Genomic DNA, 112,342 nt, shown 5'->3' on the forward strand with positions numbered 1-112,342 from the left:
CCTCGGACAGCTCGAAAATCCGCCCGGCAATGCCGTACTCCCCCAGCGCAGACGAATTCGCCCCGAACGTGTTCGTCTCGACACAGTCCACCCCCGCCGCGAAATACTCCTCGTGCACCGACCGCACAATGTCCGGCCGCGTCACGTTCAGCACCTCGTTACAGCCCTCGAGGTCCTGGAAATCCTCCAGCGTCGGATCCTGCGCCTGCAACATGGTGCCCATCGCACCATCCGCCACCACCACCCGGGTGGCAAGCGCCTCACGCAACGCTCCGGCTCGGATCCTGCTGTCGGCGGAAGGGGTCGGCAACGAGGCCATGGATGTACTCCCTGGGATGCGACGGCTGTCGGCTTTGCGGCTTCGGTGGAAGGCGCACCAGGCCAGCCTAGCCCGGTGACGGCCGGGGTCGTCACTCCGTCCCACGGAGCGGACGGCATGCTGTGCGGGGCGATGCCCGGATCGGAGTGGCGCCGCGGTTTTCCTCCGCGATCGAGCATGGGTCGGCATCGACCGATAGTGTTCAGCATTGTCGAACCGAGGTGGAGGAGTACGGCGCGATGGCCAAGAACATCCAGTCGCTGGAGCGGGCGGCGGCGATGCTGCGCCTGCTGGCAGGCGGCGAGCGTCGGCTGGGACTGTCCGACATCGCCTCTTCGCTGGGCCTGGCCAAGGGCACCGCGCACGGCATCCTGCGCACGCTCCAGCACGAGGGCTTCGTCGAGCAGGACGCCGCGTCCGGCCGCTACCAGCTGGGGGCGGAGCTGCTGCGGCTGGGCAACAGCTATCTGGACGTCCACGAGCTGCGGGCCCGCGCGCTCGTCTGGACGGACGACCTGGCCCGCTCCAGCGGCGAGAGCGCCCATCTGGGCGTGCTGCACCAGCAGGGCGTCCTCATCGTCCACCACGTCTTCCGTCCCGACGACAGCCGGCAGGTCCTGGAGGTCGGGGCCATGCAGCCGCTGCACTCCACGGCCCTGGGCAAGGTGCTCTCGGCGTACGACCCGGTGGCGCACACCGAGGCACTGGAGGCCGAGCGCAAGTCCTTCACCCCCCACACCGTCACCGACGCGGAGGAGTTCGAGGCGATGCTCGACCTGATCCGGGCCCGGGGCTGGGCGGCCGACGTGGAGGAGACCTGGGAGGGGGTGGCCGCGGTGGCCGCCCCGATCCACGACCGGCGGCGGATGCCGGTCGGCGCGGTGGCCGTGACCGGCGCGGTGGAGCGGGTCTGCGCGAACGGGGAGCTGCGCCCCGAGCTGATCGCCGCGGTGCGCGACTGCGCCCGCGCGGTCTCCAGGGACCTGGGCGCCGGCCGGTTCTGAGCCCGGCCGCGGCACCTCACCCGGTAACGATCGAGTTATAGGACACACAGCTCTTGACGCCCGATTCACCTGGGGGAAGCATTGCCGTTCACCGGTCGGCATTGTCGAACAGCTAACGGAAATAAGCGTTATGGTGTGACAGTGCCAAGGGCCGGAAAACGCCCTCCCACGAGGGCGCGGACCACCGGAGGGACCCGGGGTTCGGCTTCCCTGGACGAAGGACAAAGGAGTCGCGGGTGTCCAGCTCCGACATCTTCATCGGCGAGACCATAGGTACCGCCGTACTCATCCTGCTCGGCGGCGGTGTCTGTGCCGCCGTCACTCTCAAGCACTCCAAGGCCCGGAACGCCGGCTGGCTGGCCATCACCTTCGGGTGGGGTTTCGCGGTCCTGACCGGCGCTTACCTGGCCGGCGGCGTTTCCGGCGCGCACCTCAACCCGGCGGTCACCCTCGGGCTCGCGATCAAGGGCGGCACCGAGTGGGGCGACGTACCGCTGTACCTCGCCTCCCAGCTGCTCGGCGCGATGATCGGCGCGGTGCTGGTCTGGGCGACGTACTACGGGCAGTTCCGGGCGCACCTCACGGATCCGGAGATCGTGGGCGCCCGTACGGGTGAGGACGGCATGGTCGACAAGGCCGCCGCCCCGGCCGCGGGCCCGGTTCTGGGCATCTTCTCCACCGGTCCCGAGATCCGGAACGCCGCGCAGAACCTGGTCACCGAGATCATCGCCACCGTCGTGCTGGTCCTGGCGATCCTCACCCAGGGCCTCAACAATGACGGCGACGGCCTCGGCACGCTCGGCGCCCTGATCACCTCGTTGCTCGTGGTGGGCATCGGCCTCTCGCTCGGCGGCCCGACGGGGTACGCGATCAACCCGGTCCGCGACCTCGGTCCGCGTATCGTGCACGCGCTGCTGCCGCTGCCGAACAAGGGCGGTTCCGACTGGGGCTATGCCTGGGTGCCGATCGCCGGACCGCTGATCGGCGGCGCGATCGCGGGCGGGCTCTACAACGTCGCCTTCGCCTGAGCCGCGGCGCCCAGAGCCGTCGCCCCAAGACCACACAGACTTCCGGGAGCACATCGTGACCGACGCACACACCACCGGCCCGTTCATCGCGGCCATCGACCAGGGCACCACCTCCAGCCGCTGCATCGTCTTCGACAAGGACGGCCGGATCGTCTCCGTCGACCAGAAGGAGCACGAACAGATCTTCCCGAAGCCGGGCTGGGTCGAGCACGACGCGACCGAGATCTGGGAGAACGTCCAGGAGGTCGTGGCCGGCGCCATCGTCAAGGCGGGCATCACGGCCGCCGACGTGAAGGCGATCGGCATCACCAACCAGCGCGAGACCACGCTGCTCTGGGACAAGAACACCGGTGAGCCGGTCCACAACGCCCTCGTCTGGCAGGACACCCGGACCGACTCCCTCTGCAAGGAGCTCGGCCGCAACGTCGGCCAGGACCGGTTCCGCCGCGAGACCGGTCTGCCGCTCGCCTCGTACTTCGCCGGCCCGAAGGTCCGCTGGCTGCTCGACAACGTCGAGGGGCTGCGCGAGCGCGCCGAGCGCGGCGAGATCCTCTTCGGCACCATGGACTCCTGGGTCATCTGGAACCTGACCGGCGGCACCGAGGGCGGCGTCCACGTCACCGACGTCACCAACGCCTCGCGCACGCTCCTGATGAACCTGCACGAGATGAAGTGGGACGAGCGGATCCTCCACTCGATGGACATCCCGGCCGCGGTGCTCCCCGAGATCCGTTCCTCCTCCGAGGTGTACGGGAACGCCAAGGGCGGCGTGCTCGACGGGGTGCCCGTGGCGTCCGCGCTCGGCGACCAGCAGGCGGCCCTCTTCGGCCAGACCTGCTTCTCCGAGGGCGAGGCCAAGTCCACGTACGGCACCGGCACCTTCATGCTGATGAACACCGGTGAGACGCCCGTCAACTCGTACAACGGGCTGCTGACGACCGTCGGGTACCGGATCGGCGACCAGAAGCCGGTCTACGCCCTGGAGGGCTCCATCGCCGTCACCGGTTCGCTGGTGCAGTGGATGCGCGACCAGATGGGGCTGATCAAGTCCGCGGCCGAGATCGAGACCCTGGCCTCCTCGGTCGAGGACAACGGCGGCGCGTACTTCGTGCCCGCCTTCTCCGGTCTGTTCGCCCCGTACTGGCGCTCCGACGCCCGCGGTGTCATCGCCGGTCTGACCAGGTACGTCACCAAGGCGCACATCGCCCGGGCCGTCCTGGAGGCCACCGCCTGGCAGACCCGCGAGATCACCGACGCCATGACCAAGGACTCCGGCGTCGAGCTGGCCGCCCTGAAGGTCGACGGCGGCATGACCTCCAACAACTTGCTGATGCAGACGCTCGCCGACTTCCTGGACGCGCCCGTGGTGCGGCCCATGGTCGCCGAGACGACCTGCCTCGGCGCCGCCTATGCCGCCGGTCTCGCCGTCGGCTTCTGGCCGGACACCGACGCGCTGCGCGCCAACTGGCGCCGGGCCGCCGAGTGGACACCCCGCATGGACGCGGACACCCGCGACCGCGAGTACAAGAGCTGGCTCAAGGCCGTCGAGCGGACCATGGGCTGGCTCGAAGACGAGGAGTAATCGACATGACCACCCTGCAGAGCGTCCCGTCCCTCGGGACACACCCGGCCTCCGGCTCCCTCCCGAGCCGCGCCGAGACCCGGGAGCAGCTGTCCAGGGCTGCGTACGACCTCCTGGTGATCGGTGGCGGCATCCTGGGCATCTCCACCGCCTGGCACGCCGCGCAGTCCGGGCTGCGGGTGGCTCTGGTGGACGCCGGCGACTTCGCCGGCGCCACCTCCTCCGCCTCCTCCAAGCTGCTCCACGGCGGTCTGCGCTACCTGCAGACCGGAGCCGTGAAGCTGGTGGCGGAGAACCACTTCGAGCGCCGTGCGGTGTCCCGTCAGGTGGCCCCGCACCTGGCCAATCCGCTCACCTTCTACCTGCCGGTGTACAAGGGCGGCCCGCACGGCGCGGCCAAGCTCGGCGCGGGTGTGTTCGCCTACTCGGCGCTCTCCGCGTTCGGCGACGGGGTCGGCCACGTGATCAGCCCGGCGCGGGCCCGGCGCGACGTGCCGGAGCTGCGCACGGACAATCTGAAGGCCGTCGCGGTCTACGGCGACGACCAGATGAACGACGCCCGGATGGCGCTGATGACGGTGCGCGCGGCCGTCGACGCGGGCGCGGTCGTCCTCAACCACGCGGCGGTGACCGGGCTGCGGTTCACCAGGGGGCGGGTGACCGGCGCCGACCTGGAGGACCGTCTGGACGGCACGGAGTTCGGCGTCGACGCCCGTCTCGTGCTGAACGCCACCGGGCCGTGGGTCGACCACCTGCGGAAGATGGAGGACCCGGCCGCGGCGCCCTCCATCCGGCTGTCCAAGGGCGCGCACCTCGTGCTGAAGCGCACCCGCCCCTGGAAGGCGGCGCTCGCCACCCCGATCGACAAGTACCGCATCACGTTCGCCCTGCCGTGGGAGGACATGCTGCTGCTCGGTACGACGGACGAGGTGTACGAGGGCGACCCGGCGGACCTCGCGGTCACCGAGAAGGACACCGCGCAGATCCTGGACGAGGCGGCGTTCTCCATCCGGGACCAGCAGCTGTCGCGCGACCTGATCACGTACTCCTTCGCCGGTCTGCGGGTGCTGCCCGGCGGTCCCGGCGACACGTCCAAGGCCAAGCGCGAGACGGTCGTGACGGAGGGCCGCGGCGGGATGCTGTCGGTCGCGGGCGGCAAGTGGACGACGTTCCGCCACATCGGCCGTACGGTGATGAACAAGCTGGCCGCGCTCCCCGGGCGCCCGCTCGCGGAGGACATGGAGCCGATCGCGCACCTGCCGAAGAAGCTCCCGCTGCCGGGCATCGCCAACCCGAACGCGGTGGCGCACCGGCTGCTGGTCGACGGCGGTACACCGGGTCCGCGGATGGCGGCCGACACCGCGCGGCACCTGGCCACGCACTACGGCTCGCTCTCCTTCGACATCGCCCGGCTGGCCAACGAGAACCCGGCGCTGGCCGAGCGCGTCCACCCGGACGCGCCGGAGATCTGGGCGCAGGTCGCCTACGCCCGCGACCACGAGTGGGCCGAGACGGCGGACGACGTGCTGCGCCGCCGGACGACGCTGACGATCCGGGGCCTGGCGACGGATGAGATCCGGGCCGGTGTCGAGACCATGCTCGGCGACCGGAGCTGACGGAACGACACGGCACGGCACAGCACGGCGTACGAAGCGGACGGGGCGGCTCCCATGACGGGGGCCGCCCCGTCCATGTGCCCGGCCGGGCCCGGCGCCGGGCAGAACGGCCGCCCGTGCGCGGACGGCACCGATGGTCCCGGTTCCTTCGCCCCTCCCGGCCCCCATAATGAAGAGATACATCGGATGTCTGATTCCCGTCCGGATCTCAGGAGGACCGTCATGGCTGTCACCGACGAGGCGATCGAGAAGATCAAGGGAATGATCGTCTCGGGTGCGCTGCGGCCCGGCGACCGGCTCCCCAAGGAGAGCGAGCTCGCGGCCGATCTCGGGCTCTCCCGCAACTCGCTCCGCGAGGCCGTGCGCGCGCTGTCGCTGATCCGCATCCTCGATGTGCGACAGGGTGACGGCACCTATGTGACCAGCCTCGATCCGCAGTTGCTGCTGGAGGCGCTGAGCTTCGTCGTGGACTTCCACCGCGACGACACGGTGCTCGAATTCCTCGCCGTCCGCAGGATCCTGGAGCCGGCCGCGACGGCGATGGCGGCCACCCGGATCGACGATGCCCGGCTGGACGCGCTCGGCGCGCAGCTGGACGCGCTCGGCCCGCAGCCCTCGGTGGAGGAACTGGTCGCCGCCGACCTCGACTTCCATCGCGGCATCGTGAAGGCGTCCGGGAACTCGGTGCTCTGCTCGCTGCTCGACGGGCTGTCCGGGCCGACGACCCGGGCGCGGGTGTGGCGCGGTCTGACCCAGGAGGACGCGGTCAGCCGCACGCTGCACGAGCACCGGGCGATCCTGTCGGCCCTGCGGGACCGGGACGCGGAGGCCGCGCGGGCCTGGGCGACGGTGCACGTGGCGAGCGTGGAGCAGTGGCTGCGGTCGACGCTGTGACGCGGCGGAGGAGGGGCGCCCGGGCCGGGCGCCCCTCCTCCGCGAGAGGTCCGGTCAGCTTCCGGCCGGGCGCAGCCGCAGTCCCTGCATGCCGCCGTCGACGGCGAGCGCCGTGCCGGTGACCGAGGCGGCGGCGGGGCTCGCGAGGTACACGATCGCGGCGGCCACCTCGTCGGCGGAGACCAGTCGTCCCATCGGCTGACGGGCGTCGAGCGCGGCCCGTTCGGCGGCCGGGTCCTCCGCCTGTCCGAGCAGCCGGCCGATCCACGGGGTGTCCGCGGTGCCCGGGTTGACGCAGTTGACCCGGATGCCCTCGCGGACGTGGTCTGCGGCCATCGCCAGGGTCAGCGAGAGGACGGCGCCCTTGCTCGCGCTGTACAGGGCGCGCTGCGGCAGCCCGGCGGTCGCCGCGATGGAGCAGGTCTGGGTGATCGACACGGCGCCGGGCCGGTCGGCCGCCGCGCGCCGCAGATGGGGCAGGGCGTGCCGGGCGGTGCGGACCATGCCGAGGACGTTGATGTCCAGGACCCGGCCCCACTCCTCGTCGTCGTTGTCCTCGACCGTGCCGATGGAGCCGATGCCCGCGTTGGACACGACGGTGTGCAGCACGCCCAGTTCGGCCGCGGCCCGGTCGACCGCCGCGCGCACGGCGGCGTCGTCGGTGACGTCCGCCTCGACGGCCAGGGCCCCCGCGGGGGCGCCCGCGGTCTCCCGGTCGAGCACGGCCACCCGTGCGCCGCGTTCCAGCAGCATGGCCGTGACGGCGGCCCCGATGCCGGAGGCGCCGCCCGTCACCAGTGCGCCCATTCCCTCGAAGTCACGTGTGCCGGTCATCGGTTGGCCTCCTCGGCGGTGCGGCGGGCCTGCCACACGGGGCCCTCCGGGTAGCGGTGTGCGGCGATCGACCCGGGGAGCATCCGGGCGGAGAAGCCCGGGGCGTCCGGGGCGACGTAGCGGCCGTTCTCGATCACGGTGGGATCGGCGAAGTGCTCGTGGAGGTGGTCGACGTACTCGATCACCCGGTCGTCCCAGCTGCCGGACACCGCGACGTAGTCGAACATCGACAGGTGCTGCACCAGCTCGCAGAGTCCGACGCCGCCCGCGTGCGGGCAGACCGGGACGCCGTACTTGGCGGCGAGCAGCAGGATCGCCAGGTTCTCGTTGACGCCCGCGACCCGGGCCGCGTCGATCTGGACGAAGTCGACGGCCCCGGCCTGGAGAAGCTGCTTGAACACGACCCGGTTGGCGACGTGTTCACCGGTGGCGACCTTGACCGGCTGCCCGGCCCGCACGGCGGCGTGGCCGAGGACGTCGTCGGGGCTGGTCGGCTCCTCGATCCAGTGCGGGTCGTACGGTGCGAGCGCGGTCATCCACTCGACCGCGTCGGAGACGTCCCAGCGCTGGTTGGCGTCGACGGCGATCCGGATGTCGGGGCCGACCGCCTCGCGGGCGAGGGCGAGTCTGCGGACGTCGTCGGGGAGGCTGCCGCCGACCTTCAGCTTGATCTGGGTGAAGCCTTCGGCGACGGCCTCCTTGGCCAGGCCGACCAGCTTGTCGTCGGTGTAGCCCAGCCAGCCGGGCGAGGTGGTGTACGCCGGGTACCCCTCGGCGCGCAGCCGTTCGGCGCGCTCGGCCCGGCCCGGTTCGGCGGCCCGCAGGATCTCCAGGGCCTCCTCGGGGGTGAGGGCGTCGGTGAGGTAGCGGAAGTCCACGAGGGAGACGAGCTCCTCGGGCGTCATCCCGGCGAGGAACCGCCACACCGGCTGCCCCGCCAGCTTCGCCGCCAGGTCCCAGGCGGCGTTGACGACCGCGCCGGCCGCCATGTGCATCACGCCCTTCTCCGGTCCCAGCCACCGCAGTTGGGAGTCGTGCGTGAGTTCCCGGTGCAGTGCGGCGAGGTCGGCCGCGGTACGGGGGGCCGGACGCCCCACCACGTAGGGGCGCAGCGTCTCGATGGCGGCGGCCATCACCTCGTTGCCGCGCCCGATGGTGAAGCAGAAGCCATGTCCCTCGGCGCCGGCGCCGCCGTCGTCGCCCGGGCCGTCCGCACCGGCGGGGCCATCGGTGCGCAGCACGAGGTAGGCGGCCGAGTAGTCGGGATCCGGGTTCATGGCGTCCGAACCGTCCAGTTGTTCCGAGGTCGGAAAACGGATGTCGTGGACCACGAGATCCGTGACGGTCTGACTCATGTGCGCCCCCAGGGGAATAACATCGGACCTCTGTTCTGGTCATCCGATGTATAGCGTCAAGAAGCCTCCAACGTCCAGGCTTGACGGCAAATTCACTGGACACAGCTCGGATGTATTCGCAGGATGAAGCCGTGATCGGATCGGTGATCCATCGTCGGTGGGCCCGGGAGGTCCGGGTGTGCGCGGGGACTGCGGCGGGAGGGGCCAGAAGCCGTAAGGTTGATGAGTACACAAGGGAACTTCGGAAGGAGGCCTGGGTGATCGAGCTCGAGGGGGTTCCCGAGCTGATCGACCCGGTCATGGTGGCCGCGTTCGAGGGATGGAACGACGCGGGTGACGCCGCCTCCACGGCGGTCGCGCACCTGGAACGGGAGTGGAAGGGCGAGGTGTTCGCGGCGCTCGACGCCGAGGACTACTACGACTTCCAGGTCAACCGGCCGACGGTCTGGCTGGACGGCGGGGTGCGCAAGATCACCTGGCCGACCACCCGGCTGTCCGTGGTCCGCGTCGGCGGGGAGAAACCCCGCGACCTCGTCCTCGTCCGCGGCATCGAACCATCCATGCGCTGGCGCTCGTTCTGCAATGAGATCCTCGGCTTCGCCCATGAACTGGGGGTGGAGATGGTTGTGGTCCTGGGCGCGCTGCTCGGGGACACCCCGCACACCCGCCCGGTGCCGGTCAGCGGGGTCACCTCCGACCCGGACCTGGCGCGGACCATGGACCTGGAGGAGACCAGGTACGAGGGTCCGACCGGCATCGTCGGCATCCTCCAGGAGGCGTGCACCCACGCGGGCGTGCCCGCGGTGAGCCTGTGGGCGGCGGTGCCGCACTACGTGTCGCAGCCGCCCAACCCCAAGGCCACGCTCGCGCTGCTGAACCGCCTGGAGGACCTGCTCGGCCTGCGCATCCCGCTGGGCGAACTGCCCGAGGACGCGCGCGCCTGGCAGCTGGGCGTCGACCAACTGGCCGCCGAGGACAGCGAGGTCGCCGAGTACGTGCAGACGCTGGAGGAGGCCCGGGACACCGCGGAGCTGCCCGAGGCGAGCGGCGAGGCCATCGCCCGGGAGTTCGAACGCTATCTGCGCCGCAGGGACACCGGGCCCGGCGGGCACGCGACGGAGAGCGGGGACGCCTCGTACCTGCGCGATCCGGCCGGCGGCCGTACCCGTCCGCCGAAGCCGGTGCGCCCCGAGACGGGCGACGAGACCGGTCCCCGTCCCCGGCCGGCGGCCGGGGAGGGGAACGGCGACGCGAACGACGACGCCGAGGGCCCGCGGGATTCCGCGGAGGACACCCCGGAGCCCCCGGACGCCTCCGGCTCCCCGGACTCCCCCGAGTCCCCGGACGCCTGACGCCGGGTCACCGACGGGACCGGTGGGGCGCCGGACGGGACATGATCCCGTCCGGCGCCCCTTCGTCGTCCGGCCCGGTCCGGAAACCGTCCGGCCCGGTCAGGAACAGGTGAACCGCGCCGCGGCCCAGTCCCCGTGGTCACCGGTCTTGGAACCGTTGGTGTCCGTGACCTTCAGGCGCACATGGCGCGCCCCGTCGAGCCCCACGTCCACCGGTACGGTCGCCGAGGCCCCGGTCAGCTTCGGCGAGGTCCACAGCACCTTGCCGTCCGCCTCGACCGAGAACGCCACCTCGCCGTAGCCGTTGATCTCGTCGTCGATGCCCACGTCCGCGGTGAAGGCGGTGCAGCGCCCGCCGAGGTAGACCTCGATCTCGGAGTCGGCGTGGGTACCGATCCCCTTCTCGTAGGTCTTGCCCGCGAGGGTCAGCGTCCTCCCGTCGGCCGCGCCCGACTCGCCGTTGCTGCGGTCCCGTTCGGCCGGTCCGTAGCCGTTGGTGGACTTCAGCCACACCAGATCGCTCGCCCACGCCCCGCCGGTGGGCGGCGGCGGCATCACCGCGGCCGCGAACCGCTGCACGGCGGTGCGGGACTCACCGGCCGACCGGTAGCGGGCGACCGCGGTGATCCGCGCCTCCCCCGCCCCGGCGTCCTTCGCCGGGGTGACCGAGAGCTCGACCCGTCGGGTGGTGCCCGCCGGGACGCGGTCCACGGTCGCGGGCCGGGCGACCCGCCAGCCCTCGGGGACGTCCAGGGTCACCTCGGCGTCCGTCACGTCCGCCGTGCCCGCGGTGACGTCCACGGCGACGGTGGACTCGGCTCCGGCCCCGACCTCCTGTCCGGCCGGTGCGGCGAGCGCGGCCGTCGCGGCGGCGTCCCGGCCGCCGACCGCGCTGGTGTCCTTCAGTTTCACGGCGAACTTCTTGCCGGTGGACAGCTTTCCGGTCTTGATCTTCACGACGCCGCCGCGGTCGTCCCGGTCGTACCACCAGCCCCGCTCGGCCGCCCGGTACGCGGCCCCGGAGTCCAGCCGGGGCAGCTTCCCGCGGAGCTGGACCGCGCCCGGCTCCGAGCCGGTGTGCACGCTGAACTCGTAGGGGCGGGCGGTCTGCTTGCCGTTGAACTCCCCCTCGCTCGCGCCGATCCGCACGGTGACGTCGCCCGCGCCCCGGACCGGCGCGTCGACCTCGGCGGTCTGGGTGGCGTACTTGCCGGCCCGGTGCTGCCGGGTGACGCCGTCGTCCTCGTACAGCGTGAAGGAGGACTTCCCCCGCGGGTAGACGTCCCAGGCGAGCGGGGAGTCCGCGGTGCGGTCCCGGTACGAGCGGATGCCCGGCCACATCGGTACGGCGGCGCCGCCCCTGACGAACAGCGGCAGGGTGTCCAGCGGCGCGGCGTAGTCGTCCACGGTGGTCGGCCCCTCGTACGTGCGGCCGCTCCAGTAGTCGGTCCAGGTGCCCTTCGGCAGGTAGATCCCGTCGCGTTCGGTGGTGTCCCGGTAGACCGGTGCGACGAGGAAGTCCTCGCCGGACATGAACTCGTACTTCGCCGCGTCCGAGGCCGCCCCCGGGTCGTCGGGGAACTCCAGGACGAGCGGACGGACCATGCCGACGCCGGTCTTCGTCGCCTCGTGCGCGTAGGAGTACTGGTAGGGCAGCAGCGACTCCTTGAGCTTGAGGTAGTCGCGGTTGATGGAGGTGTACGGCTCCCCGTACCGGAAGGGCTGCTTGTCGCTGGCCGCCCAGCCGTCCATCGTCATCGTGGTCCCCAGGAACATCTTCCACTGGAGGTCACGGGTGTAGGTCTTGGCGCTGCCGCCGAAGATGCCGTCCACGTCGCCGGTGGTGTAGGCGAGACCGGACATGGTGGCGCCCGCGTAGGTCGGGATCTGCCAGCGGATGTAGTCCCAGGTGCCGTACTGGTCCCCGGACCACTGGACGCCGCAGCGCTGCGCACCCGACCAGCTCTCGGGGGCGTAGGTGAAGCCGCGGGCGTCGCTGTTGTCCTCGATGCCCTTGTACGCGTCCTTGCAGCCGTCCAGGGCGAACTTGTAGCCCTCGCCGACCCAGGCGACGTCCAGCTTGGCGACCCGCTGGCCCGCCCCGACCTGGTCGGCGATCTTGTCGATGCCGTCCTCGGTCCACAGGCCGAGCTGCATGCCGCGGTCCTGGAGGCCCTTCGCGGTCTCGCCGAGGTCCTCGTAGCCGCAGCCGTAGCCGTCGTTGACGAGCATCCAGCCGTTGGGCATGTCGTGCTCGACGTAGCCGTCGGCGACCTTCAGCGCGTCCAGGGTGCGGCGCTCGCCGCGGTTGGCGTTGTGCAGGTAGCAGTCGGCGTCGCCGATCTCCAGCCCGTACACGGGCGGCAGGAACGGTTTGCCGGTGAGCTTCGTGTACTGGCCGATGACGTCCTTGGCGTCGTCGCCCGCGAAGTAGTACGCGTCGAAGCGCTTCTCCTGCGCGCTGGTGGTCACCGGGTCGCTGAAGGCATAGGTGTTCGGCGCGTAGGTGTTGCGGAAGACGCCGTAGCCGGCCGAGGAGAGGTAGAACGGCACCGAGTTGGGGTGGCCGCCATCGTTCCAGTTGTAGTCGACGCCGACCTCGACGGTCTTGCCGCGGTGCGAGGTGTTGCCCCGGCCGTTCTGCATGCCGGCGCCGTAGAACTGCTCGTCCGCGCCCCGGTCGAGGGTCTGGACGGTCCGCTCGCCGTTCCAGCTCAGTCCCTTGGACTCGGACCACAGGCGGGTGCCGTCGGCGCGGTACAGCGCGAAGCGCAGGGGCGACTTGTAGGCGCGCAGGGTGACGTCGTCGGTGGAGAGCTCGTAGTGGTCGGCGCGCTCCTTCCAGCGGGTGCGGGGCGGGGCGCCCTGCGGCAGGACGATGTCGTCGCCGGTCGGGTCCGAGAAGGCCCCGTCCGGGGCGAGTTCGATGCGGAAGGTCTCGGCGGAGACGAAGCTGACGCGGGCCTCGGCGTCCCCGGCCTCCAGCCGGTAGACGGCTCCGTCGGCGGAGAACCCGGTCAGGTCGCCGACCGTGGTGTCCGGTTCGGCGGCTCCCGCCTCCGGGGCACCGGGGCCCGTGAAGACGGCCACCAATCCCAGCAAGGCTGCAACTGCCGCCACTCTGATGCGCATTGATGATTGCATAGAGCGCTTTTAGCGCAGTAACGAGCACTTGACCATGGACAAAACGGAACCGGCCCCGAACTTCGTCGAGAAGTCCGGGGCCGGTTCGGCCGAATCGTCCGGCGGGAAGCGGCGCGGCGGCGCCGCGCGGGGGTGTTACAGGGCGACGCCCAGCAGCGCGTCGACGGCCCGCGAGACGACGCCGGGGGCGCCCTCGTCGCTGCCGCCCTCCGCGGCCTGCCGCGCGGCCCAGCGGTCCACGGCGGCCAGGGCGGCCGGCGCGTCCAGGTCGTCGGCGAGGGCCTCGCGGATCTCCTCGACCAGGGCATCGGCGGACGGTCCGTCGGGCCGGGAGACCGCGGAGCGCCACCGCGCGAGCCGCTCGACCGCGTCGGCGAGCACCTGGTCGGTCCACTCCCAGTCGGACCGGTAGTGGTGCGCGAGCAGCGCCAGGCGGATCGCCGCCGGGTCCACGCCGTCGCGACGCAGCTTCGAGACGAAGACCAGGTTGCCCCGGGACTTGGACATCTTCTCGCCGTCCAGGGCGACCATGCCGGCGTGCACGTACGCCCGCGCGAAGGGGTGCTCGCCGGTCAGCACCTGGGCGTGCGAGGCACCCATCTCGTGGTGCGGGAAGACGAGGTCGGACCCGCCGCCCTGGACGTCGAAGCCCATGCCGAGGTGGTCCAGCGCGATGGCGACGCACTCGATGTGCCAGCCGGGCCGCCCGGGGCCGAGCGAGGCGCCGTCCCAGCTCGGCTCGCCCTCGCGGGCGGCCATCCAGAGCATCGGGTCGAGCGGGTTCTTCTTGCCGGGGCGCTCCGGGTCGCCGCCGCGCTCCGCGGACAGCAGCCGCATCGCCTCGGCGTCGAGGTTGGAGACCTCGCCGAAGCGCGGGTCGGCCTCGACGGAGAAGTACACGTCGCCGTCGAGCTCGTAGGCGGCCCCCGCGTCTCGGAGCCGTTCGACGAGCGGAACGATGCCGGGTATCGCCTCGACGGCGCCGATGTAGTGCTTCGGCGGGAGCATGCGCAGTGCGGTCATGTCCTCGCGGAACAGCGCCGTCTCGCGCTCCGCGAGCTCGGTCCAGTCCTGACCGTCGCGCACGGCCCGTTCCAGGAGCGGGTCGTCCACGTCCGTCACGTTCTGGACGTAGTGAACCTGCCGCTTGGTGTCGAGCCACACGCGCTGGACGAGGTCGAACGCGTTGTAGGTCGCCGCGTGACCCATGTGGGTCGCGTCGTACGGCGTGATGCCGCAGACGTAGATACGGGCGACGGGACCGGGGTCGAGGGTGATCCGTCCGCCGGTCGCGGTGTCGTGGATCCGAAGGTCGCGGCCCTTGCCGGGCAGGGCGGGGACCTCAGAAGCGGGCCAGGCATGCATGGCACGAGCGTAACCGGATGCATGTTCCGGATACGAACCGGATACCGGATCCTGACCGAAGAGGCACTCTTGCGCGGTGCGGCCCGGTCTGCTGCGGCGTACCGGCCGGGCTTCCTTCCCGGCCCCCTCGCCGCCCCTCCGGCCGGTTTTCTCACACCGGCGGCCAGGGGATCGACGGCCACTCACCGCTCGGCTCCGGGTGCCGCCCCGACGTCCGCAGCCCCGCGACCCGTCCCCGCAGCGCCTCGATCTCGGCCGCGGTGATCAGCTCGGCCAGCCGGGTGACGAGCGGGGTTCCCGGCGCGAGCTCCGTCCCCAGCCGGTCGAGGACCTCGACGGCCTCGGCCGTCAGCGGCTCCCCCGCCCAGCCCCAGAGCAGGGTGCGCAGCTTGTCGTCGGCGTTGAAGGTCACCCCGTGGTCGATGCCGTAGAGCCGGCCGTCGGGCGCGGGCAGCAGGTGGCCGCCCTTGCGGTCCCCGTTGTTGATGACGGCGTCGAGCACGGCCAGCCTCCGCAGCCGCGGGTCGTCCGCGTGGACCAGCAGGGCCGTCCTGCCCCCGCCGACCTCGGCGCGGACGACGGCCTTCCAGCCCTCGCCGGGCTCCTCGTCCTCGACGAGCGCGAGCAGCGGGGGTTCGGCCGCCTCCCCGTCCTCGTCGCCCTGCGGCACGGCGTCGATCCACAGCTGGCACATGCCCTCGCCGTACGGCCCGTCCCGCAGCACGGTGGGCGGTACGAGGCCCCAGCCGGTCGCCTCGGAGAGTTCGTACGCGGCCACCTCGCGCCGGGCCAGCGTGCCGTCCGGGAAGTCCCACAGGGGCTGTTCACCGGCCACCGGCTTGTAGACGCAGGTCGCCTCCTCGCCGTCGCGCGCGACCGTGCAGTACAGCACCGCGTTGGATGCGCCGCGGACCTGCCCGAGGACGGTGAGCCCGCCCTCGGCGAGCAGGGCGAGCCGGTCGGCGTCGGTACCGGCGCGGGTGCCGGTACCGGTGTCGACGCCGGTCAGGCTCCGCGACGGTATCCGTTCTGGCGCGGGCATACGTGTCCTTCCGGATCGAGCGGCAGGCTGCACAGCGGGCACGGCGGGCGCCCGGCGTTCACGACGTCCAGGGCGCGCTTGGCGAAGGCCCGGGCCTGTGCGCCGCTGAGGCGGACCCGGAGCATCGGCGGGCCGTTCTCCTCGTCCTGCAGCAGCCGTTCCTCGGCCTCCGCGAGGTCCTCGTCGGAGTCCACGTCCAGCTCGACCAGCGCCTGGGCCTCGACGATCATGCGCTGTTCCTCGCCGTCCCAGGCGAGGGCCATCGTGCCGACCCTGAACTCCTCCTCGACGGGAACGTCCAGGGGGGCCGTGTCGGTGACGTCCATGGGGGCCACGGCGGGCACCGGGGAGTTGCCGCCGGTCCGCCGCACCACCTCGTCGAGCAGCTCGTCGATCCGCTCGGCCAGCGCGGCGACCTGGGTCTTCTCCAGAGCCACGCTGGTGACACGTCCGCCTGAGGATGCCTGCAGGAAGAACGTACGGCGTCCAGGCAACCCGACCGTGCCGGCCACGAAACGGTCCGGGGGGTCGTAGAGGAACACCTGACGGGACACGTCCTGTCTCCCTTGAAGATCGACGGTGGTTGGGGCGGCCGGGGCCGGCCGGGGAGACTCCCGGGAAACGGCGCCCACGGCGCGTCCACCCTACTGCGCGGAGCGATCACGGCGCCCCAGCGCCGCCCCCGACCGCCGCGTCCGCGTCCGGGCGCCGGTCCGGGTCCGTCGCGTCGCCGCGCTCGCGCGGTGCCAGCGGGGCGAGGTCGCCGGTGTCGCCGAGCCGCAGCAGGAAGGGGCGCAGCCCGGTGTAGCGGATCGCGGTGACCGAGCAGGGGTCGGCGTGGATGCGCTGGAAGAGGTCGAGGTGCAGACCGAGCGCGTCGGCGACGATCGCCTTGATGATGTCGCCGTGCGAGCACATCACGTAGGCGGCGTCCTCGCCGTGCCCGGCCGTGATCCGGGCGTTCCAGTCCCGGACGGCGTCGACCGCGCGCGCCTGCATGGCGCGCATGGACTCGCCGCCGGGGAAGGCCGCGGCGGAGGGGTGCTGCTGCACGACGTTCATCAGCGGTTCGTCGGCGAGCTCGGCGAGCTTGCGCCCCGACCAGTCGCCGTAGTCGCACTCGTTGATCCGCTCCTCCGTGTGCGGCTCCAGCTCGGGGCGGGCGTCGAGCAGCGGCCGCAGGGTCTCCCGGCACCGTTGCAGGGGGCTGCTGACGGCGGCGGCCAGGGGCAGCGCGGCCAGCCGTCCGGGCAGTGCCGCGGCCTGCGCGGCCCCGCGCTCGTCGAGCCCGACACCGGGGGTGCGGCCCGCGAGCACCCCGGCCGTGTTGGCGGTGGAACGTCCGTGGCGTACGAGGATCAGGGTGGGCATACGGGCCAGCGTAGGCCGCCATCGCCCACGGGGTGCGCCGGGGAGCCGGGCAGGGAAGAATGCCCGCCGTGATCGTGGACTGTGCCATCTACCGGGACGGGCGCCGTACGGACGGCCCCGCCGACCTCTCCGACGCCCTCGCCCAGGCGCGGGCCGACGGGGACGCGTTCCTCTGGATCGGGCTGCACGAACCCACGGAGAAGGAGTTCGACCTCGTCAGCAGCGAGTTCGGGTTGCACCCGCTGGCGGTGGAGGACGCCCTGAGCGCGCACCAGCGTCCCAAGCTGGAGGTGTACGACGACTCGCTCTTCGCGGTCATCAAACCGGTGGTGTACGACCATCGGGAGGACACGGTCACCACCGGCGAGCTGATGGCCTTCATAGGCGACTCGTTCGTCGTGACGGTCCGGCACGGGGAGGGCTCGCCGCTCGCCGCGGTACGGCGTCGGCTGGAGGCCGAGCCGGAGGTGCTCAAGCACGGGCCGACCGCGGTGCTGTACGCGGTCAGCGACGCGGTCGTCGACCACTACATCGAGGTGGCGGGCGAGCTCCAGGTGGACCTGGAGGAGCTGGAGACGAAGGTGTTCGCCCCGGCCGGCGGGGGCGGCGACAAGAACACCGCGTCGCGCATCTACACCTTCAAGCGGCAGATCCTGGAGTTCCGCCGGGCCGCCGGGCCGCTCGGCGCCCCCATGGCCCGGCTGGCGAGCGCGGAGGTGCCGTTCGTCCACGAGCACTCGCAGCCGTTCTTCCGGGACGTGAACGACCACCTGACGCGCGCGAACGAGTACGTGGAGGGGCTGGACCGGCTGCTCTCCGACATCCTCTCGGCCCATCTGGCCCAGGTGGGGGTGCGGCAGAACGACGACATGCGCAAGATCTCGGCCTGGGCGGCGATGGCCGCCGTGCCGACCATGGTGGCGGGGATCTACGGCATGAACTTCGAGCACATGCCGGAACTCCGCCAGGTGTGGGCGTATCCGGCGGTGATCGTGCTGATGGTCTCCGCGGTCCTCGCCCTGTACCGGCTGTTCAAGCGGCGCGGCTGGCTCTGACGGCCGGAAGCGGTCCGGCGGCCGGGAGCCCGGTGCCCCGACCGGGTCAGGCGAACTCCGGCATCTGCGTGGCGGGGCCGCCCAGGGCGTCGCGCCGTTCGGGCTGTTCCAGGCTCACCATGCGCCGCCAGCCCACGAGCCGTTCGTACGCGTGGACGCCGTGGATGCCCGCGGCCAGCACCGCCGCCCTGGCCCGGGACCAGCCCAGGATGCGGCCCATGTGCGCCATCACGGCGAGGCTGACGTCGCGGTACACCCGGATCTCGGCGAGCGCGCACTCGCGCAGGGTGCGCTGGATCGTGCGGCCGTGCCCGGCGCGGGCGAGGCGGAGCAGTTCCTCGTGGCAGTACGCGAGGTGGTCGTCCTCGTCGTTGGAGATCATCTTCACCGCGCGGCCGAGGTCGGGGTGGTCCGCGAAGTGCTTGCGCAGCAGCCGCATCTGTTCGGAGGCGCGCTGCTCGGTGACCCGGCTGTGGGCGAGGTAGGTGATGATGTCGCCCTCCAGGAGCGGTTCGTCCAGCCGCAGCCGCTCGTGGCCGAGGCCGATGCCCTGCCGCTCCAGCAGCATCGTGTAGTCGGTCTCGCGCGGCACCTCCACCGGCCGCAGACCGCGCTTCCTCAGCAGCGCGCCGAAGATCCTGCCGTGCTTGTCCTCGTCGGCGCCGTGCCGGGCGATCTTGGGGGCCAGGGCCCGCTGGCTCTCGGGCACCAGGACCGCGATGCGGCCGTTCTCCCAGCCACCCTGGGACTCCCCGCCGGCCGCGATGGAACAGAACAGCCGGAATGCCTCGTCGTCGTCGAGGATCTCCTGGAACAGGCTCTTCGCCGAGAGCATCACTGCCACCTCCGTACCGGCATCCACCGAGCGACAGTCAAATGCGGCACGCCCGCCCGGGCAACAGGAGGCGGGTCCCGGCTACGCCGGACGGGGCGGCGGCCCGGCGGTCGCCCGGCGCGCGGCGGCGGCGCGCACGCCGTACCGCGTAACCGTCCGCCCCCTGGCGCGTTGATACGCACGACGGCCGTGGCGGGGAGGCCCCGAGCCCCCGCCACGGCCTGCCCCCGAAGGGGGCGGTGTGTCACGCGAGTCCGGCGCGCTCCAGCGCGTCCGTGCCGGCCCGCAGGGCCGTGATCCGCTCGTCGAGCGTGAAGCCGGCCGGAGCCAGGGTCAGGGTCGTGACGCCCGCCTCCGCGTACGCCTGCATCCGCTCGGCGATCCGCTCGATCGGGCCGAGCAGCGCGGTCTGGTCGATCAGCTGGTGCGGCACGGCGGCCGCGGCGCCGTTCTTGTCGCCGGACAGGTACTTGTCCTGGATCTCGGCGGCTTCCTTCTCGTAGCCCATGCGCTGCGCGAGCTGGTTGTAGAAGTTCTGCTTGCGGCTTCCCATGCCGCCCACGTACAGGGCCGTGTACGGGCGGAACATGTCGGCGAGGCCGTTGACGTCGTCGCCGACGGCGAGCGGCAGGGTGGGGCACACGTCGAAGCCGTCCATGGTCAGACCGGCCTTCTCGCGGCCCGCGCGCAGGTACTTCAGGGCGGTGTCCTCCAGGTGTTCCGCTGAGGGGAAGATCAGCAGCGCGCCGTCGGCGATCTCACCGGTCTGCTCCAGGTTCTTCGGGCCGATCGCCGCGATGTAGAGCGGGATGTGCTCGCGCTGCGGGTGGACGGTCAGCTTGATGGGCTTGCCCGGGCCGTCCGGCAGCGGCAGCGTCCAGTGCTGCCCCTGGTACGAGAGCCGCTCGCGGGACATCGCCCTGCGGACGATCTCGACGTACTCGCGGGTGCGGGCCAGCGGCTTGTCGAACTTGACGCCGTACCAGCCCTCGGAGACCTGCGGCCCCGACACGCCGAGGCCGAGCCGGAACCGGCCGCCGGAGAGCGAGTCGAGGGTGGCGGCGGTCATCGCCGTCATGGCGGGCTGACGGGCCGGGATCTGCATGATCGCGGAGCCGACGTCGATGGACTCGGTCCGGGCCGCGACCCAGGAGAGCACGGTCGGGGCGTCGGAGCCGTACGCCTCGGCCGCCCAGCAGACGTCGTACCCGAGCCGGTCGGCCTCCTGGGCGACGGCCAGATTGTCGCCGTCCATTCCCGCGCCCCAGTAACCGAGATTGATGCCGAGCCGCATAACCGCTCCCTTACCGATCAGTAACGTCCCTGGACCCCGGACTCTAGCGCGCGGTTCCGGGTTCCGTCAGGGGCGGCTTCGGGGCACGGCCGTCCACAGGCTTCCACCGAGTGGGGCTCTGGCCAGTAATCTCAGCGCCCATGGAGCAGAGGCATCTCGGCCGGACCGGCCTTCGAGTGTCCCGGATCGGGCTCGGCACCCTCACCTGGGGCCGGGACACCGACGAGCACGACGCCGCCGAACAGCTCAAGGCCTTCTGGGAAGTGGGCGGCACGCTGGTCGACACGGCCGATGTCTACGGCGGCGGGGAGGCCGAGTACCTGCTCGGGCGGCTCGTCGTGGGCCTGGTGCCGCGGGAGGACCTGGTCATCGCGACGAAGGCGGGCAGCGTGGCCGACCCGGACCGCAGGTTCGACGGGTCGCGCGGGCATCTGCTGGCCGCGCTGGACGCCTCCCTGGAACGGCTGGGCACCGATCACGTGGATCTCTGGCAGCTGCACGCCTTCGACCCGGGGACCCCGCTGGAGGAGACCCTCCAGGCGGTGGACCTGGCGGTCTCCACGGGGCGCGCCCGGTACGCGGGGGTGTCGAACTTCTGCGGCTGGCAGCTGGCGAAGGCGGCCACCTGGCAGCTCGCCGCGCCCGGGGCGCGCACCCGGCTGGCAAGCACACAGATGGAGTACTCGCTGCTGCAACGGGGCGTGGAGCGCGAGGTGCTGCCCGCCGCCCTCGATCTCGGCATCGGGCTGCTGCCGTCCTCGCCGCTGGGCCGCGGGGTGCTGACCGGGAAGTACCGGACGGGCACCCCGTCGGACTCCCGCGGCGCCTCGGAGCTGCTGGCCCCGTTCGTCGAGCCGTATCTGGACACGGCGGCGAGCCACATCGTGGACGCGGTGACCACGGCCGCGGACGGTCTGGCCACGACGCCGCTCCAGGTGGCGCTCGCCTGGGTGCGCGACCGGCCCGGCGTGGTGGCCCCGGTCGTCGGCGCGCGCAACGCGCAGCAGCTCAGGGAGGCGTTGTCAGTGGAGGCGCTTAGTCTTCCTGACGAGATCTGCCAGGCGCTCGACGACGTGTCGGCGCCCGTGCACCGCTATCCCGACCAGGACTGGAGCACGCTGTGACTGCGCTTCCCCGGGGGGAGACCCCCGGTTCCCCGGCCGCCGACGACGGCGTCGTGGCCCCCTCCCCCGCCGTGGACGGGGACCGGTCCGCGACCGGTACCACCGGCGACGAGGGCGAGACCACGACCGACACCACCGGGGACGGGGACGAGGCCGCGACCGAGGCCACCACCGGGGACGACGCCGCGACCGCGCTCTCCGAGGCCGAGGCCGAGCTCGCCGCCCAGCGCGAGTTCCGGGAGCGGATCGAGAAGCGCAAGGCCGAGAAGAAGGGCCCCATCTCCGCCGGTGCGAAGCTGAGCGGCACGGCGGCCGATCTGCTGGCCGCCGTACGGGCCGTGGAGAGCGGTGAGAAGCCCGCCGCCCCGTTCCTCGACCGGCCCGCGCCCGCCGCCCCCGACCGGCCCGCGCCCGCGCCCGAACCGGTGCGCCCGCGCACGCCCGAACCGGCACCGGCGCCCCGCAGCGCCCCGCCCGAGGCGCTGGCCGCGACCGCCGCCGTGCTGACCGAGGGCGGGGCCCCGGCGGCGCTGGCGGGCCCGGTGGCCGAGGTGCTGGGCGCGCAGGCGGCCGAGGCGCTGCGCGAGGACCCGTGGCGCCTGCTGGCCGTGCCGGGGGTCCGCCCCGAGCAGGCGGACGGATTCGCCCGGGCCCTGCTCGGTGCCGGATGCGGCCCGGACGACGGGCGGCGGACCGCCGCCCTGATCGGTCTGCTGCTGGAGCGGGCCGCGCTGCGGGGCCATACGGCGCAGGACGCCGCCACCGTACGGGCCGCGCTCGCCGAACACGCGGTGACCGACCCCGGGGCGGCCCTGGAGCGCGCCGTGGCCGAGGGCGTCGTCCTGGCCTTCCGGGACGGGCCCGAGGACCCGGAGCCCGAGACCGCCGAGGAGCCCGGTGCGCGGGCCGACGGCGACGCGCCGGAGCCGGAGCCGGTACGGGTGCTGCTCGGCCTCGACCGGTACGCACTCGCCGAGGAGAGCCTCGCCGACGGTCTCGCCCGGCTGGTCAACGCCTGTGAGAAGGACGCCGACTGGACGGAGGCGGCCTCGGCCGCGGGCTCCTCCTCGGCGTCCGAGCTGATCCGCACGGTCGCGGCCCACGGTCTCGTGGCCCACACCGGCGGCGAGGCCGCCCGGGCCGAACCCGCCGCCCTGATCACCGCGGCCCGCGGCCTGGGGCTGCGCGCCCTGGGCGCCGCGCACAGCGCCGACGGCAGGCACCGGCTGGCCGGCGCGACCGGCGACCCGGCGACGGCCGTCACGCTCGCCGGGCTGCTCTCCGGTGCGGAGGGCCCCGGGCGGGACGAGGAGGGCGCGCTCGCCGTCGACCTGCTCGTCGTGCTCGACGCCCCGCAACTGGACGTCGAGACCGCCGCGATGCTGGTCGAGTCCCTGGCCGACGGCACCCGTCTGGTGCTCAGCGGCGACCCCGGAGTGCTGGGATCGGCCGGTGCGGGGCGGGTGTTCGCGGATGTGCTCGCGGCCCGCGCCTGCCCGCAGATCGCCTCCCGCACCCCCGACCCCGGACCGATCGGCGAGCTGGTCTCCGGCATCGGCATCGGCGAGCTGAACCAGGTCGAGGCGCCGGGCAGGGAGGTGGTGATCGTCCCCGTGCGCGACGCGGGCGAGGCGGTGCACCGCACCGTGCAGCTGGTGGCCGACTCGGTGCCGCGCGCCATCGGCGTACCGTCGTCCGACACCCAGGTGATCACCGTCGGCCACGGCGGGTCGGCGGGCACCCGGGCGCTGAACGCCGCGCTGAAGCAGCGCCTCAATCCCGGTCCGGGACGGTTCGGCGGCTTCGACCCGGGCGACCGCGTCGTCCACGTCCCGGCCCCCGGCAGGACCGTGCCCGCGGTGGTCGTCTCGGCGGATGCCGAGGGTCTGCGCCTGGACTGCGGGGGCACGGAGGTCGTCGTGCCGCGGGAGCGGGTGGAGTCCGCGGTGCGCCACGGCTGGGCCCTCAGTGCCCACCAGGCGGCCGGGACGCGGTGGCCCGCGGTGGTCGTCGTGCTGCCGGGCGACGCGGCGCAGGGGCTCAGCCGGGCCTGGGTGTACACCGCCTTCGGGCGCGGCGAGCGCCATCTGTCCGTCGTCCACGGGGTGGACCAGGCGCTCCCGCGCGCGGTCGCCCAGGCCCCGGCCCAGGACCGCACGACGCGGCTGCGCGACCTGCTGGAGGCGGCCGCCCGGTGACCCGGGCGTCGGGCGGGCCCGGGGGCCCGCCCGGCCGGTCAGGAACCGTCCACGGCCATGCGGGGTTCCTCCTCCGGTTCGTCCTCGTCGAAGACGGCGCTGACGTCGAAGCGGCAGACCACCAGCTGCGGGTCCGCCTCGTCGAACGGCGCGCCGAGCCACTCCCCCGCCTCGGGCAGTTCCTCGGCAGCCGTGACCCACAGCGTGGAGTCGCCCTCCTCCAGCCCGAACTCCGTGTGCCTGGAGGCGATCTCGTCCGGTTCGTACTCCCCGAAGAGCACGCCGAGCGCCGCGTGGACGCTGGAGCCGACGACCGCGCCGTACTCGCCCCGGCCCTCCCTGTCGAGGTCGGCGATCCGCTGGGCCTGTGCGAGCAGCCTCGGCGGTTCCACCACCGCGTAGTCGCGCCGGATCAGCACGCTGAGCGCGTTCGGTTCCTCGGGTCCGGCGTACGGCGGAAGCGCGTCCTGCGCCCCCGGGATCTCGAAGGGGGTGACTTCGTCGTAGCGGTCGTAGAGCAACTCGTCGTAGGACTCGGCGGCAGCGGCCAGTGCGTTGAACGCGTCGTAGACGGCCGTGTCGTCGTCCCCGGTACGGCGTTCGACCGCCGCGAGATGGTGGTCGAGCGCGGCTTTGACCGCCTCGGCGGCGGCGCGTACCTCGGCAGCGGTGGGCTGCGCAGCATCAGACATGGTGCAGACGCTATCCGTACACGGGCTCTGCCCGCACAATAGATGCGATGCCGGAATACGAATTTGTCGATGTGTACGTACCGCGCGGGGTCTCCCGCAAGGAGACGGCCCGCCTGCTGACCGACCACGCCGAATACGGTCACTGGGAGTTGGACCGGCTGACGCTGCGTCGCGACGGCAGCCGCAGGGTGCGGCTGCGCCGACGGATCATCCGCCAGCTTCGCGCCACCTGGTGAGACGGAACGGGCCCCGCGGTGGCGGGGCCCGTTCGTTCTCATCGTGTTCGTGTCACCGCTCCGGTCCGTTATGCGGACATCCGGGCGCGGCGGTAGAGCACGGTGCCCGCGCCCGCGAGCAGCAGTCCCGCGCTCGCCGGGACCAGCAGGTCGAGCCCGCCCGCACCGGTGTGCGCGAGCTGTTCGACGTGCTGCGGTTCGGGCTTGTTCGGCACGGTCGGCTTCTCCGGGGTCGGAGGCTTGGGTTCGGTGACCGGGGGTTCGACCGGCGGCGGCGTGACGACGTCCGTGCCGTTCTCGCAGTCGTTGCCGAAGGTGGGGTTGAGCAGGCCGCCGACGGTGATGCTGTTCCCGCAGACGTTCACGGGGATGTCGATGGGCACTGCGATGTTGTTGCCGGACAGCACACCCGGCGAGCCCTGCGTGACGCCCTGGGCCGTGGCCCCGCCGCCGAGCGGGGCCCGGTGCTTGCCCGTGCCCGGCCGGCTCGCGTCGGTGAGGTCGCCGGAGACCTGGCTGCCGGAGGCGTGCTTGCCCGGGGAGCCGTCCTGCGCTTCGTTCCCGCAGGTGTTTCCGAACGCCGGGTTGAGCAGCGCCACGACGTCCACGGAGTTGCCGCACACGTTGACCGGCACGTGCACCGGGATCTGTACCGAATTCCCTGAAAGCACCCCCGGGGAATTCGTTGCGCCGCCGGACGCTCCCGCGTCGGCGTGCGCGTAACCGCCGCTCAGCGCGAGTGCGCCGCCTGCGGCCGCCATGGTGATCAGGCCTTTGCGCGTGACCTGTCGCATAGGTGTTTCCTGCCTTCTGACCTTCCGGAAAACCCCCGGACTCGACCGTGCGGGGGCGGAGTACCAGTGGCCCCGGAGTGCATGGCGCGCACTCCGGGGCCGACCGGTTTCAAACCCTCAAGGGTTGACGCACAACGTCAGGCGTTGACGCAGGTGTTGCCGAAGGCGGGGTTCAGCAGCCCGATCACGTTGATCGTGTTGCCGCACACGTTCAGCGGGATGTGGATCGGCACCTGGATGGTGTTGCCCGAGATCACGCCGGGGCTGCCGACCGCGGCACCCTGGGCGCCGGAGTCCGCGACGGCCATGCCCGCACCCGCGAGCACCAGACCGCCAGTGACAGCCGCAGCAGCGACGACCTTCTTGATCATGATTCCTCCTAGTTGGCAATGCGGTCCCAGCCGCGGACCGCATCACGTGTAACGAGGAAGAGGTAATCGGGCTACGAGCGTATGGTTCCTTTCACTCGTTCCGGTCAAATGCGTACACGCTGCCGATTACCGATGCGGGAAGCGGGCGGAAAGTCGGGGAAAAACCGGCGGGGACTCAGCAGTTGTCGATGAAACGGTCGAGCACCCGCACGCCGAACTTCAGCCCGTCCACCGGAACCCGCTCGTCCACTCCGTGGAACATGCCCGCGAAGTCGAGCTCCGGCGGCAGCTTCAGCGGGGCGAAGCCGAAGCAGCGGATGCCGAGGTCGTCGAAGGACTTCGCGTCGGTGCCGCCGGAGAGCATGTACGGCACGGCGCGCGCGATCGGGTCCTCCGCCTTCAGGGCGACCTGCATGGCGTCGACGAGCGCGCCGTCGAAGTTGGTCTCCAGCGCCTTGTCGCCGTGCACGTCCTCGCGCTTCACGCGCGGGCCGAGGATCCGGTCCAGGTCGGCCAGGAACTCCTCCTCGAAGCCGGGCAGGAACCGGCCGTCGACGTGGGCGGTGGCCTGGCCGGGGATCACGTTCACCTTGTAGCCGGCGCCGAGCATGGTGGGGGCGGCGGAGTTGCGGAGCGTGGCGCCGACCATCTTGGCGATGCCGCCCAGCTTGGCGAGCGTGGCCTCCATGTCCTCCGGGTCGAGCGGGACGCCGAGCGCGTCGGACAGCTCGTCGAGGAAGGAGCGCACCGTCTTGGTCACCCGGACCGGCCACTCGTGCCGCCCGAGCCGCCCGACCGCCTCGCAGAGCTCGGTGATCGCGTTGTCGTCGTTGGTCATCGAGCCGTGACCGGCGGTGCCGTCCACGGTGAGCCGCATCCAGTGCATGCCCTTCTGGGCGGTCTCGACGAGGTAGAGCCGCAGGTTCTCGTTGACCGTGAAGGAGAAGCCGCCGACCTCGCCGATCGCCTCGTTGACCCCCTCGAAGAGGCCGGGGTGCTTGTCGACCAGGTACCGCGCGCCGTACGTGCCGCCCGCCTCCTCGTCCGCGAGGAAGGCGAGGACGATGTCCCGCGGGGGCTTGCGGCCACTGCGCATCCGGTCGCGGACGACCGCGAGGGTCATCGCGTCCATGTCCTTCATGTCGACCGCGCCGCGGCCCCACACGCAGCCGTCCGCGATCTCGCCCGAGAACGGATGGTGCGTCCAGTCGTGCGCGTTGGCCGGGACCACGTCGGTGTGGCCGTGGATCAGCAGCGCGGGCCTGGACGGGTCCTCGCCCTCGATCCGCGCCACGGTCGAGGCCCGGCCCTTGTGGGACTCGAAGATCTTCGGCTCCAGTCCGACCTCGGCGAGCTGCTCCGCCACGTACTCGGCCGCGCGCCGCTCCCCCGGCCCCGAGTGGTCCCCGTAGTTGCTGGTGTCGATCCGGATCAGCTCACGACAGAGGTCCACGACCTCGTCCTCGCCGGAGACCGTCCGGGTCGTGCTGCTCTCGCTCACGCTGCTTCCTTCCACTGTCGCCGTGGTGTCCCTCCTCATCCTCCCGCGCCGGGCTCACGCACCCAAGAGCACCCGCCCCTCGCCATACGCCCTTCACACCATCCCGGGCGTGATCGAGCACCTCCGAATGTTTGCTATTGTTTTCCACGTCGGAACGGGCAGCGGCCCGCGAGACGGACACCCTGTCCGGGTGGCGGAATGGCAGACGCGCTAGCTTGAGGTGCTAGTACCCTTTATCGGGTGTGGGGGTTCAAGTCCCCCCTCGGACACAACGGCGAGTGCCGGTCAGGAGAGATCCTGACCGGCACTTCGCGTTGTGCCTCCGCCGTGGTGCGGGGAGCCGCGGACGGGCGGGCGATGCCCCTTCGGGGACGCCCGGGAGACGAGCGAGGAGCCGGGACCATGAGCACCGTCGTACCGGTGGGCGGGACCCCGTGAGGGGCCGCGGGAAGGCCCCGGCGGCGCCGCTGGCGCAGCGGGACGGGATCGATCCGGTGCGGCTGCGCCTCCCGGAGGACCCGGACGGGGCGTGGCCGACGGTCCGCGACCATCTGCTGGCCCGGTTCGGGGACGCGATCGGGGCGGCCCGGGTGGACGCCATGTTCGCCGGGGGGCGGTTCGTCTCCACCGGGGGCCCGGTGTCCGCCGACGAGCCGTACGCGGCGGGCCGGTACCTCTGGTTCCACCGGGACTTCGCGCCGGAGGAGCCGGTGCCGTTCCCGGTCGGCGTGGTGCACCGGGACGCGCATCTCGTCGTCGCGGACAAGCCGCACTTCCTGGCGACCACCCCGCGCGGCCGGCACGTCACCGAGACCGCGGTGGCCCGGCTGCGCCGGGAGCTGGACCTGCCCGCGCTCCAGCCGGCGCACCGGCTGGACCGGCTGACCGCGGGCCTGGTGCTGTTCGTCGTGCGGCCCGGGGAGCGGGGCGCGTACCAGACGATGTTCCGGGACCGGCTGGTGCGCAAGGAGTACGAGGCGGTGGCGCCGTACGATCCCCGGACGGTCCTGCCGTGCACGGTGCGCAGCCGGATCGTGAAGGAGCGCGGGGTCATCGCCGCCCGCGAGGAGCCGGGCGAGCCGAACAGCGAGAGCCGGATCGAGCTGCTGGAGCACCGGGAGGGGCTCGGCCGCTACCGGCTGCTGCCCGCCACCGGGCGGACCCATCAGCTGCGGGTCCACATGAACGGCCTGGGGCTGCCGATCGCGCACGATCCGGTCTATCCGGTGGTCGAGCCGGAGCGCGCCCCGGACGACTGGTCGCGTCCGTTGCAGCTCCTCGCCCGGGTCCTGGAGTTCACCGATCCGGTCACGGGCGAGGCGCGCCGCTTCGAGAGCGGGCTGCGGCTGGCCGCGTGGCCGGACCGGTGAGCGGCCCGGGCCCCGGAGTCCGCCGGGTGGCCGCCGGTCCGGCGGCCGCCCGGCGGGCCCTCAGTGGCCGCGGGCGATCCACTCGTCGAGGTGCGGGGCCTCGGTGCCGATGCTCGTGGAGTCGCCGTGCCCGGTGCGGACGGTGGTCTCCGGCGGCAGGGTGAGCAGCCGGTCCCGGATCGACTCGACGATGGTCGGGAAGTGGGAGAAGGACCGGCCGGTGGCGCCGGGGCCGCCCTGGAACAAGGTGTCGCCCGTGAAGACGGTGCCCAGGCCGGGGGCGTACAGGCAGACGGCGCCGGGGGCGTGTCCCGGGGTGTGCAGCACCCGCAGGGTGGTTCCGGCGATCTCCAGTTCCTGACCGTCGGCCAGCTCGCCGTCCGGGGCGCGGTCCGGGTGGGTCTGCTTCCACAGCGGCAGGTCGTCGGGGTGCAGCAGGACCGGTGCGCCGGTGGCGGCGGCGAGGGCGGGGGCGGCGTCGATGTGGTCGTTGTGCGCGTGCGTGCAGACGATGGCGCGCAGCGTACGGCCGTTCAGCGCGGCCTCGATGGCGTCGGCGTCGTGGGCGGCGTCGATGACGATCGCCTCGGTGTCGTCGCCGACGATCCAGACGTTGTTGTCGACGTCCCACTCCCCGCCGTCGAGGGCGAAGGTGCCGGAGGTGACGAGGTGGTCGATGCGGGCGGCCATCAGAGGATCACCACCGAGCGCAGCACGTCGCCGTCGTGCATCCGGGCGAACGCCTGCTCGACGTCGCCGAGCCCGATGGTCTCGGTGACGAACGCGGCGAGGTCGATCCGGCCCTGCTGGTGCAGGTCGACGAGCATCGGGAAGTCGCGCGAGGGCAGGCAGTCGCCGTACCAGGAGGACTTGAGCGAGCCGCCGCGGCCGAAGACGTCGAGCAGCGGGAGTTCCAGCTGCATCTCCGGGGTGGGGACGCCGACCAGGACGACGGTGCCCGCGAGGTCGCGGGCGTAGAAGGCCTGCTTGTACGTCTCCGGACGGCCGACCGCCTCGATGACCACGTCCGCGCCGTTGCCGTCGGTCAGGGCGCGGATCGCCTCGACCGGGTCGGTGGCGCGGGAGTTGACGGTGTGCGTGGCGCCCATCGTCTTCGCCGTCTCCAGCTTGCGGTCGTCGATGTCGACGGCGATGATCTTCGCCGCGCCGGCCAGCCGGGCGCCCGCGATCGCCGCGTCGCCGACGCCGCCGCAGCCGATCACGGCGACCGAGTCGCCGCGGCCGACCTGGCCGGTGTTGATGGCGGCGCCGATGCCCGCCATCACGCCGCAGCCGAGCAGCCCGGCGACGGCCGGGGAGACCTCCGGGTCGACCTTGGTGCACTGCCCGGCGGCGACCAGGGTCTTCTCGGCGAACGCTCCGATGCCGAGCGCCGGCGACAGCTCCGTGCCGTCGAGCAGCGTCATCTTCTGCTTCGCGTTGTGGGTGTCGAAGCAGTACCAGGGGCGGCCGCGCAGGCACGCCCGGCACTGGCCGCACACGGCACGCCAGTTGAGGACGACGAAGTCGCCGGGCGCGACGTCCGTGACGCCCTCGCCGACGGACTCCACCACTCCGGACGCCTCGTGGCCGAGCAGGAACGGGAAGTCGTCGTTGATCCCGCCCTGCTTGTAGTGCAGATCGGTGTGGCAGACGCCGCACGCCTGGATCTTCACCACGGCCTCACCGGGGCCCGGGTCCGGGATCACGATCGTCTCGACCCGTACCGGCTCGTTCTTCCCCGGTGCGATGACCCCTTGCACCTGCTGCGACATACCGCGGTCTCCTGTTTCCGTCATTTCGCGAAGATCCAACGCGACCAACCGTACGCCCCGCGCGGGTGTCACGGCGGCGCGCCGCATTGGCGGGAAACAACTGCCGTACCCCTGGCGGGATATGCCTCTTTCGGTCAGATGCCGCATATCAGTGAACTCCGGCGCTTTCCGATTCGTCCTTCGATGCGCAGGGGCCGCCGGACCGATACCTGCGGGGGCAGGGGTCTCGCGGCCCATCAGCAGTGGAACGAAGGATCATGGGGGGAAGCACCTTGATCGAGATCACTGAGACCATGAATTCGGCGGGCCTGCGGACCGAGGAGCCGGTTCCGGTTTCCGGGGCGGTCGCGCCCGTGGCGCCGGTCGGCGGACTCGTGCCGTACGTCGACGCGCTGCCCGTGCCGCCGGTGCTCCGCCCGCCGAGCGGTGACGTGCTCCGCGAGACCGAGATCGCGCTGTCGCCCACCTGGGTGCGGCTGCACGCCCAGCTGCCGCCGACCCTGATGTGGGGGTACGGCGGCACGGTGCCGGGGCCGACCATCGAGGTGCGGCGCGGGCAGCGGGTCCGGATCGCCTGGACCAACCGCATTCCCCGGGGCAGCGAGTACCCGGTCACGGCGGTGGCGGTCGGCCCGGTGAAGCCGGGCGAACCCGCGCCGCACAACCGCCCCGGGCGCGACGGCGTCGAGCCGGACCCGGACGTGGCCGCGCTGCCCGCCTGGACGGTGACGCATCTGCACGGCGCGCAGACCGGGGGCGGCAACGACGGCTGGGCGGACAACGCGGTCGGCTTCGGCGACGCGCAGCTGTCGGAGTACCCGAACGACCACCAGGCCGCCCAGTGGTGGTACCACGACCACGCCATGAACATCACCCGGTGGAACGTGTACGCCGGGCTCGTCGGCACCTATCTGGTCCGGGACGACGAGGAGGACGCGCTCGGACTGCCGTCCGGCGACCGGGAGCTGCCGCTGATCCTCGCCGACCGCAACCTGGACACCGACCCGGACGGCCGGCTCAACGGGCGGCTGCTGCACAAGACGACGGTGATCACCGAGGCCGATCCGGAGACCGGCAAGCCGGTGTCGCTGCCGTTCCTCGGTCCGTACACGACGGTCAACGGGCGCATCTGGCCGCATCTGGACGTGGACGACGCCTGGTACCGCTTCCGGCTGGTCAACGCGTCCAACGCGCGGACCTACGACCTGGTGCTGGTCGACGAGGGGAACAACCCGGTGCCGGGTGCGATCCGGCAGATCGGCAGCGACGGCGGGCTGCTGCCGCGCCCGGTGCCGGTCGACTTCGACGAGGTGCTGCCGGGGCTGACGGTCTCCCCCGCCGAGCGGATGGACCTGCTGATCGACTTCTCGGCGCTGGCCGGGCGCCGGGTGCGGCTGGTCAACCGCGGCGGGCTCGGGCCGGGGGTGCCGGACCCGGCGGCGAACGTGCCGTTCCCGCAGGTGATGGAGTTCCGGGTGCGGGAGACCGGGCAGCGGGACGGTTTCGAGCTGCCCGAGGTGCTGTCGGGTTCCTTCCGGCGGTACGAGCACGGCCGGGTGGAGCACGGGCACCGGCTCGTGGTGCTGACGGTGCCCGGCACGGTCGGCGGCGGCGGTCACCCGGAGATCTGGGAGATGGCCGAGGTCGAGGACGGCGCCGATGTGCGGGGGCCCTCGGACGGCGTCATCCAGGTCCGGGGCGAGGACGGCGCGGTGCGCACGTACCGCAGGATCTCGCGGACCTTCAACGACGGGCTCGGCTTCACGGTCGGCGAGGGCTCGTTCGAGCAGTGGTCGTTCCTCAACCTGGGCGGTCCGACGCACCCGATGCACATCCACCTGGCGGACTTCCAGGTGATGGGCCGGGAGGCCTACGAGGTCGACGGCTTCGACCCGGCCGTCGGCGGGACCCGCTCCCCCGTGGCGTTCGACCACGGCACCACGATCCCGGTGGCGCCGAACGAGCAGGGCTGGAAGGACGTCTTCCGGGTGCCGGCGGGTCAACTGGTGAAGGTGATCGGGAAGTTCGACGGGGCGTACGGGCGGTTCATGTACCACTGCCATCTGCTGGAGCACGAGGACATGGGCATGATGCGGCCGTTCGTCGTGATGCCGTCCGAGGCGATGAAGTTCGACCACGGCGCCGGGCACGGCGGCCACCGGGGGCACGGCGGCTGACCGGCCGGCCGGACTGTCGGCGGCCCCCGCGGGATCGTTCCGCGGGGGCCGCCGCGCGTTCGGGGATCCCGTCGCGGGGGTCAGGGCGCGAGGACGTCCAGTTCGTGCAGGGCGCCCACCGCGATCTCCCTCGTCAGCCGCTCCGCCCCGGCGGCGTCGCCCTCGCGCACCGCCTCGGCGACCCGGACGTGGAGGGTGACGGCCGCCGGGTCGGGGTCCTCGAACATCACCCGGTGGTGGGTGCGGCCCGCCAGGACCTCGGCGACGACGTCACCGAGGCGCGCGAACATCTCGTTGCCGGAGGCGTTGAGCACGATCCGGTGGAACGCGATGTCGTGCTCCAGGTAGCCCTCCAGCTGCTGGCCGCGCGAGGTGGCGACCATGCCGAGCGCGCACTCGGTGAGGGCCGCGCACTGCTCCGGGGTGGCGTGGCGGGCGGCGAGGCCGGCCGCGACCGGTTCGACGGCCGAGCGCAGCACGGTCAGGGAGCGCAGCTGACGCGGACGGTCGCTGCCGGCCAGCCGCCACCGGATGACCTGCGGGTCGTACACGTTCCACGTCTCGGTGGGCCGCACGGTCACGCCGACCCGGCGCCGGGACTCGACCAGGTGCATGGACTCCAGCACCCGGACCACCTCGCGCACGACGGTGCGCGAGACGTCGAAGCGCCGGGCGAGCTCGTCGGTGCGCAGCACCTGTCCCGGCCCGTGCACCCCCGCGGCGATCTCCAGACCCAGGGTGTCCAGCACGTGTGTATGCAGCCCGGGGCCCTGTGTGGTCATGGGCACCAGCCTAAGGGGCACCTTCCGGGAACAAAAAGTACGACGTTTATGTCACAGCATCTTGAATAAGTCGTACGTTTGGGTTTCAGTAGCGCGACGGACCGATGTCGAGGAAGACATCGACGAAGACTGCGAGGCACCACCAATGAGCACCCCCCACGTCATCGTGGTGATGGGCGTGGCAGGGACCGGCAAGACCACGATCGGCCCCCTGCTCGCCGCCGAACTGGGCGTTCCGTACGCCGAGGGCGACGACTTCCATCCCGCGGCGAACATCGCCAAGATGTCGGCCGGCGTCCCGCTGGAGGACGAGGACCGGTGGCCCTGGCTCGACGCGATCGGCCGATGGGCGCACGACCGGGCCGGGCTCGGCGGAGTGGTGAGCAGCTCGGCCCTCAAGCGGGTCTACCGGGACCGGCTGCGGGAGGGGGCCCCGGACGCGGTCTTCCTCCATCTGACCGGCGACCGGTCCCTGATCGAGAAGCGCATGGCGGAGCGCAGGGACCACTTCATGCCCACCGCACTGCTCGACTCGCAGTTCGCCACCCTGCAGCCACTGCAGGAGGACGAGGCCGGGGTCCCGGTCGACGTGTCCGGCACCCCTGAAGAAATCACCCAGCGAGCCGTCGCCGCGTTGCGCCGGCTCGACGACTAAGGACCACCACCGTGACCAGTCTCAGCGTCGAGATGCTGGCAGCGGACGCCGCCGAACCGATCACCTCGGCAGGCAACGCTCAGTTGGGCATCGCAGTCCTGGCGGGCATCGCCGTCATCGTCCTGCTCATCACCAAGTTCAAGGTGCACGCGTTCCTCGCGCTGACCATCGGCTCGCTGGCGCTCGGTTCGTTCGCCGGGGCGGCCCCGGCGGAGACGATCGCCAGTTTCACCGCCGGTCTGGGCTCGACCGTCGCGGGCGTCGGCGTGCTGATCGCGCTCGGCGCGATCCTGGGCAAGCTGCTGGCCGACTCCGGGGGCGCGGACCAGATCGTCGACACCATCCTCGCCCGGGCGAGCGGGCGGGCCATGCCGTGGGCGATGGTGCTGATCGCCTCGATCATCGGCCTGCCGCTGTTCTTCGAGGTCGGGATCGTGCTGCTGATCCCGGTGGTGCTGCTCGTCGCCAAGCGCGGCAACTACTCCCTGATGCGGATCGGCATCCCGGCGCTGGCCGGTCTCTCCGTGATGCACGGGCTGATCCCGCCGCACCCCGGCCCGCTGGTGGCGATCGACGCCCTGGACGCCAACCTCGGCGTCACGCTGGCGCTGGGCGTGCTGGTCGCGATACCGACCGTGATCATCGCGGGGCCGCTCTTCTCCCGCTACGCGGCGCGCTGGGTGGACATCGAGGCGCCGGAGAAGATGATCCCGCAGCGCCCCTCGGAGGACCTGAAGCGCCGCCCCGGCTTCGGCGCCACCCTGGCGACGATTCTGCTGCCCGTCGTACTGATGCTGGTCAAGGCCCTGGTCGACATCGTCGTGGACGACCCGGAGCAGGGCGTCCAGCGGGTCACCGATGTGATCGGCTCGCCGCTGATCGCACTGCTCGCGGCCGTCGTGGTCGGCATGTTCACGCTGGGCCGGGCGGCCGGTTTCTCCAAGGGCCGGCTCTCCGCCACCGTCGAGAAGTCCCTGGCCCCGATCGCGGGCGTGCTGCTGATCGTGGGCGCGGGCGGCGGTTTCAAGCAGACCCTCATCGACGCCGGTGTGGGCCGGATGATCCTGGACTTCTCCGAGAACTGGTCGATCCCGGCGCTGCTGCTGGGCTGGCTGATCGCCGTGGCGATCCGGCTCGCGACCGGTTCGGCGACCGTGGCCACCATCTCGGCGGCCGGTCTGGTCGCCCCGCTGGCCGCCGACATGTCCACGTCCCACGCCGCCCTGCTGGTCCTCGCCGTCGGCGCCGGTTCCCTCTTCTTCAGCCACGTCAACGACGCCGGTTTCTGGCTGGTGAAGGAGTACTTCGGCATGAGCGTCGGCCAGACGGTGAAGACCTGGTCGTTCATGGAGACCATCATCTCCGTGGTCTCGCTCGTCTTCGTCCTGCTGCTGTCGCTGATCCTCTAGCGACGGCGGTCTCCCGCACGGTCCTCCTCCCACCGGGGTTTTCCCGGGGACCGTCCCCGACGGCGCCCGTCGGCCCGGTGCGCACGCCTCGGCGTGCCCCCGGGGCCGGCGGGCGCCGTCGTCGTGTCGGGCCGCGGCCCGCACCGGCCCCACTTCTCGCGCCAACTGCGGGCCTCGCGCACCGGGTTGGCGTCCGGGGCCGGATCCCGCCCCGCCGCCGGGCCCGGGGGGCGCGTGCCAGACTTGGCGCCATGTCGAACCGTGAACCCCTCAAGCCCTTCCTGCTCGCCTTCCCCGGACCGCTGCGCGATCAGCTGGTCGGAGCGGTCCTCACCGGTGCGAAGGTCTCGACGACCGGGCTGCTCGCGGAGTACGAGGCGGAGCGGGAGGAGCTGCCGCCGGTGGGCGAGCGGTCCGCGCTGATCGACTCGGACGGCCGGGAGATCGCGGTGCTGGAGGTGTCGGAGGTACGGGTGCTGCGTCTGGGGGACGTCGACCTCCAGCACGCGATCGACGAGGGCGAGGGCTACACCTCGGTGGCCGAGTGGCGTGCGGGACACGAGAAGTTCTGGCACAGCGACGAGATGCGCGAGGCGCTCGGCGACCCGGAGTTCACCGTCGACGACGACACCATGGTCGTCGCCGAACGGTTCCGCGTCGTCGAGCTGCTGGACCCCGTCGTGGAGGCGAAGGAACGGTAGGCGGCAGGCGCCGGAGCCACGGAGTCCGGGCCCGCCGTGTCCGGACGGAGGGGCCCGCCGCGTCCGGTCGTCCGGCCCGGGTCCAGGGCGGGACGGATCGGGTCCGGGGTGGATCGGGCCCCGGGCGGAGAGGCCCGGCCGCCCCCGGCCCTCCGCGGGCCGCTTCAGACGACGGCCTGCGCCGCCGCCCGGCCCGCCGCCCGGCCGGAGAAGATGCAACCACCGAGGAAGGTGCCCTCCAGCGAGCGGTAGCCGTGCACCCCGCCGCCGCCGAAACCGGCCGCCTCCCCCGCCGCGTACACCCCCGGCAGGGGCGTGCCGTCCGCGGTCAGGACCCGGGAGGACAGGTCCGTCTCCAGCCCGCCGAGCGACTTGCGGGTCAGGATGTTCAGCCGTACGGCGATCAGCGGGCCGGCGTCGGGGTCCAGGATGCGGTGCGGCGGCGCCGTGCGGATCAGCTTGTCGCCGAGGTAGGCGCGGGCCCCGCGCATCGCGGTGATCTGGAGGTCCTTGGTGAACGGGTTGGTGATCTCCCGGTCCCGGGCGGTGATCTCGCGGCGCAGTTCGGCCTCGTCGATCAGCGGTTCGCCGGTGAGCGCGTTCATGCCCCGGACCAGGGCGGCGAGGTCCTTCTCGACGACGAAGTCCACGCCGTTGTCCATGAACGCCTTCACCGGCGCCGGTACGTCCGCGCGGGCCCGGCCGATCACGCCGCGGATCGACTTCCCGGTCAGGTCGGGGTTCTGCTCGGAGCCGGAGAGCGCGAACTCCTTGCCGATGATCTTCCGGTCGAGGACGAACCAGGTGTGGTCGTGGCCCGACTTCATGATGTGTTCGAGGGTGCCGAGGGTGTCGAAGCCCGGGAAGAGCGGGACCGGCAGCCGCTTGCCGCGGGCGTCGAGCCAGAGCGAGGAGGGGCCGGGCAGGATCCGGATGCCGTGCCTGGCCCAGATCGGGTTCCAGTTCTCGATGCCCTCGGTGTAGTGCCACATGCGGTCGCGGTTGATGTGGTGGGCGCCCGCCTTCTCGGCGATGCCGAGCATGAGGCCGTCGACGTGGGCGGGGACGCCGGAGAGCATCTTCGCGGGCGGGGTGCCGAGCCGGGCGGGCCACTGCTCGCGCACCAGGTCGTGGTTGCCGCCGATGCCGCCGGAGGTGACGATCACCGCCTGGGCCCTCAGCTCGAACGTGCCGGTCGCCCGGCGGCTGCTCGCGGTGCCGCGGGCCGCCGCGCTCTGCTCCAGCACCTCGCCGGTCACCGTGTCGACGCTGCCCGCGGTGCGGCCGAGCCCCGTGACCCGGTGCCGGAACCGGAACCGTACGAGGCCCTTGGCGGCGCCCGCGCGCACCCGGCGCTCGAAGGGGGCGACGATGCCGGGGCCGGTGCCCCAGGTGATGTGGAAGCGGGGCACGGAGTTGCCGTGGCCGTTCGCGTCGTAGCCGCCGCGCTCGGCCCAGCCGACGACGGGGAAGATCCGCAGCCCCTGGGCGTGCAGCCAGGAGCGCTTCTCACCGGCCGCGAAGTCGACGTACGCCTCGGCCCACTTCCGCGGCCAGTGGTCCTCCTCGCGGTCGAAGCCCGCCGTGCCGAGCCAGTCCTGGAGGGCCAGCTCGTGGCTGTCCTTGATCCGCATCCGGCGCTGCTCGGGCGAGTCGACGAGGAAGAGCCCGCCGAAGGACCAGTGCGCCTGGCCGCCGATCGACTGCTCGGGCTCCTGGTCGAGCAGGATCACCGAGCGGCCCGCCTCGACCAGTTCGGCGGTGGCCACCAGACCGGCGAGTCCTGCCCCGATCACGATCACGTCAGCGTCGTACGCCATGGGCGGTCCCATCCTGTCGGGGCGATCCGGTCGCGGCCGTGGTCCGGTTCCGGAGCCGGAAGTTACTGGTGCGTCAGATCTTCGGCACCCGGCTGCCGCGGCGTCAACCGCCCGGTCGGCGGTGCTCCGGCCGCGCCCTGGGCACGCAGACGTTATCGTCGGTACAAATCCACCCACTTCTGGCCTGACTCGAGGTAGAAGCGTGTCGGTGCCGGTCCTCCTCCTCGCCGTGAGCGCCGCCTGCTGTCTGGGATTCGGCTTCGTCCTCCAGCAGGCCGCCGCCTCGCACGCCCCGAGGAGCGACTACCTCTCCCCCCGGCTGCTGCTGGACCTGATGCGGGTGCCGAGCTGGCTGGCCGGGATCGGGCTGATGGTCGGCGGCATGGTGCTGGGCGCCCTCGCCCTGGGCAAGGGCGAGGTGTCCGTCGTCGAACCGCTCCTCGCGACCAATCTGCTCTTCGCGATGACCCTGTCCCGGCACCGCACCGGCCAGCGGCTCGGCCGGCAGGGCTGGGCCGGGCTCTGGCTGCTGGCCGGCGGGGTCGCGGCCTTCCTGCTGGCGGGCCGGCCGCAGGGCGGCGAGGCGGTGTCCAGCGCGCTGCGGCACTGGTCGGTGATCGGCGTGGTCGTGGGCATGGCCCTGCTGCTCACCGCGGTCGCCCGGCGCTCCGCGCCGGGGGTCGCCCCGGCCCTGCTCGCGGTGGCGGCCGGTCTGCTGTACGGACTCCAGGACGCCCTCACCCGGGTGAGCGGGCAGCTGCTGTCCGACGGCGGGTGGGAAGCGCTGGTGGCGGGGTGGCAGCCGTACGCCGTGCTGGTGCTCGGCGTCACCGGACTGCTCCTGGTGCAGAGCGCGTTCGAGACGGGCCCGCTGCGGGTCTCGCTGCCCCCGCTGACCGCCTCCCAGCCGCTGGCCGGGATCGCCTGCGGGGTCGGCTTCCTCGGCGACCGGCTACGCACCGACGCCGGTGCGCTGGTCTGGCAGGCGGTCGGGCTCGTCGCGATCGTCGTCGGGATCGTGCTGCTCGGGCTGCACCCGGCGATGCCCGAGGGGCCCGTGGGCGGGCGCCGCGAGAAGAGCCTCCAGCCGCACTGAGCGGGCCCGCCCGGCCCCGGGAACGCCCGCACTGGTTTTTAATAATGGCCAGCATTAGTATGCCCGCATGGCGCGAACGTCCGGGCAGGAGACCAGGGAGAAACTGATCCGCGCGGCCGAGGAGGTCTTCGCCGCGCAGGGTCCCGACGGTGCCCAGCTGCGGGACATCGTCCGGCTGGCGGGCCAGAGCAACCCCTCCGCGGTCCAGTACCACTTCGGCTCCCGGGCCGGACTGCTGGACGCCGTGATGGCGGGCCGCCAGGCCCGTACCGAGCGGGTGCTGGCCCCCCTGCTCGACGCCCTGGCCGAGGACTGCGGCGTACCGGAACTGCTCACCGCGCTGGTGACGGCCGAGGCGAGCCTGCTCGCCGACGACCGGGGCCTGCGCTGTCTGCGGATCTCGTCCCGGCTCACCCACGAGACCGGGCTGCGGACCGGCCGGCCGCACCCCGTCCTGGACGGCACCGGCTACGGGCGGCTGATCGGCCGCCTCGGGGACCGGCTGGGCGGGCTGCCCGATCCCGTGCGCCTGGAGCGCCTGGACCTGGCGCTCGCCCTGATCGGCGCGGCGCTGGCCGACCGCGCCCGCCAGCGGCTCGACGGCATCGAGCCGCTGACCGACGACGCGTTCTTCCTCGCCGACCTCGTCGGGACCACCACCGCGTTCCTGCGCGCCCCCGTGCCGGGCGGCACGTGAACACCGGCGGGACCGCACCACGTACCACCCGCATCTGCACCACATGAAGGAAGCGACATGAGCGACAAGAGCAACCTCACTGGCAAGACCGTCATCATCACCGGCGGCGCCCGGGGCCTGGGCGCCGAGGCCGCCCGGCTCGCGGTGGCGGGCGGTGCCGACGTGGTGATCACCGACGTGCTCGACGAGGAGGGCGCCGCCACCGCCGCCGAGCTGGGCGACAAGGCCCGCTTCGTCCACCACGACGTGACCTCCGAGGAGGACTGGCAGCGCGTCGCCGAGTTCGCCGTCGCCGAGTTCGGGCGCATCGACGGGCTGGTCAACAACGCCGGGGTGTCCACCGGCCAGCCGCTGGAGACCGAGACCGTCGAGCACTTCCGCAGGGTCGTCGACATCAACCTGACGGCCGTCTTCATCGGCATGAAGACCGTGATCCCGGTGATGAAGGAGAACGGTGGCGGCTCGATCGTCAACATCTCCTCGGCCGCCGGCCTGATGGGCCTCGCCCTGACCTCCAGCTACGGCGCGTCGAAGTGGGGCGTGCGCGGCCTGACGAAGGTCGGGGCGGTGGAGCTCGGCACGGAGCGGATCCGGGTGAACTCCGTGCACCCCGGCATGGTCTACACGCCGATGACCGCGTCCGTGGGCATCCAGCAGGGCGACGGCAACTACCCGAACACCCCGATGGGCCGGGTCGGCGAGGCCCCGGAGATCGCGGAGGCGGTCGTCTTCCTGCTCTCGGACGCCGCCTCGTACGTCACCGGCGCCGAGCTGGCGGTGGACGGCGGCTGGACCACGGGGCCGACCGTGAAGTACGTCATGGGGCAGTGATCGTCCGGTGGTGTCCTGAGGTTGGATGGGGAGCATGAACCCTTCTGACGAGATGCTGGACATCGTCGACGAGAACGACGTGGTCGTGGGGCAGGCCCCGCGCGGTGAGGCCACCGCGCGGGGCCTGCGCCATCGCTGCGTCTTCATCGAGGTGCGGGACGCCGACGGCCGCCTCTTCGTCCATCGCAGGACCTCGACCAAGCTGGTCTTCCCGTCCCGCTACGACATGTTCGTCGGCGGGGTGGTCGGCGCCGGGGAGTCCTACGAGGAGGCGGCGCTGCGGGAGGCCGAGGAGGAGCTGGGGGTCTCCGGGCTCCCCCGGCCCGAGCCGCTCTTCACGTTCCTCTACGAGGGCGAGCACTCCTGGTGGTCCGCCGTCTACCAGGTGCGGTGCGAACTGCCGGTGGACCCGCAGGCGGAGGAGGTCGCCTGGCACGCCTTCCTCACCGAGGCGGAGCTCGCGGAACGGATCGACGACTGGGAGTGGGTGCCGGACGGGCTGGAGGCGTACCACCGGCTGCGGGCGTTGCGGGCGGCCGGGCAGGCCCCGTGAGCCCGGTCGGCGCCCTTCGGCGGAAAACGGCGGATAAGGTCCGGGCGTGAACGAATTCGTGCGGGGTCTGCGGCTGTGGTTCGCGCCGCAGCGCATCCGCGAGGAGGGCGAGACACCGGACTACCGGTTCTCGCTCGCCAACGAGCGCACCTTCCTCGCCTGGATCCGGACGGCTCTGGCGCTGATCGGCGGCGGCTTCGCGGTCGACCAGTTCCTGCCGGAGCTGGCGTGGGGCGTCCGGGCCGGCCTGGCGCTCGCGCTGCTGGCGTCCGGGGTGCTGTGCGCGCTGCGCGCGGTCAACCACTGGGTGCGGTGCGAGCGGGCGATGCGGCGCGGGGAGGACCTTCCGGTCTCCCGGTTCCCGACGCTGCTCGGCCTCGGGGTCGCGGTCGTCGCCGTGGCGATGGTGGTGGTGGTCCTCTTCGGCTGGGAGGGCCGGTGACCACCGCGGAACGCGACCCCGGGCTGCAGCCCGAGCGGACGCGGCTGGCGTGGCGGCGCACGACGCTGTCGTGCACGGTGGTGGCGCTGCTGGCGGTCAGGCAGGCGCTGCACGGCGGGGTGAGCGCGACCGGGGTCCTCGCGGTGTCGCTGAGCGCGCTGGCCTGGCTGGGATTCCTGCGGGTGGCGCATCTGCGGATGCTCGGGATGGGGACCGCGCGGCCCCGGCCCCTGTCGGCGCGCGACGCGCTGGCCGCGGCGGCGTGCACGGTCGCGCTCGCGGCGTTCGCCGTCGTCCTGCTGTTCTGAGACCGCGCCGCACCGGGCCGGGAGCGGGGCGGTGGGGGCTGGGCACCGGCCGGTCAGTCGGCCGGGGCCTCGGGGACGTCCGGCACCTCCCAGGGCACGGTGACGACGATCTTCCCCCGGGTGCGCCCCTGCTCGTTCAGCCGGTGCGCCTCCGCCGCCTCCTCCAGCGGGAACACCCGGTCCACGTGGACCGTGACGACGCCCTGTTCGGCCAGTTCGGCCAGGCGGGCGAGGTCCTCGGCGTCCGGGCGCACATAGGCGTAGCGGCCGCCGTACGAGAAGACCTCTGCGTCCGCGACGGACGCCAGCCTCCCGCCGGGCCTCAGCACCTCGGCGGAGACCCGGAGCGTCTCGCCGCCGACCGTGTCGAACGCGGCGTCGACGCCGTCCGGGGCCAGTTCCCGCAGGCGGTCGGCGAGGCCGTCCCCGTAGGCCACCGGTTCCCCGCCGAGTTGCCGGACGTGGTCGTGGTTGTGTTCGCTCGCGGTGCCGATGACACGGGCGCCGGCGTGCCGGGCGAGCTGGACGGCGAACGAGCCGACGCCGCCCGCCGCCGCGTGGACGAGGACCGTGTCACCGCTTCGGACCTTCAGGGCGCGGTGCAGCACCTGGTAGGCGGTGAGACCGGCCAGCGGCAGGCCCGCCGCCTCCTCGAAGCTCAGGTTCCGGGGCTTGCGGGCGAGGGCCCGCACGGGGGCGGCGATGTACTCGGCGAGCGTGCCGCGGCAGAGGAAGTCCTCCCGCGCGTAGCCGATGACCTCGTCGCCGACCGCGAACTCCTCGACGCCGAGGCCGGGCTGGACCACGACGCCGGACACGTCCCAGCCGGGGATCACCGGGAACACGGCGTCCAGGACGGGGTCGAGGTGTCCCTCGCGGGCCTTCCAGTCGACCGGGTTGACCGCCGCGGCCCGCACCTTGACCAGGACCGTGTCCGGGCCGACCTTGGGGTCGGGCCGCTCCCCGTACTCCAGGACCTCGGCCCCGCCGTACCTGCTGTAGCTGATCGCCTTCATGTACCGACCGTCGGTGCGGGCCGGGGTGCCCGCAACTCGGACCGGTCCGGGCCGGGCCGCGCCGGGGCCCGGACCGTCACCAGCGCGGGATCGCGGGGGTCCGCCAGTCGGGCTCGGCCTTGCGCATCGCGGCCGCGTCGTCGCGCTCGCGCATGGTGCCGTCGTCGTCGAGCCAGCGCCGGTGCAGTGCGGCCAGGCGGTCGTGGTCGAGTTCCACGCCGAGGCCGGGGGCGTCGGACACGGTAAGCCGGCCGTCCTCGAAGACGTGGCGGGTGGTGATGACGTCCTCGGTCTGCCAGGGGTAGTGGCTGTCGCAGGCGTAGTCGAGGTTGGGGACGGTGGCGGCGACATGGGTCATCGCGGCCAGGCTGATGCCGAGGTGGGTGTTGGAGTGCATGGAGAGCCCGACGCCGAAGGTGCGGCAGATCCCGGCGAGTTCGCGGGTGCGGTGCAGCCCGCCCCAGTAGTGGTGGTCGGAGAGGACCACCTGCACGGCGCCGCGGGCGAAGGCGTCCGGGAGCTCGGCGAGGGTGGTCACGCACATGTTGGTGGCCAGCGGCACATCGGTGGCCGCGGCGACCTCGGCCATCGCGTCGGTGCCGGTCGCCGGGTCCTCCAGGTACTCGAGCACGTCCTTCAGCTGCTCGGCGACGTACAACGAGGTCTCCACGGACCAGGCGCCGTTGGGGTCCAGTCGCAGCGGCCGGCCGGGGAACTCCTCGGCCAGGGCGCGGATCGCGGCGATCTCCCGGTCGGGTTCGAAGACGCCGCCCTTGAGCTTGAAGGAGGAGAAGCCGTGCTCGCGGGCGAAGCGCCGGGCCTGGGCGACGACGCCGGCCGGGTCGAGGGCGGCGCCCCAGTCGTCCCGTTCGCCGCCCTCGGGGTGGGCGGCCCAGCGGTAGAAGAGGTAGGCGCTGTACTCGACGCGGTCGCGGACCTTCCCGCCGAGCAGGGCGTGCACGGGGAGGCCGAGGGTCTTGCCCAGCGCGTCCAGGCAGGCGACCTCGAAGCCGGAGACGACGGAGAGCCGGAGCTTGTCGGCGGTCTGGACACCGCGCAGTCCGCCCGCCTCGACCCGGTCGTCGGTCGCCCGTGAATCACCGCACACCTCCTCGGCCAGGGCGAACAGGCCGTTCACATCGCTGACCGGGCGTCCGACGAGTGCGGTGGCGAGCGGCTGCGCGAGTTCGAGGTACCTGCCGTCCCCGTACGTCTCCCCGACGCCCGTGACGCCACCGCGGGTGACCACCTCCACGACCAGGCGGGGGGTGTAGGGCTGGTGGACCCCCTGGGTGTTGAGCAGGGGCGGGTCGGCGATCAGGATCGGGGTCAGCCGGACTTCGTCGATCAGCAGCTCTGTATTCATACGTGAACTCTATTCAGGGATGCGACTGAACACCAGACTTCGGCCCGATCCGGCCCGGGGTCGACGCACCGGATGACGGGAGCCCCCTGGACGACATACCGACTGGTCGGCATCATGGGCGGCGACCGTCTTTCGTCCGGAGGTGCGCCCGATGAGCCCAGTCCACCCGCCAGGTCTCGACCTCGACCGGCTGCGCGGCCACCTCGACCGCGAGCGGCCGGGGCTGGTGAGCGGGCCGCTCGATGCCCGGATCATCGAGGGCGGCCGCTCGAACCTGACGTACGTCGTCACGGACGGCACCGGCCGCTGGGTCGTCCGCAGGCCCCCGCTGGGCCATGTGCTGGCCACCGCGCACGACATGAAGCGGGAGCACCGGGTCATCAGCGCCCTCCACCCGACGGCCGTGCCGGTGCCCGAGCCGGTGCTGCTCTGCGAGGACGACACGGTGATCGGCTCGCCCTTCTACGTCATGGAGTACGTCGAGGGCACCCCGTACCGCAGCGCCGAGCAGCTCGCCCCGCTGGGCGCCGAACGCACCCGGGCGGTCGTGCTCGGCCTCGTCGACACCCTGGTCGAGCTGCACGCGGTGGACCCGCGGGCCGTCGGGCTCGACGACTTCGGGCGGCCCGAGGGCTTCCTCGACCGGCAGTTGCGCCGCTGGGGCAAGCAGCTGGACGCCTCCCGCAACCGCGAGCTGCCCGGCATCGACGAACTGCACGCCGCGCTCGGGCGCGAACTGCCCGGGTCGCCCGCACCCACCGTGGTGCACGGCGACTACCGCCTGGACAACGTCCTGATCGGTGCCGACGACCGGATCCAGGCCGTCCTCGACTGGGAGATGTCGACGCTCGGCGATCCGCTGACCGACCTCGGCCTGCTGGTGATGTACAGCTCCGACCTCGGTCTGGCGCACTCCCCCGTCTCCACCACCAGCGGTGCGGCGGGCCACCCCTCGCCCGCCGAGCTGATCGAGCGCTACGCCGCCCGTTCCGGCCGGGACACCTCGGCCATCTCCTGGTACACGGCGTTCGCCTGGTTCAAGCTCGCCGTGATCCTGGAGGGCATCCACTACCGCTACACCCTGGGCCGGACCGTCGGCGCCGGTTTCGACCGCATCGGCGATCTCGTCCCCGTCTTCATCGAGCACGGCCTCGGCACCCTCCAGGAAGGCTGATCACCCATGGACTTCGCATTCGACGCCCGCACCGAGGAGCTGCGCGGCCGGCTGCTCGCCTTCATGGACGAGCACGTGCACCCGGCCGAGCGGATCGCGGACGAGCAGCGCGCGCTGCTGGCCTCCCCGTGGCAGACCCCGCGGATCGTCGAGGACCTGAAGGCCGAGGCGCGGCGGCAGGGCCTGTGGAACCTCTTCCTCCCCGACGCGGAGTACGGGGCCGGGCTGACCAATCTCCAGTACGCCCCGCTCGCCGAGATCACCGGCCGTTCCCCGCAGTTGGCCCCGACCGCGCTCAACTGCGCGGCCCCGGACACCGGGAACATGGAGGTGCTCTTCCAGTTCGGCACGGACGAGCAGAAGAAGCGGTGGCTGGAGCCGCTGCTGGCCGGGGAGATCCGCTCCGCGTTCGCGATGACGGAGCCCGAGGTGGCCTCGTCGGACGCGACGAACATCGAGACCCGGATCGTGCGCGACGGGGGTGACTACGTCATCAACGGCCGCAAGTGGTACATCTCCGGGGCGATGAACCCGGACTGCGAGATCTTCATCGTGATGGGCAAGACCGACCCCGAGTGCGCCGACATCCGCCGCCAGCAGTCGATGATCCTGGTCCCCCGCGACACCCCGGGGCTCGAAGTGCGCCGCGCCATGCAGGTGTACGGGTACGAGGACCACTACCACGGCGGCCACGCCGAGGTCTCCTTCACGGACGTACGGGTGCCCGCCGGGAACCTGATCGGCGAGGAGGGCGGCGGCTTCGCCATCGCCCAGGCGCGGCTGGGGCCGGGCCGCATCCACCACTGCATGCGGCTGATCGGCATGGCCGAGCGTGCGATCGAGCTGATGTGCCGGCGGGCGGTGTCCCGTACGGCCTTCGGCAAGCCGCTCGCCCAGCAGGGCGTGGTGCAGAACTGGATCGCGGACGCACGGGTGACGGTGGAGCAGCTGCGGCTGCTGGTCCTGAAGACGGCGTGGCTGATGGACACGGTGGGCAACCGGGGCGCGCACACGGAGATCCAGGCCATCAAGATCGCCACCCCGCGCGCGGTGGTCGACATCCTCGACCGGGCGGTGCAGCTGCACGGCGCGGGCGGGGTCGGCCAGGACTTCCCGCTGGCCGAACTGTGGGCGGCGGCACGGACGCTGCGGCTGGCGGACGGCCCGGACGAGGTGCACCAGCGGTCGCTGGCCCGGCGGGAGATCAAGCGGTACGTGTCGTAGGCGGCGCCCGGAAGCGGGTGCGGGCCGGGGCGGTGGGCGCGGGGCGACCGGCGTTCCCCGCCCCGCGCCCTTTTCCCTCAACGACCGGCCGGGGCCCCGTCCTTCGGATTCCCGATCCGGTCGAGCACCGAGGTGTACCGGGAGCGCCGGTCGGGGCGGGCGCGGGCGGCGGCCTTGCGGAGGGCGGGGACCGCCGCCGGGCCCAGCTGGACGAGTCCCTCGGCCGCCGCCCCGCGCACGACGGCGTGCGGATGGGCGAGCAGCCCCGTCACGGCGGGGGCCGCGGGCTCCCAGCCGGCGCGGCAGAGCGTGCGGATCGCCATCCGCACCACGTCCGGACGGGGGTCGTCCAGCAGCGAAGCGGTGAGCCGCAGATGGGCCGGCCGGTCCAGCACCACCCGTGACGTCCGGTGCGCGCGCAGCCGGACCTCGGGCCGGGGATGGGTGATCAACTCGTCCAGCAGCTCGTGGAGCCGGTGGTCCGGTCCGGCGTCCGGGCCGGGGTGCGCGCCGGCCAGTTCGGTGAGGGCCCGGCAGATCTGCTCCGGGGTTCCGGCGCGGGCCAGGTCCAGCAGTTCCCGGCGGGACGGCGGGCGGGCGGGGCCCTCCGGTGCGGCGGCGGCGCGTTCGCGGAGCGCCACGAGCGCGGCCGCGTCCCGCCGTGCGGCGTCCGGGCCGCGCAACGGGCCCTCCACGAGCCGGAGCCGGTCGGCCAGTTCGTCGCGGCCCTCCGCGCGCAGGCGGCGGCAGGTCTCCGTCAGCGCGGGGGTGCGCAGCAGCGGCCGGCCGACGAGCAGGTCGAGGAAGCCCCAGGCCCCGGCGGCGAGCCGCTCGCCCAGGGTCTCGGCCAGCGCGTCGGCGGGATGGGCGCGCAGGACGTCGGTGATCTCCGCCCCGAGCCCGGCCGGAGCGTGTTCCCACCACTCCAGCAGCAGCGGCACCAGCGGTTCCCGCTCCGCCGGGCCGAGCCGGGCCGCCGCGCGGGCCACCAGCTCGGGCCGTACGCCGTCGCCGCGCAGCTCCGCCTCGTCGATCCCGGCCAGTGCGCGGGCCGGGTCGGCGCCGGGGGGCAGTTCCACGCGCCCGCGGAGATGGGCGCGGAGCACCGCCAGCCGGGCCTCGGGCTCGGGCCATCGCGCGAGTGCCCGTGCGGCGGTGTTCCTGCGGTCCGCCGCGTCCGAGTCCAGCATGGTCAGCAGCCGTTCGTACTGGGCCGCCGAGCGGGGCTGGTCGAGGTCGTCGGCGCGGACGTGCCTCGGGGGCGGCGCCGCGCGATCGGCCCCCGGGGCGGCGGACGGCGGTGCGTCGAGCGGCTGGAGGAAGGTCATCCAGTCGAGCAGCGCCTCCCGCACCGCCGGGTCGTCGGCGCCCCGGTACGCCTCGATCAGCGCGTTCAACCGGTCCCGCGAGGGAACCGTGCCGTCGTCCCGGCCGCGGAACTTTGCCGTCCCGTCCGGGGTGCGCACCGCCGTCTCCAGGGCCGCCCGCCAGGCCCGGGTCCCGGCGGGAAGGGGGGCCGTGCCGGGTTCCGGAACGGTGAACGCCTCGCGCAGCACGTCGGTTTCGGCCCGCCACGGATCGGCGCCGAGCCGGGCGCCCGCGAGCGCCCGGTCGAGGTCGGCGCGGACCGGCACCGCGCCGAGGCGGCGCAGCAGCGTCAGCGTGGACCGGTGCGGTGCGGCGGGGGCGGGGCGCAGGGCCCGCACCGAGGCGATGGCGGACGGCCTGCGGGCGGCCGTCGTCACCGGCGCGGCCTCCTCCAGTACGGCGATCAGGTCGTGGCGGTCCTCGTCCCGGGCGTCGGCGAGCGCGTCGAGCAGCACCCCGGCGGACCGGGCGAGGACGGCGAGTTCCCCGGCGGACCAGGTGCGGGTGGTGGGTTCCCCGACGGACCGGGCGCGGGCGGCGGATTCGCCGGCGGGCCAGGTGCGGGCGGTGGGTTCCCCAGCAGGCCGGGGAGGAGTGGCGGGTTCCCCGGCGGGCCGGGACGTGGCGCAGATCCGCAGCACGAACCGGATGACCTTCCGCCGGTGCGCGGGCCGGGAGCCGGCCAGGCGGAGCCAGTGGTCCAGCATCGGCCGCAGTTCGTCCGCCCGGCCGGGGCGCAGCGGCCCGTCCCGGTCGGCGATCCGCAGGGCGAGCGAGGGGTTCCAGCCCCCGGCCACCAGCGCCGCCACGTCCCGGTCGGCTTCCCGGGCCGCCGCGTCGGCCGCCGGTGGGCGCCCGGCGTCCGGTACGGCGATCCCGTGCCGGGCCAGGGCCGGTACGAGGGCGTCCACGTCCCCCGAGGCCGCCGTGACCCGGCCCGACGCCACCAGGGCGAGCAGTTCGGCGGCCACCGGGGACCGCTGCTCCTCCAGCGCGAGGATCGCGCGCACGGTGAGGGCGCCGTCGAGGCCCGCCAGCAGCCGTTCGCGGGAGCGGGCGTCGTGGCTGTGCTCGGCGGCGGCCAGCAGCGTGGCCGCGCAGGCGTCGCCGAGGACCGTGCGCAGGGCCGCGAGGAGTGCGGTGCGCAGTCCGGGGTTGTCGTCGTGCCCGAGCCGGAACAGCAGCTTCGGGAGCGCCGCGGGAGTGCCCGCGCGGACCAGGGCCTCGGCCGCGGTCTTCCTGATGTTCATGTTGGGGTGGTCGAGGCAGGCGGCGATCGCGGTGCCCGCCCAGTGGGCGCGGGCGTGTCCCAGGGCGTGCAGGGCCTGGCGCACGGTCTGGATGTCCCGGGCGGTGGTCAGCGCGGTCAGCGAGGCCGACAGCGCCTGCGCGTCCTCGCCGGTGGTGTCGCGGGCGAGGAGCGCGATGACGTGCTTGCGCACGTGCCGGTCCCGGTGGCGCAGCATCCGGTGCACCCGGGCCCGGGTGCCCGCCCAGGGGGCCCGGAGCAGCGCTTCGAGGAGGATCGCCCGTTCGGCGTCGGACAGCCCCGGCCGGTCCAGCAGGTCCAGTGCCGTGGTGGCGACGAGGGCGTGGCCGGCCTCCCGCGCGTCCGCGGCGCCCAGCAGGCAGACCGGTCTGATCGCGCCCCGCCCGTGGAGCCTGCGGCCCAGGGCGGCCACGGCGTCCAGGACCTCCTGCGGCACCACGGGCTCGCCGGCCGGCTGTCCGTGTTCCCCGGTGCGGGCGGGGGCGTCCGGGCGCCATGACGCCGCCAGGTCGGCCACGACGCGCAGCAGCAGGTCGGCGACGGCCGGGAGGGTGGCGGCGGTGCCGTGGGCGGCCAGCCCGCACAGCGCCGCCACCGGTTCGTCCGGGTCCACGCGGGAGCCCAGCAGGGCCAGTTCCCGCTCGTCGGGGCCGCCGAGCCCGGCCGCGACGCGGGGCGGCAGGCCGAGGGGGTCCAGCCGGGCGAGGAGGTCGTGGCGCCGTTCCGGGTCGTCGGTGAGCTGCCAGAGGATTTCGAGGGCGCGGTCGCGCACGGCGCGCAGATGGGGTGCGATCCCACCCGGTTCCGGGGTGTCCGTCGCGATTCCCAGCCCGTCCCGCAGGGCCCGTACGGTGCGGTGGCCGCCGATCGCCTCCAGGGTCTCCAGGGCCGCGGCCGGTGCCCGGGGGAGCAGGGCGAGCACGGCCTCCTCGGCGTCCTCGTGGCGCAGTTCGCGGAGCGCGTCGAGGAACGGCACGGGGTCGGGGGCGGACGGGAGCAGCCGGGTGATCGCGTCCCCGACCGGCAGGTCGCCGGCCCCCTGCCCGGCCAGCGCCACCAGCAGGGCGAGCCGCCGGGGCCGGTCCGGGGCGTCGGCCGCCGCCTCCGTCAGCGCCCGGAACATCTCCTTCCGGGCGGTGAAGAGGACGGTCGCCACCTCGTGGGGCGGGATCGAGTGGTCGGCCAGGGCGAGGCCGACGACGGCCGGGACGTCCGGGTCACCCGGAAAGTGTCCGCGCCGGTGGAGGCCGCGCAGACAGGTCACCGCGGGGCCGCCGAGGAGCAGCGGGTCGCGTGCGGCGACGGCCGTCAGGGCGCCGATGTCGTCCCGGTCCGCCAGCTCGCCGAGCAGTTCCATGCCGCGTCGGCGGAGGAGCGGCGGGAGGCCGGGGTCCTCGACGGCCTGCCGCAGCAGGTCGCGGTGGCCGTGGCGGGCGGCGGTCGTGAGGGCGGCCCCGGCGACCCCGGGCCGCTCCCGCACGGAATCCCCCGTGGTGAGGAACGGGGCGAGGCGTCCCCGGGGCAGCGGTTCCGTCGCCGCCCACGGTTCGGCGAGCTCGGTCAGCGCGTCGACGACGACCCGGGCGTCGTCGGTGTCGAGCAGGCCGGCCAGGCGGGCCCGGGCCGGGGCCGGGGCCAGCAGTCCGGCGTACAGGCCCTGCCGGACCAGCCGGACCGCCTCGGCCCGCAGCACCGGATCGGCGTGGGCCGCCAGCTCGTCCACGAGCCGTGCCGGGTGGTGCGCGGCGGTGATGTCCGTCTCCCGCACGGCCCGGTGGAGGAGTTCGCCGGGCGGCTCGTCGCGGAGCACGGCGGGGTCGTGCAGGAGGTCGGCGCGCAGCCAGGCGGTCCGTACCCGGTCCGGCAGCGCCCCGGCCGTGCGCCAGGACGGCCGGGGGCGCCCGCGGAGGTGGGGGTCGAGCCGTTCGTACAGCCCCGCCAGGAGGAGGTCCGCCTCCGGCGGGCCCATGAGCTCCTCCGGCAGCAGCGCGGCGAGTTCGGCCCGCTCCCCGTCGTCGGCCGGGCCGCAGGCGGCGAGCCGCTCGTCGAGCAGGACCAGTCCCAGGTGGCGCGGGGCGGGGTCCGCGTGCCGGATCAGCCGCCCCAGGGCGTCCGGTGGGCAGTCCCGCGGGTCCGGGAGCCCGGACGCCGGGCCGGTGCCGGCCCGGTCCACGGCGTCGTGGAGGTGTGTGTCGGCCGGTTTCCGCATCGTCGGATGCTAGCCGGGGCGTTCCGGCCCCCACCAACGGAATTCGGTCCCGGTCCCCGGACGCGCCCCGCCCGGCGGGCGCTCAGTAGCCGCCGGACCCCACGTGGTCCGCCAGTGCCAGCTCACGGGCGAAGGCGCGCACCCGCAGCAGGCACCGGGCGGCGAGGCGGACGGACCGGCGGTGGCGCGGGCCGTAGGCCGCGCTCCAGAGCGCCGGGACACGCACGGACGGCTGGATGTGGGTCATGTCTCCAGCCTCGCCCCGCCGCCGTGATCGGTCCAACAGATGGATCAGCTGGCTGCCATCGATAACGTGGATGGATGGAGATACGCCAACTCCGCCACTTCATGGCGGTGGTCACGCACGGCAGTTTCACCGCCGCCGCACGGGCCGAGCTGATCGTGCAGTCCGCGCTGAGCACCTCCGTGCGCAATCTCGAACGGGAGCTGGGCGCCGAGCTGTTCGACCGGACCGGCCGACGGGTGGTGCTCACCGAGGCGGGCCGGGCGCTGCTGCCCGCGGCCCGGTCGGTGCTGGCCGGGACCCGGGCCGCGCGGGAGGCCGTGGCGGCCGTGTCGGGGCTGACGACCGGCCGGTTGCGGATCGGCACGATCCAGACCCTGACCTGCGTGGATCTGGCGGCCGAGCTGGCCTCGTACCACCGGTCGTGGCCGGGGGTGCAGATCTCTCTGCGCGAGGCGACGACGCCGGAGCTGGTCGCGGGGCTCCGGGCCGGTGAGCTGGACCTCGCCTATCTCGCGCCGGACGCGGCCGAACTCCCCGACGGCATCGCCGGGTTCGCGACCTGGCACGAGGACCTGGTGCTGATCACCGCGCCGGGCCACCGGCTGGCGAGCGCCGGACGCACCCTGATCAAGGACCTCGCCGACGAGCCGTTCGTGGACTTCCGCGCGGGCACCGGCCTGGAGACGGCGGTGCGGCGGCTGGCCGCGCACTGCGGCCTGGAGCGCCGGATCACCTGCGACGTCACCCAGATCCGGCTGCTCGTCGATCTCGTGCGGGCCGGCATCGGGGTGGCGATCGTGCCGCGGCGGATCGGGGAGGACGCGGGGCTGCCGTGCGTGAGCATCCGCCAGCCGGAGCCCGGCCGCACGGTGGTCCTCGCGGGGCGGGCGCCCCGTCCCCGCAATCCGGCCGCGGAGGCCCTCCTCGACCGGCTGACCGGCCCGGACCACGCACGGGACCGTGCGCGAATCCCCAGCGCGACGTCCGTTTTCCGCCGGTACGGGGACGGCGCGGTGCCGATGCTGGAGCCATGACGACAGTCCACGACATGACGACACTCCACGAGACGCGGGCCATCGCCCCCGCCGTGCTGAAGCGGCTGCGCGAGCGGGACGACGCCGGGGCCGCCCGCCGCCCCGTCACCGATCCCGAGGGCGGCGCCCCGCTCCGCTGCTGTCTGCGGCACAGCGAGGCCGGTGAGCGGATCGTCCTGGTCTCGTACGCGCCGCTGCGCCGCTGGGCGGCCGGTACCGGGGCCGAGCCGGGGCCGTACGACGAATGCGGTCCCGTCTTCATCCATGCCGAGGAGTGCCCGGGGCACACCGCCGGGCCCGGCTATCCGGCCGCGATGCACGGCGCCCGCCGGGTGCTGCGCGCCTACGACGCCCGGGGGCACATCCTCGGGGGGACGCTGGTGGAGATCCCCGTGGAGCGGGCCGCCGAGGTGGACGACGTGCTGAGCGGTGTCTTCGCCGACCCGGCGGTGGCGCTGGTGCACGTACGGGCGGTGGAGTTCGGCTGCTTCATGGCCGAGGTGCGCCGCCGGTAGCCGGGCGGGGCCGTGCCCCGGCCGGCGCCGGGGTCAGGGGCGCAGCGCGCGCAGCAGCAGGTCGGCCAGGTGGTCGGCGACCTCCTGGCGGCCCAGCGGACCGTCGGGCCGGTACCAGGTGGACAGGTGGTGGATCGAGCCGAAGTGGTAGTCGACGACGAGGTCCGCGGGGGTGGCCGTGGAGAACACCCCGCTGCGCTGGCCCTCCTCCACCAGGGCCCGGAAGCGCTCGTGGTAGCGGCGCCGTTCCGCCCGTACCTGCTTGTTCTTCTCCGGGCTCAGGTGGTGCATGGAGCGGAAGAAGATCGAGGCGTCGTCGAGGTTCTCGATGGTGGTGACGACCACGTCGGCGGCGGCGTCGCGCAGCCGCCGCTCGACGGGGGCGTCGGCGTCGGCGAAGGCGTCGAGGCGCTCCTGCTGGAGCCGGAGCACCCGGGAGTAGACCTCCTGGAGGAGGTCCTCCTTGGAACCGAAGTAGTGGTAGAGCGCGCCCTTGGTGACGCCCGCGGCCTCGACGATCTCCTGGACCGAGGTGCGGTCGTAGCCGCGCTCGGCGAAGAGCCGGGTGGCGGCGGCCAGCAGTCGCCGGGGGACGGGAGCGGTGTCCTCGTCCGTCGCCTTGGTCATTGCCGCCGCCTTCCTTCCGTGCCGTGCCCGACCGATCCGTGCGGGCTCCCGGGCCCGGGGCGAACCGGATCTACCGGGGGGAACGCAGTTCCCGCCTGAGGATCTTCCCACTCGCCGTCTTCGGCAGCTCGGCCAGGATCTCCACCTCGCGCGGGTACTTGTACGCGGCGAGCCGTTCCCGGCAGTACGCGCTCAGCTCCTCGGGTCCGGCCGAGGCGCCGGGCCGGAGGCTGACGCAGGCGCGGACGGTCTCGCCCCGGTAGGGGTCGGGGACGCCGACGACGGCCGCCTCCCGGACCGCCGGGTGGGTGTACAGGACGTCCTCCACCTCGCGCGGCCAGACCTTGAAGCCGGAGGCGTTGATCATGTCCTTCTTGCGGTCGACGACGTAGAGCCAGCCCGCGCCGTCCATGAAGCCGATGTCCCCGGTGCGCAGTTCGCCGTCGGGGAAGGCGGCGGCGGTGGCCTCGGGCATGCGCCAGTAGCCGGAGACGACCTGGGGGCCGCGGACGGCGATCTCGCCCTGTTCGCCGAGGGGGACCTCCGCGCCGTTCTCGTCGAGGATCCTGACCACCGTGTCGGGGCCGGGGACGCCGACCGAGAGCGTGCCGGAGGCCGGGTCGACGGGGGCCTCCCGCTCCGGGGGCACGGAGGCGCAGGGGGCGGTGCACTCGGTGAGGCCGTAACCGTTGCGGAGGTACGGGCCGAAGCCCGCCCGGAACTTCTCGACGAGCGCGGGCGGCAGCGGTGCGCCGCCGGAGGAGATCACCGCGAAGGAGGCGAAGTGGTCGGGGGTGGCGTCGGGGTGGGCGGCCAGGGCCATGAAGGCGGTCGAGGGGCCCACGGTGTAGGCGGGGCGGTGCTCGGCGAAGGCTTCGAGCACGACGCCGGGGTGGAAGCGGTACGCGAGCACGAGGGTGCCCGCGTTGGTGAGGCAGGCGGCCAGCTGGCACACCATGCCGGTGATGTGGAAGAGCGGGGCGAGCGCGAAGTACGCGGAGCCCTCGGCGACGGGGTGCCCGGCGCGCTGCCGCTCGGCGTTGACCATGATGTTGCCGTGGGAGTTCAGGGCGCCCTTGGGGGTGCCGCTGGTCCCGGAGGTGTAGCTGATCAGCGCGGTGCCGGCGGAGGCGGGTTCGCGGCCCCCGGGGGCTTCGAGGCCCTGCCGGGCGACGGCGACCAGGTCGTCGGTGTCGTCGGGCACCGGCAGCCGTTCGAAGCCGAGCACGCGTTCGTCGTCGCGGGTCTGGAGGTCCAGCTCGCTGGTGGTGAGGGCGATCCGTACGGCCGGGACGCCGGCCGCGGTGTCCCGCAGGTACGCCTCCCAGGTCCGGTCCGCGCAGATCACCGCGGTGACCTCGGCGTCCTTCAGTACGTGGCCGACCTCGCCGGACTTGTACATGGGGTTGAGCGGGACGACCGTGGCCCCGGCCTTCCAGGCGCCGAGCAGCGCGAGCACGAACTGCGGGGTGTTCTGGAGCATGATCGCGACCCGGTCGCCGGGGGCCAGGCCCGCGGCGGCGAGGTGGCCTGCCACCGAGTCGGAGAGCGCGTCGGTCTCGCGGTAGCTCAGGCGGCCGTCGAAGTAGGCGAGGGCGGTGCGGTCGGGGGCGCGTACGACGGACTCCCGGAAGGCGTGGACCAGGCTCCCGGCGGGGTGGACGGGGGCCCGCTGGGCCTCGCTGAGCAGCGGCAGCCAGGGCTTCGCGGCGTAGACGGACTCGCTCATGCGCGGGTCTCCTCCCACTTCTGCTGGAGGTGGTTCATGCTGCCGAGCCAGTGGTCGGTGTCCTTGGCGCGGGCCCGGTAGTACCCGGCGACCTCGGGGTGCGGCAGGACGAGGAAGCGGTCCTCGGCCATGGCGTCGAAGAGCGCGTCGGCGACCGCGGCGGGCTCGATGGCGCCGGGGACGAGGACGAGTTCGCCCGCCGATCCGGCGGCGGCGAGCATGTCCGTGCGCACGCCCTGCGGGCAGATCGCGTGGACCTTGACGCCGCGGTGGCGGTAGGTGAGGGAGAGCCATTCGGCGAAGGCGACGGCGCCGTGCTTGGTGACGCTGTACGGGGCGGCGCCGATCATCGTCAGCAGTCCGGCGGCGGAGGCGGTCGAGACGAACCGGCCGCTGCCGCGCTCCAGCCAGTCCGGCAGCAGGGCCCGGGCGGCGCGGACGTGGGCCATCACGTTGACGTCCCAGGCCGCGGCCCAGACCTCCTCGTCGGCCAGCACGTCGCCGGGCGAGGCGAGGCCGGCGTTGGCGCAGTAGACGTCGATGGTGCCGTCGAGGGCGTCCCGGGCCTCGGCCACGATCCGTGAGGCGTCGCCGACGACGGCCACGGCGCCGATCTCCTCGGCCAGCGGCCCGATGCCGGCCGCGTCGAGGTCGTTGACCACGACCCGCGCGCCCTCCTCGGCGAACCGGCGGGCCAGCGCGGCGCCGATGCCGCCACCGGCCCCCGTGACCACCACGCCCGCGCCCCGCACCGTGTCACCCATCGGTCCCGCCTCTCTCAGCCGACTCCCCCGGCAGACTAACCAGTCGGTATGTCGAATCGGAAGGGGTGGACGCGCCCGGGCGGAGCGGTGGACGCGTCGGGGCGGAAGCGCGGGGGCGGCCTGCCGGGACCAACGGGGCCGACGGGACCGGCCCCGCCCGGCAGGCACACCCGTCACACCCGTCACGTCCGGCTCATTCCGTATGGCCTGAACGCGCGCTAGCGTGCGTGACCATGACAGAGGTCGCGATCATGGAGGTAGCCGAATGAGCCTGTCCAGACGTGGTTTGCTGGCCGCCGGCGGTGCGATGGGGGCGCTCGCGGCGACGGCCGCCCAGACCGGGGCCGCGAACGCCGCCCCCGCGTCGGGCCGGGGGCGCGGCCGGGTCCGCACCGGTTTCGACCGGCTGGCGGCGGACGGCTACTCCCTGCTGAGGGGGGAGAAGGTCGGGATCGTCACCAACCCGACCGGGATCACTTCCGACGTGCGGCACATCGTCGACGTGATGCATCCGGACGACCGGGTGGACCTGGTCGCCGTCTTCGGCCCCGAGCACGGCTTCCGCGGCACCGCGCAGGCCGGCGGCTCGGAGGGCCGGTACGACGACCCGGCGACCGGACTGCCGGTCTACGACACGTACCTGAAGAGCGGTCAGCCGCTCGCTGACGTCTTCACCGCGTCCGGTGTGGACACGGTGGTCTTCGACATCCAGGACGCGGGTGCCCGCTTCTACACCTACATCTGGACGCTGTACGACTGCATGGAGGCGGCGGCGCTCGCGGGCAAGCGGTTCGTCGTCCTGGACCGGCCGAACCCGGTGACCGGGCGGGCGGCGCTCGGGCCGGTGCTCGACCCGGCGTTCGGCACGTTCGTGGGCCGCCGGGAGATCGCGCAGGCGCACGGCATGACGGTCACCGAGCTGGCGCTGCTGTTCAACGCGGAGTTCTTCGCCGAGCGCCCGGTCGACCTGCGCATCGTCAAGATGTCCGGCTGGCGGCGTTCGGACTTCTTCGACGCGACCGGGCTGCCGTGGGTGCCGCCGAGCCCCAACATGCCCACCCCCGACACCGCGCTCGTCTATTCGGGGACCTGCTTGTTCGAGGGCACCAACCTCTCCGAGGGGCGCGGCACCACCCGGCCGTTCGAACTGCTCGGCGCGGAGGGCGTCGACCGCCGCTGGGCGGCGGCGGCGAACGCGCTCGACCTGCCCGGGGTCGCGTTCCGCGAGGCGTACTTCGCGCCGACGTTCTCCAAGTTCCAGGGCAAGACGGTCGGCGGCGTGCAGTTGCACGTCCACGACCGCGAGGTCTTCGACCCGGTGCGCACCGGGATCGCGCTGCTGGTGACCGCGAAGCGGACCTGGAGCGGGTTCGCGTGGCGGTCCGACAACTGGATCGACAAGCTCACCGGCAACACCCGGGTCCGCACGATGATCGACGCGGGCGCGGACACGGACGAGGTCGTGGGCGCGTGGGCGGAGGACCTCGCCGCGTTCCGGGCCGTGCGCAGGCGGTACCTCCAGTACCGGTGAGAGGGGCCGGACGGCGCCGTTCTCGGAGAGCGCCCTACCGGTGGGTGGGGAACTCCACCACCTGCTGGTAGGTCGGCCGGTTCTGCCAGTGGACGGCCTTCTGGGTGATCCCGCCCAGCGCCCGGTGGACGATCGAGTCCGAGCACCACTGCTCGCCCGCCTTGCAGCTGCCGTCCCCCGGGTAGACCTCCGTGGCCGGTTGCGCCACGGCCCGCTCCAGGGCCGCGAGCAGCACGTCACGGCAGGCGGCCCGGTCCCCGTCGCCGCAGTACGTACGGGCCAGCGGCCCCTCGACCTTCTGTCCCAGGACCTGGCGCAGGTCCTTGTCCACGAAGCCCCACCAGCCGTACTGGAAAGCCGATCCGCTGTGCGCCCCGCTCGGGCCGTGGCTGGCCGCCGGGGACTCGTCGGTGGCGAGGTTGGCGGTCAGCGCCCCGTACAGCTCACTGCCGAGCCCGGGGCCGAACTCCGCCTCGACCAGCTTCGGCCACCACGCGTCCATGATCCGTACCGCGTCGGCGTGGCCGTACGCGTGCGATCCCGGGCTGCTCTCCCGGCGCTGCGAGCCGGCCGCCCGCCAGGACTCCAACTGCTGGACCGCGGCGTTCAGTTCCGGGTCGGTGACCGGCTGGGAGCGGATCACCTTCAGCAGTTCGGGCAGCAGCTGTTCGCCGCGCAGGTCGGTGATCGCGGCCTCGGCCATGGCCCGGGTCAGGGAGGCCCGGGTCACCCCGCCCTCCTCGACGAGCTTCGCCACCCGGTCGTCCAGCAGGTCCCCGCGGTGCACCGCGCCGAACCCGAAGCCCGCCGTGGCGTATCCCTCGGCCTGCCGGTTGTTCCAGGAGACGTAGTAGTCCTGGCCGTTGGAGTGCGGGTGCTCGGCGAACGCGGTGTACTCGGCGGTGTTGCCGGCCGGGTCGTACCCCTGCCACTCGTAGGCCCGCTCGGCCCGCACCGGCAGCGCGGGGTCGACGCCCGCCGCGCGCACCGGGTTCATGCCGCTGTTGTAGTAGGCGGCGGTGCGGGAGTCCGCGTAGAACCAGTTGAACGCGTAGTCGATGTTGCTCGCCGCCCGCTGGAAGGAGGCGGCGTCCTTGACGTAGTCCGGGTCGTTGAACATCTGGAAGCCGATGATCGAGTCGGCCTCGTGGCGGTAGGTGGTGCGCAGCGAGGTGTACGCGACGGGCCTGCCGTCGATGGTGGCCCGGTGGGTGACGATGCCGTAGTCCGTGCGCCGCACCTGCATCCGGTAGGAGCCGGCCGCCGTGGAGTCGGCGACGGTCGGCTTCCAGGAGTTGGTGTGCGACAGCGTCTCCATGGCGGTGCAGGTGCCCCGGTTCAGGTAGTGCGTGGACTCCTTGGTGGGGGTGGTTCCGTCGGGCTCGCACAGTTCGACGGCGTAGGTGTCGGTGATGTCCTGGCCGGCCGAGGTGGCGCTCCAGGCGTAGTCCTGGCCGCGTCCCATCTGGACGTACATGCCGACGCCGGCGAAGGAGACGCCGCGGGCGCTGATGCCGGGCCCCTGGAGTTCCTGGAGCATCATCAGCTGCGGGGCGAAGTAGCCGGTCTGCGGCCCGAACACGGCGATCGGGTTGCCGCTCGCGGTGTGCTTCCCGGAGACCAGCAGGGCGTTGGACATGCCGCGCTTCTGGGCGCCGGCGCCCGATCCGGGCAGCGAGCCCCCGGGAATGACGCCGTCGTCGTAGATGCCCTGGGCCTTCTTGAGCCCGGCCGGTGCCTCGACGCGCGCCTTCCGGTCGGTGCCCGCGGAGCCGGTGCGGTCGTGGATGAGGGGTTCGGCCGTGACGGACCCGGCGTCGGGGAGCGCGGTGCCGCGTGCCTGGTCGGGCTTGCGGGCGTACGGGAACGAGGTGCCGTCGTGGACCGTCAGCACGGCCTCGGGGTCCTCGCGCTGACGGAACGACTCCCAGACCCTGGTGCCCTCGGCCACGCCGTACTTCTGCTGGGCGGCGAGCAGCGAGAGCGCCGCCTGCACCTCGCCGCCGCCCCCGCCGCCGAACTGGCCGCCGACCACGGAGGCGATGGAGATCAGGTCGGTCAGCTTGAACGGCTGGATCTCGCCGACGTTGGTGATGGCGTCGATCTTTCCGGTGAGGACGTACTCGCCCGGGAAGTAGCGGCCGTTCTTGGACTTCTCGCGGTACGCGTTGATGCCGTCGACGTACGCCTGGGCGTCGGCCATGGCCTGTTCGCCGCGGGCGCCCTCATGGGTCCTGATGTACTCGACCTGGGCTTCGAGGTCGGCCTCGGTGTAGGGGGCCTGCGGCCAGAACTGCTGCTCCAGGCCCTGGTTGGCGAGCGCGCCGCCGGCGAACGAGGTCAGCTCGCCGCGCCCGATGTGCCGGAAGAGGTCCATCAGCCACAGCCGGTCCTGCCCGGCCGCGTACCCGGCCCCGAACTCGGTGCCGTAGCGGGTGGTGCCCTTGATGTGCGGGACGCCGGACGCCTTGTCGCGGGTGATCGTGACGTCGCTGCGCGGCGAGGTGACGGACTCGACCTGGCCCTCGGGCACGCCGAAGGAGGCGTCGTTGAAGAACTCGGTGAGCTTCTGGTCGGTGAGGCCGGTGTGGCCGGCCACCAGGCCGTTGTAGCGGTCGAGCTGGTCGTCGCTGTGGGCGGGGTGCGTACCGAGCGTCTTGTTGCCGAGGATCTCGACGAGGGTGGCGTTGCCGTTCTCGCCGGGGGGCAGGATGTCGTCGCACTGTCCCCGGCAGTGGTCGGTGACGGGTGCGGGTTCCGCGGCGGCCGCGCCGGACTGCGGCGAGGCCGCGAGCAGAGCGGCGCCGAGTGCGAGGACCGCCGCGATGGCGGCGGCTCTGGGCTTGACGGTGCGTGGGGGCATGAGCGCTCCTCCAAGTGGCCTGTGGGCCGGAGGTTACTGGCGGTAGGCTCCGCCGGTAAGATGAGCAACCGTCACATTTTCTGAATCATCACATGGCGCCGTTCCTCCCCCGTCCGCGCGCCGCCGCACCCCCGCCCGCCGGACACCTCTGCGCCGTCCCGGGATCCAAATCGGGGGGCCGTACGTCAAGTCATTGACACCGAAGTACGACGACGGCGGAGTACGAGCGACGGAGGTGGCAGTGCAATGGCCGGTTTTCGGAGTCTTGCGAGACAGGTCCGCGATCCACGGATCGACCTGGCACTGCGGCGGTACTCGCTGCGCAAGTGCCTGGAGAGGTTCGCCCCGTACGGGCACCGGGCGACCTGGCACCACCTGTGCGCCCGGCACGGGATCGAACCCGAGGACCGCTCCCCCGACCCGGCGCGGCTGATCCGCGCACTGGACGAGCTGGAGGCGGCGCGGACGGTCTGGCTGGGCCACGAGGCGGGGTTCGCCGAACGCCGCAGACGGGAGAAGCACGACGGGCTGCGCAGCCCCGGCGCGTTCGACGACTGGCACCGGCACACCCGGGGCGGCCACGGGGTCGCCCGCTGCGCGGACCCGGCGGTGCACCCGTCGGCGCCGCTCGCCGAGGTGCTGCACCGGCTGATCGCGGCCCTGGAGTCCGGGCCGGGCACGGCCTGTCCGGTGTGCGCGGGGACCGAGATGCACTGGCGGGAGGAGGCCGGGGACGGGCCCGTCCCGGGACCGGTGTGCGCGGGATGCGGGATCGTGGTGCCGCAGCCGGTGCTCACGCCGGGGGCGCTGGCCGCGGCCCGGGGCGCACGGCGCCGGGACCTCGCCTCGGTGGCATGACCCGCGGGGCCCCGGCGGCACCTCCCGATGACGCCCGCCCGGCCCCGGACCCCGGGGCTACGGGCAGTCGCCCGGCGGGCATTCGGGCGCCGGACTCTCGGCCGGAGTGCGTTCGGACGACGGGCGTTCCGGCATCAGGCGCGAACCGCTCATCCGCTGGCCGGAGATGTCGTTCGGGTTGGAGAGCACGCAGTTCTCCAACGACAGGCAGCCGCAGCCGATGCAGTCGGTGAGGTGGTCCCGCAGCCGGGCCAACCGCTTGATCCGCTCGTCCAGTTCGGAGCGCCAGGCGGCGGACAGCCGCGCCCAGTCCTCACGGTTCGGGGTGCGCTCCTCGGGAAGCTCGGCGAGGGCGTCCCGGATGGTGGCGAGCGGGATGCCCACGCGCTGCGCCGCCCGGATGAACGCGACCCTGCGCAGCGCGTCCCTGGCGTAACGGCGCTGGTTGCCACTGGTACGGCGGCTGCTGATCAGGCCCTTGGCCTCGTAGAAGTGCAGGGCCGAGACGGCCGCGCCGCTGCGCGCGGAGAGCTGTCCGACCGTGAGCTCGTGGAGCGTCTGTGGGATCTGGGGCACTCATCCAACCCTACTTGCCCGCCCACCCGGCGGTCCGTCGTTGACAGGAACGCACCCGCGAACCATGCTGAGCAAGCGCTTAGACAGTGCGCTCAGGGATGGCATGGAGCTGGAAGGGCAGGGACCGGGAACATGGCGGAGCCGAGGATCTTCACGTCCGCGCAGGAGCTGCGCGACGGTGTGGGCGAGCAACTGGGACACAGCGACTGGCTGGAGGTCGACCAGAAGAGGATCGACCTCTTCGCCGAGGCCACCGGCGACCATCAGTGGATCCACGTGGACCCGGAGCGGGCCGCGTCCGGACCGTTCGGCACCACCATCGCCCACGGCTACCTCACGCTCTCGCTGCTGCCCGCGCTCGTCCCTCAGGTCATGCGGGTCGAGGGCATGAAGATGGGCATCAACTACGGGACGAACAAGGTCCGTTTCCCCTCCACCGTGCCCGTGGGCTCGCGGCTGCGCGCGAGCGCGGTCCTGAAGGGCGTCGAGGAGGCCGGGGGCGGCGTGCAGGTCACCGCCGTCGTCACGGTCGAGCGCGAGGGCGGCGACAAGCCGGTGTGCGTGGCCGAGTCGGTGTCGCGCTACTACTTCTGACGGCCGTCGCCGCGCCCCCGCCCGCGGCGGCGCGGCGCACCCGGCGTCGCACGGCCCCGCGCGGCCGTCACCGCTCGGCGCCGACCATCCGCAGCACGAGGCCGGCGTAGAGCTCGCCGACCTCGTCCGGCGTCCGGCTGCCCTGCGCGTTGAACCAGCGCGCCACGTCGATGCAGAGCGAGAGCACCGCGAGCGTGGTGCCCGGCACGTCGGGGACGTCGAACTCCCCCGCCCGCACCCCCTCGCCGATGATCCGGCGGACCACGGCGTCACTCCTGCGGCGCAGGGCGACGATCTCGGCGCGGTGCTCCTCGCCGAGGGCTTCGAGTTCGTACTGGACCACGCGTGCGGTGGTGTGCCGCTCGGCGTGCCAGCGGACGAAGGACCGCACGGCCTCGGCCAGCCGCTCGGCGGCCGTGCCGCCGCCGTCGGCGGCGGCCTCCAGGACGGACAGGGCCCGGTCGTGGCCGATCCGGCTGATCCGGTGGAGCAGCTCTTCCTTCGTCTTGTAGTGGATGTAGAGCGCGGCGGGGCTCATTCCCGCCCGGCCCGCGATGTCACGGGTGGTGGTGGCGTGGTATCCGCGCTCGGCGAAGGCGTCGACGGCGGCGACGAGCAGCCGCCTGGCCGCCTCGGGCGTCACCTCGGCCCACGGCGCGTCGCCGTCGGTCTCCTCCGCCGTGCTCATCGTCCCTCGCCCCTCTCATCAGCAGGACGAACACCATACCGCGACCCTGAGCAAGCGCTTAGGGCCCGGGTGCGGCGCCCGGGCCCGGGGTCCGGGACGGATCGGGTCCTCCGGCCGGATCAGAGCTTCTGGAAGGGGTCGTGCTCGGCGAGGATCTTCTCCAGCCTGGCCTGGTCGACCCGGCTGACGATCCGCCCCGCCTCCTGGCGGTCCCTGATGACCTTGGCCAGGGTGAAACAGGAGGTGACGAGGTAGAGGACCCCGATCGCGAGGAACCCCCGGACCCAGGCGTCGGCGTCCAGGGAGTAGATACCGAGGGCCACCGCACCCATCGCCACTCCGAAGGAGGCGACGGCCTGGCCGTAGAAGGCGGCGGTGCCCTGCTGCTTGACGGTTGTTGTCTCGCTCATGGCGCCAGCATCGGGCGCGGTGGCGTGCGCCACATCCGTTCCCGTACTCAGTCCGCTACTCAGACGCCCGTTCGAAACCGCTCGGGCGGGCGGCGGGTCAGAAGGCGGAGACCCCCGTCAGCGCACGGCCGATGATCAGCTTCTGGATCTGGCTGGTGCCCTCGTACAGGGTCATCACCCGGGCGTCGCGCAGCAGTTTGCCGACCGGATACTCGTCGATGTAGCCGTAGCCGCCGAAGACCTGGAGGGCGTTGTTGGCGGCGCGGACGGCCGCCTCGGAGGCGAAGAGCTTCGCCTTGGACGCGGCGGTGGCGAACTCCTCGCCCCGGTCGACGAGGTCGGCCACCCGCCAGGTCAGCAGCCGGGCGGCGTCGACGTCCACGGCGATGTCGCTGATGAGTTCCTGGACGAGCTGGTGGCCCGCGATGGGGCGGCCGAACTGCTCGCGCTCGCCCGCGTGGCCCACGGCGGCGTCGAGGGCGGCCCGCGCGATGCCGACGCAGCCGGCCGCGACCGACATCCGCCCCTTGGCCAGGGCGGACATGGCGATCGAGAAGCCCTTGCCCTCCGGACCCAGGAGCGTGGAGGCGGGCACCCTGACGTCCTCCAGGACCAGCTCGGCGGTGACCTGGCCGCGCAGGCCGAGCTTGCCGTGGATGGTGCGGCGGGTGAGGCCGGGGGCGTCGGCGGGGACCAGGAAGGCGGATATGCCCCGGTGGCCGGGGGCGCCGCCGGTGCGGGCGAAGAGCAGCACCACGTCGGCCCAGGTGCCGTTGGTGATGAACATCTTGGTGCCGTTGATGACGTACGCGTCGCCGTCCCGGACGGCCCTCGTCGTCAGGCTCCCGGCGTCCGAGCCGGTGCCGGGTTCGGTGAGGCCGAAGCAGCCGATCGCCTCGCCCGCGGTGAGCCTCGGCAGCCAGTGCCGCTTCTGCTCCTCGTCGCCCCAGACCGCGATGGTCTTGGCGACCAGGCCGAGGGAGACGGAGACGATGCCGCGGACCGAGGAGTCGCCGCGCCCCAGCTCCTCGGTGACCAGGCAGTACGCGAGGTGGTCGCCGCCCGAGCCGCCGTACTCCTCGGGGACGGTCAGCCCGAGGAAGCCCACGGAGCCCAGTTTCCCCACGATCGACCTGTCGACGTTCTCGGCCCGGTCCCACTCCACGACGTGGGGGGACACCTCGCGGGCCACGAAGTCCTCGGCGAGCCGGCGGACGGCTTCCTGTTCCTCGCTGAGCTCCAGGTTCATCCTTGACTCCCGATTTTAATTAGCACTGCTAGTTTTCTGTGCGCAGGCCCTACTATGTGCCGCATGGCCCGACCGCGCAAGCCCCTCCTCAGCCGAGACCGGATCGTCGAGACGGCGAGCGCGCTCGTGGACGCCGAGGGACTCGACGCCGTCTCCACCCGGCGGCTCGCCGCCGAACTCGGGGTCAGCGGTCCCTCGCTCTACAACCACTTCCGCAACAAGGACGAGATCCTGGACGCGGTCGCGGACGCGGTGTCCGCCCAGGTCGACCTGTCGATGTTCGACGAGTCGGACACCCGCGACTGGCGGGCCGCCCTGCACGACTGGGCCGTCTCCTACCGTGCGGCGCTCTCCGCGCACCCGCACATCGTCCCGGTGCTCGCCCAGGGGCCGGGCCGCCGCCCGGCCGGCCTCCGGGTCGCCGACGCGGTCTTCGGCGCGATGGTCCGGGCCGGCTGGCCGCCCGCCCAGGCCACGTACATCGGGGCCCTGATGCGCTACTTCGTCACCGGCTCGGCGCTCGGCTCGTTCGCCCGCGGCTTCGTGGACGACGAGACGGCGTACGACCCCGTCGACTACCCGCACCTCGGCCGGGCCCATCTGCTGGCCGAGCACCGTCGGCAGGTCGACGAGGGGGCGTTCGAGACCGGGCTGCGGGCCCTGGTCGACGGCCTCTCGCTCCAGTACGAACTGCTGCCGCCCGACCGGACGGTTCGGCCGGCGCCGAAGCGTCCCTGACGCATCCTGGTCCCATGGCACGCATGGCACACCCCGACCCGGCCGCCCCCCGGCTGGCCGCCCTGGCCGCGCTCCTCGCCGACGAGACCCGCGCCACCTTCTGCCTCGCCCTGCTCGACGGCCGCGCCTGGACCGCGGGCGAGCTGGCCCGGCACGCCTCCGTGGCCCCGTCCACCGCCAGCGAACACCTCGGCAGGCTCGTCGCCGGCGGGCTGCTGGCCGAGGAGCGACAGGGGCGCCACCGCTATCTGCGGCTCGCCGGCGAACGCGTGGCACACCTCGTCGAGGACCTGGCGGCCCACGCCTCCCCCGGCCCCGCCCCCGCGCGTCCGCGGAGCCTGGGCGCGGTGACCGCCGACCGTGCGCTGGCCCGCGGCCGCACCTGCTACGACCACCTCGCGGGGCGGCTCGGCATCACGATCGCCGACGCGATGACCGCACGGGGGCTGCTGCGGCAGGACACCGGTTTCGCCCTGACCAACGACGGCCTGCGCTGGTTCGACGGGCTGGGCATCGGGCTGGATCCGGGGTCGCGGCGTCCGCTGGCGCGGAGCTGTCTGGACTGGACGGAGCGCAGGGCGCACCTGGCCGGTGCGGCGGGCGCCGCGCTGTGCCGGTACGCGCTGGAGGCGCGGTGGTGCGTACGGATCGGGTCCGGGCGCGCGGTGCGGGCGACCGCGGAGGGGGAACGGGCGCTGCGCGAACATCTCGGCATCGACCCGGAGTCGATTCGGTAGGTACCGAACGGTCGTGGCCCTACGGTCGGGGCATGACGACGACACCCTCCCCCGCGGCGCCCCGTGACTGGCGGGCCCCCGCCGCCGCCTGCACCACCGTTGTGCTGTGGGCCTCCGCCTTCGTCTCCATCCGCAGCGCGGGGGACGCCTACTCGCCCGGCGCGCTCGCCCTCGGCCGGCTGCTCTCGGGCACCCTGGCGCTGGGCGTCCTGCTGGTGCTGCGGCGCGAGGGGCTGCCGCCGCGGGCCGCTTGGCCGGGGATCATCTGGTCCGGCCTGCTCTGGTTCGGCGTCTACATGGTGGCCCTCAACTGGGGCGAGCGGCAGGTGGACGCGGGCACGGCCGCGATGGTGGTGAACATCGGCCCCCTCCTGATCGCGCTGCTCGGCGCCCGGCTGCTGGGCGAGGCGCTGCCCGGCAGGCTGATCGCGGGCATGGCGGTGTCGTTCGCGGGCGCCGTCGTGGTCGGGTTCTCGATGTCGGGGCGCGGCGGCGCCCCGGTCCTCGGCGTGGCGCTCTGCGTGCTGGCCGCGGTGACGTACGCGATGGGGGTGGTCCTCCAGAAGCCCGCGCTGCGGCACGGCTCCGCGCTCCAGGTCACCACGTTCGGCTGCCTGGTCGGCACGGTGGCCTGTCTGCCGTTCTCCGGCGCGCTGGTCTCCGAGATCGCCGACGCGCCCCTGTCGGCCACCCTGAACATGGTCTACCTGGGGCTCTTCCCGACCGCGCTGGCCTTCACGACCTGGGCCTACGCGCTGGCCAGGACCACCGCCGGACGGATGGGCGCCACCACCTACGCCGTGCCCGCGCTGGTGGTGGCGATGTCCTGGCTGCTGCTGGACGAGGTGCCCGCGCCGCTCACCATCGGCGGGGGCCTGCTCTGCCTGGCAGGGGTGGCGGTCTCCCGGGCCCGTACGCAGACTGGCCTCACGCGGAAGGATCCGGCGCAGCCTGCGGGAGGACACCGAGATGACACGGAGCGCCAAGCGACCGAACGGCCGCGGTAGGACGGCGAAGGCGATGGCCGGGGACCTGAAGGACATGTCGGACGCCCTCGCCGACGCGGCCCGCCACGGCGGCGCCGGGCTCACCGGCTTCGCCGTGGCCGACAGCGGGGACGACGACCCGGTCCTGGTGACGCCCGAGGGCCGGCCCCGGGACGCCTGGCGCGAGGACTACCCGTACTCCGTCAAGCTCGGCCGGAAGAGGTACGAGAAGTCCAAGCGCGCCCTGCAGATCGAGCTGCTCAAGCTCCAGCACTGGGTGAAGGACCGCGACGAACGCCTCGTCATCCTCTTCGAGGGACGGGACGCGGCGGGCAAGGGCGGCACGATCAAGCGCTTCACCGAGCACCTCAACCCCCGTGGCGCGCGGGTGGTGGCGCTGGAGAAGCCCACCGAGCGCGAGCGCACCCAGTGGTACTTCCAGCGGTACACGGCCCATCTGCCGTCCGCCGGGGAGATCGTGCTGTTCGACCGGTCCTGGTACAACCGGGCGGGTGTGGAGCGGGTGATGGGGTTCTGCACCACCCGCGAGTACCTCGAGTTCATGCACCAGGCACCGGGCTTCGAGCGGATGCTCGCCCGGGACGGCATCCACCTGGTGAAGTTCTGGTTCTCGGTCTCGCGCAACGAGCAGCGCAACCGGTTCATGATCCGTCAGATCGATCCGGTGCGGCAGTGGAAGCTCAGCCCGGTCGACCTCGCCTCGCTCGACAAGTGGGACGCGTACACCGAGGCCAAGGAGCTGATGCTGTTCCACACGGACACGGCGGACTCGCCCTGGACCGTGGTGAAGAGCAACGACAAGAAACGGGCCCGGCTGGAGGCGATCCGGCACGTGCTGCACCGCTTCGACTACCCGGACAAGGACACGGACGTGGTGGGCGAACCCGATCCGCTGATCGTCGGCCCGGCCTCCCGGCTCTTCGAGCAGGGCGAGATGGACGCCCGGCTGCTCACCACGGAGCGGGCGGAGGCCGGGCCGACGAGTTGACGGGCGACGGGGTGACGGGTGGCGGGTTACTCGAACACCACGAGCGCGCGCCCGCCCCGGCCCGCGGTCATGTCGTCGAAGGCGGCCGGGATGCCGTCCAGTCCGATCCGCGCGGTGACCATCATGGAGAGGTCGAACCGGCCCGCCCGGATGTGTCCGGCGAGCACGGGCAGGTCCCGGGCCGGGTCGCTGTTGCCGTACACGCAGCCGGTCAGCGAGCGGCCCCAGTGGAAGATCTCCAGGGCGTTGAAGGACACCTGCTGGTCCTTGCCGCCGATGCCGACGACCGTGGTGCGGCCGCCGCGGCGGGTGGATTCCCAGGCGCCCCGGATGGTGACCGGCCGGCCGACGCACTCGACGGCGACGTCGGCCCCCTGGCCGCCGGTGAGCTTGCGGATCGCGCGCGGGGTGGTGTCGGAGGCGACGACGTAGTCGGTGGCGCCCGCCCGCCGGGCCAGCTCCTCCTTCTGCGGCGACACGTCCACGGCGATGACCTTCGAGGCGCCCGCGATCCGGGCGGCCTGGAGCACCGCGAGGCCGACGCCCCCGATGCCGAACACCACGACGGACTCACCGGCCCGGACCCGGGCGCTGTGGTGGACCGCGCCGTATCCGGTGAGGACCGCGCAGCCGAGCAGGGCGGCGTCGGTGAGCGGGATGCCGGCCGGGGCGGGCAGTACGCAGTTCGCGGCGACGACGGTCTCCTGGGCGAACGCCGCCACGTTCAGCCCGGGGTGGAGTTCGGTGCCGTCGGCGGTGCGGGCGTGGATGCCGGCCGCACCGGCCAGGGCGTTGGCGCAGAGCCAGACCTCGCCGATCCCGCAGTGGTGGCAGTTTCCGCAGGACGGGGCCCAGTTGAGCACGACGCCGTCGCCTGGTGCGACCTGGGTGACGCCCTCGCCGACCGCGACGACGGTGCCCGCGCCTTCGTGCCCGAGGACCGCGGGGACGGGCACCCGCATGGTGCCGTCGGACAGCGAGAGGTCGGAGTGGCAGACGCCCGCGGCGGCGAGCGCGACCCGCACCCGGCCGGGGCCGGGTTCCGGGAGTTCGATGTCGGTGATCTCCAGCGGGGCTTTGACGGCGGGCAGTACGGCGGCGCGGACCACGAACGGGCTCCTCGGCGATCGACGGGACTGGACCGGGCGTGCGGGTGATGCGGGCGGTGCGGGTGACGGCAGGGGCCGGAAAGGGGTCAGAACTGGAGGGACTTGGTCTGGAGGTACTCCGCGAGCCCGTGCGGGCCGAGTTCGCGGCCGATGCCGGACTGCTTGTACCCGCCGAAGGGGGCGAGCGGGTTGAACCGGCCGCCGTTGATGTCCACCTGCCCGGTGTCCATCCGGCGGGCGAAGGCCACGGCCGTGGCGTCGTCGGCGGCCCAGACGGCGCCCGCGAGCCCGTACACGGTGTCGTTGGCGATCCGCAGGGCGTCCTCCTCGTCCTCGTACCGCAGGATCGAGAGGACGGGGCCGAAGATCTCCTCCTGGGCGATGGTCATCTCCGGGGTGACGTCGGCGAACACGGTGGGGCTGACGTAGCAGCCCTTCTCCCGCGGGGCCTCGGGGCCGCCCACCACGAGCCGGGCCCCCTCCTCGACGCCCTTCTCGATGTAACCGCGCACCCGGGCCCGCTGCGCGGCGTTGACGAGGGGGCCGATGCGGTCGCCGTACGTGCCCGCCGCCTCCGCGGCGAGTGCGACCGCCTCGTCGTACTGCGAGGTGTGCACCAGCATGCGGGTCCAGGCGCTGCACGTCTGGCCGGAGTTGCCCATGACGTTCGCGACGCCGACGGCGACGGCCCTGGCGAGGTCCGCGCCCGGCAGGATGACGTTGGCGGACTTGCCGCCCAGTTCGAGGGCGACCCGCTTGACCGCCGCGCCGGCCGTGGCGCCGATCCGCCTCCCGACGGCGGTGGAGCCGGTGAAGGAGACCAGGTCGACGCCGTCGTGCCCGGCCAGGGCCTGTCCGGCGACCGGGCCGAGGCCGGTGACCAGGTTGAACACTCCCGCCGGGACGCCCGCCTCGTGGACGGCCTCGGCGAAGAGCTGGGCGGTCAGCGGGGTGTCCTCGGCGGGCTTGAGGACGATCGTGCAGCCCGCCGCGAGCGCGGGGGCCACCTTGGCCACGATCTGGTGGAGCGGGTAGTTCCACGGGGTGATCGCGCCGACCACGCCGACCGGCTCGGCGTACACGGTGGAGTTGCCGATCTTCTCCTCGAAGACGTACGAGGCGGCAAGCTCGGCGTACGAACCCGCCACCTTGACCGGCAGGCCCGCGTGCACCGCCTGCGCGAACGACGGCGGCGCGCCGAGTTCGGCGGTGACGGTCCCGGCGATCTCGTCCTTGCGGGCCGCCAGCACGTCGCGCAGCGCGGCGATCCGCGCGGCCCGTTCGGCGGGGGCGGTGGCCGCCCAGCCGGGGAGCGCGGCGCGGGCCGCCCGCACCGCGGCGTCGACGTCCTCGGCCGTGCCCGCCGGGACATGGGCGATGACCTGCTCGTCCGCGGGGTTCACGACCTCGATCGTGTCCCGTCCCGCGGCGGGCCGCCAGGCGCCGTCGATGTACATGCCGTCGTGGGCCTTCATGGCTGTTCCTCCCGGACGCGGTTGCGGGCGATGCCGCCCGCCCCAAACTAGCGCCGTTAGTTTTGGGGCGCCAGAGACGCCCGTCACGCCCGGTGGAACGTTCGCGCTCAGCCCAGTTCCGCGGTTTCGTGGCCGGGGTTCTCGAACTGGGTCCGGTACAGCTCCTCGTACCGGCCGCCCGCCGCGAGGAGTTCGTCGTGCGTGCCCCGTTCCACGATCCGCCCGCTCTCCACGACGAGGATGAGGTCGGCCGCCCGCACCGTGGAGAGCCGGTGGGCGATCACGACCGCGGTGCGTCCGGCGAGGGCTTCGGTCAGCGCCTCCTGGACGGCCGCCTCGGAGGTGTTGTCCAGGTGGGCGGTGGCCTCGTCGAGGATGACGACGCGCTGGCGGGCGAGCAGCAGACGGGCGATGGTCAGCCGCTGGCGTTCGCCGCCGGAGAGCCGGTAGCCGCGTTCGCCGACGACGGTGTCGAGCCCGTCGGGCAGCGAGGCGACGAGGCCGTCCAGGCGCGAGCGGCGCAGGGCGTCCCAGAGTTCCTCCTCGGTGGCGCCGGGGCGGGCGAGCAGCAGGTTGGCGCGGACCGACTCGTGGAAGAGGTGGCCGTCCTGGGTGACCATGCCGAGGGTGTCGCGCAGGGTGTCGGCGGTCAGGTCGCGCACGTCGATGCCACCGATGCGCACCGTTCCCCCGTCCGTGTCGTACAGGCGCGGCAGCAGTTGCGCGATGGTCGACTTGCCCGCGCCGGACGAGCCGACGAGCGCCACCGTCTGTCCGGGTTCGGCGCGGAAGGAGACGCCGCGCAGCACTTCACCGCTGTCGCGGGTGTCGAGGGTCGCGACGTCCTCCAGCGAGGCGAGCGAGACCTTGTCGGCGGACGGGTAGCCGAACCTGACCCGGTCGAACTCCACGGACACCGGGCCGTCCGGGACCGTCCGCGCGTCCGGCTTCTGGGCGATGAGCGGTTCCAGATCGAGGACCTCGAAGACCCGCTCGAAGCTGACGAGGGCGCTCATCACCTCGACGCGGGCCCCGGCGAGGGCGGTGAGCGGTGCGTAGAGCCGGGTCAGGAGCAGGGCCAGGGCGACGACCGCGCCCGCGTCCAGCTGTCCGCGCAGCGCGTAGTGGCCGCCGAGCCCGTAGACCAGGGCGAGGGCCAGGGCCGACACGAGGGTGAGGGCGGTGATGAACGCGGACTGGGCCATGGCCGTGCGGACGCCGATGTCGCGCACCCGGCCGGCCCGGGCGGCGAACTCGGCGGACTCGTCGGCGGGCCGGCCGAAGAGCTTGATCAGGGTGGCGCCGGGGGCGGAGAACCGCTCGGTCATCCGGGTGCCCATCGCGGCGTTGTGGGCCGCGGCCTCCCGCTGGAGCCTGGCCATCCGGCTGCCCATCCGGCGGGCCGGCAGGACGAAGACCGGCAGCAGCACCAGCGCGAGCACGGTGATCTGCCAGGAGATGGAGAGCATCACGCCGAGGGTGAGCAGCAGCGTCACGATGTTGCTGACGACGCCGGACAGGGTGTTGCTGAAGGCGCGCTGGGCGCCGATGACGTCGTTGTTGAGGCGGCTGACGAGGGCGCCGGTGCGGGTCCGGGTGAAGAACGCGATCGGCATGCGCTGCACGTGGTCGAAGACGGCCGTGCGCAGATCGAGGATCAGCCCTTCGCCGAGGTTCGCCGAGAGCCAGCGGCTGACCAGGCCGAGGCCGGCCTCCGCGACGGCGATCACCGCGATGAGCAGGGAGAGGCCGGTGACGGTGCCCGACTCCTCGCCCGCCACGATCGCGTCGACGACGCGTCCCGCGAGGATCGGGGTGGCGACCGCGAGGAGCGCCGTCACCACGCTCAGGACCAGGAACTGGACGACCCGGCGCCGGTGCGGCCGGGCGAAGGCGGCGATGCGCCGCAGGGTGGCCCGGTCGAAGGGGCGCCGGTCGGTCTGGGCGTTCATGACGTTGTGGAGCTGTGTCCACGCCGTGGTTTCCATGCTCATGCAAAGAACGTACGACCTCCAGTGGACTTGAGGTCAACACGGATTCCGCGGCGGCGGCCCGGTCGCCCGACCGCCGGTACGGGAGCGGGCCCCGACACCACTGGTGCGCGGCGCCCTCCCGCCCTCCCGTGCGCCGGTACGGGGCCGGCCGGCTCCGGCCGGTCCTGCCGTGCGCCTGCCCCCGGGTGTCCCCCGGGGGCAGGCGCGGTCCTGTTCGGCGGGGGCGGACTGCCGGGCGAGGATGACGAAGAGGGGCGGCCGAGCCCCTGCCGGGCTTCCGGGTGTGCGACGCGGTCAGACGATGCCGAACAGGAGGCCGGCGGCGAGCACCACCAGCGAGGTGAGCGCGGCCCATTTGACGGTGAACCTGGTGTGGTCGCCGAACTCGACCTTCGCCATGCCGACGAGGACGTAGACGGCCGGGACCAGCGGGGACGACATGTGCAGGGGCTGGCCGACCAGGGAGGCGCGGGCGATCTCCAGCGGGGAGACGCCGTGGGCCGCGCCCGCCTCGGCGAGCACCGGGACCACGCCGAAGTAGAAGCCGTCGTTGGACATGAAGTACGTCAGCGGAATGCTCAGGACTCCGGTGACGATCGCCATGTGCGGGCCCATGCCCTCGGGGATCGCGCCGACGAGCCAGTCGGCCATGTGCTCGACCATGCCCGTGCCGGAGAGGACGCCGGTGAAGACGGCGGCGGCGAAGACCATGCCGGAGACGTTGAGGACGTTGTCGGCGTGGGCGGCGATGCGGGCCCGCTGGTCGGGCATGTGGGGGAAGTTGACGGTGAGGGCGAGGGCGGCGCCGAGCAGGAACAGCACCGGGATCGGCATCAGTTCCATGATCATCGCGGCGAGCAGGGCGACGGTGAGGCCCGCGTTGAACCAGTACAGCCGGGGGCGCAGGGTGGGCCGGTTCGGGTCCAGGCCCTTGAAGCCCTCGTCCACGTCCTCCCCCGCGCTCTCCGCGCTTCCGCCAGCACCGGTGCCGGTGCCCCGGTCCGCTCCGCCGGAGGTCCTGCGGGCGCGGTCGCCGCCGCCCGCCGCGACGAGCACGGCCTCCGGTTCGGTGACCGTCCGCCCGGCCGGTTCCCCGTCGAGGGTGAGCAGGCCGATCCGCTTGCGCTCGCGCCGGCCGAGCACGACGGCGAGGAGCAGCACGGCGGCCAGTCCGACGCCGAGCGCAGGGATCATCGGGACGAAGATGTCGCCCGCGTCGAGCTTGAGCGCGGTGGCGGCGCGGGCGGTGGGGCCGCCCCAGGGGAGGGTGTTCATGACGCCGTTGGCGGTGGCGGCGACCCCGGTCATCACGACCAGGCTCATCTTGAGGCGCTTGTACAGCGGGTACATCGCCGAGACGGTGATCATGAACGTGGTGGAGCCGTCGCCGTCGAGCGAGACGATCGCGGCGAGCACCGCCGTGCCGACGACGATCCGCATCGGGTCGGCCTTGCAGAAGCGCAGGATGCCCCGCACGATCGGGTCGAAGAGGCCGACGTCGATCATCACGCCGAAGTAGACGATGGCGAACATCAGCATCGCGGCGGTCGGGGCCAGGTTGCCGACGCCGTCTATGACGTAGTCGCCGAGCTTCGCGCCCTGTCCGACGGCGACGCAGAACAGTGCGGGGATCAGGACCAGCGCCGCGATCGGCGACATCTTCTTCATCATGATCAGGACCAGAAAGGTCGTAATCATGGCGAAGCCGAGGATTGTCAGCATGTGGGATACCTATCGTTCACCCTTGAACTCCCACCGGAGTCGGCGGTGCGGATGACGTTAGGGCTCGCCCCGCGGCGTTAACAAGATGTTGACATGCGAGCAATACGAGCAAAACCCCAGGTCAACGCGTTGTTCACCCGGCGGGTGCAGTCCGGCCCTGTGCGCACGGGTCAGTCCAGGAGCCGCGCCAGGTAGGCCCGCAGCAGGATGCGGGTCTCGGCGACGATGGCCGGATCGCCCTCCGGGTCGCTGCGGAACGCCAGCCTGAGGACGGCGTCGGCGGCCTCGACGCAGACCAGGATGGTGCGGAGCCGCTCCTCCTCGGGGGCGTGGCCGAGGTATCCGGAGAGCAGTTCGGCGAGCCGGCCGGCGACCCGGCGGTTGGCGTCGTCGGCGGGGTCGTCGACGGGGGCCGGCACACCGAAGTCGACCAGGGCGAATCCGGCCATGGACCGCTTCATGGCCAGGTACTCGTCCAGGACGGCGTCGATGGCGCTGCGCCAGTCGGCGGTGGGGATCTCGGCCAGCCGGGCGGTGACGCGCTCGGCGTAGCTGTCCAGGTTGCGGCGGGCCAGGGCGTCGGTCAGCGCGCGCTTGTTGGAGAAGAAGCGGTAGACGGAGCCGATGGGCACTTCGGCGCGCATGGCCACGGCCCGGGTGGACAGTTGCTCGTAGCCGGTCTCGTCGAGGAGTTCGGCGCAGGCGTCGAGTATCCGGGCGAGGCGTTCGGCGCTGCGCTGCTGCACGGGGGCACGGCGGAGGTTCGTGTTGACATGGGGCACGGGCTCCATGATGCCGTGGGTCTCCTCTGCGACGGGTGGCCGACCGCCGTCGTTGCTCACACGATGAGCAACGAAAGCCCTCCGACGGTATAGGCGATCATCAGGATCAGCAGCGGGAGCTGCCCCGCGACGGCGCGGCCGGGCGGGAAGAGGCGTACGGACCGGTCGTGGGCGGCGACGACGCCGAGCACATGGCCGAGGACGATCGCGAGGACCTGGAGCGTGGCGACGCCGCCGGGTCCCAGGGGCGGATCGGGCGGGGCGGGACCGTCGGCGCCGAACGCCGTCATGACGGTGCGCGGCCCCTCGGTGACGAAGAGCGTGAAGTAGTGGGCGACGAGGTAGCCGAGGGCGATCGGGACGAGCGAGTGGGCGAAGGAGGTGAGGGGGTGGCGGAGCCGGCCGGATATCAGCCGGACGGCCCCGGAGCACAGGGCGTAGAGGGTGGCGACGAGGGCGACGGCGGCCAGGAGGCCGAGCGTGGCCGCGGCGGTGCGGCCCAGGGGCGAGGTCTGGACGGTGGCGATCCAGGAGGGGGAGTCGGAGAAGCCGTCGTAGGCGGTGGAGCCGAGCATGACGCAGACGGTGGCGACGAGCCCGGGAAGCTGCGGGGTGGCGTCGAGGCCGTTGAACGGGGAGCGGAGCACGAGGCGGCCGTCGGCGGGGCGGCGGCCGAGCGGGGAGAGCCGGGCGAGCAGGCCGGAGTAGACCTCGAAGGCGTCCGCGTGGTCGAACCACCCGGCGCCGTGGCGGGCGGCGCCCGCGAGCTGGACGGCGGCGTGGAGGGCGAGGAAGGGCAGCAGGGTGGTGGCCGACGCGGGGTCGGGGGCGACGAGTTCGAGCCAGGTGAAGGCGAGGAGCCCGGCCGCGGCGGGCCACAGGCCGAGCCGGGCGGGCAGGGGACGCCCCTCCTCCGGGTCGCGGCGGAGCAGGCGGCAGGCGACGAGGTGGACGGTGCGCAGCGGGTTGACCGGCCGCCAGACGGGGCCGAGGAGGAGCGAGGCGGGGACCAGCCCGACCCAGAGGAGCACGTACACGGCGCCGGGGGCCGGGTTGCGTTCCGGGTCGTCCGGTCCGAGGAGGAGGTGGAGGACGACGAACAGCCCGGCGGCGAGTCCCAGGACGCGCAGGGCGGTGCGGGTGGGGCGGGCGTCGGTGAGGCGCTGGACGGCGGCCGGGACCGGGCGGCCCGCCCGGTCGCCCCGGAAGCGTGGGGCGGACCAGAGCAGGCCGAGCGCGAGGAAGGAGACGAAGAGCGCGGTGAAGGCTCCGGCGAAGGCGTAGAAGGGGGACAGCGGCAGGTCGTGCTGGGCGCCGATGCCGTGGGCCAGGGCGGTCACCGTACGACGAGTTGGGTCAGGAGCAGGTCGGACTCGTGCGTCTCGACCTCGAAGAGCCCGCTGCGGTCGGCGGTGAAGGTCAGGGTGACGGTGCGGCCCGCGGGCAGCCGGGCCTCCTTGTCGTAGCCGTGGACGTGGAGGCTGTCGGCGCGGTCGCTGCGCACGCGCAGCCGGACGGTGCCGCCCTTCTCGACCTCGGTGCGGCCGGGGGCGGGGCTGACCCTGCCGTGGGAGACGACGATCTCCAGGTCCGTGTCGGGCCGGGCCTCCCCGGGGCGGGTCCCGCCGGGGGCCGGCCGTGTGGCGGTGGGCTCCGCCGAGGAGGTGGCGAGGGAGGCGGTGGCCTGGACGGGGGTGCCGTGCACGGCCCAGGCGGTGTGGTCGTCGGCGTAGAGCCGGGCGGTGAGGCCGGTGCCGCCGCCCGCACCGCGGACGAGGGAGGCGGGGAGGTGGTACCAGGCGCCGTAGACGCGGGCGAGGGGGCGGCCGTCGAGGAACAGGCGGGCGTGGCCGCGCCCGGGGAGGGCGGCGCCGCCCACGCTGTCCGGGGTGAACCGGAAGTTCCGCACGGTGAGGCGGACGTTCCATCCGTCCTCGGAGTCCCGCCGCACGGCGACCGTCACGGCGGGGGCGCCCTCGGCGTCGACCTCGCGCAGCCGGTTGCCCGAGCCGTCGTCGGCGGTGAGCAGTCGGCCGGTGTCCCCGTCGGCCTGTTCGTGGCTCGTTCCGGGTTTGTGGTGGGTGGTGGCCCGCCCGCCGCAGGCGCTCGCCCCGAACACGAGGGCGCCCGCGGTGAGCACGGTGACGGCCGTGACGACCGGTCGCCCGCGGAAACGCCCCGTGCTCCGTCCCTTTCCGAAACGCCTCATGCTCCGTCCCCTTCCGCGATCCGCGACGCCTCCGCGGGCCGTGCCGTCTCCAAGTTCTCCGCCGTTCCGGGGTCCCCGCCCCGTTCGCCGTGCCGGGCGGCGGCGATCACGGCCCACACCACCCAGACCACGCCGAGGAGTCCGCGCACCCAGGCCGGGCCGAGCGGGATCCACGGGATCATGAACACGGCCTTGTCGAGGGCGTCCAGCAGCGTGAGCGCGCCCAGCACCACCGTGGTCCATCCCAGCCCCGGCCGTTCGCGCCGCAGCACGAGCCCGGTCCCGGTCCACCACACCCCGGTCAGCAGCAGGGCCAGCGCGGGCACGTAGGAGGAGGCGAGCCCCGTCGTCGAACCGGCGACGTCCAGCGCGAGGCCGATCGCCCCGAGCGCCGTGACGACGGTGGCGGACCGGCTGCCCCGCAGCCTGCGCCACCACAGCACCCCGCCGACCAGCGCGAGCACCACGGCGATCGCCAGCGCCATCTGCGTCTCGACGCGCTCGATGCCCCGCGCGCCGTACCAGTCGCAGCCGGCCGGCAGCCGCCGCGCCCGCACGTCGTAGTCGGCGCAGACCATCAGCTGGGCCAGCTTGACCGGTTCGCCGACGAGCCGGTCGCCGCCGCCGGACACGGCGCCGCGCTCGGCGCCGCAGGTGGGCAGGGCGCGCGGGGACGACGCCCCGGTGTCCGCCTGCCAGCAGTTGCCGCCGCCCTGGCCGTCCCACCAGACGTCGGTGCGGTTGGGCCGGGAGTTGCCCGCCCGGTCCTTGCCGAGGTGGTTGTTCGCGTACCGGTTGTGGTGGGAGGTGTCGGCCTGCTTGGACAGCTCGTCCTCGCCCCGGATGAAGGCGGGGACGGCGGACAGGTAGAAGGCGGTGCGCCGGTGCCCGTAGATCCAGTTGTTCTCGTACAGGTTCCAGTTGCCGCCCGCGGTGATGATGCCGGTGCCGGGCGGCATGGAGATCTGCGGGCAGACGACGCCGTCCTCGTAGCCCCGCTCCACGGGCGGTTTGGCGCAGGTGCCGTCGGCGACGTACCGGTAGTAGTCGGCGTTGTTGTCGTGGATCAGGTTGCGCTCGAAGCGGGCGTGGTTCTGCGGCAGTCCGGGGTGGCCGGGGAAGGCGCTGTCCATCGAGGCGCCGCCCATGTTGTGGTCGAACTCGTTGTCGTGGACGTAGACGGAGTCGCCCGCCGTGCCCGAGTAGCCGACCATGTTGTGGTGGCTGCGGCAGCCGGTGATCTCGATGGAGTAGCGCGGTACGTCGTAGCCGTGGCCGTCGTTGATGTTCGAGGCGCTGCCGGGGTAGATGCCGGAGTCGCCGTTGCCGTACGACTCGCAGTTCTTGTACAGCCCGTGGTCGCTCGCGAAGGTCAGGAAGCCGTACTCGTCGTTCCAGCGGGTGAGGACGTCGTCGATGACGAAACCGTCCTGCGCCAGGACGTACAGGGAGTTGAAGGTGGTTCGCTGGGCGGTGAAGTTCTTGAAGTAGACGCCGTCGGACCGGTCCGCGCGGATCGCGTTGAGCTTGCGGTACTTGGCGTCGATCACCACGTCCGTGCGCTCGGCGCCCGTGCCCTCGATCTGGAGGTTCTTCTTGCCGAGGATCGCCACCAGGTTCTGGTTGTGCGGGCATCGCGCCTGCTGGGCGTAGGACAGGATCTGGTAGCCGAGCTGGGAATCGGGGGCCTTCAGCCGGGCGCACTCCCCCGCCGGTGCGGGCAGCGAGGGCTCCTCCTCGTACAGGCCGGGCAGGACCGCGATGTTCATGCCCGGCCTGTCGACCGCGTCGACGGCCTGTTGCAGGTGGCGGAAGCCGGACTTCAGGCACCGGTCGAAGAGTTTCAGGTTCCGGTCGCGCAGTTCGGTGGGAAAGGCCGCCACCCGGCGCCCGAAGTCCGCCCGGTCGCCCTTGCAGACCAGCAGATCGGGTTCGCCCGTGCGATACACGGGAACGCTTCCGGTTCCGTCGGGCAGTTCGACCGGACGTTCTTCGTGCGCCTGCGCCACGGGGGCCGCGAGGAGGGCGGCCGCGAACGCCACCAGGACCACCAGAAGTCTTCGTGTCCACGACATGAGCGAGAGAGTAGAGCATTGTTCAACTTCTGGAACCCCCCCGTGCGTCACGAATGCCGTTGACGCGCCCCGATTCGATTCCTACGGTTGTCCATAGGATTTCTTCGGCACCGGGAGCGCGGATGAGCGGCATCGAGCAGGCGAGGAAGACGGCGGAGGGGCTTGAGTACTCCGCCGGTTTCGGCAATCAGCACAGCTCGGAGGCGGTGACGGGGGCATTGCCACACGGCCGCAACTCCCCCCAGCGCGCCCCCCTCGGGCTCTACGCGGAGCAGCTGAGCGGCTCGGCCTTCACCGAACCGCGCGCCCACAACCGCCGTTCCTGGCTCTACCGGATCCGCCCCTCGGCCGCCCACCCGCCGTTCGCCCGGATCGACAACGGCGCCCTGCGCACCGCCCCGTTCACCGAATCCGTGCCCGACCCCAACCGGCTGCGCTGGGACCCGCTCCCCGAGCCCGCCGCCGGGACGGACTTCCTGGCCGGCCTGTGGACCCTCGGCGGCAACGGCGACGCGACGCAGCGCACCGGCATGGCCGTGCACCTCTACAGCGCCAACGCGTCCATGACGGACCGGGTGTTCGGCGACGCCGACGGCGAGCTCCTGATCGTCCCGGAGCACGGCGGCCTGCTGCTGCGCACCGAGATGGGCCTGCTGCGCGCCGAGCCGGGGCACGTCGCGCTGATCCCGCGCGGCGTCCGGTTCCGCGTGGAGCTGCTCGACGCCACCGCCCGGGGCTACGTCTGCGAGAACTACGGCCAGCCGTTCGTCCTGCCCGACCTCGGCCCGATCGGCGCCAACGGACTGGCCAACGCCCGGGACTTCCTGGCCCCCGTCGCCGCGTACGAGGACGAGGACCGACCGGTCGAGGTGATCAACAAGTTCTGCGGGAACCTCTGGTCCGCGACCTACGACCACTCCCCGCTCGACGTCGTCGCCTGGCACGGCAACCACACCCCGTACGTCTACGACCTGCGCCGCTTCAACGTCATCGGCTCGATCAGCTACGACCACCCCGACCCGTCGATCTTCACGGTGCTGACCTCGCCGTCCGACACCCCGGGGCTGGCCGGGGTCGACTTCGTCGTCTTCGCGCCGCGCTGGCTGGTCGGCGAGGACACCTTCCGGCCGCCGTACTTCCACCGCAACGTGATGAGCGAGTACATGGGCCTGATCGAGGGCGCGTACGACGCGAAGACGGCCGGCAAGGGCGGCTTCGTCCCCGGTGGCGGCTCGCTCCACAACATGATGTCGGCGCACGGCCCGGACCGGGAGACCTTCGACCGGGCGAGCGAGGCGGAGCTGAAGCCGCAGAAGATCGACGACGGCCTGGCCTTCATGTTCGAGACCCGCTGGCCGGTGACGGCGACCGCGCAGGCGGCGACGGCCGGTCATCTGCAGCGCGGCTACGACGACGTGTGGCAGGGTCTGAGCCGCAACTTCAGGCCGTAGGCGGCGGGGCCGTTCCCCGGCCCCGCCCCGGCGCGTCCGCCCCGTCGCGGTACGGAGAGACCAGTCGCAGTACGGAGAGACCAGGTGACCCAGGTGCCCCAGATGCCCAAGACGCCCCCGGGGCCGGCCTTCGCCCCCGACTCGCTGGTCCTGAACCGCAAGCTGCCGCTGTGGTACCAGGTCTCGCAGTCGCTGCGCGCCTCGATACTCGGCCGGGCCCAGGACGCGTCGGCGCGGCTGCCCACCGAGGAACAGCTCGCCGCGCACTACGGCGTCAGCGTCCTGACGATGCGCCAGGCGCTCAAGGAGCTGGAGTCGGAGGGACTGATCAGCAGGCACCGGCGGCGCGGCACGTTCATCGAGCCGCGCGCCCGCCGGGTCTCGCCGGTCCGGCTGCTCGGCTCGATCGACGCGATCGTGGCCCAGCAGTCGGGCGAGCGGACCGAGGTCCTCGGCCACGGCCCGGTCGCCGTGCCCGGGGACCTCGGCGAGTACTTCCCCGACTGCGCCGAGGTGGTCGGCTACCGCCGACTGCGCTGCGACGAGAACGACGACGAGCCCACCAACTGGGCGGAGAACATGGTGCATCCCGAGGTCGCGGCCCGTCTCGACGTCGCCGATCTCGAACGCTGGCCGATGACCAAGGTGCTGCGCGACCGGGTCGGCGTCCGGATCGCGCGCATCACCGACACCGTCGAGGCCCGCCTCGCCGACCCGCCCACCGCCGAACTCCTGAAGGTGCCGCTGCTGAGCCCGATCCTGTTCTACACGGGCGTGACGTACGACGAGAACGGCCGGGTGGTCGACGTGGCACGCATCCGGTACCGGGGCGACCGCTTCTCCTTCTCGGTCACCCTGGAGGCCCACTGAGGGCCCTCGCGCGGGACGGGACCGCTCCGCACGGGCACGGTTACGATGCCCGGGAAGGCGGCGGGCGTGGCGACGGGGAGGACGGCACGGTGGCAGCACGGGCGGCGGGCGGCTCCGGCGACGGCCAGGACGCGGACGCCCCGCTCCTCGACGATCTCATGCCCTGGTCCGTACGGCCGTTGCGCACCGGGCGCCCCTGGGTCCTCGCCCCCGACGCCGCCTCGCTCAGGGCGCGCTGGGACCGGCTGGTGCGGGCCCCGGCCGACGAACGCGAACGACTGTTCCGGGCCAGCCGGTCCCGTGATCCGTGGACCTCGGTGGCGGCGCTGCCGGGGCAGTCCACCGGCACCGGCCGGTTCGCCCGCGAGGACGGGCCGTGCCCCGAGCCGGTACGGATCGCGCACGGCCCGTTCGACCGGCAGTGGCTGCTGCCCGACCACCGGCTGATCGACGCCGCCCGCCCCGAGCTGTGGCGGGTCGCCGACGGGCACCAGCTGTTCGTCGTGGAGCACGGACGCGTGCCCCGGGACACCGGCCCCGCCCTGTCCCTGACGGCGCTGCTCCCGGACGGCCACTCCCCCGCCGGCCGGCCGGGCCGGATCCGTCCGCTGTACCGGCGCCCCGGCGGTCTCGAACCCAATCTGGCCCCGGGGCTGCTCGCGCTGCTGGGCGAACTCCACGGCGGACCGGTCACCGCGGAGGCCGTGCTGGCGTGGGTGCTCGCGGCGGCCCGGCCCTCGCCCGCCGGATGCGTGGTGCCGCTGCCCGCCGACCCCGCGCGCTGGTCGGCCGGGGTGGAACTGGGGCGGGAGCTGGTGCGGTTGCAGCTGCGGGGTGCTCGGGGCCGGGAGCGCCCGCGGCTGCCGGGCGGGCGCCGCCCCTACGTGCGGTCCGCGATCCCGCCGGTGCCGGCCGCGCCGGAGTACGACCCGGACGGGGAGACGCTCGCGCTGGGCACCGGGCGCATCTCGCCGGTGCCCGCCGGGGCCTGGGAGTTCCGGGTGGGCGGGGTCCGGGTGCTGGAGCTGTGGTTCGGGCGCCGCACGGCGTCCGGCGCACCGGACCCGGACGGCCTGGAGGCCGTGCGCCCCCGGGCCTGGCTCCAGGAGTGGACCTCGGAGCTGCTGGAGCTGATCACCCTGCTGGCCCTGCTGGACGGGCTGCGCCCCCGGCAGGAGGCCCTGGACGTCGGCCCGCCGGTCACCGCCGCCGACCTGCGGGCGGCGGGCGTCCTGCCCGTCCCGGCCGCCGCCCGTCGGCCCGCGTCCGTGCTGGAGCATCAGGAGGAGGGCCCGGGCGGGCAGTTCGCGCTGCTGTGACCGGGTGCCCGGCGACCGGACCGGCCGCCGGGCGGCTACCGGCCGAACGAGTTCAGCACCCGGTCGAGAGCCCGGTCGAAGACCCCCTCCAGATCGATCGGTCCGGAATCCTCGGCGAACCCGGCCGCCATCCGCGGATACTTCCCGGTCGAGATCTGGCCGATCAGGTAGGCGGTGCGCGCCTGCTGCTCCTGCTCCTCGGACCAGGGCAGCGACCGGCTGCGCTCCGCCGTGGCGATCTCGTTGGTCACATAGGTGGTGACCACGCCGTTGACCAGGGCGATCAGTTCCATCTTCTCGCCGAACCGCGCGTCGACCCCGTCCAGGCAGCTGAGCGCGTACTCCAGGTAGCGCAGCGCGTTCGGGCTGAAGCCGTACACGGGTGACATCAGCCGGGGCACCCAGGTGTGGCGGTGCATCATCGCGCGTGCCTGGTGGGCCAGTGCGGTCAGATCGGCCCGCCAGTCACCGGACGGCTCGGGGAACACGTAATCGGCGCTGACCGCGTCGAGCATCAGCTCGTGCAGGTCCTCCTTGCGCGGCACGTAGTTGTAGAGCGACATCGTGCCGCAGCCCAGCTCCGCCGCGACCTTCCGCATGGAGACCGCGTCGAAGCCCTCCGCGTCGGCGATGCGGACGGCCGCCGCCGCGATGTCCGCACGGCTGAAGGCCGGTCTGGGGCCGCGACCCGCACGCTCGGGGCGCGCCCAGATCACTTCGGGTACAGCGGGTCGCCCCACCATCGATCATCACCTCGCCTCCATCGTAGTTACGTACACCGTACGTAGTGCGGTACGGTGGCCGCATGACGACTACGTACGCTGTACTTAGTGAAGGTCTGGAGAAGTGCTACGGCGACGTCCACGCACTGCGGGGGCTCGATCTCGCCGTCGCCGAGGGCTCCGTCTGCGGGGTGCTGGGGCCGAACGGCGCGGGGAAGAGCACCGCGGTCCGGGTGCTCACCACGTTGACGGCGCCGGACGCCGGGAGCGCCCGGGTCGCGGGGCACGACGTGGTGCGCGAGGCGGCGGCGGTGCGCGGGGCGATCGGTGTCACCGGGCAGGACGCCTCCGTCGACGGCGAGCTGAGCGGGCGGCAGAACCTGCGGCTCTTCGCGAAGCTGCTGCGGCTGCGCGGCGAGGCCGCGCGCAGCCGCGCCGACGAACTCCTGGAGCGCTTCGAGCTGACCGGGGCGGCCGACCGCCCGGCCCGCACCTATTCCGGCGGCATGCGGCGCCGCCTCGACCTCGCGGCCAGCCTGCTGACCCGCCCGCGGGTGCTCTTCCTGGACGAGCCGACCACCGGGCTCGACCCGCACAGCCGCAACCAGATCTGGGCGGCGGTCCGGGACCTGGCGGACCTCGGCACGACCGTCCTGCTCACCACGCAGTACCTGGAGGAGGCCGACCAGCTGGCCGACGACATCGTGCTGATCGACCGGGGCCGGGCCGCCCACCGCGGCACCCCCGCGGAGCTGAAGTCCCTCATCGGCAGCTACGCCGAGGTGGTCGTCGCCGACGAGTCGGCGCTGGTCCCGGCGGCCGGCGTGCTCGACCGGCTCACCGGGGCCGAACCGGCGCTCGACCACGAGCGCCGCACCGTGGGCGCCGTCGCGGCCGACACCACGCTCACCCTCCCGCGGATCGTCCGCGAACTCGACGCGGCCGGAGTGCCGCTGGTCGACGCGAGCCTGCGCCCGCCGACGCTCGACGAGGTCTTCCTCCGGCTGACCGGTCGCGACGGCGTCCGCACCACCCCGAACCCGACCCCGAAGGAGGCAGCGGCATGAGCGCCACGACACCGCGCGTCGCCCCCGTACCGAGCACCCCGGTCGCCGACTGCCTGGCCATGCTGGGCCGTCACCTCCAGCGGATCAAGGCGTCCCCGGGCGTGATGATCCTGACCCAGACCATGCCGATCACGATGCTGCTCTTCTTCGGGTACGTCTTCGGCAGCGCCCTGGCCGTGCCCGGCCGGGAGTACCGCGCGTTCCTGGTGCCGGGGCTGCTGGCGGCGACGGCGGCGAACGGCATCATGGTCGGAATGTTCCAGTCGGCGCAGGACTGCCAGCGCGGGGTGATGGACCGGCTCCGCACGCTGCCGATGAGCCGCCCGGCCGTGCCCTTCGGCCAGACCGCGGCCGATCTGCTGACCACGGCCGTCGGCATGGTCCCGCTGATCCTGGTGGGGCTCGCGGTCGGCTGGCGGATCGAGGGCGGGCCGCTCGCCGCGCTGGGCGCCTTCGGACTGCTGCTGCTCTTCCGCTTCGCCACGTCCTGGCTGGGCTACTGGCTGGGGCTGCTGATCCGCAACGAGGAGATCGCCGGTCAGGTGGGCAGCGCCACCTTCGTCCTGCCGCTGCTGTCGAGCGCGTACATCCCGACCGACAACCTGCCGGGGTGGCTGCGGACGATCGCGGAGTGGAACCCGATCAGCGCCATGGCCTCGGCGACCCGGGACCTGTTCGGCAACGCCTCGCCGGCCTCCGACGCCGCCTGGCCGGTCGCCCATCCGGTGGCCGGAACGCTGCTCTGGTCGGCGCTGCTGCTCGCGGTGTTCGTGCCGCTGTCGGTACGGCGCCACGCGCGCGGCGGCGAGTGACGGGAACGCCGGCCACGGCCCCCGGCGCGGGAGTGACGGTCACGCGCGGGAAGGGCGGTTCGCCGGAGGGGAACATGTCGAAGCGCCGCTGCCGGCCCCGGGGATGACGGGGAGGGTCGACAGCAGCGCGGAGCCGGGACGGTGCATTTGGTTCACCGTCCCGGACCGGAGGCCCGGATGACGGGCCCCGGCCGGGGAGTCCGGGCCGAGGACCGACGGGTGGTCAGACGGGCCGAAGGGTCAGCGGTGACTTCCGAAGAGCGAACGCCTCAGTCGTCGCAACGGCGCGAAGAGCGACACCCGCGCGCTCTTGCTCCGACGGCGGTGAGCGGCGTCGCGCGAGGTGAGCTCGCGCATCAGCAGCGTCGCCTCCGCGGCTTCCCGCTGTGGCACGGCGGGTCCGCCGAGCACCGCGAGATGGCGGTCGAGGCGCGAACTCGTCGCACCACTCCCGCATGTGATGGCAGGCACACGTGGCCTGCTCCGCATCGCTATCTGTTCCATGTCACTCCCCACCCGTACGAGGGCACCCGCCCCGGGCAGGTTAACCCTATCGCCCCGCGACGACACTCGTGTATCCCGGGCGCAGGATTGCGCACACCTGTACGGGGGTTGACACCGGCCCCCGGATCCCTTCGCGTCGGGGCGAGTTGGGCGCGAGGGACCCGGACCGGTCCGGTGGCCGTGCGCGACCCGCCGGACGAAGGCCCCGGCGGGCGGGGCCTTCCGCCCGCCGGACGGCCCACGGGTCCGGCGGGTGCGCGACCGGGCGGGATCAGGCGGCCGAGGTGAGAACGGGCAGGTAGCCGCCCGACTGTCCGGCGGCGGTGGGGTGGTAGGACTCGCCGATGTTCAGCCAGTTGACGCTGTGCAGCCAGGAGCTGCTGGAGCAGATCTCGTGGCCGGTGAACTGCCCCGCGACGTCGGCGAAGGCGAATCCGTGGTCGGCGGCGCGCTTGGCGGTCGCCGCGTTGAGGTAGTCGGACGCCGAGTTGATGGCGGAGCGCACCTTGTCGCTCAGGCCGGCGGCACAGCTGCCGCCGATCTTGTAGAAGCGCGGGTAGCCGAGGACGACGACCCGGGCGGACGGCGCCTTGGCGCTGATCGCCGAGTACACCGAGTCGAGGTTCCCCGGCAGGGTGGTGTCCACGAAGCTGCGGGCCGTGGCGATCCGGTTGAGGCAGGTGGTCTCCGACTGGAGCACGCAGGTGAGCATGACGTCGGCGAAGCCCGCGTCGTTGCCGCCGATGGAGATCGAGACCAGGTCGGTCGAGGAGTTGAGAGGGCCGAGCTGATTGGCCTTCACGTCCCCGGTGCGGGCGCCCGAGCAGGCGGTGAAGGCGAAGGAGGCGGGCGAGTTCGCGGCGGCCCAGAGGGCGGGGTACGACTTGGTGCTGCGCTTGCAGGAACCGCTGGCACTGTCGTAGCTGCCGGCCCCGACGCCCGAGGAGTACGAGTCTCCGAGAGCGACGTAGTCGACGGCCTGGACGGACGGGGCGGCGAGGGCGGTGGCCGCACCGGTCAGGGCGAGGGCGGCGCCGAGCAGGAGCGAGGACGAGAACGCCGCGAGTCGGGACATCTTCATGGAACCTCCCGTGGACCGACGGGCGGGATCTCCACCCGGTCTGCCGAGTCCGTGGTAGCAGCAGTCGCGCCCCTACCGGAAGTGGGCATGCCAAGTTGCTCCAACAACTCCTCCCGTGCGCCCCTTTGATCCCGAGTCATACCCGCGCTCTCCCTCTTACGGGGGACGGACGAGGGGCGGACGGGGACGGCGAAACCTGGGTGCACCCGCAGTCCCCGTGCCCGATCATGGCGCCATGTCCGCCACTCCCGAGTCCGCGCTGCCGATCCGGCTCACCGTCGACGACAGCGATTCCCCGTCCGATGTCATCGACGCGCTGTTCCTCGGTCGTTTCGCGACCGGCGAGCAGCCGTACTCGCACAGCACCTCCCTGGAACGCGTCAAGACCGGGGCCACCCTGCTGCCCCCGGCCGCCAAGGTGCTGCGCGCCGCCCGCGACGACGACCGCAGCGCCACCCTCGCCGAGGGCGACGGCTGGACGCTGCTCGTCTCCCGCTGGAACCGCGGCGCCGACGTCACCGTCACCGCGACCGGCCCGGAGCTGGCGCGGGAGGTCCTCGACCGGGCGACGGACGGGGCCCGGGACGAACCGGAACCCCGCCCGGAGAACGTGACGATGGGCTTCTGGTACGCCTCCCCGCGCCGCGGCCCGCACCGCACCACCCGGCAGATCTCCTCCGGCACCTGGGACGAGGTCCGCGGCAACTACACGGCGCCGGTGGCCCGCGCCATGGACCGGCTGATGACGCTCACGCCCGACGACGTCTCGGGCCGGCTGCTCCTGCTGCACGGCCCGCCGGGCACCGGCAAGACCTCCGCGCTGCGCACGCTCGCGCGCTCCTGGCGGGACTGGTGCCAGGTCGACTGCGTGCTCGACCCGGAGCAGCTCTTCAACGACGTCGGCTATCTGATGAACATCGCGATCGGCGAGGACGACGGCAGCGCGAAGGGCCGGTGGCGGCTGCTGCTCCTGGAGGACTGCGACGAGTTGATCCGCGGCGAGGCCAAGCACACGGCGGGCCAGGCACTGTCCCGGCTGCTGAACCTCACCGACGGACTGCTGGGCCAGGGCCGCAACGTACTGGTGGGGGTCACCACCAACGAGGACCTGGGCCGGCTCCATCCGGCCGTGGTCAGGCCCGGCCGCTGTCTCGCCAGGATCGAGGTGGGCGCACTGACCCGCGAGGAGGCGGTGGCCTGGCTCGGCACGGAGGAGGGGATCGGCCGGGAGGGCGCGACGCTCGCCGAACTGTACGCCCTGCGCCGCGGCAACGGCCCGGCGTCCGTCCCGAAGCAGGACTCCGGAACGGACGCGGGCCTGTACCTCTGACGCCCCGCCGGGGCCGGACGTCCGGCCCGGAACCGGCGCCCGGGCCCGGGTCAGTCCGCGTACGCCGCCCGCACCGCGTCCGCCACCAGGGACAGCGCCTCGTCCCGGGGCAGGCCCAGCCGCCGCGCGTGCTCCGCGTACTCCTGCGCCGCGGCCGCCGCGTGCCGGTCCGCCGCGTCACCGGCGGCGGCGACGAACGTGCCGTTGCGCCCGCGGGTCTCGATCACCCCGTCGGTCTCCAGCGCGCGGTACGCCTTCGCGACGGTGTTCGCGGCGAGGCCGAGTTCCTCGGCGAAGCCGCGTACGGTCGGGAGTCTGAAGCCGACGGGCAGCGCGCCGGAACGGGCCAGTTCGGAGATCCGCGTGCGCAGTTGCTCGTACGGGGCGATGCCGGAGTCCGGGTCAAGGACGATCTTCAAGGTCACGACCCGATTCTCCCCCACGCCGCCCCCGTCACCGCCGGAAATTCGGGGGCGGGCACCGGCGCCCCGCGCGTAGCGTCCGGTTCATGACTGTCATCGTTCGCGACTTCCGGCCCGCCGACGCGGAGGACTGGGTACGGATCCGGCGCGCCGCGCTTCCCTACATGGTGACGACGCCCGAGCACGTCGTCCACGACCTGTCCCGCGCCCATCCCGACAAGCGCTACCGGCTGCTGGTGGCCGAGGAGGACGGACGGCTCATCGGCACCGCGCAGGTCGGCCTCGCCCACGACAGTCCCGAGCCCGGCCAGGGGTTCTGCAATCCGTACACCCACCCGGAGCACACCGGGCGCGGGGCGGGCGCGCTGCTGCTGGGAGCGGCCGAGGAGCACCTGGCCCGACAGGGCGCGACCACGGTCCACGCCTGGGTGCTCGACGCCCCGGCGAACCGCGCCTTCGCCGAGAAGCACGGTTACGCGCCGAGCCGTTCGGCGCACTTCCTCCACCTCGACCTGGCGGGCGGGAACCTGCCGCCCCGCCAGGAGCCACCGGCGGGGGTGGAGATGCGCACCGCCGCGGACTTCGCGGACGATCCGCGTCCGCTCTTCGAGCTGGACGCCGAGACCGTGGCCGACGAACCCGGCGACATCCAGACCGAGCTGACCGACTACGAGGACTGGCTCGACCACACCTGGAACGTCCCCCTGCTCGACCGCGAGCTGACCACGGTCGCGGTGGTCGACGGGAAGCCGGTGGCGTTCAGCCTCGCGAATACCGACGGCCTGACCCGGTACATGTCCGGCATGACCGGCACCCTCCGGGCGCACCGCGGCCGGGGGCTGGCCAGGCTCACCAAGAACGACTCGCTGCACCGGGCCCGCGCCGCCGGGTACACGGACGCGTACACCGGCAACGACACGGCGAACGGCCCGATGCTGGCGGTCAACCGGTGGCTCGGCTACCGGGTCTGCGCCACGGAGGTGCGGTATGTCCGCGGCCTCGGCTGAGACCTCCCTGACGGTCGCCCTGGTGAAGGCCGGGCGGACCAAGATCAGCTATCCGGCGGACGTGGTCCGCGACGACGGCGTCCGGGTGACGGTACGTGCGCCCTGGGCGGCGCCCGGCGTGCGCGACTTCGGCTTCGTGCGGTTCGAGCCGGGCGACGTGTTCACCGAGCACTACTGGCGCGACCGGTGGTACGCGGTGAAGGAGGTCCGTTCCGGCGCGGGCGTGCTCAAGGGCTGGTACTGCGACGTCACCCGCCCCGCCGTGCTGCGGGAAGGCCGGCTCCTGGTGGAGGACCTGGACCTCGACCTGTGGGTGTCGGCGGACGGCACGTCCGTGCTGCGGCTGGACGAGGACGAGTTCGAACAGAGCGGTCTGGCCGGACGCGACCCGGCGGCGGCCGACGCGGCCCGCCGGGCGCTGGACGAACTGGAGCGGCTGGCCCGCGCGGAGGGCCTCGCACCGCTGCTGGCCTGACGGCCCGGGAGCCACCGACCGGTCCGGGACCGGGTCCCGCTCCGGCCGGCCCTCCGGGGTCCGGGCGGGGCCGGGGCGGGCCCCGGTCAGTCGCGGCGTCGCGCCCAGACGTCGGCGTACGGATCCGCTTCCACCCGTGCCGGGCGGGGCTCCCGGCGGCCCCCGGCGACCAGCTCCACCTCGTACCCCGCGGCGTCCTCCAGATAGGCGGCGACGTGTTCCTCGCCGCCCGCGTGCGGATAGCGGTCCGCGAAGAGCTGCCGCCAGCCGTGCTCCGGGGCCCGCGCCACCAGGGCGTCGAGGGCGGCCCGGTCACGGACGTGGAACGCGAGGTGGTTGAGCCCGGGGCGGCGGCGGTCGTACGGCTCCGGAAGCAGGTCGGGCGACTGCTCGACCACCACGTAGCTCTCGCCGCGCCGCCAGCTCCGCCCGTGCTCCCAGCGCTGGTAGGGGACGTGGCCCAGCTCGCCGAGCAGCCAGCCCCATCCCCGCTCGGCCGCCGCCAGGTCGGGCACCCACAGCTCGATGTGGTGCACCCCGCCGGTGCCGGCCCGCCCGGCCGGCAACGGGACGGCCCGGCCCGCGCCGTGCGGCCGGTGGGCCACGGACTCGCCGTCCTCCTGCCAGTGGATCAGGAAGTGCTCCCCGGCGCGGTATCCGTCGAGCCCGGCCCGGCAGTAGGCGACCATGTCGTCCGGGAGGCCGTCCAGCGGGAACCATCTCAGCTCGGAGCACTTGTCCGGCTCGCGGTTGTGGGGTTCGCGGTCGGGGTCGTACTCCGCCTCGAAGAACCAGCCCGTCCTGGGGGCGCCGCCGGGGCCCCGGTGCTGCATGACCAGGGCGACCCGCAGCTCGTCCGGGCCGAGTTCGAGCCCGATCTCCTCGGCGGCCTCGCGGATCATCGCCTCGCGGACGTCCTCGCCGTCCTCGACGTGCCCGGACGGGCCGTTGAACAGCCCGTCCGCGTACCCCGTGTTGGCACGGCGGGCGAGCAGGACCTCGGAGCCCCGGCGGAGGATCAGGTGCACGTCGACGACCTCGGTGTGCCGGTGCGGCGGCACGGCGCGGGCCACCAGGGCGTAGCGCTCGTCGTGGACCCGCTTGCCCCAGAGGTCCGGGTCGTCGGAGAGCGGCTCGTGGTGGACGCGCTCGGTGAATTCCGAGAGCAGCCCGGTCAGGGTCGCGGCGGGGACTCCGACGCCGTTCCGGCCCCCTTCGATCAGGATCAGCCGGCCGCCGGGCCGCAGCAGGCCGAACCAGTGGCGCAGGGCCGCCGCCGGATCGGGCAGCAGCCACACCACGTGCCTGGCCAGGATGACGTCGAACTGCCGTCTGCCGACCGGCGGTCGGGCCGCGTCCCCGAGGAGCACCCCGGTCCCCGTCCCGGCCAGCTTGGCCCGTGCCTGCTCCACCATGCGCGGGGACCGGTCGAGGGCCGTGACCCGGTGGCCCTGCCCGGCGACGAGGAGGGAGAGGCTTCCGGTGCCGCATCCCAGGTCCAGCACCTCGGAACGCTCCTCGGGCAGCCAGCTCTCCATCCGCCGCGCCCAGGCGTGCCGGACCACCGGGTCGAGCAGGCCGTGGTCGGGTTCCTCGTCGAAGGGGTCGGCCGCGGAGTCCCAGTCGATCGTCGTCATGGGTCGATCGTGCCAGCCGCCGCCGACAACGGCGCCCCTCCGGACGGATCGCGATCGGCTCGCGGTGGTGAATCCGGGCGCACGGGCCGTCCGAGCGGCGCCACACCGGCTCACGGCGGTACGAGGGGCGCGGCCGGACCGGCCCCTCGTACCGCCGCGGGTGCGACCGCTCACCACCGGCGCACGGAGCGCCCCCGGGCCCCGCTCACCGGGCGGACGGCGCTACTTCCGAAGTACGCCTTCAGCCGATGACCGAGGCGCAGGTGGTGGGGGTGGCGTGCGCCGGGTCGAGGGCGTTCACCACCTCGTGGTAGGCGATCCGGTCGACGGTGCCGATCGCCACGTGCTCGGAGAGGTCGAGCGGGCACAGGTCCTGGAGCAGGACGTTGCGCACGTTCGGACCGTCCAGGAACTGCGTGCGGTACGGGGTCACGACCTCGTCGTACCGGGTCGCGATGACGGTGTACTTCACGCCCGGCACGGTGTCGTCGCCCGCGTTGAGCCTGGTCATGAACGGGGAGCCCGCCACCTGGTCGGCGAGGCCGGGGGTGTTGGCGTTCAGCAGGTCCTCGACCCCGGGGAAGTACGGCAGCAGCTTCGTCAGCCCGAGGAGGGTGGTGCCGTGGTTGTCGGGGGCGAGGCCGATCAGGGCGTTCACCTTGGCGGCGCCGCCGAGGAACTTCAGGTAGTAGTTCGGCATCATGCCGCCCTGGGAGTGGCCGACGAGGTCGGCCTCGGGGGCGCCGGTGGCGGCGAGCACCTTGTCGACGAACGCGGCGAGCTGGCCGGCCGACTTGTCGATCGGGCCGAGGCCGTTGAAGAGCGGCACGCCGGGCAGCTGGCCGTAGTCGAGGGAGTAGACGCAGTAGCCCCGGTTGACGAGGTAGGGCGCGAGGACCAGCCAGTTGTCGACGGAGTTCCCGAAGGTCCCGTGGACCAGGACGACCGGCCGGGGGTGGGCTGCGGAGGGCTTGCAGGAGTAGTCGTTCCAGCCACGGGAGGTGGCCGCGGCGGCGGTGGGGGCGGCCGCGGCCGCGGTGGTCGTGGAGGCGGCGACCGCGGCGACGGCGAGGAGCAGTGCGGCGAGGGTCCTGCGCGCGCGTCGGGTGCGCGACGCACGGTTCCGGGGCAGCATCGTGGGGTCTCCTTGCGGCTCAGGGGAGTTTCGATGTCTGTGCACCCTGCGGCCCGGACCACAAGTTCTGACGCTGGCTCTGCTTGCTTCGTGCCAAATTACGCGCGAGTAGGGCGGCATGGGAAGTTACGCGTCGGTAAAAAGTGTCGGCGCGTCAACCCGGCGGGCCGGAACCGCGCGGACGGCCCGGTGCCGCGGTCCGCCATCCGGCCCAGCCCCGACTGCACGAACGGCCGATGCCCCGGAACGTGGGGACATGACTTTCGTCGACGAGGTGAAGAACGCCGTCACCCCACGGGCCGCGCTGCTCGTCATCGGTGTGCTCGCGCTGCAGTTGCTGTTCATCACGTCCTACGTCGGGGCCCTGCACAAGCCGAAACCGACGGACGTGCCCTTCGGCGTGGTCGCACCCCAGCAGATGTCCGCCCGGCTCACGGCCGACCTGAAGGCGCTGCCCGGCGGCCCGCTGGACCCCCGCCCGGTCGCCGACGCGGCCACGGCGCGCGAGCAGATCCTCGACCGCGAGATCGACGGCGCCCTGGTGGTGAACCCCACCGGCACCACCGACACCGTCCTCGTCGCCTCCGGCGGCGGCACGGCCATGGCCGACACGCTGACGCGGATCATCACCGAGGTCGACCGGACGCAGCAGCGCACGGTGCGCACCGTGGACCTGGCCCCCGCCTCCGGCCAGGACTTCAACGGGATCTCGTCCTTCTACCTGGTCGTGGGCTGGTGCGTGGGCGGCTACCTCTGCGCCTCGATCCTCGCGATCAGCGCGGGCGCCAAGCCCGCCAACCGCCGGCGCGCGGTGATCCGGACCGGTGTCATGGCGCTGTACTCGATCGTGGGAGGGATCGGCGGCGCGCTCATCATCGGCCCGATCCTCGGCGCCCTGCCCGGAAGCTTCTGGGGTCTGTCGGGGCTGGGCGCGCTGACCGTCTTCGCGGTCGGCATGCTCACGCTCGCCCTCCAGGCCCTCACCGGCATCGTCGGCATCGGCCTGGCCGTCCTGATCGTGGTGATCGCGGGCAACCCGAGCGCCGGCGGCGCCTTCCCGCTGCCGATGCTGCCCGACTTCTGGCGGGCGATCGGCCCCGCCCTGCCGCCCGGCGCGGGCACCTGGGTGGCGCGCTCGATCGCCTACTTCAAGGGCAACGCGATCACCGGCCCGCTGCTGGTGCTCTCCGCCTGGGCGGTGGCGGGCACGATCGTCACCCTCCTGGTCGCCGCGCGCCGCACCCCGGAGGAACTCACCGGCGACCACCCCGCCGTCGGCTCGGTCGTCGACTGACCCCGCGGCCCGGCGCCGCGGGTCCGGCCGGCCGCCGGGCGGAAAGAAAGTCCTGGCCGATCGCGGAAAGGGGAGCTACGCTGCCCCGCGATGACCACTTACTCTCCCAGCAGATTGGGGGACCCGTCCGCGCAAGGTGAGTGCTGATGCTCACTCAGGACGCGAACGGGGACTCCCGACTTTCCTTCTGGCGGCGTGTGCGCGAGTTCGCCGTGCCGCCCTCCATGATCGAGACCGCGACCGCCCGCCGCCGGGTCGGCGACTGGGCGGGGGCGTGCGCCGCCGCGGGCATCGACGTCGACCTCAGCCCCCGGTCCGCGGCACGCGCCCACGGCCGGGAACTCGCCTCCCGGCTCCGGGACGATCTCCGCCATCTGGCACCCGACCTGTTGCGCTGGCACATGCCGAGGATCGCTCCTCGCGGGCTGCTGCGCCCGGGCCTGACGATCACTCTGGCCCGGTACGCCACCGAGGGGCCCGACGGCGTGCGCCCGGTGCACCTGGTGGTGCGGACCCCGCCCGCCTGGGCGGACGCCGGGCAGCGGGTCGGCCTCGCGCTGTGGGACGGCTCCGGGGACGACCCCCGCCGCCACCCGCACCACCGCCCGAACCCCCGGTTCCGCCTCGACCTGCACCGCCACCTGTGGGATGCGCGCCGGGCCGACGAGCTGCGGGTCCGGTCCGGGTTCGGGCCGCCGCCCTCCGACGACCCGCCCCCGGTGGCCCCGGAGGTGCCGGAGGCGGTGCCGCCGGGGCGTCACTGCGCCGTCGACCGGTGGGCGGCCGAGGCGCGGCTCCTGCTCCGCGCCGAGGGGCGGTCCGCGGGCCCCGTCGCCGTACGGCTCGGGGGTCGGCACCGGCTGCTCCTGGACCTGGCAGCGGAACGGGACGGGGCCGGGCCGCCCGCGCTGCGGCTCGCGGGCGGGACCGTCGGCCCGTACGCACCGCCGGTCCTGCCCGACGCGGCGACCTGGACGCTGCCCGACCTCGAACTGATCCGTACCGGCGCGATCGGGGCCGACCGGCTGCACCCGCTGGTCGTCGCGGCCCTGATGCCGGATGACCCACCGGCCGCCGCGGCCCGGCCCCCGGACCCGTCGGGGCAGCCGCGCCTCGTGGACTGCCGGGGCGACCGGCACCGGATCGGCCTGGTCGACGGGGTGCTGGTCCCGCTGGACCACGACCCGGCCGAGATCCGCCGGGAGGAGCTGCTGGTCGCCCTGACCGGCACCGCGCTCCCCTGTCTGCGGGCCATCGACGAGGCGCACCGCCGCCCGGACTGCCTCACCGGCGTGCGCGAACGGCTGGACCACGGCGACATCGCCGGTGCGCTGGCCGTCGTCGAGGGCCTGCTGGGCCCCGGCGCCCTGCTGCGCAGCGGCGAACTGCGCGACGAGCTGGAGGAGGCCGCGCGGCGGCGGATCACCTACGGGCTGTTCCGGGCGGGGCTGGCCGAAGGGCCCGACCGCGCCCGTCCGTACCGCCCTCGCCCCCGGCACCGCCGCACGCACCCGCGCGACGCGGCCCTTCGCTGAACCGGCGCCCGCCGGCCCCGTACTTCCACCACGACTTCAAAGGTGATCGGCCATGCCCGTACGCACCCCCGCAGCTCCCTCCGCCCCTCCCGCCGCGCACGTCGCCACCGCCGTCGTCCGGGACCGTGTCTCCCAGCTCGACATCGCCGACGAACTGACGGCCCTGCTGAGCGAGACCACCACCGAACCCCGCCCCGACAGCCGGCTGGAGGCCCTGACCCTGGCCGTGGCCGCCGACCTGCCCGTACTCCTGTGGGGGCAGCCCGGCATCGGCAAGACCGCCGTTCTCACCCGGCTCGCCGAGTCCCTGGACCTTCCGCTGACCACGGTCATCGCCAGTGTGCACGAGCCGTCCGACTTCTCGGGGCTGCCCGTCGTCGGGGACGATCCCGCGGAACAGGGCGTCCCGATGGCGCCGCCGGACTGGGCGGTGCGCCTGGTGAAGGCCGGCCGGGGGCTGCTGTTCCTGGACGAGTTGTCCACCGCGCCCCCGGCCGTCCAGGCCGCCCTGCTCCGTCTCGTGCTGGAGCGGCGGGTCGGTGCCCTGCGGCTGCCTTCCGGGGTACGGATCGTGGCCGCCGCCAATCCGCGTTCCTCGGCGGCCGACGGCTGGGAGCTGAGCCCGCCGCTGGCCAACCGGTTCGTGCACCTCCAGTGGACGCACGACCCCGAGGTGGTGGTGCGCGGCCTCGGCGGGACCTGGCCCCGGGCGACGCTGCCGCGGCTGGATCCCGGGCGGCTGTCGCAGGCCGTGGACTTCGCCCGGCGCGCGGTGTGCGGACTCCTCACCGGCCGTCCCGCGCTCGTGCACCGGCTGCCCAGCGGCGAGGCGCACCGGGGCGGGGCCTGGCCGTCGCCCCGCAGCTGGGACATGACCCTGCGTCTGATCGCGTTCGCGACCGCGGCCGGCTCCTCCCGGGACGTGCTCTCCCTGCTGGTCAGGGGCACCGTGGGGGACGGTCCGGGGCTGGAGCTGCTGGCGGCCCTGGACCGGATGGACCTGCCGGACCCCGAGACGCTCCTCGCCGACCCGGCGGGGGCCGAGCTGCCCGAACGGGGGGACCTGCGCCAGGCCGCGCTCGACGGCGCGGTGGCGGCGGTCCGCAACCGTCCGGAGAAGTCCCGCTGGGACGCGGCGTGGGCGCTCCTGGTCCGGGCGCTGGAGGACGGGGCCCCGGACGTGGTGGTCGTCCCCGCGACCACGCTCGCCTCGCTGCGCCAGGAGGACTGGGACGTTCCGGAGTCGATCGAACGACTGGCCGGAGTGGTCTCCCTGTCCCGGCGGGCGGACCGGGCGGCGGCACGGACGGCGGACCGGGCGGCGGACCGGGCGGCGGCCGCCGCGAAGGCCGGCCGATGAGCCCGGACGAGCCGACGGCCCCGGGCGGGCACGGAACACCGGACGGGCCCGGGGCACTGGACCTCGACAAGCTCTTCGCCGCCCGGCTGCAGGCCGTCCGGGTCCGCCCCTACCTGGCGACGGCCCTGTTCGCCCTGCGGGTCGTGGAGTCGCGGCGGGTGCCGACGATGGCCGTCGACCGGCACTGGCGGTGCTACGTCTCGCCCGGCTTCGTGGACCGGACCCCGGTGGAGGAACTGGCCGGGGTGTGGGTGCACGAGGTGTCGCACCTGCTGCGCGACCACCACGGGCGCGGCGACCGGGTTGCCCGGGAGCGCGGGCTGACCGGCCCCGGGGAGCGGCTGCGGATGAACATCGCCGCCGACTGCGAGATCAACGACGACGTGTTCGGCCAGGGCCTGACACGGCCGGAGGGCGCCGTCGATCCGGAGGCCCTGGGGCTCCCCACGGGGCAGCTCATGGAGGACTACCTGCGCCAGTTCCGGCTCGGGCCGCATCTGGGGGACCTCGCCTGGCTGGACTGCGGCAGCGGTGCCGACGGGCTGGAGCGGGAGTGGGACCTGGGGCCGGACGGCGCGCACGGCCTCAGCGAACAGGAGCAGGACGCGGTCCGGTTCCGGGTGGCGCAGGGCATCACCGGCCGCCCGGGGAACACCCCGAAGGGGTGGAAGCGGTGGGCGGAGGAGGCGTTCCACCCGCCCCAGCCGTGGCGGGAGCTGCTGGGCGCGGCGGTCCGTTCGGCCGCTTCCGGGGCCGGTGCGGGCGAGGACTACACGTACGGCCGCCCGTCGCGGCGCTCGGCGAGCGTGCCCGGGGCCGTCCTGCCGAGCCTGCGGCGCAGGCCGCCCCGGGTCTGCGTGGTCATCGACACGTCCGGTTCGGTCAGCGACGCCGAACTGGGCAGCGCCCTCCTGGAGGTCGCCGCGATCTCCCGCGCCGTGGGCGGCCGTCGCGATCTGGTCACCGTCCTCCCGTGCGACGCGGCCGCCCGGGTCGCGCACCCGCTGTGCGGTGCCGAGGGGATACCGCTGGTGGGCGGTGGGGGCACGGATCTGCGCACGGGCTTCACCAGGGCGCTGCGGACGCGGCCCCGGCCCGATGTGGTCGTGGTCCTGACCGACGGTCAGACGCCCTGGCCGAGCACTCCGCCGGCGTGCCGGACGGTGGTGGGCCTGTTCCCCCGGCCGTGGGACGAGGACGACCCCCACCACGTTCCGGTCTCCCCGCCCGCCTGGGCGCGGACGGTCGCCATCGGCTGACCCCCTCCGGGGCCGGTGCGTCCGGTCCCGGAGGCCGCCGTCGGCCCCCTCGCGCACCCCGGGTACTGTCCGCTTGTTCGAGTCGAACCCCTGGTCAGGGGGTGTACGTGGGAGGGGCGTCATGAACGGTGCGGGCCGGGCCGGAAGCGTGTGGAAGCCGAGTGACGAGGAGGGCGGGGAGCTCGCGGGCCGGTGGTGGAAGTGGGCCATGTCCGCGCCCGACGACCGCAGTCCGGTCAAGGACACGACGGGCGAGCACGCCGCCTGGAACCAGCCGGACGACCTCTGGTTCCTGGCCGGCACCTACGGCGGCCGGGTGGTGCGGCGCTGCCCGATCCCCTCGGACCGGCCGGCCTTCTTCCCCGTGCTCAACATGCAGCACCCCCGGTCGTACTCGCGGGTGCCCCTGTCCATGCAGGTGGTGGAGGCCACCGCGTCGCTCAACGGCGTCCCGCTGCCGTTGCGGGAGTTCTCCGCCTCGTTCCGGACGGGGCTGACCCAGCGTTACGCGTGGGGCGTCTGGGGTGGCTTCCCGCCGCTGATCCCCGGCGCGTACGTGCTGGAGATCAGGGCCGGGGCCACGAACGGGTTCTGGGTCGACACGACCTATCACCTGGAGTCGGAAGCCCCCTGATCCACCGAACGGCCCCTAGGCATGACAAGTACATGCCGTCATGCTGGAGCGACCCCGTGAGATCACGAGGAGCACGGGCCCAACTGGCTTTCGTACCCCGGAGGTTGCTCATGCGTCGCCGATTCGCCGCTCCGCTCGCCGCGGTGGCCCTGTCGCTCCCCCTCGCCCTGCTCCCCGCCGCCTCCGCCTCGGCCGCCCCCGCGGACAAGCCCCAGGTCCTCAGCTCCTGGACCCAGACGAGCCTGTCCAGCTACAACGCCTGGAGGTCCGCCCGCGGCAACCAGAGCGCCTGGGCCGCGTACGGCTTCGACTGGTCGACGGACTACTGCAGCAGCTCCCCCGACAACCCCTTCGGCTTCCCCTTCCAGACGGCCTGCGCCCGCCACGACTTCGGCTACCGCAACTACAAGGCCGCCGGCACCTTCTCCGCCAACAAGTCCCGCATCGACTCCGCGTTCTACGCGGACCTCAAGCGCGTGTGCGCCGCCTACACCGGCGCGAAGCTCACCGCGTGCAACAGCACCGCGTGGACGTACTACCACGCCGTGGACATCTTCGGCGTGGCACCGGCGAAGACCGTCTGACCACCACTCCCCGCGGGCACGACCGGCCCCCACCGGGCCGTCCGTGCCCGCGCGGCTGCCGGCCGGGACCCGCCCGCCGTTGCACTCGCACCTTCTCACCGGGACGGGCGCACTCTGCGAATGCCTCCACGGTTTCCCAACGCACATACCCGGCAAGAGCTCTGATGAGCCATCATCGAATCGGGCGGCACAAGCCGGGCACGCGGTGCCCGCACCACACGGAGGAGGCGCGGAGTGCGTAGTCGGGTGCGCGCGAGGGATGGACGGCAACTGGTGGTGGAGCGCCTGGGGGATCCCCGGGGCAGGCCGGTCTTCCTGATGCACGGAATGCCCGGAAGCAGACTCGGCCCCGCTCCGCGCGGCATGGTGCTGTACCAGCGCAAGACCCAGCTGATCACCTACGACCGGCCGGGCTACGGCGACTCCGACCGGCTTCCGGGCCGCTGCGTCGCCGACGCCGTCGAGGACGTGCGGGCCATCGCGGATCACCTCGGCATCGAACGGTTCGCCGTGGTCGGCCGGTCCGGCGGCGCCCCGCACGCCCTGGCCTGCGCGGCGCTGATGCCCGACCGGGTGACTCGTACCGCCGCCCTGGTCGGACTGGCGCCCCGCAGCGCCGACGGTCTCGACTGGTTCGAGGGAATGGCCGCGTCCAACGTGCTGGCCTACTCCACCGCGGTGGCCGATCCGGACGGGCTGGCGGAGTCGTTCATCTCTCGGTCCGCGGTGATCCGGCAGAACCCGGTCCAGCTCATCGACGAGCTGCGCCAGGAACTGACCGACTCCGACCGGATGGTGGTCAACGATGCCGGGGTCCGCACCATGCTGCTGCGCAACTACCGTGAGGGGCTGCGCACTTCGGCCTGGGGCTGGATCGACGACGCGCTCGCCTTCAGCAGCCCGTGGGGCTTCGAACCCGCCGACATCCCCGGCCCGGTACTGCTGTGGCACGGCGAGAAGGACGTGTTCTCGCCGGTGGGCCACTCCCGCTGGCTGGCCGAACGCATCCCGAACTCCACCGTCGTGGTGGAACCGGCGGCGGCGCATTTCGACGCACTGCACGCCCTGCCCAGGATCCTGAACTGGCTGCTGGAGTCGCCGACCGACTGAGCGGCGGTGCGGGGGGGGGGGGGGGGGGGGGGGGGGGGGGGGCGCCCCCCCCCCCCCGCCCCCCCCCCCCCCCCCCGCGCCTACACCGCAGTCGGTTCCAGCTCGCGCTCGAACCGGTCCTCGCCCCGGGCGATCCGGGTCATCGGATGGTCGTCGCCGAGCTGCCGGGACAGCTCCTCGACCGTCTCGCTCCTCAGCCGCAGCGCCTCGTCCTTGCGGCCCAGCGCGTCGAGCGTGACCGCCATGTTGGACGTCATGGCCAGGGTCTCGGGATGGTGCGCCCCCAGGACCCGGCGGAGCTGCCCGGACACCTTCTCCTCGGTCTCCAGGACCAGTTCGAGATCGCCCCGCTCCGCCGTCGCGTTGGCCAGGTTCATCACGCAGAACAGGGTGTTGGGGTGCTCCCGCCCGTACACCTCGCGCATCGCGGCGACGGCCCGGGTCAGTACCCGCACCGCCTCCTCCGACGCGCCGGTGCCCGACTGGTAGACACCGAGGTTGTTCAGCGCGGCCAGGGTGTAGGGGTGCTTCTCCCCCGGCACCTTCATGTACTGGTCGACGACCTCCTGCGCGGTGTCCCTGGCCTCGGTCGTCTCGCCGGCCGCGTACAGGTCGGCCGCCATGTTGAGGTCGCAGGCCAGCGATTCCGGGTTGGCCGAGGTGTACTTGGCCCGGTACCTGCCCCGGGTGGCCACCGTCAGCCGGCGGGCGTCCTCCAGTCTGCCCGCCCGGCGCAGTGACACGGCCAGGCTCTTCGCCGCGCTCAGCGTGCCGGGGAAGGACCGGCCCAGAGTGGCCTTGTAGCTGTCGTACGTACGGCTGAGGATGCCGACCGAGTCCTCGTACCGCCCGACGTCCCGCAGGTCCCGAGCCAGGTTCATGGCCGAGGAGAGGCTGTAGGGGTGTTCCGCGCCGAGCACCTCGACGCGCCGGTCGAAGACGTCCTGGTCGATCTCGCGGGCCTTGGCGTACTGCCCGATGGAACGCAGGGTGAACGCCAGGTTGTTGGCCGCGGCCAGGGTCCTCGGGTGCGATTCGTGGAAGATCTGGTTGAACCCCTCGGTGGCTTCGGTGGCCAGCTCGATCGCCCTGGTGTACTCGCCGAGCGTGCCCAGGTCCGTCGCCAGGCTGCTGGTGCTCATGTACGTGTGCGGGTGCTCGGGGCCCAGGACCTCCCGCTGCACCGCCAGGGTGATCTCGTCGAGCTCCCGGGCCTCCACGTAACGGCCGCGCGAGCGGTAGATGTTGGAGAGGTGGAAGCAGAGGTAGAGGTACTGGATGTCCCGCTCGCCCAGTTTCTCCCGCCAGATCTCGCGCAGCTCCTCGCAGAGCGTGGTGGCGGTCCTGAAGTCACCGCGTTTCCAGAGGTAGCGGACCCGGTCGATCAGCAGCCTGCGGGCCTCGGGCTCCTTGCAGTTGCGCGCGTCGGACGGGCCGAGGTGCGGCCAGATGGTGGCGAACTGCGGCCAGGTCGAGGGGTTGTCGATCGGCTCGTCGTCGTCGGGCCGGGCACCCGCCAGGATGCGGTGCACGGCGTGCCGGGCGTCCTGCTGCTCCTGTTCGCTGAGCTGTGCCCGGATGACCGCCTGGACGAGCCGGTGCACCTGGATGGAGTTGGAGACCTGGTCGACCTTGGCGAGGGCGAACCGGCCGATCTCCCGGATGACCCGGCCCAGCACCAGCTTCTCCTGGAGCGAGGCGTCGTACGGTTTCAGCGCCTCGATCATCTCCTTGCTGTACAGGAGGTTCCCCGAGATGGGCTCGGGGGCGAAGAAGGCGCAGAGCTGGAGCAGCCGCACCGCGGCGGGCGAGCGCTCCTTGAGCCGTTCGATGGAGATGTTCCAGGTCGCGGCGACCGGCTCCGGGTAACCGGCCGGCTGGTTGAGCGCCAGGACCTCGGGGGCCTGCTGGGCCAGCTGCTCCAGGTAGGTGTCGATCGGGGTGGCGGTCTCCGCGATCCAGGCCGCCGCCTGCTCGACGGCCAGCGGCAGGTCGCCGACGGCGGTGGCCACCTGGGCCGCGTCCTCGTCGCTCAGGCCGGGAGCGCGCCGCTGGAGGTGCTCGATGGACTCCTCGCGCAGGAAGACGTCGACGGGCAGCGCGTCACCGTGCTGGGACCACGCCTGGTTGCGCGAGGTGACCAGGATGTGGCCGGAGCCGCCCTGCGGGAAGTAGCGCCGGAGCCGTTCGGGGTCGTCGGCGTTGTCGAAGACCAGCAGCCAGCGGTCCGACGGCACCCCGCGCCGCAGCAGGTCGACCGCCTCCTGGGAGGCCGCCGCCATGTCGTCGCCGCCCTGGGCGCCCAGCCGGACCGCGAGTTCGGCCAGCGAGGCCACCACGTCGTCGGTCTGCTCGGAAGATATCCACCAGACCAGGTCGTAGTCCGCCATGAACCGGTGTACGTACTCCAGGGCGACCTGGGTCTTGCCGACGCCGCCGAGCCCGTACAGGGTCTGCGGCTGCGGCAGTACGACGGCCATGCCGCCGCCGAGCTGGTCGCGCATCCGCTCCAGGACCAGGGAGCGGCCGGTGAAGCCGGGGTTGCGCGGCGGCGCGTTCCAGATCCGGGGGACGGTGCCGGGGAAGCGCGGTCCGGGCGACACGGAGTCGGTGAGCTGCACCGGCCGGTCCAGGGCGCGCAGCAGGGCGGCGGTGGCGTGCACCTCGTCGAGCCGGAAGAGGTCGACGGGGTTGCGGTCGATGTAGGGCGCGGACAGACGCACGTCGCCGACCCTGAGCGGCAGCAGATGGCGCCGGCCGCCGCCGGGGTCCTCCGCGACGGCCCGGTCCCAGAGGTTCACCGCGCGCTGGGACTTGAGGTAGGCGCTGGAGAGCAGCACCACGGTGCGGGCCGCGTTCTCGGAGGTCGCCGGTTCCGGGATGTTCCGTTCGGCGGAGACGTCGCGGGGTACGACGCGGAACCCGGCCCTGGTGAGCACGGACTCAATCCAGTCGGCCCACATCCGGTTCTCCGCCACGTAGCTGAGGAAGAGATCGGCGGGCAGGGCCGGCCTGCGCCGGGTGAAGGCGTCCCGGATCCGCAGCCGCACCTCGTCGCCGACCGGCGGCATCGAGGTGATCTGCTGGTCGGTGATGACGGCGGTGAGCCGTTCGAAGGCGGAGAGCAGCGAGTTGGTGAGCCCGGCCTCGTCGCCGAAGGTCGCGAGGGTTTCTTCGTACGCGTAGTAGGGGCGGTACGGGATCTCCACCGCGCCCCAGTAGGCGGTGAGTTCGTCCCCGGACAGGTCGCGCGGCAGCCGGTCGAACTTCAGCCGGGCCAGGGCGCGTCCGGCGTCCGCCTTCTCCTTCTCGCCCTCGTCGATGCGCATCGGGACGGGGAAGATGGAGATGGAGCGGCCGGTGTAGCGCTCGGAGATCTGCCGGGCCACGGAGGCGGCGCCGTCGATGGACTGGTCGCTGAGGGTGAAGCAGTCGACGAGGACGTCGGGGAGGTGGACGGTGCAGATGTCGGCGATGTCGCTGAGGCCGGTACGGCTGTCGATGAGGACGTAGTCGTAGTTGGCCTTCATGTCGTCGCGCAGGGCGTCGAAGAAGTGGCCGCCGCCGAGCCGGTCGTAGAAGTTGTCCCAGTCGAAGGTGGAGACGGTCGCGGAGTACTCGCGGTTCTGCCGCCCGGCGGACACGAAGTCCAGGGTGCCGCCCTGCGGGAACTCCCAGCCGAGCGCCTCGGGAGTGAGGGAGACGGCGTGCGGCTGGATGCGGGCGTAGTCCCGGTGCCAGTCGTCGGCGCGCTGGACGGGGCTGGTCGCGGCCCACGCGTACTCGGTGATCAGGTCGATGACGCCGGTGGTGGCACCGAGGGTGGACGGGTCGAGGAACGGGTGGAAGAACCGGTGGAGCCCCGGTGCCTCCAGGTCCCAGTCGACGGCCAGTACCCGTTTGCCGTTGGCGGCGAGTATCCAGGCGGTGTTGGCCAGGGCCATGGTGCGCCCGGTGCCGCCCTTGTACGAGTAGAAGGTGACGATGCGCCCGTCACGACCGGCCGTCATCCGTGTCCTCCGCATCCGTCGCAGGGTCGTGTGTCTCGGGGATGTAGTTCGTCTGTGCCATCGGCCCCAGCAACCTCGTCCGTTCGCTGTGTGCGCCACCGGTGGCGGGTGGGTACACCGTCGCGTGTCTCAGATACTGCTGGGCCGCCACCTCGACCACCTGCGGCAGGATCTGGCCGAACGCCTCCATGCTGGGCACGCCCCTGGCCGCGGCGCGGCAGTAGGCGCGCCCCTGGCGCATCTTGGTCGGCATGGTCTGTTCGAGCTTCTCGGTCAGCTCGGCCTCGATCGCCATGCTCTGCCGGTCCTCGCGGCTCCACGGCACGACCATCGTGACCCAGGGGCGGTTCTCGGCGTCGAAGGCGGCGAGCCTCCTGCGCCGGTCCTCGTCCTGGAGGGCCCAGCGGTCCACGAGCAGGATCTCGGGCCTGCTGGGCGGCTGCTTGCCCTCCCCGTGTCCCACCTCCTCGTCGAAGGAGGTGATGGTGGCCTGGTAGTTGAGGGAGCGCACCAGGTCCTCGGCGACATAGGCCAACGGGCGGGTGGTGGCGGGATGGTAGGGGTTCCAGTCCTGCGGGTTGTCGCCGTAGTAGTCGGCCATGCGCCCCTCGGGCAGGTCGTGCCGGGTGGGCGCGGCGATGGTCACCTGCATGGGGCGGGGGCCGCCGGCCACGCTGTCGGGCGGGCCGAAGGCACTGGGGGCCAGTCGGTAGTCGACCGGGCGTCCGGTGCCGATCCTTATGGTGTCGGCGACGTTGACGATGCGCTTGGCGAGCTCGTACACCGCGCGCTCGTACTCCTCGGCGAAGAGCCTGAGCTTGATGAGGCCGTAGAGCCCGTCGCTGACGTAACGGTCCCCGAAGTCCCGGTGGTTGAACTGCAACCGCTCGGCCGGGCCGGGGAGCTGGCTCGGTGGTACGGGCACCCAGAGCGCCGGGACGATCGCCTCGGCCGGCTGGTTGGAGCGGGCCCGGTAGTGGATGGCGCGCTGCGCGAAGGCGTACCACTCCTTGCCGCACATCTCACTGGCGAAGTAGCGCGGCGAGAACAGCGGAACGAACACCCGGCAGGTGGCGAGCACCTCACCGAGCCGCTCCGACCAGCCCTCGCCGGAGCGTATCTCCCGGTCTATGAACCCCGCGGGCGCGCCCGCGGGCAGATCCGTCATGGCCAGCACGTGGTCACAGAGATCCTTGAAGAGGCGTTCGACCCACATGTCGGGGTCCGTTCCACCGCCGTACCCCGGTGTGTGGGCATAGCTCAAGAAGAAGTACGGCCGATGGTCCGCCGCTCGCTGCTGCGTCATGCGTGCACACGACCCCCGTCCTGTGTGAGCACCCGCACCCGAGGCGTGAAGCGAATGCGAGCGAAATCATCATTCCGGAGCGGAGGTTGCTCCACCCCCATGGCGTTCGGTCATTCAACGCCGGTTTTCAGTCATACGTTCCCGGGTTCGACCGGTCGTTTTCTTGATCGAATTCGATCTGCGGCCGTTCCTCCCAGTTGTCCCCTGTGTACCGGCGCCCCTGATCGAACCGGAATTCGACCCTCAGATCTCTTTTCGCATCAGATCCAGCAGCTGTTTCCCGCCGACGGTCACTTCGGCGGCGCCTTCCAGCATGTCGAGGGCTTCCGGCACACCCTCCAGGCAGCTCGGCTCGAATGCGCCCAACCCCACTCGCTCATAGGTATCGGCCAGCAACCGGGAAAACGGAACTGGTTCTTCCTGCCAAGGCATTCGATGTTCCCAGGAGCCGTCCGCCGCGTAAAGATCCGTGACATCGACAAGCGCCCGCAATTCGGCCCTCCGGAATCCCCGCAGCAGCGCGAACGCCAGTTCCTCGGCGCCCCCGTCCATGGAGATTCCCAGCGCCCCGGGTCCGTGCCGTCCCACGGCGACCCCGGCCGGTCCCGGGCCCGTGAGGGGCGTGAGGGTGGTGAGGCGGTCCGCCATCTCCGCGGCCCGCGCGGGGGCCTTCGTCCCGATCAGGGTCCAGGCCGCGGCGACCCTGGCCCCCAGATCGGCCGCGGCCCGGTCGTCGAGGGGGGCCGCCGCGGGCGCCGGGAAGCAGTCGCGGAACGGGTCGGCGTCGTCGAGCACCGGGCCGGACGCCGCCCCGGGGATCGCGAGCCGTCGCAGCGGCCGCCAGCCCGGACCGGGTTCCGCCGGCCGGGCGACTCGCGGCCCGCCCCCGCCGCCCCCCGCCGGCCGGACGAGGAAGCCGTCCCCGGTGACCCGCAGCACGCCCGTGCCGCGCTCCCCCGCGTCCGTGACGCGCAGCCCGCCGAGACCGGGCAGGAAGAGGCCGCCGCCCGAGAGGTCCACCGGTACGGGCAGGTCGAGACCGCCCCGTACGACGGCCGCCGCGAGGTACGCCGAGAGCCTGCGCGCCGCCCGTACGGCGCCGGGGTCCTCGTGGACCGACTCCAGCGCCCCGAGCAGCCAGCCGCGGGCGTACGGCAGGGCCAGCACCTCGTCCAGGGCGCGGGCGCCCTCCTCGGACGCCTCGACGGCGGCGGCGAGCTCCCACGCGGCTTCCCACTCCGCGCCACCGCTCCGGCCGATGTCGGCGTTCAGCCGGGCGAGCAGGGTGCGGTTGAGGTCCAGCTGGGCGGCGGCCACCCCGGCGGGCCCGGTCACCGCGGGCGCGACGAGCTCCGCCGCCGTACGGGCCTCGATGCCGCGCACCAGGGCGAACAGGTCGGTGCAGTACACCGAGGGGTTGTCGAACCCGCCGGACGGGCCCTCGGAGCGGTACCTGTGGGTGTACAGACCGCCGCCGCAGGTGCGCACCACGGGGCAGCGGCGGCAGGTCTCGCCGACCCCGGCCAGGCCGAGCTGGCGGGCCCGCACCCCGGGGTGGCCGGCGACCTCGTCGAAGGTGTGGGTGAAGACGTCGAACCCGGTGGCCGCGGCCCCTTCGTAGGCGCTCTTGAGCGAGTCGACCTGCTCCAGCCGGCCGTCGGTCTCGACGACGACGAGGTCCGTGGGGGCCAGCCCCAGGGACTCGGTGAGGCTGGGGCCGCCGCCCAGCGTGGAGAGCACCGACGAGAAGAGCCGCACCGGCACCGGACGCCCCTGCTCCTGCCAGCGGTCGAAGATCGCGAGGAGCCAGTCGGCGTAGGCGGTGGGCGAACCGTCCGGACGCGGCGGCGGGGTGTCCCAGGTGGCGTGCGGGAGCAGGAAGTCGATGAGCGGCGGTTCGAGTTCGGTCAGCGCGTCGAGGACCGCGTGCGGGTCGTTGCGGATGTCGACGGTGCACAGGAGACCGAGGTCGAGGTGGCGGTAGCGCTCCTGGTGGAGCAGTTCGACGGCCTTGAGGACCAGGGGGTGACTGCTGCGCCCGTCCGCGTAGCGGCGGTGCCGGTCGTTGGCCGCCCGGTCGCCGTCGAGGGAGATGCCGACCCCGACGCCGAATTCGTCGAAGAGGTCGAGGTACCGGGGGCTGAGCTGGAGCCCGTTGGTGTGGATGCGGAGGTCGAGCTCCGCGACGCCGTCGAAGGCGGAGGTGAGTTCCTCGCAGACCCGTCGCAGTCGCGCGGGGCCCGCCAGCAGGGGCTCCCCTCCGTGCAGGATCACTGACACGGAGGGCAGTGCATGTGTCTTGGCATGCTCGGCCAGGCGTTGAGCAGTCCGGAAAATGACATCATCAGAAACTGTTCTGGGTTGGGTTTTCCAGCTCTGATCTGCATGTTCATAGACGTAGCAATGGTCACAGGCAAGATCACACCTGCTGTGAACCTTGAGAACGACTTCGCGGAAAGGGACCAGGGGTCCTGTCATTCCACCAGTCTAGCCAGCCCGAAGGGGTGATCGGGGCGTCGGCTCGGGGCACCCGGAGGCGCTCGGCGTGTCGTTTTCAGAGCGCCGAGTTGAAGGTCGACGTCCGGGTGGGACGACCGGCCGACACGGCGTTCACCCGGCCGAGCTTCCGGGCGGTGGCGCCGTCACGGACGTCGATCTCGGTGAGCGGCACCCGGTTCTTCTTCGCAACGGCGAAGGAGGTGGAGGATTCAGTGGTCTTCACGGCTGTCCTTGAGGGGATTTGTTCCGATGGAAGGTTTCCGGACAGGAATACAGCAAGGCTATCTGCACCATTGCAGTGTCCGGCGGCACGACTTTACTCTCATGACCTCTGTTGGCAACCGAGGACGCCCACTTGGGACAAGAGCGTTGCACAAGGTCGTCCAGGCCGAACGGAAGCACTGATTCCACCATTGAGGTGACGACAAAACCGCAGACGGGAGTGGACATGACGGCGCTTCCCGGGCCGCTCCAGAGCATGGTCTTCAGGAACGCCGACCTTCCGGCGCTCTTCCACCACACGGACGAGATCGCTGTCGCGAGCCAGCGGGAGGCCGTGAACACCACCCGTATTCAACTGATCCTACTGGTCGTGGGTGCTGTCCCGGCCGCGGTTCCGTGGCACGTGACGGTTGGTGACACGTTTCAACTCGTCGATGCCGCAGGCGTGTTGGCCTACCTGGGTGTCCTGATCACGACGTACCTCTCCGCCCGGCGCAAAGCAAAGTCGCAATGGCAACTCAACCGCTCGGCGGCCGAGTTCATCAAGTCGATGTGCTGGCGTTACTCGGTGCACGGGGCGCCTTTCGACACCGGCACCCAGCACCCGGAGGCGGTGTTCGCCAACCGCCTGGAGGAAGGGCTGCAGGAACTCCGGAAAGTGGGCTGGGCCGACCCCCGCGATCTGACGGCGGATTCCGGCGGGCTCATCACCGACTCCATGCGCGAATTGCGGGGAAAAGCATTCACCGTACGTAAAGAGACGTACGTGCGGGACCGGCTCATCGAGCAGAGAAGTTGGTACCGCAGGCGTCAGGAGGTGTCGCGGAGGGCCACTCTCGTCTGGTCGACCACCATCGCCGCGCTGACCGCGCTGGCCCTGGCCCTCGCCCTGCTGAGGATGTTCTCCGTCGCCCAGTCCTTCGCCCTGACCGGGGTGCTGTCGGGGGCGGCCGCGGCCTGTCTGGCGTGGAACGAGATGCGGCGGCACCATCCGCTGATCTCGGCGCACTCCCTGGTGGAGCAGGACCTGGAGGCGATGCAGGTGGCGATGGAGACCACGCTGACCGAACGGCAGTGGCCGCGGGCGGTCTTCGAGACCGAGCGCATCGTCTCCCCGCAGCACACCGACTGGCTGGCCCGGCACCAGATGTGACGTGGTGCGACGCGCCGCACGCGAGGCGGCGCAGCACCGGGCACGGCGTGACGCCGGTCGGGCGCGGGCGTCCGCGCCCGGGCGGTCAGCCGCGTTCCACGCCCTCGCGCCAGATCACCGTGACGGGACGGCCCAGGCTGCGGGCGTACGTCACGATGTCGCCGGTGCCGCCGAGACCGCGGGCGGGCCGGCCGTCCCACACCGCGAGCAGCCGGTCGCAGTGGTCGGCGATGTACGCGCCCGCGGCGTAGTACGCCTCGTCGGTGGAGTGCGGGTAGTCGAGCCTGACCTCCCGGACCGCCCGGTCCTTGAGGGCCCGGTAGCGGGCGAGTTCGCCGGCGTCGGCGAAGGAGGACTCGTAGTCGCCGCTGGGGATGACCACGGTCAGCTCGGCGCCCCGGGCCAGGGCGATGTCGGCGAAGAGCTGGTCGGCCCCCACCGCCAGGCTGGAGAACGCCTCCAGGGAACCCTCCAGGCCGCGGAAGGCCGCCCGCAACCCGTCGAGCACATGGGCGCGGGCCTCCTGCGGGATGCTGCGATGACCGGTCACTCCGATGCGTTTCACGGACCTGGAACCCCCTGGGGTGTCTGCCGGGGGCCCGGCCCGGGGTGTCCCCCCGGCGGCATGACCGCCCCCGTGTGCTCCTGCGTGACCGACCTGTACCCCACATCCTCTCAAAAGCCGCGGGGTGTGCGGGAGCCCCCGCCCAGGATTCGGGCAGGGGCTCCGTTCCGGTCGACCTCGCGTCCGAGGGGCGAACCGGCATGCGGGGACGTCAGAAGACGCTGACCCCGTACGCGCTGAGCGCCTCGGTGACCGGCTGGAAGTACGTCGTGCCGCCGTAGGTGCAGTCGCCGCTGCCGCCCGAGGTGAGGCCGATCGCCCTGGAGCCGGAGTAGAGCGGGCCGCCCGAGTCGCCGGGCTCCGCGCAGACGTTGGTCTTGATCATGCCGTAGACGATGTCGCCGCCGCCGTAGTTGACCGTGGCGTTGAGGCCCGTGACGGAGCCGCTGTGGGTGCCGGTGGTGGAGCCGCGACGGGTGACGGACATGCCGACCGTGGCGTTGGCGGCGCTGGTGATGTCGACGCTGCCGACGGTGCCCGGGTGGGCGACCGCGGTGTTGTCGTACCGGACCAGGCCGTAGTCGTTGGTCGGGAAGCTGGAGCCGACCGTCGGGCCGATCTTCGTCGTCTTGGCGGAGGTGGTGTACCAGGGCGGGTTGCCGTCGGTGCAGTGACCGGCGGTCAGGAAGTAGTAGGTGGTGCCGCTGCGGACGTTGAAGCCGAGGGAGCAGCGCCAGCTGGTGGCGTAGATGGCGTCGCCACCGGCGACAAGTTTGCTGAACTTCCCGGGGGTGCGCTCGATCTTCAGGGCACCGGCGTTGACCCCGGCGGTCTTCTTGATGTGCGCGATCTCGGCCTGCGAGACCGTGCTGTCGGCGGTGACCACGACCTTGCCGGTGGCCGGGTCGACGTTCCAGGCGGTGCCCGCCACGTCGGCGCCGAGGACGGCGTCGCTCGCGGCGGAGAGCTGCGCCGTGCTGAAAGTGGTGGCGGTGTCGGCCTGGGCGCTGGGGACGGCGAGCGCGGCGATGGAGACGAGGCCCGCCGCGACGGCCACGGCCCTGGCGCGTCTCGCGGTGCCGTTGAGGGGGGCGGTGCGCTTGATCCTCACTTTTCATTCCTCCCAAGGGGAAATCAGGGGTCCGCCTGTGGGGTGGCCGGACCCGCGAGGCGCAGCCGATCGCACGGCATGGGTCCGCGAGGCGAACC

Annotated in this window: 98 protein-coding genes and 1 tRNA gene; 49 read left to right on the forward strand and 50 right to left on the reverse strand. The window is 72.9% G+C overall.

The genetic code is table 11. The annotated features are described in order from the left end of the window. On the reverse strand, nt 1-319 hold a 319-nt coding region (locus ACFYW1_RS28430; protein WP_388999176.1), incomplete at its 3' end, for a homocysteine S-methyltransferase family protein. A gap of 239 nt (nt 320-558) precedes the next feature. On the opposite strand from ACFYW1_RS28430, the gene ACFYW1_RS28435 reads away from it, so the two are divergent. From ACFYW1_RS28435 to ACFYW1_RS28455, 5 genes are all read left to right on the forward strand, one after another. Further along, nucleotides 559-1,323, forward strand: coding sequence for an IclR family transcriptional regulator (locus ACFYW1_RS28435; RefSeq protein ID WP_351836066.1), 765 nt, complete (start codon nt 559-561; stop codon nt 1,321-1,323). Between the two features lie 236 nt (nt 1,324-1,559). Then, the gene (locus tag ACFYW1_RS28440) at nt 1,560-2,351 is read left to right on the forward strand and encodes an MIP/aquaporin family protein (RefSeq protein ID WP_388999179.1); all 792 of its coding nucleotides are present in this window, start codon (nt 1,560-1,562) and stop codon (nt 2,349-2,351) included. 55 nt (nt 2,352-2,406) lie between these two features. Continuing rightward, the gene (gene glpK, locus ACFYW1_RS28445) at nt 2,407-3,933 is read left to right on the forward strand and encodes a glycerol kinase GlpK (protein ID WP_388999182.1); all 1,527 of its coding nucleotides are present in this window, start codon (nt 2,407-2,409) and stop codon (nt 3,931-3,933) included. A 5-nt stretch (nt 3,934-3,938) separates the two neighbouring features. Then, on the forward strand, nt 3,939-5,549 hold the full coding sequence (locus ACFYW1_RS28450) for an FAD-dependent oxidoreductase (protein WP_388999185.1): 1,611 nt from the start codon (nt 3,939-3,941) through the stop codon (nt 5,547-5,549). A gap of 222 nt (nt 5,550-5,771) precedes the next feature. Next, nucleotides 5,772-6,443, forward strand: coding sequence for a FadR/GntR family transcriptional regulator (locus tag ACFYW1_RS28455; RefSeq protein WP_388999188.1), 672 nt, complete (start codon nt 5,772-5,774; stop codon nt 6,441-6,443). A gap of 54 nt (nt 6,444-6,497) precedes the next feature. Here ACFYW1_RS28455 and ACFYW1_RS28460 read toward each other — a convergent pair whose 3' ends face one another. Together ACFYW1_RS28460 and ACFYW1_RS28465 are read right to left on the reverse strand one after the other, a co-directional pair. After that, nucleotides 6,498-7,277, reverse strand: a complete 780-nt coding sequence (locus tag ACFYW1_RS28460; protein ID WP_388999191.1) for an SDR family NAD(P)-dependent oxidoreductase — start codon at nt 7,275-7,277, stop codon at nt 6,498-6,500. After that, nucleotides 7,274-8,632 (reverse strand): enolase C-terminal domain-like protein, encoded by a 1,359-nt coding sequence (locus ACFYW1_RS28465; protein ID WP_388999194.1) that lies wholly within the window; start codon nt 8,630-8,632, stop codon nt 7,274-7,276. The genes ACFYW1_RS28460 and ACFYW1_RS28465 overlap by 4 nt, the downstream gene beginning before the upstream one ends. A 257-nt stretch (nt 8,633-8,889) precedes the next feature. Here ACFYW1_RS28465 and ACFYW1_RS28470 point away from each other — a divergent pair, with 257 nt between their 5' ends. Next, entirely contained in the window at nt 8,890-9,984 is a 1,095-nt protein-coding gene (locus tag ACFYW1_RS28470; RefSeq protein WP_388999197.1) for a PAC2 family protein, read from the forward strand. A 99-nt stretch (nt 9,985-10,083) separates the two neighbouring features. On the opposite strand, the gene ACFYW1_RS28475 is transcribed toward ACFYW1_RS28470, so the two are convergent. The 5 genes from ACFYW1_RS28475 to ACFYW1_RS28495 form a co-directional block, all read right to left on the reverse strand. After that, nucleotides 10,084-13,128 carry an NPCBM/NEW2 domain-containing protein gene (locus ACFYW1_RS28475; RefSeq protein ID WP_388999200.1) on the reverse strand — a complete coding sequence of 1,015 codons (3,045 nt, stop codon included), beginning with the start codon at nt 13,126-13,128 and terminating at the stop codon, nt 10,084-10,086. Between the two features lie 135 nt (nt 13,129-13,263). Beyond that, on the reverse strand, nt 13,264-14,493 hold the full coding sequence (gene mshC, locus ACFYW1_RS28480) for a cysteine--1-D-myo-inosityl 2-amino-2-deoxy-alpha-D-glucopyranoside ligase (RefSeq protein ID WP_388999203.1): 1,230 nt from the start codon (nt 14,491-14,493) through the stop codon (nt 13,264-13,266). A 151-nt stretch (nt 14,494-14,644) separates the two neighbouring features. After that, nucleotides 14,645-15,535 (reverse strand): SCO1664 family protein, encoded by an 891-nt coding sequence (locus tag ACFYW1_RS28485; RefSeq protein WP_388999206.1) that lies wholly within the window; start codon nt 15,533-15,535, stop codon nt 14,645-14,647. Then, on the reverse strand, nt 15,499-16,089 hold the full coding sequence (locus ACFYW1_RS28490) for a DUF3090 domain-containing protein (protein ID WP_072484378.1): 591 nt from the start codon (nt 16,087-16,089) through the stop codon (nt 15,499-15,501). The genes ACFYW1_RS28485 and ACFYW1_RS28490 overlap by 37 nt, the downstream gene beginning before the upstream one ends. 106 nt (nt 16,090-16,195) lie before the next feature. Next, complete coding sequence (locus ACFYW1_RS28495) at nt 16,196-16,906, reverse strand: histidine phosphatase family protein (protein WP_388999210.1); 711 nt, start codon at nt 16,904-16,906, stop codon at nt 16,196-16,198. A gap of 59 nt (nt 16,907-16,965) precedes the next feature. Here ACFYW1_RS28495 and corA point away from each other — a divergent pair, with 59 nt between their 5' ends. Further along, nucleotides 16,966-17,961 carry a magnesium/cobalt transporter CorA gene (gene corA / locus ACFYW1_RS28500; protein WP_388999213.1) on the forward strand — a complete coding sequence of 332 codons (996 nt, stop codon included), beginning with the start codon at nt 16,966-16,968 and terminating at the stop codon, nt 17,959-17,961. Nucleotides 17,962-18,007: 46 nt separating this feature from the next. Here corA and ACFYW1_RS28505 read toward each other — a convergent pair whose 3' ends face one another. Next, nucleotides 18,008-18,796, reverse strand: coding sequence for a ferritin-like domain-containing protein (locus ACFYW1_RS28505; protein ID WP_388999559.1), 789 nt, complete (start codon nt 18,794-18,796; stop codon nt 18,008-18,010). 244 nt (nt 18,797-19,040) lie between these two features. Further along, nucleotides 19,041-20,090 carry an LLM class F420-dependent oxidoreductase gene (locus tag ACFYW1_RS28510; RefSeq protein WP_388999216.1) on the reverse strand — a complete coding sequence of 350 codons (1,050 nt, stop codon included), beginning with the start codon at nt 20,088-20,090 and terminating at the stop codon, nt 19,041-19,043. A 140-nt stretch (nt 20,091-20,230) separates the two neighbouring features. Here ACFYW1_RS28510 and ACFYW1_RS28515 point away from each other — a divergent pair, with 140 nt between their 5' ends. Further along, nucleotides 20,231-21,214, forward strand: a complete 984-nt coding sequence (locus tag ACFYW1_RS28515) for an aldo/keto reductase (protein WP_388999219.1) — start codon at nt 20,231-20,233, stop codon at nt 21,212-21,214. After that, on the forward strand, nt 21,211-23,412 hold the full coding sequence (locus ACFYW1_RS28520) for a helix-hairpin-helix domain-containing protein (protein ID WP_388999222.1): 2,202 nt from the start codon (nt 21,211-21,213) through the stop codon (nt 23,410-23,412). Before ACFYW1_RS28515 ends, ACFYW1_RS28520 begins: the two co-directional genes overlap by 4 nt. 38 nt (nt 23,413-23,450) lie before the next feature. Here the strand turns inward: ACFYW1_RS28520 and ACFYW1_RS28525 are convergent, their stop codons facing one another. Then, entirely contained in the window at nt 23,451-24,104 is a 654-nt protein-coding gene (locus tag ACFYW1_RS28525; RefSeq protein ID WP_388999225.1) for a hypothetical protein, read from the reverse strand. Nucleotides 24,105-24,151: 47 nt separating this feature from the next. On the opposite strand from ACFYW1_RS28525, the gene ACFYW1_RS28530 reads away from it, so the two are divergent. Next, a complete protein-coding gene (locus ACFYW1_RS28530) occupies nt 24,152-24,340 on the forward strand; it encodes a DUF5703 family protein (protein ID WP_030918345.1) in 189 nt (62 codons plus the stop codon). 68 nt (nt 24,341-24,408) lie between these two features. Here ACFYW1_RS28530 and ACFYW1_RS28535 read toward each other — a convergent pair whose 3' ends face one another. The 3 genes from ACFYW1_RS28535 to ACFYW1_RS28545 form a co-directional block, all read right to left on the reverse strand. After that, the gene (locus ACFYW1_RS28535) at nt 24,409-25,134 is read right to left on the reverse strand and encodes a chaplin (RefSeq protein ID WP_388999230.1); all 726 of its coding nucleotides are present in this window, start codon (nt 25,132-25,134) and stop codon (nt 24,409-24,411) included. Nucleotides 25,135-25,271: 137 nt separating this feature from the next. Next, entirely contained in the window at nt 25,272-25,505 is a 234-nt protein-coding gene (locus ACFYW1_RS28540) for a chaplin (RefSeq protein WP_356932826.1), read from the reverse strand. A gap of 175 nt (nt 25,506-25,680) precedes the next feature. After that, on the reverse strand, nt 25,681-27,006 hold the full coding sequence (locus ACFYW1_RS28545; RefSeq protein ID WP_388999233.1) for a M20/M25/M40 family metallo-hydrolase: 1,326 nt from the start codon (nt 27,004-27,006) through the stop codon (nt 25,681-25,683). Nucleotides 27,007-27,190: 184 nt separating this feature from the next. On the opposite strand from ACFYW1_RS28545, the gene ACFYW1_RS28550 reads away from it, so the two are divergent. Both ACFYW1_RS28550 and ACFYW1_RS28555 read left to right on the forward strand, forming a co-directional pair. Further along, nucleotides 27,191-27,275 (forward strand) — tRNA-Leu (locus ACFYW1_RS28550). 165 nt (nt 27,276-27,440) lie between these two features. Beyond that, nucleotides 27,441-28,376, forward strand: coding sequence for a pseudouridine synthase (locus tag ACFYW1_RS28555; RefSeq protein WP_388999236.1), 936 nt, complete (start codon nt 27,441-27,443; stop codon nt 28,374-28,376). 60 nt (nt 28,377-28,436) lie between these two features. Here the strand turns inward: ACFYW1_RS28555 and ACFYW1_RS28560 are convergent, their stop codons facing one another. Together ACFYW1_RS28560 and ACFYW1_RS28565 are read right to left on the reverse strand one after the other, a co-directional pair. Continuing rightward, complete coding sequence (locus tag ACFYW1_RS28560) at nt 28,437-29,066, reverse strand: MBL fold metallo-hydrolase (RefSeq protein WP_388999239.1); 630 nt, start codon at nt 29,064-29,066, stop codon at nt 28,437-28,439. After that, on the reverse strand, nt 29,066-30,151 hold the full coding sequence (locus ACFYW1_RS28565; protein ID WP_388999242.1) for an S-(hydroxymethyl)mycothiol dehydrogenase: 1,086 nt from the start codon (nt 30,149-30,151) through the stop codon (nt 29,066-29,068). Before ACFYW1_RS28565 ends, ACFYW1_RS28560 begins: the two co-directional genes overlap by 1 nt. 293 nt (nt 30,152-30,444) lie before the next feature. Here ACFYW1_RS28565 and phsA point away from each other — a divergent pair, with 293 nt between their 5' ends. Continuing rightward, nucleotides 30,445-32,328: an O-aminophenol oxidase PhsA gene (gene phsA / locus ACFYW1_RS28570; RefSeq protein ID WP_388999562.1), complete on the forward strand. Its 1,884-nt coding sequence runs from the start codon at nt 30,445-30,447 to the stop codon at nt 32,326-32,328. A gap of 80 nt (nt 32,329-32,408) precedes the next feature. On the opposite strand, the gene ACFYW1_RS28575 is transcribed toward phsA, so the two are convergent. Next, nucleotides 32,409-33,110, reverse strand: a complete 702-nt coding sequence (locus ACFYW1_RS28575) for a FadR/GntR family transcriptional regulator (RefSeq protein WP_388999245.1) — start codon at nt 33,108-33,110, stop codon at nt 32,409-32,411. A gap of 145 nt (nt 33,111-33,255) precedes the next feature. Here ACFYW1_RS28575 and ACFYW1_RS28580 point away from each other — a divergent pair, with 145 nt between their 5' ends. From ACFYW1_RS28580 to ACFYW1_RS28590, 3 genes are all read left to right on the forward strand, one after another. Further along, nucleotides 33,256-33,765, forward strand: coding sequence for a gluconokinase (locus ACFYW1_RS28580; RefSeq protein WP_388999248.1), 510 nt, complete (start codon nt 33,256-33,258; stop codon nt 33,763-33,765). Between the two features lie 11 nt (nt 33,766-33,776). Further along, nucleotides 33,777-35,174 (forward strand): gluconate:H+ symporter, encoded by a 1,398-nt coding sequence (locus tag ACFYW1_RS28585; RefSeq protein WP_388999251.1) that lies wholly within the window; start codon nt 33,777-33,779, stop codon nt 35,172-35,174. 251 nt (nt 35,175-35,425) lie between these two features. Next, the gene (locus ACFYW1_RS28590) at nt 35,426-35,875 is read left to right on the forward strand and encodes an ASCH domain-containing protein (RefSeq protein ID WP_388999254.1); all 450 of its coding nucleotides are present in this window, start codon (nt 35,426-35,428) and stop codon (nt 35,873-35,875) included. Between the two features lie 164 nt (nt 35,876-36,039). On the opposite strand, the gene ACFYW1_RS28595 is transcribed toward ACFYW1_RS28590, so the two are convergent. After that, on the reverse strand, nt 36,040-37,695 hold the full coding sequence (locus tag ACFYW1_RS28595) for an FAD-binding dehydrogenase (RefSeq protein WP_388999257.1): 1,656 nt from the start codon (nt 37,693-37,695) through the stop codon (nt 36,040-36,042). Between the two features lie 202 nt (nt 37,696-37,897). Here ACFYW1_RS28595 and ACFYW1_RS28600 point away from each other — a divergent pair, with 202 nt between their 5' ends. The 6 genes from ACFYW1_RS28600 (at nt 37,898) to ACFYW1_RS28625 (ending at nt 41,622) form a co-directional block, all read left to right on the forward strand. Next, a complete protein-coding gene (locus tag ACFYW1_RS28600) occupies nt 37,898-38,791 on the forward strand; it encodes a DMT family transporter (RefSeq protein WP_388999260.1) in 894 nt (297 codons plus the stop codon). Nucleotides 38,792-38,858: 67 nt separating this feature from the next. Then, complete coding sequence (locus ACFYW1_RS28605) at nt 38,859-39,488, forward strand: TetR/AcrR family transcriptional regulator (RefSeq protein ID WP_388999263.1); 630 nt, start codon at nt 38,859-38,861, stop codon at nt 39,486-39,488. A gap of 57 nt (nt 39,489-39,545) precedes the next feature. After that, the gene (locus ACFYW1_RS28610) at nt 39,546-40,319 is read left to right on the forward strand and encodes an SDR family oxidoreductase (protein WP_388999266.1); all 774 of its coding nucleotides are present in this window, start codon (nt 39,546-39,548) and stop codon (nt 40,317-40,319) included. Between the two features lie 34 nt (nt 40,320-40,353). Further along, nucleotides 40,354-40,872 carry an NUDIX hydrolase gene (locus ACFYW1_RS28615; protein ID WP_388999269.1) on the forward strand — a complete coding sequence of 173 codons (519 nt, stop codon included), beginning with the start codon at nt 40,354-40,356 and terminating at the stop codon, nt 40,870-40,872. Between the two features lie 46 nt (nt 40,873-40,918). Beyond that, on the forward strand, nt 40,919-41,314 hold the full coding sequence (locus ACFYW1_RS28620) for a YidH family protein (RefSeq protein WP_388999272.1): 396 nt from the start codon (nt 40,919-40,921) through the stop codon (nt 41,312-41,314). Then, complete coding sequence (locus ACFYW1_RS28625) at nt 41,311-41,622, forward strand: DUF202 domain-containing protein (protein ID WP_388999275.1); 312 nt, start codon at nt 41,311-41,313, stop codon at nt 41,620-41,622. Before ACFYW1_RS28620 ends, ACFYW1_RS28625 begins: the two co-directional genes overlap by 4 nt. Nucleotides 41,623-41,675: 53 nt before the next feature. Here the strand turns inward: ACFYW1_RS28625 and ACFYW1_RS28630 are convergent, their stop codons facing one another. Together ACFYW1_RS28630 and ACFYW1_RS28635 are read right to left on the reverse strand one after the other, a co-directional pair. Further along, nucleotides 41,676-42,638 carry an NADP-dependent oxidoreductase gene (locus ACFYW1_RS28630; protein WP_388999278.1) on the reverse strand — a complete coding sequence of 321 codons (963 nt, stop codon included), beginning with the start codon at nt 42,636-42,638 and terminating at the stop codon, nt 41,676-41,678. 76 nt (nt 42,639-42,714) lie between these two features. Further along, nucleotides 42,715-44,004: a glucarate dehydratase family protein gene (locus ACFYW1_RS28635; protein WP_388999281.1), complete on the reverse strand. Its 1,290-nt coding sequence runs from the start codon at nt 44,002-44,004 to the stop codon at nt 42,715-42,717. A 151-nt stretch (nt 44,005-44,155) separates the two neighbouring features. Here ACFYW1_RS28635 and ACFYW1_RS28640 point away from each other — a divergent pair, with 151 nt between their 5' ends. Continuing rightward, nucleotides 44,156-45,178, forward strand: coding sequence for a phosphotransferase family protein (locus ACFYW1_RS28640; RefSeq protein ID WP_388999284.1), 1,023 nt, complete (start codon nt 44,156-44,158; stop codon nt 45,176-45,178). A 6-nt stretch (nt 45,179-45,184) separates the two neighbouring features. Next, on the forward strand, nt 45,185-46,402 hold the full coding sequence (locus ACFYW1_RS28645; protein WP_388999287.1) for an acyl-CoA dehydrogenase family protein: 1,218 nt from the start codon (nt 45,185-45,187) through the stop codon (nt 46,400-46,402). Between the two features lie 77 nt (nt 46,403-46,479). Here ACFYW1_RS28645 and ACFYW1_RS28650 read toward each other — a convergent pair whose 3' ends face one another. Beyond that, the gene (locus ACFYW1_RS28650; protein WP_388999290.1) at nt 46,480-51,249 is read right to left on the reverse strand and encodes a HEAT repeat domain-containing protein; all 4,770 of its coding nucleotides are present in this window, start codon (nt 51,247-51,249) and stop codon (nt 46,480-46,482) included. Between the two features lie 82 nt (nt 51,250-51,331). Next, on the reverse strand, nt 51,332-51,496 hold the full coding sequence (locus tag ACFYW1_RS28655; RefSeq protein ID WP_388999293.1) for a hypothetical protein: 165 nt from the start codon (nt 51,494-51,496) through the stop codon (nt 51,332-51,334). 74 nt (nt 51,497-51,570) lie between these two features. Here ACFYW1_RS28655 and ACFYW1_RS28660 point away from each other — a divergent pair, with 74 nt between their 5' ends. Both ACFYW1_RS28660 and ACFYW1_RS28665 read left to right on the forward strand, forming a co-directional pair. Next, on the forward strand, nt 51,571-52,530 hold the full coding sequence (locus ACFYW1_RS28660; RefSeq protein WP_388999296.1) for a LysR family transcriptional regulator: 960 nt from the start codon (nt 51,571-51,573) through the stop codon (nt 52,528-52,530). Further along, complete coding sequence (locus ACFYW1_RS28665) at nt 52,527-53,045, forward strand: DUF1203 domain-containing protein (RefSeq protein WP_388999299.1); 519 nt, start codon at nt 52,527-52,529, stop codon at nt 53,043-53,045. The genes ACFYW1_RS28660 and ACFYW1_RS28665 overlap by 4 nt, the downstream gene beginning before the upstream one ends. A 33-nt stretch (nt 53,046-53,078) precedes the next feature. Here ACFYW1_RS28665 and ACFYW1_RS28670 read toward each other — a convergent pair whose 3' ends face one another. From ACFYW1_RS28670 to ACFYW1_RS28680, 3 genes are all read right to left on the reverse strand, one after another. After that, the gene (locus ACFYW1_RS28670; RefSeq protein WP_388999302.1) at nt 53,079-53,672 is read right to left on the reverse strand and encodes a TetR/AcrR family transcriptional regulator; all 594 of its coding nucleotides are present in this window, start codon (nt 53,670-53,672) and stop codon (nt 53,079-53,081) included. A gap of 70 nt (nt 53,673-53,742) precedes the next feature. After that, nucleotides 53,743-55,401: a class I adenylate-forming enzyme family protein gene (locus tag ACFYW1_RS28675; RefSeq protein ID WP_388999305.1), complete on the reverse strand. Its 1,659-nt coding sequence runs from the start codon at nt 55,399-55,401 to the stop codon at nt 53,743-53,745. Beyond that, complete coding sequence (locus ACFYW1_RS28680) at nt 55,398-56,165, reverse strand: SDR family oxidoreductase (RefSeq protein ID WP_388999308.1); 768 nt, start codon at nt 56,163-56,165, stop codon at nt 55,398-55,400. The genes ACFYW1_RS28675 and ACFYW1_RS28680 overlap by 4 nt, the downstream gene beginning before the upstream one ends. 265 nt (nt 56,166-56,430) lie before the next feature. Here ACFYW1_RS28680 and ACFYW1_RS28685 point away from each other — a divergent pair, with 265 nt between their 5' ends. After that, nucleotides 56,431-57,696, forward strand: a complete 1,266-nt coding sequence (locus ACFYW1_RS28685) for an exo-beta-N-acetylmuramidase NamZ domain-containing protein (protein WP_388999311.1) — start codon at nt 56,431-56,433, stop codon at nt 57,694-57,696. A gap of 34 nt (nt 57,697-57,730) precedes the next feature. Here the strand turns inward: ACFYW1_RS28685 and ACFYW1_RS28690 are convergent, their stop codons facing one another. Then, the gene (locus ACFYW1_RS28690; RefSeq protein ID WP_388999314.1) at nt 57,731-60,559 is read right to left on the reverse strand and encodes a penicillin acylase family protein; all 2,829 of its coding nucleotides are present in this window, start codon (nt 60,557-60,559) and stop codon (nt 57,731-57,733) included. A gap of 246 nt (nt 60,560-60,805) precedes the next feature. On the opposite strand from ACFYW1_RS28690, the gene ACFYW1_RS28695 reads away from it, so the two are divergent. After that, nucleotides 60,806-61,417: a hypothetical protein gene (locus tag ACFYW1_RS28695; protein WP_388999317.1), complete on the forward strand. Its 612-nt coding sequence runs from the start codon at nt 60,806-60,808 to the stop codon at nt 61,415-61,417. Nucleotides 61,418-61,474: 57 nt separating this feature from the next. Here ACFYW1_RS28695 and soxR read toward each other — a convergent pair whose 3' ends face one another. Continuing rightward, nucleotides 61,475-61,993, reverse strand: coding sequence for a redox-sensitive transcriptional activator SoxR (gene soxR / locus ACFYW1_RS28700; RefSeq protein WP_388999320.1), 519 nt, complete (start codon nt 61,991-61,993; stop codon nt 61,475-61,477). A 132-nt stretch (nt 61,994-62,125) separates the two neighbouring features. Here soxR and ACFYW1_RS28705 point away from each other — a divergent pair, with 132 nt between their 5' ends. Beyond that, a complete protein-coding gene (locus ACFYW1_RS28705; RefSeq protein WP_388999323.1) occupies nt 62,126-62,587 on the forward strand; it encodes a MaoC family dehydratase in 462 nt (153 codons plus the stop codon). Nucleotides 62,588-62,654: 67 nt separating this feature from the next. Here the strand turns inward: ACFYW1_RS28705 and ACFYW1_RS28710 are convergent, their stop codons facing one another. From ACFYW1_RS28710 to ACFYW1_RS28720, 3 genes are all read right to left on the reverse strand, one after another. Next, nucleotides 62,655-63,275, reverse strand: a complete 621-nt coding sequence (locus ACFYW1_RS28710; RefSeq protein WP_388999326.1) for a TetR/AcrR family transcriptional regulator — start codon at nt 63,273-63,275, stop codon at nt 62,655-62,657. A gap of 119 nt (nt 63,276-63,394) precedes the next feature. Then, on the reverse strand, nt 63,395-63,685 hold the full coding sequence (locus tag ACFYW1_RS28715; protein WP_356932793.1) for a YiaA/YiaB family inner membrane protein: 291 nt from the start codon (nt 63,683-63,685) through the stop codon (nt 63,395-63,397). Between the two features lie 97 nt (nt 63,686-63,782). After that, nucleotides 63,783-64,934: an acyl-CoA dehydrogenase family protein gene (locus ACFYW1_RS28720; protein WP_388999330.1), complete on the reverse strand. Its 1,152-nt coding sequence runs from the start codon at nt 64,932-64,934 to the stop codon at nt 63,783-63,785. Between the two features lie 63 nt (nt 64,935-64,997). Here ACFYW1_RS28720 and ACFYW1_RS28725 point away from each other — a divergent pair, with 63 nt between their 5' ends. From ACFYW1_RS28725 to ppk2, 4 genes are all read left to right on the forward strand, one after another. Then, a complete protein-coding gene (locus ACFYW1_RS28725) occupies nt 64,998-65,672 on the forward strand; it encodes a TetR/AcrR family transcriptional regulator (RefSeq protein ID WP_388999333.1) in 675 nt (224 codons plus the stop codon). Between the two features lie 14 nt (nt 65,673-65,686). Continuing rightward, on the forward strand, nt 65,687-66,409 hold the full coding sequence (locus ACFYW1_RS28730; protein WP_388999336.1) for an ArsR/SmtB family transcription factor: 723 nt from the start codon (nt 65,687-65,689) through the stop codon (nt 66,407-66,409). 32 nt (nt 66,410-66,441) lie between these two features. Next, nucleotides 66,442-67,416, forward strand: a complete 975-nt coding sequence (locus ACFYW1_RS28735; RefSeq protein WP_388999339.1) for a DMT family transporter — start codon at nt 66,442-66,444, stop codon at nt 67,414-67,416. A gap of 94 nt (nt 67,417-67,510) precedes the next feature. Further along, nucleotides 67,511-68,404: a polyphosphate kinase 2 gene (ppk2, locus tag ACFYW1_RS28740; RefSeq protein ID WP_388999565.1), complete on the forward strand. Its 894-nt coding sequence runs from the start codon at nt 67,511-67,513 to the stop codon at nt 68,402-68,404. A gap of 26 nt (nt 68,405-68,430) precedes the next feature. Here the strand turns inward: ppk2 and ACFYW1_RS28745 are convergent, their stop codons facing one another. From ACFYW1_RS28745 to ACFYW1_RS28780, 8 genes are all read right to left on the reverse strand, one after another. Then, nucleotides 68,431-69,513 (reverse strand): Zn-dependent alcohol dehydrogenase, encoded by a 1,083-nt coding sequence (locus ACFYW1_RS28745; RefSeq protein WP_388999342.1) that lies wholly within the window; start codon nt 69,511-69,513, stop codon nt 68,431-68,433. An 86-nt stretch (nt 69,514-69,599) separates the two neighbouring features. Further along, a complete protein-coding gene (locus ACFYW1_RS28750) occupies nt 69,600-70,988 on the reverse strand; it encodes an aldehyde dehydrogenase family protein (protein ID WP_388999345.1) in 1,389 nt (462 codons plus the stop codon). A gap of 107 nt (nt 70,989-71,095) precedes the next feature. Beyond that, nucleotides 71,096-72,982 carry an ABC transporter ATP-binding protein gene (locus ACFYW1_RS28755; RefSeq protein ID WP_388999348.1) on the reverse strand — a complete coding sequence of 629 codons (1,887 nt, stop codon included), beginning with the start codon at nt 72,980-72,982 and terminating at the stop codon, nt 71,096-71,098. Between the two features lie 294 nt (nt 72,983-73,276). Then, complete coding sequence (locus tag ACFYW1_RS28760) at nt 73,277-74,704, reverse strand: CitMHS family transporter (protein ID WP_388999351.1); 1,428 nt, start codon at nt 74,702-74,704, stop codon at nt 73,277-73,279. Nucleotides 74,705-74,874: 170 nt separating this feature from the next. Beyond that, nucleotides 74,875-75,495, reverse strand: a complete 621-nt coding sequence (locus tag ACFYW1_RS28765; protein ID WP_388999354.1) for a TetR family transcriptional regulator — start codon at nt 75,493-75,495, stop codon at nt 74,875-74,877. Nucleotides 75,496-75,542: 47 nt separating this feature from the next. Beyond that, nucleotides 75,543-76,826 carry a hypothetical protein gene (locus ACFYW1_RS28770; protein ID WP_388999357.1) on the reverse strand — a complete coding sequence of 428 codons (1,284 nt, stop codon included), beginning with the start codon at nt 76,824-76,826 and terminating at the stop codon, nt 75,543-75,545. After that, the gene (locus ACFYW1_RS28775; protein WP_388999360.1) at nt 76,823-77,695 is read right to left on the reverse strand and encodes a hypothetical protein; all 873 of its coding nucleotides are present in this window, start codon (nt 77,693-77,695) and stop codon (nt 76,823-76,825) included. The genes ACFYW1_RS28770 and ACFYW1_RS28775 overlap by 4 nt, the downstream gene beginning before the upstream one ends. Continuing rightward, nucleotides 77,692-79,770 (reverse strand): right-handed parallel beta-helix repeat-containing protein, encoded by a 2,079-nt coding sequence (locus ACFYW1_RS28780; RefSeq protein ID WP_388999363.1) that lies wholly within the window; start codon nt 79,768-79,770, stop codon nt 77,692-77,694. The genes ACFYW1_RS28775 and ACFYW1_RS28780 overlap by 4 nt, the downstream gene beginning before the upstream one ends. A gap of 122 nt (nt 79,771-79,892) precedes the next feature. On the opposite strand from ACFYW1_RS28780, the gene hmgA reads away from it, so the two are divergent. From hmgA to ACFYW1_RS28795, 3 genes are all read left to right on the forward strand, one after another. Beyond that, complete coding sequence (hmgA, locus tag ACFYW1_RS28785; protein ID WP_388999366.1) at nt 79,893-81,221, forward strand: homogentisate 1,2-dioxygenase; 1,329 nt, start codon at nt 79,893-79,895, stop codon at nt 81,219-81,221. A gap of 102 nt (nt 81,222-81,323) precedes the next feature. Then, nucleotides 81,324-82,091, forward strand: coding sequence for a GntR family transcriptional regulator (locus ACFYW1_RS28790; protein WP_388999369.1), 768 nt, complete (start codon nt 81,324-81,326; stop codon nt 82,089-82,091). 89 nt (nt 82,092-82,180) lie between these two features. Beyond that, nucleotides 82,181-83,410, forward strand: coding sequence for a type ISP restriction/modification enzyme (locus tag ACFYW1_RS28795; RefSeq protein WP_388999372.1), 1,230 nt, complete (start codon nt 82,181-82,183; stop codon nt 83,408-83,410). 35 nt (nt 83,411-83,445) lie between these two features. On the opposite strand, the gene ACFYW1_RS28800 is transcribed toward ACFYW1_RS28795, so the two are convergent. Further along, entirely contained in the window at nt 83,446-84,153 is a 708-nt protein-coding gene (locus tag ACFYW1_RS28800) for a TetR/AcrR family transcriptional regulator (RefSeq protein ID WP_388999375.1), read from the reverse strand. A gap of 62 nt (nt 84,154-84,215) precedes the next feature. Here ACFYW1_RS28800 and ACFYW1_RS28805 point away from each other — a divergent pair, with 62 nt between their 5' ends. After that, on the forward strand, nt 84,216-85,199 hold the full coding sequence (locus tag ACFYW1_RS28805) for an ATP-binding cassette domain-containing protein (protein WP_388999378.1): 984 nt from the start codon (nt 84,216-84,218) through the stop codon (nt 85,197-85,199). After that, entirely contained in the window at nt 85,196-86,011 is an 816-nt protein-coding gene (locus ACFYW1_RS28810) for an ABC transporter permease (RefSeq protein ID WP_388999381.1), read from the forward strand. The genes ACFYW1_RS28805 and ACFYW1_RS28810 overlap by 4 nt, the downstream gene beginning before the upstream one ends. Before the next feature lie 240 nt (nt 86,012-86,251). On the opposite strand, the gene ACFYW1_RS28815 is transcribed toward ACFYW1_RS28810, so the two are convergent. Continuing rightward, the gene (locus tag ACFYW1_RS28815; RefSeq protein WP_148833798.1) at nt 86,252-86,515 is read right to left on the reverse strand and encodes a hypothetical protein; all 264 of its coding nucleotides are present in this window, start codon (nt 86,513-86,515) and stop codon (nt 86,252-86,254) included. 271 nt (nt 86,516-86,786) lie between these two features. Further along, nucleotides 86,787-87,596 (reverse strand): SGNH/GDSL hydrolase family protein, encoded by an 810-nt coding sequence (locus ACFYW1_RS28820; protein ID WP_388999384.1) that lies wholly within the window; start codon nt 87,594-87,596, stop codon nt 86,787-86,789. Nucleotides 87,597-87,831: 235 nt separating this feature from the next. On the opposite strand from ACFYW1_RS28820, the gene ACFYW1_RS28825 reads away from it, so the two are divergent. Then, nucleotides 87,832-88,926 carry a DUF5925 domain-containing protein gene (locus ACFYW1_RS28825; protein ID WP_388999387.1) on the forward strand — a complete coding sequence of 365 codons (1,095 nt, stop codon included), beginning with the start codon at nt 87,832-87,834 and terminating at the stop codon, nt 88,924-88,926. Between the two features lie 50 nt (nt 88,927-88,976). Here ACFYW1_RS28825 and ACFYW1_RS28830 read toward each other — a convergent pair whose 3' ends face one another. Then, nucleotides 88,977-89,351 (reverse strand): GntR family transcriptional regulator, encoded by a 375-nt coding sequence (locus ACFYW1_RS28830; RefSeq protein WP_148833804.1) that lies wholly within the window; start codon nt 89,349-89,351, stop codon nt 88,977-88,979. A gap of 83 nt (nt 89,352-89,434) precedes the next feature. On the opposite strand from ACFYW1_RS28830, the gene ACFYW1_RS28835 reads away from it, so the two are divergent. Further along, complete coding sequence (locus ACFYW1_RS28835; protein WP_388999390.1) at nt 89,435-90,355, forward strand: GNAT family N-acetyltransferase; 921 nt, start codon at nt 89,435-89,437, stop codon at nt 90,353-90,355. Then, nucleotides 90,336-90,830, forward strand: a complete 495-nt coding sequence (locus ACFYW1_RS28840) for a DUF402 domain-containing protein (RefSeq protein WP_388999393.1) — start codon at nt 90,336-90,338, stop codon at nt 90,828-90,830. The genes ACFYW1_RS28835 and ACFYW1_RS28840 overlap by 20 nt, the downstream gene beginning before the upstream one ends. A gap of 86 nt (nt 90,831-90,916) precedes the next feature. Here the strand turns inward: ACFYW1_RS28840 and ACFYW1_RS28845 are convergent, their stop codons facing one another. After that, nucleotides 90,917-92,467, reverse strand: a complete 1,551-nt coding sequence (locus ACFYW1_RS28845) for a trifunctional class I SAM-dependent methyltransferase/NUDIX hydrolase/VOC family protein (RefSeq protein ID WP_388999396.1) — start codon at nt 92,465-92,467, stop codon at nt 90,917-90,919. Nucleotides 92,468-92,708: 241 nt separating this feature from the next. After that, nucleotides 92,709-93,602, reverse strand: coding sequence for an esterase/lipase family protein (locus tag ACFYW1_RS28850; RefSeq protein ID WP_388999399.1), 894 nt, complete (start codon nt 93,600-93,602; stop codon nt 92,709-92,711). Nucleotides 93,603-93,858: 256 nt separating this feature from the next. On the opposite strand from ACFYW1_RS28850, the gene ACFYW1_RS28855 reads away from it, so the two are divergent. From ACFYW1_RS28855 to ACFYW1_RS28885, 7 genes are all read left to right on the forward strand, one after another. After that, the gene (locus tag ACFYW1_RS28855) at nt 93,859-94,896 is read left to right on the forward strand and encodes a DUF3533 domain-containing protein (RefSeq protein WP_388999402.1); all 1,038 of its coding nucleotides are present in this window, start codon (nt 93,859-93,861) and stop codon (nt 94,894-94,896) included. Between the two features lie 146 nt (nt 94,897-95,042). Further along, nucleotides 95,043-96,431, forward strand: coding sequence for a hypothetical protein (locus ACFYW1_RS28860; RefSeq protein WP_388999405.1), 1,389 nt, complete (start codon nt 95,043-95,045; stop codon nt 96,429-96,431). Nucleotides 96,432-96,483: 52 nt separating this feature from the next. Continuing rightward, a complete protein-coding gene (locus ACFYW1_RS28865) occupies nt 96,484-97,791 on the forward strand; it encodes an AAA family ATPase (RefSeq protein ID WP_388999407.1) in 1,308 nt (435 codons plus the stop codon). After that, nucleotides 97,788-99,050 carry a VWA-like domain-containing protein gene (locus tag ACFYW1_RS28870; RefSeq protein ID WP_388999410.1) on the forward strand — a complete coding sequence of 421 codons (1,263 nt, stop codon included), beginning with the start codon at nt 97,788-97,790 and terminating at the stop codon, nt 99,048-99,050. The genes ACFYW1_RS28865 and ACFYW1_RS28870 overlap by 4 nt, the downstream gene beginning before the upstream one ends. A 121-nt stretch (nt 99,051-99,171) precedes the next feature. After that, nucleotides 99,172-99,684, forward strand: coding sequence for a hypothetical protein (locus ACFYW1_RS28875; protein ID WP_388999413.1), 513 nt, complete (start codon nt 99,172-99,174; stop codon nt 99,682-99,684). Nucleotides 99,685-99,794: 110 nt separating this feature from the next. Continuing rightward, the gene (locus tag ACFYW1_RS28880; RefSeq protein ID WP_388999416.1) at nt 99,795-100,268 is read left to right on the forward strand and encodes a phospholipase; all 474 of its coding nucleotides are present in this window, start codon (nt 99,795-99,797) and stop codon (nt 100,266-100,268) included. A gap of 234 nt (nt 100,269-100,502) precedes the next feature. Next, the gene (locus tag ACFYW1_RS28885) at nt 100,503-101,378 is read left to right on the forward strand and encodes an alpha/beta fold hydrolase (RefSeq protein ID WP_388999419.1); all 876 of its coding nucleotides are present in this window, start codon (nt 100,503-100,505) and stop codon (nt 101,376-101,378) included. Between the two features lie 80 nt (nt 101,379-101,458). Here the strand turns inward: ACFYW1_RS28885 and fxsT are convergent, their stop codons facing one another. The 4 genes from fxsT to fxsA all read right to left on the reverse strand — a co-directional run bounded on the left by fxsT (nt 101,459) and on the right by fxsA (nt 109,416). Continuing rightward, entirely contained in the window at nt 101,459-105,388 is a 3,930-nt protein-coding gene (fxsT, locus tag ACFYW1_RS28890) for an FxSxx-COOH system tetratricopeptide repeat protein (protein ID WP_388999422.1), read from the reverse strand. Next, nucleotides 105,372-106,694, reverse strand: a complete 1,323-nt coding sequence (gene fsxC, locus ACFYW1_RS28895) for an FxsC protein (RefSeq protein WP_388999425.1) — start codon at nt 106,692-106,694, stop codon at nt 105,372-105,374. The genes fxsT and fsxC overlap by 17 nt, the downstream gene beginning before the upstream one ends. 243 nt (nt 106,695-106,937) lie before the next feature. Then, nucleotides 106,938-109,172: a radical SAM/SPASM protein FxsBH, inactivated beta-hydroxylase extension form gene (gene fxsBH, locus ACFYW1_RS28900; protein WP_388999428.1), complete on the reverse strand. Its 2,235-nt coding sequence runs from the start codon at nt 109,170-109,172 to the stop codon at nt 106,938-106,940. Nucleotides 109,173-109,248: 76 nt separating this feature from the next. After that, nucleotides 109,249-109,416 (reverse strand): FxSxx-COOH cyclophane-containing RiPP peptide, encoded by a 168-nt coding sequence (gene fxsA, locus ACFYW1_RS28905; RefSeq protein WP_388999431.1) that lies wholly within the window; start codon nt 109,414-109,416, stop codon nt 109,249-109,251. Between the two features lie 225 nt (nt 109,417-109,641). On the opposite strand from fxsA, the gene ACFYW1_RS28910 reads away from it, so the two are divergent. Further along, nucleotides 109,642-110,568: a DUF4231 domain-containing protein gene (locus tag ACFYW1_RS28910; RefSeq protein WP_388999434.1), complete on the forward strand. Its 927-nt coding sequence runs from the start codon at nt 109,642-109,644 to the stop codon at nt 110,566-110,568. An 85-nt stretch (nt 110,569-110,653) separates the two neighbouring features. Here the strand turns inward: ACFYW1_RS28910 and ACFYW1_RS28915 are convergent, their stop codons facing one another. Both ACFYW1_RS28915 and ACFYW1_RS28920 read right to left on the reverse strand, forming a co-directional pair. Continuing rightward, complete coding sequence (locus ACFYW1_RS28915) at nt 110,654-111,133, reverse strand: hypothetical protein (RefSeq protein WP_388999437.1); 480 nt, start codon at nt 111,131-111,133, stop codon at nt 110,654-110,656. Nucleotides 111,134-111,344: 211 nt separating this feature from the next. Further along, on the reverse strand, nt 111,345-112,244 hold the full coding sequence (locus tag ACFYW1_RS28920) for a S1 family peptidase (protein ID WP_388999439.1): 900 nt from the start codon (nt 112,242-112,244) through the stop codon (nt 111,345-111,347). Between the last annotated feature and the right edge of the window lie 98 nt (nt 112,245-112,342).

Origin of the sequence: Streptomyces sp. NPDC002669 (genome assembly GCF_042889165.1) — a bacterium.
GTDB lineage: Bacteria > Actinomycetota > Actinomycetes > Streptomycetales > Streptomycetaceae > Streptomyces.

What these genes read in the sequence shown, in the direction of transcription:
- ACFYW1_RS28435 (WP_351836066.1), top strand. Translation starts at nt 559, where the DNA reads ATGGCCAAGAACATCCAGTCGCTGGAGCGGGCGGCGGCGATGCTGCGC.
- ACFYW1_RS28450 (WP_388999185.1), top strand. Translation starts at nt 3,939, where the DNA reads ATGACCACCCTGCAGAGCGTCCCGTCCCTCGGGACACACCCGGCCTCC.
- ACFYW1_RS28455 (WP_388999188.1), top strand. Translation starts at nt 5,772, where the DNA reads ATGGCTGTCACCGACGAGGCGATCGAGAAGATCAAGGGAATGATCGTC.
- ACFYW1_RS28460 (WP_388999191.1), bottom strand. Translation starts at nt 7,277, where the DNA reads ATGACCGGCACACGTGACTTCGAGGGAATGGGCGCACTGGTGACGGGC.
- ACFYW1_RS28465 (WP_388999194.1), bottom strand. Translation starts at nt 8,632, where the DNA reads ATGAGTCAGACCGTCACGGATCTCGTGGTCCACGACATCCGTTTTCCG.
- ACFYW1_RS28475 (WP_388999200.1), bottom strand. Translation starts at nt 13,128, where the DNA reads ATGCAATCATCAATGCGCATCAGAGTGGCGGCAGTTGCAGCCTTGCTG.
- mshC (WP_388999203.1), bottom strand. Translation starts at nt 14,493, where the DNA reads ATGCATGCCTGGCCCGCTTCTGAGGTCCCCGCCCTGCCCGGCAAGGGC.
- ACFYW1_RS28485 (WP_388999206.1), bottom strand. Translation starts at nt 15,535, where the DNA reads ATGCCCGCGCCAGAACGGATACCGTCGCGGAGCCTGACCGGCGTCGAC.
- ACFYW1_RS28495 (WP_388999210.1), bottom strand. Translation starts at nt 16,906, where the DNA reads ATGCCCACCCTGATCCTCGTACGCCACGGACGTTCCACCGCCAACACG.
- corA (WP_388999213.1), top strand. Translation starts at nt 16,966, where the DNA reads ATGCCCGCCGTGATCGTGGACTGTGCCATCTACCGGGACGGGCGCCGT.
- ACFYW1_RS28505 (WP_388999559.1), bottom strand. Translation starts at nt 18,796, where the DNA reads ATGCTCTCGGCGAAGAGCCTGTTCCAGGAGATCCTCGACGACGACGAG.
- ACFYW1_RS28510 (WP_388999216.1), bottom strand. Translation starts at nt 20,090, where the DNA reads ATGCGGCTCGGCATCAATCTCGGTTACTGGGGCGCGGGAATGGACGGC.
- ACFYW1_RS28515 (WP_388999219.1), top strand. Translation starts at nt 20,231, where the DNA reads ATGGAGCAGAGGCATCTCGGCCGGACCGGCCTTCGAGTGTCCCGGATC.
- ACFYW1_RS28525 (WP_388999225.1), bottom strand. Translation starts at nt 24,104, where the DNA reads ATGTCTGATGCTGCGCAGCCCACCGCTGCCGAGGTACGCGCCGCCGCC.
- ACFYW1_RS28530 (WP_030918345.1), top strand. Translation starts at nt 24,152, where the DNA reads ATGCCGGAATACGAATTTGTCGATGTGTACGTACCGCGCGGGGTCTCC.
- ACFYW1_RS28535 (WP_388999230.1), bottom strand. Translation starts at nt 25,134, where the DNA reads ATGCGACAGGTCACGCGCAAAGGCCTGATCACCATGGCGGCCGCAGGC.
- ACFYW1_RS28540 (WP_356932826.1), bottom strand. Translation starts at nt 25,505, where the DNA reads ATGATCAAGAAGGTCGTCGCTGCTGCGGCTGTCACTGGCGGTCTGGTG.
- ACFYW1_RS28560 (WP_388999239.1), bottom strand. Translation starts at nt 29,066, where the DNA reads ATGGCCGCCCGCATCGACCACCTCGTCACCTCCGGCACCTTCGCCCTC.
- ACFYW1_RS28565 (WP_388999242.1), bottom strand. Translation starts at nt 30,151, where the DNA reads ATGTCGCAGCAGGTGCAAGGGGTCATCGCACCGGGGAAGAACGAGCCG.
- phsA (WP_388999562.1), top strand. Translation starts at nt 30,445, where the DNA reads ATGAATTCGGCGGGCCTGCGGACCGAGGAGCCGGTTCCGGTTTCCGGG.
- ACFYW1_RS28575 (WP_388999245.1), bottom strand. Translation starts at nt 33,110, where the DNA reads ATGACCACACAGGGCCCCGGGCTGCATACACACGTGCTGGACACCCTG.
- ACFYW1_RS28580 (WP_388999248.1), top strand. Translation starts at nt 33,256, where the DNA reads ATGAGCACCCCCCACGTCATCGTGGTGATGGGCGTGGCAGGGACCGGC.
- ACFYW1_RS28590 (WP_388999254.1), top strand. Translation starts at nt 35,426, where the DNA reads ATGTCGAACCGTGAACCCCTCAAGCCCTTCCTGCTCGCCTTCCCCGGA.
- ACFYW1_RS28595 (WP_388999257.1), bottom strand. Translation starts at nt 37,695, where the DNA reads ATGGCGTACGACGCTGACGTGATCGTGATCGGGGCAGGACTCGCCGGT.
- ACFYW1_RS28605 (WP_388999263.1), top strand. Translation starts at nt 38,859, where the DNA reads ATGGCGCGAACGTCCGGGCAGGAGACCAGGGAGAAACTGATCCGCGCG.
- ACFYW1_RS28610 (WP_388999266.1), top strand. Translation starts at nt 39,546, where the DNA reads ATGAGCGACAAGAGCAACCTCACTGGCAAGACCGTCATCATCACCGGC.
- ACFYW1_RS28615 (WP_388999269.1), top strand. Translation starts at nt 40,354, where the DNA reads ATGAACCCTTCTGACGAGATGCTGGACATCGTCGACGAGAACGACGTG.
- ACFYW1_RS28630 (WP_388999278.1), bottom strand. Translation starts at nt 42,638, where the DNA reads ATGAAGGCGATCAGCTACAGCAGGTACGGCGGGGCCGAGGTCCTGGAG.
- ACFYW1_RS28635 (WP_388999281.1), bottom strand. Translation starts at nt 44,004, where the DNA reads ATGAATACAGAGCTGCTGATCGACGAAGTCCGGCTGACCCCGATCCTG.
- ACFYW1_RS28640 (WP_388999284.1), top strand. Translation starts at nt 44,156, where the DNA reads ATGAGCCCAGTCCACCCGCCAGGTCTCGACCTCGACCGGCTGCGCGGC.
- ACFYW1_RS28645 (WP_388999287.1), top strand. Translation starts at nt 45,185, where the DNA reads ATGGACTTCGCATTCGACGCCCGCACCGAGGAGCTGCGCGGCCGGCTG.
- ACFYW1_RS28650 (WP_388999290.1), bottom strand. Translation starts at nt 51,249, where the DNA reads ATGCGGAAACCGGCCGACACACACCTCCACGACGCCGTGGACCGGGCC.
- ACFYW1_RS28655 (WP_388999293.1), bottom strand. Translation starts at nt 51,496, where the DNA reads ATGACCCACATCCAGCCGTCCGTGCGTGTCCCGGCGCTCTGGAGCGCG.
- ACFYW1_RS28660 (WP_388999296.1), top strand. Translation starts at nt 51,571, where the DNA reads ATGGAGATACGCCAACTCCGCCACTTCATGGCGGTGGTCACGCACGGC.
- ACFYW1_RS28665 (WP_388999299.1), top strand. Translation starts at nt 52,527, where the DNA reads ATGACGACAGTCCACGACATGACGACACTCCACGAGACGCGGGCCATC.
- ACFYW1_RS28670 (WP_388999302.1), bottom strand. Translation starts at nt 53,672, where the DNA reads ATGACCAAGGCGACGGACGAGGACACCGCTCCCGTCCCCCGGCGACTG.
- ACFYW1_RS28675 (WP_388999305.1), bottom strand. Translation starts at nt 55,401, where the DNA reads ATGAGCGAGTCCGTCTACGCCGCGAAGCCCTGGCTGCCGCTGCTCAGC.
- ACFYW1_RS28680 (WP_388999308.1), bottom strand. Translation starts at nt 56,165, where the DNA reads ATGGGTGACACGGTGCGGGGCGCGGGCGTGGTGGTCACGGGGGCCGGT.
- ACFYW1_RS28685 (WP_388999311.1), top strand. Translation starts at nt 56,431, where the DNA reads ATGAGCCTGTCCAGACGTGGTTTGCTGGCCGCCGGCGGTGCGATGGGG.
- ACFYW1_RS28690 (WP_388999314.1), bottom strand. Translation starts at nt 60,559, where the DNA reads ATGCCCCCACGCACCGTCAAGCCCAGAGCCGCCGCCATCGCGGCGGTC.
- ACFYW1_RS28695 (WP_388999317.1), top strand. Translation starts at nt 60,806, where the DNA reads ATGGCCGGTTTTCGGAGTCTTGCGAGACAGGTCCGCGATCCACGGATC.
- ACFYW1_RS28705 (WP_388999323.1), top strand. Translation starts at nt 62,126, where the DNA reads ATGGCGGAGCCGAGGATCTTCACGTCCGCGCAGGAGCTGCGCGACGGT.
- ACFYW1_RS28710 (WP_388999326.1), bottom strand. Translation starts at nt 63,275, where the DNA reads ATGAGCACGGCGGAGGAGACCGACGGCGACGCGCCGTGGGCCGAGGTG.
- ACFYW1_RS28715 (WP_356932793.1), bottom strand. Translation starts at nt 63,685, where the DNA reads ATGAGCGAGACAACAACCGTCAAGCAGCAGGGCACCGCCGCCTTCTAC.
- ACFYW1_RS28720 (WP_388999330.1), bottom strand. Translation starts at nt 64,934, where the DNA reads ATGAACCTGGAGCTCAGCGAGGAACAGGAAGCCGTCCGCCGGCTCGCC.
- ACFYW1_RS28725 (WP_388999333.1), top strand. Translation starts at nt 64,998, where the DNA reads ATGGCCCGACCGCGCAAGCCCCTCCTCAGCCGAGACCGGATCGTCGAG.
- ACFYW1_RS28730 (WP_388999336.1), top strand. Translation starts at nt 65,687, where the DNA reads ATGGCACGCATGGCACACCCCGACCCGGCCGCCCCCCGGCTGGCCGCC.
- ACFYW1_RS28735 (WP_388999339.1), top strand. Translation starts at nt 66,442, where the DNA reads ATGACGACGACACCCTCCCCCGCGGCGCCCCGTGACTGGCGGGCCCCC.
- ACFYW1_RS28750 (WP_388999345.1), bottom strand. Translation starts at nt 70,988, where the DNA reads ATGAAGGCCCACGACGGCATGTACATCGACGGCGCCTGGCGGCCCGCC.
- ACFYW1_RS28755 (WP_388999348.1), bottom strand. Translation starts at nt 72,982, where the DNA reads ATGAGCATGGAAACCACGGCGTGGACACAGCTCCACAACGTCATGAAC.
- ACFYW1_RS28760 (WP_388999351.1), bottom strand. Translation starts at nt 74,704, where the DNA reads ATGCTGACAATCCTCGGCTTCGCCATGATTACGACCTTTCTGGTCCTG.
- ACFYW1_RS28765 (WP_388999354.1), bottom strand. Translation starts at nt 75,495, where the DNA reads ATGGAGCCCGTGCCCCATGTCAACACGAACCTCCGCCGTGCCCCCGTG.
- ACFYW1_RS28775 (WP_388999360.1), bottom strand. Translation starts at nt 77,695, where the DNA reads ATGAGGCGTTTCGGAAAGGGACGGAGCACGGGGCGTTTCCGCGGGCGA.
- ACFYW1_RS28780 (WP_388999363.1), bottom strand. Translation starts at nt 79,770, where the DNA reads ATGTCGTGGACACGAAGACTTCTGGTGGTCCTGGTGGCGTTCGCGGCC.
- hmgA (WP_388999366.1), top strand. Translation starts at nt 79,893, where the DNA reads ATGAGCGGCATCGAGCAGGCGAGGAAGACGGCGGAGGGGCTTGAGTAC.
- ACFYW1_RS28790 (WP_388999369.1), top strand. Translation starts at nt 81,324, where the DNA reads ATGCCCAAGACGCCCCCGGGGCCGGCCTTCGCCCCCGACTCGCTGGTC.
- ACFYW1_RS28800 (WP_388999375.1), bottom strand. Translation starts at nt 84,153, where the DNA reads ATGGTGGGGCGACCCGCTGTACCCGAAGTGATCTGGGCGCGCCCCGAG.
- ACFYW1_RS28805 (WP_388999378.1), top strand. Translation starts at nt 84,216, where the DNA reads ATGACGACTACGTACGCTGTACTTAGTGAAGGTCTGGAGAAGTGCTAC.
- ACFYW1_RS28810 (WP_388999381.1), top strand. Translation starts at nt 85,196, where the DNA reads ATGAGCGCCACGACACCGCGCGTCGCCCCCGTACCGAGCACCCCGGTC.
- ACFYW1_RS28815 (WP_148833798.1), bottom strand. Translation starts at nt 86,515, where the DNA reads ATGGAACAGATAGCGATGCGGAGCAGGCCACGTGTGCCTGCCATCACA.
- ACFYW1_RS28820 (WP_388999384.1), bottom strand. Translation starts at nt 87,596, where the DNA reads ATGAAGATGTCCCGACTCGCGGCGTTCTCGTCCTCGCTCCTGCTCGGC.
- ACFYW1_RS28825 (WP_388999387.1), top strand. Translation starts at nt 87,832, where the DNA reads ATGTCCGCCACTCCCGAGTCCGCGCTGCCGATCCGGCTCACCGTCGAC.
- ACFYW1_RS28835 (WP_388999390.1), top strand. Translation starts at nt 89,435, where the DNA reads ATGACTGTCATCGTTCGCGACTTCCGGCCCGCCGACGCGGAGGACTGG.
- ACFYW1_RS28840 (WP_388999393.1), top strand. Translation starts at nt 90,336, where the DNA reads ATGTCCGCGGCCTCGGCTGAGACCTCCCTGACGGTCGCCCTGGTGAAG.
- ACFYW1_RS28845 (WP_388999396.1), bottom strand. Translation starts at nt 92,467, where the DNA reads ATGACGACGATCGACTGGGACTCCGCGGCCGACCCCTTCGACGAGGAA.
- ACFYW1_RS28850 (WP_388999399.1), bottom strand. Translation starts at nt 93,602, where the DNA reads ATGCTGCCCCGGAACCGTGCGTCGCGCACCCGACGCGCGCGCAGGACC.
- ACFYW1_RS28855 (WP_388999402.1), top strand. Translation starts at nt 93,859, where the DNA reads ATGACTTTCGTCGACGAGGTGAAGAACGCCGTCACCCCACGGGCCGCG.
- ACFYW1_RS28860 (WP_388999405.1), top strand. Translation starts at nt 95,043, where the DNA reads ATGCTCACTCAGGACGCGAACGGGGACTCCCGACTTTCCTTCTGGCGG.
- ACFYW1_RS28865 (WP_388999407.1), top strand. Translation starts at nt 96,484, where the DNA reads ATGCCCGTACGCACCCCCGCAGCTCCCTCCGCCCCTCCCGCCGCGCAC.
- ACFYW1_RS28870 (WP_388999410.1), top strand. Translation starts at nt 97,788, where the DNA reads ATGAGCCCGGACGAGCCGACGGCCCCGGGCGGGCACGGAACACCGGAC.
- ACFYW1_RS28875 (WP_388999413.1), top strand. Translation starts at nt 99,172, where the DNA reads ATGAACGGTGCGGGCCGGGCCGGAAGCGTGTGGAAGCCGAGTGACGAG.
- ACFYW1_RS28880 (WP_388999416.1), top strand. Translation starts at nt 99,795, where the DNA reads ATGCGTCGCCGATTCGCCGCTCCGCTCGCCGCGGTGGCCCTGTCGCTC.
- fxsT (WP_388999422.1), bottom strand. Translation starts at nt 105,388, where the DNA reads ATGACGGCCGGTCGTGACGGGCGCATCGTCACCTTCTACTCGTACAAG.
- fsxC (WP_388999425.1), bottom strand. Translation starts at nt 106,694, where the DNA reads ATGACGCAGCAGCGAGCGGCGGACCATCGGCCGTACTTCTTCTTGAGC.
- fxsBH (WP_388999428.1), bottom strand. Translation starts at nt 109,172, where the DNA reads ATGACAGGACCCCTGGTCCCTTTCCGCGAAGTCGTTCTCAAGGTTCAC.
- ACFYW1_RS28910 (WP_388999434.1), top strand. Translation starts at nt 109,642, where the DNA reads ATGACGGCGCTTCCCGGGCCGCTCCAGAGCATGGTCTTCAGGAACGCC.